We start from the raw sequence: 115343 nt of genomic DNA, 5'->3' as shown, positions 1-115343 counted from the left end.
TGGTGGTGATCGGCAACCCGACCAACCCGACCGGCACGCTGCACCCGATGCGGGCGCTGCTCGCGCTGCGCCGGCCCGGCCGGCTGGTCGTCGTCGACGAGGCGTTTCTGGACTCGATTCCCGGCGAGCCGGAAAGCCTGGCCGAGCAGGAGGACCTGAGCGGCATCGTGGTGGTGCGCTCGCTGACCAAGACCTGGGCGCTGGCCGGCCTGCGGGTCGGCTACCTGCTCGGTGACGCCGGCGCGGTGGCCACCGCGGCCGCGGTGCAACCGCACTGGGCGGTCTCAAGTCCCGCGCTGGCCGCCGCGCAGGCCTGCCTGTCCGAGGTGGCGCTGCCGGAGGCGCACCGCCGGGCCGCCGCGGTGACCGCGCACCGCCGGGCGCTGACCGGCGAGCTCGCCAGGCGCGGCTTCGAGCTCCATCCTGACGGAGCCGGGCCGTTCGTGCTCACCAGGCATCCGGCGTGGCCGGGCCTGCACGCCGAGCTGCGATCGCTCGGAATCGCGGTGCGCCGGGCCGACACCTTTCCCGGCCTGGGCCCGGGGTGGATCCGGATCGCGGTCCGGGACGAGGCGGCCACCGAGCCGCTGCTGGCGGCCCTGGACGTCCTCAGTCGAGTTCGAAGAGCCGGTCCTTGAGAACCTCGATCCGGGCGTAGTCGCGCATCACGTCCTCGAGCGAGTCCGCCCTCAGAAAGATCTTCAAGGGACTCGAGAGCAGGTCGAAGGTCGGCCGGATCCGAGCGCCTTCCTTGTACTTCAGGCTCAGCTCGAACACGGTGTCCATTGCCTCGATCTCGGCCACCACGTCCGCGTTGACGCGCCGCACCACGCCGTCGAGGTCGACCACGGCGTTGTAGACGCAGGCCTGCCGCAGCAACGGGTAACGGCGACCTGCATAGGAATCGAGGAACTCCCGCGGCCGTGAATAGGCCAGCGCCGCCAGGTGGGCCTGGTTCACGCCGAGGCACTCGTCGGAGAAGGCGGGGTACAGGTTGCCGGCGGTCCGGGCGCCGACCTCGACCAGGGTCGGGCCGTCCGCGGTGATGATCACTTCGGCGTGGGTGGGCCCGTATCCGATGCCCAGCGCTGTCAGCGCGCTGTCGACATAGTCGATCAGCTCGGCCACCCGGCCGTCCTCGGGCGGCAACGCGATCTCGTAGTCATAGAGGTTGTGAACGCCCACCAGCCGCTTGTGGTACTCCCAGACGCCGCAGGTGTAGCGGCTGCCCTGCCAGGACACCATGTCGACGACGTACTCGACGCCGTCCAGGTAGGACTGGATCAGCACCTCGTCGTTGGCCTCGCCCCAGAGCGTCTCGGTGCCCAGGACCGCCTCGGCGGCCTCACGCACCTGCTCGACGTCGGCGCAGATGGCTACCCCGTCGGTGGCGGCCGAGGACAGCGGCTTCACCACCACCGGATACCGCCCGGCCGCCTGGGCCCAGGCCACGATGTCGGCGGCCCGGTCGCTCTTGAACTGCTCGGCGCAGCGGACGCCGGCCCGGCGCAGCGTCTCGGCCATGTCGTACTTGTTCCGGCGGGCCGAGGACAGCGCCGTTCCGTTGCTGTGCAGTCCCAGCCGCTCGGACAAAGCGTCGGCCAGCGGCACGTCGGGCTCCATCCCGGCCACCACCGCGATCGGCGAGTGCTGGGCGAGCTCGTCGGCCAGCGCTGCTGTGTCGGCGCCGGTGACGGTGGCCAGGTACTTCATGCTCGGGCTGAACGAGGGCAGCCCGGGATCGCTCCTCACCTGCACGGCGTCGACCTCGAGTGCGTGGAAGGCGGTCAGCAGGAAGTCGCTGCAGGTGTAGGAGTCCACGATCGCGACGACCGGGCGGCGCTGCTCGGGCATGGCCTGGCTACCTCGTTCCTGGCGAGCGCGCCGAGCCACGCCGGCGCGGTGGTCAACTTCTGTCGCGGGCAGATGTCAGGCAACACCTTAGGCGCTGGCCGGCTCAGCCCGGACGCCTGACCAGCGCGACGTAGTGGTTGCCGCCGGTGTGCAGCAGCGCCTGATCAGCCAGCGGCTCGCCGACTCCGTAGACGGCCTGGTGCCGGATCACCGGCGGCCTCGTCACCGGCGGCGGGTCCTTCTTCGCCGGCGATGCCGATGTCGAAGCCTCTGCCCTGGCCTTCAGCGCTTCCTCGGCGGCTGCCCGCTGGCTGGCGGTGCGCACCCAGGCCGCCGCGTGCCGCAGCCCGGGGTTGTTCAGCAGCGCCCGCATCCGGGTGCCCAGGCCGGCGATGTGCCGTTGCGCGACGGCGTCGGTGACGATGGCCCGCACCGCGTTCTGCAGGGCGTCGGCCGGCAGCCCGGCCACGATCGCGGCCCGCGCCGCGGTGATCTCCGGGCCGGAGAGCGCGGTGAGCAGGTAACCTCGGGAGGCTTGGGACACGTGCTGCAACGCGTAGAGCAGGCAGTCCCCGCCGCCGAGATTGCCGACGATGTCGAACCCCGGCGGGGGCGCGTCGCGATACACCCGGACGCTCACGGCGAAATGCGCAGCGGCGACTGTCCCCTCGCCCTCGGCCAGGTAGGTGCCCCGATCGTTGATGTCCGTGGAGTAGGCAGTGGTGAACTCCTCCAGCCGCTCGGGGATGAGATTGCCCGCCGGATCGAGCCACAGCGCCGCGCGGGCCCGGTCGGCCATGCTCGGCAGCACCAGGGCGCCAGGCGAACCCAGCAGCGGCGCCGGCGCCAATTCCGGCCGTCCGGGCAGCTCACCCGGTTCGGCTCGGGGAGTGTGGGCGCCGAACAGCTTGTCATCCAGGCCCAGCGCCGCAGCCTCTGGCGGGGACCAACCGATGAGCGCCTCCGCCTCCTCGTCGCCCTCCTCCTCAGCCGCCGGCTCGTAGCTGCTCGGCTTCTTCGACCCCTCCGAAGACTCGCGCTTGCTGATTCGTTTGGCGATCTGGCCGACGGCCGCGCCACTGTCGAAGCCTGCCGCGCGCCGCGCGCCCGGATAAGCCGCCTCGATCGTTGCCAGGTGCTGGGCGACCAGCACCCGCACCGCGTCCGCGTCCTCGTCCACAGTCAACTCCGCCGTCACGGAGTCGTCGATCACAGCGGCCACGTCGATGAGACCCTCGATGGCGGCGGCGACCTCGTTCTTCCGGTAACCCTTGAAGTTCAGCAGGACCCGGCGATGGCGTCCCTCGCTCTTGCCGCCGGTGTCGGCGGACGGCAGCGTCGCGCCGGGTATCAGGTTGACCTGCTCCAGGTGGGACACGACCTCGTCCTGCAACCTGGTCAGGCTGGGCGGGCCGGGGCTGACCGCTGTCAGGGCGGGCAGCTCGTGCTTGAAACCGAACGTCGCGCTCATCGCCGTCGCGCTGGCCAGGCGCTCGGCGCGCAACGGCCCGGCCACCGCCGTGAGCGCCGCGGCCACGCTCTTGCCGACCAGCAGGCTCCGAACCCGGTCCAGGTGCACCGTCCAGGCCGTGGTGTGCGCACCCATCGTGCCGCCGGGGAACGGCGAGGGCGGCCGGCCGGCGGCAAGCACCTCGGTCACGTTTCCCTCATCGTCCAAGACGATCTGCACCGTCTGCCTGGCCTTGGGCGCCGACTCGATGACCGCCGGCTCGGTGACCGCCGGTTCGGAGATCGGATCGCTGCCGCTGAACACCGGGATGGCGTCTCGGTCGAACTCGTCCCAGACCCCCTTCGAGCTGACCGGGAGCGGGCCGACCCTGGCTCGCTTGCCGGCCTTCTTGCCGACCTTCGCGAGGGCGAGTTCGTGGCGTTGCCGCGCCTCGCGTTCCGCGCCCAGCTTCATCGGGTCGACCTTGACCGAGCGTTTGCGCTTGGACCGTTGCGAGGGAAGCGGTTCGCTGTCCTCCGCCGGTTCCAGTTCCGACTCCGGCACGTCTTTCATGCCGCCACTCTCGGCCTCGGCTCCGACCTCGGACTCCGGCGCGTCTTTCATGCTCTCGCCGCTCGCCTCGTCCTTGACCTTCGCCACCGCGCCGCCCGAGGACTTCGACGCGGAGGTGGAGTCCGACCCCAGCAGCTCTTCCAGCTGTGTGCGCCGAGCGCGGATCAGGACCAGCCGCTCGGCTATCCCGGCCTTGACGGCCTCGGCCGTCTTGCCGGTCTTGCCGCTGTCCAGAGCCCGATCACCGGAGCGGGGTGCGTCGAAATGCATCAACGCGGCCACGTCGGTCGCCTCGCTCGCCTGCAGCCGCTCGATCTCGGTCAACACCGCCGTGACCATTCGAGGCATCACGTGGTTGCTGAGGATCTCATCGATCAGCCTGCCCAGCACCTTGTCATCGGCGCCCTGCGCCGCGGCCCGCTGATGCGCGGCGATCTTGGCGGCTGAGTCACCGGACCCGCTCGAGATACCGGCGACCGGCTCACCCGCCAGCGCCGCGAGGGCGCCGGGATAGCCGGTCTGGATGGAGCGCAGGTGCTGCAGGACGATCGCCTGCCCGCGCTCCCGCGCCCCCAACGTGGCCGGCAACCCCGGAGCGAGCCTGGCCAGCTGAGCCGGATCGGTCTCGGCGCAGGCCAGCGCGGCCGCCCGGACGTCGAACAACCCGAGAATCTCGGCAGCCAGCGCCTCCGGCTTCTGGGGTGTTCCACCGGCCTGGGCGCGCAGCGCCTCGACGGCTTCTCCCTTGCCCTTGCCCGACGTCGCCTTGGAGACCATGGCGGTGTTGACGGTGCTGAGCGGGACCAGCTCGCGCAGCTCCAGGTAGGCGCCGACGTACTGTTGGACAAGCGCCACCGGGTCACCCTTGCCGGCGTCGAGCCGTCGCCGGACATCGGTGAGCGTCGCCAGGGCCGCCTGCCACAGCCGCAGGTGCCGCTCGGGCAGCGACACCCCGACCATGGCGTAACCGGGCAGCGACCGGAGCTCGGAGACCAGCACACCCATGCGGGCGGCGGCCTCGGCCAACGGGGCGCCGTTCAGGGCGTGCTGGACGGCGTTGACGTGCACGGTGAACGCGGTGGTGTGATCGCCCATCGAGGCGCCGAAGGTGTTGGGCGGCCGGCCGACGATCGCGACGTCGGCGATCAGGTCGGCTGCCTCGCCGCCCAGCCTCAGCTGGGTGACGACCTGCCTGCGCAGGACCTGGTTGGCCGCGCCGGCCGGGACGCCGACCCGCGCGGCGCGCCGGTGCAGCTCCCGCAGCGTCCGCGAGCGTGCAGGTTGAGCACTCGAGGCAGCCGAACCGCCGCCATGGTCGGCGGGCGCCGGCACGTGCCATTCGGCTTGGCGGCGCAGCCGCAGGACGACACTGTCGGCCACCAGGTGCGCCTGCTGCTCAGCCGGGTCATCGGCGGCCCCCACCAAGGGTGCCCGGACCAAGCCGGGCAGCGGGCGCGGCGCCGCCACGGGCGCTGCCGGCCAGCTCTGCGGAGCCGGGGCTTGATCGCTGGTCGCGGACTCGTGCTTGACCTTCACCACCACATCCGGCCCGGCCGGCTTCGTCATGCCAGGCCGCCTTCGGATGAGTGGGGTGTGAGGTGTTCGTCTGAAGGGTATTGCCGCCAGTCGCTGATCGCGGGGATTGAGCTGACTGCGAAATCAGCGGTGCACCGCGGCTGGGGCCCGAAGCGGACAGCCCCGGCTGCACCGGACGGCTGTGCTGGGGTGAGTGACGGGACTCGAACCCGCGACATCCGCGACCACAACGCGGCGCTCTACCAGCTGAGCTACACCCACCATCGCTTCGCCGGGCGCGGCGGCACCCGGCGAAGCCTGATCAGTCTAGCGGCTGACCGGTGTGCGGCACGACCGGGTCGACGGGTTGTTCCGGCGTATCGGCTGCCGGCTGCGGGGCGGTGGCCGCGGGGTCGGCGGTGACCGCTGCGGTGACCGCGGTGACGGCGCCGGCGGCCAGGCTCGGACCGGCGGCCGAGGCGGCACCTGCCGCGGTGCCCAGGACGGCGGCGGCCGTGACGGGGTTGGCCGGGTCCGTCGGCTCGGCATGGGCGGACTGCCCGGCTCCGGCGGCCTCGCCCGGCACGGCGGCCGCGGCGGCGTCACCCGGCACGGCGGCCGCGGCGGCGTCACCCAGCACGGCGGCCGCGGCGGCAGCGGCCTGCTCGCTGGTCGGTCCGGGCGGCGGCACGAAGATCGTCGCCCGGTAGTAGCGCAGTTCCTGCACGCTCTCGTAGATGTCGGCCAGCGCCCGGTGCGCCAGACCCTTGGGCGGCTGGCCGAAATACACCCGGCGGTACCAGCGCCTGGCCAGCTCCTTGATGGAGGAGACGTCGATCATCCGGTAGTGCAGGTGGGCATCGAGCTCAGGCATGTCGCGGATGATGAAGCCGCGGTCGGTGGCGATCGAGTTGCCGCACAGCGGGGCGGTACGCGGCTCGGGCACGAACCGCTTGATGTAGTCCAGCACCTGCCGCTCGGCCTGGCCGAGGGTGACCGTGGACTGCCGCACCAGCTCGGTCAGGCCAGACGTCTCGTGCATCTGCTGGACGAACGGCACCATCGTCTCCAGCACCTCGTCGGCGCAGCCGATCACGATGTCCAGGCCCTCGTCGAGCACGTTCAACTCGGAATCGGTCACCAGCACGGCGATCTCGATCAACGCGTCCCGGCTCAGTTCCAGCCCGGTCATCTCGCAGTCGATCCAGACCAGCTTCTCGTCCTTCGCTTCTCTTTCGGTCACGAAGGCGAAGCGTAGAGCAGAATTGGGCGCCCCGACCGGTTAGTAGGGTTTGGGCAAGCGGGAGGAGAAGTCAGATGAGCCGGACGCTGTTGAACGACGAGGAGTTGCGGGAGGGCCTGCGCGAGTTGGATCCGGCCTGGTCGGTAGCTGAGAAGGCCCTGGTCCGGACGATCGAGTTCGACTCGTTCCTGACCGCGGTGCGGTTCATCTCAGAGCTGGCCCCGGTGGCTGAACAGCTGGATCACCATCCGGACCTGCGGCTGTCCTGGCGGACGGTGGAGCTGAGCCTGAGCACCCACTCGGCGGGCGGGCTGACCCTGCTGGACCTCAAACTGGCCCACGAGCTCGACGCGATCGCCGATCGGCTGGGTTGAGCCGCCTGCCGGTGTCCGGCCGTCTCAGCCGGCGACCACCGGCAGGCTCGTCAGGACGTGCCGAGGTCGTCGTCGCGCCCGGCCCTGATCCGTGACCACTGGGCGGTCGGGCGGCCGTCCAGCCTGAACTGGCTACCTCGGGTATCCCAGCGCTGCGGCCAGCCCTCGGGCGAGTCCTCCCAGAACTCCTGCCGGCCGTAGGCGGTCAGGTCCAGCAGCCCGTAGGACGGCGTCATCACCTCGTCGCCGCGGCCGGTGGTCCAGTAGGTCTCGAAGACCCTGTCGCCGGCTCGCAGATAGCACACCAGGATGCCGAAGTGCCGGCCTGCGATCAACTGCTCCACGGAGTCCTGCGGCACCGAGTACCAGGGGACGGTCCAGCCCATGAAGTCGCGGTAGCGCGAGCTCTCCTCGTAAGGGCCCTGGCAGAAGGTCGCGTAGCTGACGTCACGCGAGTGCAGGTAGGACAGCTCGTTGATGTGGGTGGTGGAGAAGGTGCAGCCCTCGCACTGCTCGGCGGCGGGCTTGCCGGTGTGCCACATCTGGAAGTAGGTGATCAGCTGGGACCGACCGTCGAAGATGTCGATCAACGGCACCGGCCCGCCGGCGCCGATCAGCTTCGTGGACGCGTCGATCTCGACCATGGGCAACCGGCGTCGCTGCGCGGCGAGGACGTCCCCGGCGCGGGTGTGGGCCTTCTCCTTGACCCGGAGCTCGTCGAGCTCGGCCTGCCAGGTCTGACGATCGGCGATTCGCGGGAGTGGGTGGCTGGACGTGCGAGGCTCGGACATCGAGCAGATATAACTCCGACTCGGCGCCGAGCACAACCGTTTGACACGAGCACGACCGTTTGGAAGAAGCGACTCTGTGCCCCCGGCAGGGATCGAACCTGCGACAGCCCGCTTAGAAGGCGGGAGCTCTATCCGCTGAGCTACGAGGGCCTGGCGCCATGCTAGCGGCCCCGCGCTCGCTCCAACCGTCCCAGGACGGACAGATCGCCCGGCGCTGGCCCGCTGCCCATTCGGCGCTGCCCCGCTGTCCACAGGCGCCGGCGGCGACCCGCTGTCTATTCGGCGCTGCCCCGCTGTCCACAGGCGCCGGCGGCGTCCACATTCGGGTTCGAGGCCCCTCTGCGGGCCGGTCCGCGCGATTGAGTTGGCGCAACCCGAACGGGGCCCCGGGAAACCGGATTCCTCTCTACAAGGAGCTCATCGTGTACGGAACCAACATCACCATCGTCGGCAATGTGGTGGACGAGGTCGCCAACCGTCCCACCACCTCGGGCCTGTCCCGGGTGTCGTTCCGGGTGGCCAGCACCCAGCGCCGCAAGGACCGAGACACCGGCCAGTGGGTGGACGGGCACAAGTTCTTCGTCAACGCGACCTTCTGGCGCGAGTTCGCCGAGAACGTCGCCGCGTCCTTGAAGAAGGGCGATCCGGTGGTGCTGCACGGTCGGATCTTCTCCAGGCAGTACGTCAAGGACGAGGCCAACCACATCGCCTACGAGATCGAGCCGGAGTCCATCGGCCATGACCTCGCCAGGGGCACCACGGACTTCAAGAAGCGCAAGAACGGCTTCTCGGGCTCGATCGAGCTCGACGCCGACGGCATGCCCATCCGGGCCGAGGACCAGGGGTATGAGCTGGTCGACGAGCCGGAGGAGGCCGGGCCTGCCGGCGGCCGCGCTCCCTCCGCCCAGCTGGCGACCACCGGCTGAGGGCGGCAGCCCGCGGTCCTCGAGCGACGGCGCTCGAGCGGAGCCGGCCTCGCCGCGCGGTCCGGTCCGGGGCGAGGCCGGGGCGGGCGGGGGTGGGCGGCGACCGATTCGGCGGATGGGACACTGGAGCCAACCGGTGAACGGCTCGACTCGACAGCAGCAGGGACTACCAGTGGCTCAGTACATCTACTCCATGCACAAGGTGCGCAAGGCACATGGCGACAAGGTCATCCTCGACGATGTCACCCTCGCCTTCCTGCCCGGCGCCAAGATCGGCGTGGTCGGTCCGAACGGCGCGGGCAAGTCCACCGTGCTCAAGATCATGGCCGGCCTGGAACAGGCATCCAACGGCGACGCCCTGCTCGCCCCGGGCGCCTCGGTGGGCCTGCTGCAGCAGGAACCGCCGCTGGATGAGACCAAGACGGTCCGCGAGAACGTCGAGGACGCGGTCGCCGAGATGCGCGGGTACCTGGCGCGCTTCGAGGAGGTCTCGGCCGCGATGGGCGATCCGGACGCCGACTTCGACACGCTGCTGGCCGAGCAAGGCGAGCTGATGGAGAAGATCGAGCACGGCGAGGGCTGGGAACTGGACTCCCGGATCGAGCAGGCCATGGACGCGCTGCGCTGCCCGCCCGGCGATGAGCAGGTCACCCACCTGTCCGGTGGCGAGCGTCGCCGGGTCGCGTTGTGCAAGCTGCTGCTGGAGCAGCCGGACCTGCTGCTGCTCGACGAGCCGACCAACCACCTCGACGCCGAGAGCGTGCAGTGGCTGGAGCAGCACCTGTCCAAGTACGCGGGCACCATCCTGGCCGTCACCCACGACCGGTACTTCCTCGACAACGTCGCCCAGTGGATCCTCGAGCTCGACCGCGGCCGGGCGCACCCGTACGAGGGCAACTACTCCACCTACCTGGAGAAGAAGGCCGAGCGGCTCAAGATCGAGGGCAAGAAGGACCAGAAGCTGCAAAGGCGCCTCCTCGAGGAGCTCGACTGGGTGCGCCAGAACGCCAAGGGCCGCCAGGCCAAGTCCAAGGCTCGCCTACAGCGCTATGAAGAGATGGCGGCCGAGGCGGAGAAGACCCGCAAGCTCGACTTCGAAGAGATCCAGATCCCGCCGGGCCCCCGGCTGGGCAACGTGGTGGTCGAGGTCAGCCACCTGGACAAGGGCTTCGACGGCCGGGTGCTGGTCAAGGACCTGTCGTTCTCACTGCCGCGCGGAGGCATCGTAGGCGTCATCGGTCCGAACGGCGTCGGCAAGACCACCCTGTTCAAGACCATCGTCGGCTTCGAGCAGCCCGACTCCGGTGAGGTCAAGGTCGGTGAGACGGTCAAGATCAGCTACGTGGACCAGAACCGCGGCGGGATCGAGGCGACCAAGAACGTGTGGCAGGTCGTCTCCGACGGGCTGGACTACATCAAGGTCGGCCAGGTCGAGATGCCCAGCCGTGCCTACGTCTCCGCGTTCGGCTTCAAGGGCCCGGACCAGCAGAAGGCGGCGGGGGTGCTGTCCGGCGGCGAGCGCAACCGGCTGAACCTGGCCCTGACCCTCAAGGAGGGCGGCAACCTGCTGCTGCTGGACGAGCCCACCAACGACCTCGACGTCGAGACCCTCGGCTCGCTGGAGAACGCGCTGCTGGAGTTCCCGGGCTGCGCCGTGGTGATCAGTCACGATCGCTGGTTCCTGGACCGGATCGCCACCCACATCCTGGCCTGGGAGGGCAACGACTCCAATCCGGCCCAGTGGTACTGGTACGAGGGCAACTTCGAGTCCTATGAGAAGAACAAGGTCGAGCGGCTGGGCGCCGAGGCCGCCCGCCCGCACGCGGTCACCTATCGCAAGCTGACTCGCGACTGAGCCGGCCCATGACCGAACAACGATAGGACGCGGGGTCTCGGTGGCACGCTTCGTCGCTCGCTGCGCGATGCGGTGGTCAGACATGGACGCCTACGGCCACGTCAACAACACCGCCTACCTGGCCTACCTGGAGCAGGCCCGGGTGTCGATGTTCTTCGACCGCTACGACTCCACGTTCTCCGGAGGCACGGTGGTCGCCCATCACGAGATCACCTACCTGCGGCCGGTGGTCTATCACCCGGAGCCGTTACGGCTGGAGCTGTGGGTGGAGCGGATTCGGGGCGCGTCCTTCGACGTCCGTTACGACGTCTACGACGGCCAGACGCTGGCTGCCCAGGCTGTCACCAGGTTGGTGACCGTCGACTTCAGCACCGACCGGCCGAGGCGCCTGACCAAGGAGGAGCGAGCCATCCTGGCCGGCTACACCGACGAGCCGGCCGAGCCGAGCCGACCGGCGGACGTGAGCCTGCCGGCGGAGCCCGGCCTGCCGGCCGACGGCGCGCCGGTGGCCGGCCCGCCGGCCGGGCAGGGCTGACCGGTGCTGGACACCCTCGTCACGCCCGACCAGCTGGCCGACTTCATCCCGCTGGCCCAACGCGCGGTCTCCATCGAGAGCGCGTCGATGATCCGGTTCCGGGCCGCGGAGCAGCGGGTGGCAGGTTTCGTCCGGCTGCCCTACGAGGTGCTGGCCGGCCGCACGCTGGCCACCGAGACGGCCGCCGCTTTCGACATCACGGTGGCAGCGGCCGACTTTCTTCGATGGGCCGAGCAGTCCGGGCCGGCGCCGGCGGGCAAGGACGCCCACTGGCTCAGCGCGCTGCCGCCCCGGCAGGGCTGGCGTCGGGTCGAGGTGGTCCCTGACAGCGTGATTCGCAACCTGGTGCGCTCAGGAGCTGACCTGGCCGGCGGGGCGACCAGCAGGCAGAGCCAGGAGGCGTTGCTGGCCTCGGTCGTGCTCACCGTCGCCGGGGACGGCTCGGCGCCGCGCGTCCAGGTCCGGCTCGGGGCGCTGACGGCGCTCACCCGAATGGGTTTCCTGCCCCGGGACTCCGAGGTCGCCGTCGACGTCAGCGAGGGTTGGACCCGAATCGCCGCCGCGTACGGCTCCACCTACGTCAGCGACGGCAACCCGCTCGGCCTGCTGTCGCTGTAGGCGGGCATCCGGTCGCGGCAGCGGGCGCGCCTGCCGCAGTGGGTGCCTGCGGCGCCTGCCGTGCGGCACTCCAGCGCTGCGGGCAACCAGCCGGTTGCGACCTGACATCACCTCTTGCCTGCCGCCCCAGCCGAAGCTGCACAATGAGGCTATGGCCGTTCTCGATCTCACCGGCAGGATCGTGATCGTCACCGGCGCCTCGTCCGGCATCGGCGAGGCGACCGCGCGGGCGCTGCACACCGCCGGCGCGCTGCCGGTGCTGGCGGCACGCCGAGCCGACCGGCTGCGCCAGCTGAGCGAGCAACTCGGCGGCGCGCTGGTGGTGCCGACCGACGTCACCGACCCGGCTGCCAGGCAGGCGCTGGTCCAGGCCACCCTCGACCGGCACGGCCGGATCGACGGCCTGGTCAACAACGCCGGCGCCGGCATCCTGAAGCTGCTGGTCGACACCGAGCCGCAGGAGTTCAGCCAACTGCTTGAGCTCAACCTGGTCAGCGTGCTGGCGATGACCCAGGCAGTGCTGCCCGCCATGCACGCCCAGGGCGGCGGCCGGATCGTCAACGTCTCATCCGGAGTGATCCACGCGCCCGGCCCGCTGGTGTCGGCCTACGCGGCCAGCAAGGCCGCCCTGGCCATGTTCAGCGCGGTGGCCCGACTCGAACTGGCCTCCGACAGCATCGAGGTGTCCACCGTGCTGCCGTCGCTGACCGCCACCGAGTTCGCCGGCGGCATCTTCGAACTCGGGACCGAGCCGTTTCCCGGCTTCATCGTGCACAGCACGGACTACGTCGCCCGGGTGATCCTGCGAGCGTTGCGCACCGGCGAGGAGCGCATCGACATCCCGCACGGCGCGGAGCAGCCCGAGCTGGTCGAGGAGCCGGTCGGCTGAGCTGACCGGCGCCTCACCCGCGACGCGTAGCGGTCGCGCTGGCCGGGGCGTGCGAAACCGCTACGCGTCCCATGATGAGCTGAGCAAAGCCAGCCGAACCGGAACGCCGTGGTCGGCCACCGTGCCGAGCAGCACCGGCCCCGGATCGGCGAGCCGGCCGGGAACCGAAACCTGCACGTTCAACTCGGCCGGCCGGTGCGAGGACTCGCTGTCCGACTGAGCGGCGGGCACCGGAGACTCCATCGCGATATGGGCGATCGGCATCCGCTCACGTGCGGCGTCGAGCGCCCGCGCCGTTGCCGCCACCTCCGCCGGCGGCCAGTACTGCCGGGTGATCGAGTGCCAGACCACGGTGAGCAGGTCGCCGGCCACCGCCGGCTCGAGCATCGACGCCAGCCAGGACGAGGCAGGTGCCTGGTCGACCGCGACCGGATGCGACGCGGCGACCGCCAGCGCCGCACGCAGCCGCTCGTGCCGGTGCAGGTCGTGCGGCCAGACGAACGAGGTCAACCGCAACCGGCCTTCCACCGTCGAGGCGTCGACCGGCGCCAGGTCACAACCGCGCCGCTCCACCACGGTGAACGACGCCGGGGTGATTGGCCCGAGAACCGCCTGCGTCAACCGCAGCGGCGAGGACGCCGGCCCGTAGGACCAATCGTCACCGGCGATGAAGTACCGATCCACCAGCAGGTTGAGCCCGGCGGACGCCCCGAGTTCGAGCAGCCGCACCGACGTAAGCCCGGACCGCCGGACCGCGTCGAACAGCCCGACCAGCAGGGGCACGGACCGTCCGGGCTCGTTGGTCTGCGGCGTGACCTGCAACGCCTCGCGCAGCTCGTCGACGTGACGTCGCAACGCCGGCTCGAAGTCCTGCCAGGCGCCGGCCGGCGAGGCGGCGCCGCCCAGGTTGGCGTAGTACATCGCCAACTGCGGCTCGGCCCGGGACAGCACCAACCGCTGGACACCGGCCAGCAGCCGCAACTGGACCACCTCGCTGCCCGGCGCGTCGGCCCAGTCCCGGCAGATCTCGGCGACCACGCCACCGGCCTGCCAGTCGTCGGCCATGTCCAGAAGCAGCGTCCGGTACAGCCCGTCCGGCAGGTGCCGCGCGTGCCGGCGGAACCGATCGGCCAGGGTCGTCACACCACGACGGTAGGACAGCCCCGCACGGCGCCCGCTCCCGGGCTCAGACCCGCAGCACCCGCTACCGGGCTCAGACCCGCAGCCACACCGCGGTGTTAGCCGGCAGCTTGTCGCCCTCGATGAGCGAGGAGGACAGCAGGATCTCACCCGGCGGCAGCTCGACCGGCGCCTCGCCGGCGTTGAGGGCCACCACCAGGTTCGGCCCACGCCGGTAGGCCAGGCAGCCCTCGGGCGCCTGGAGCCAGGCGAAGGACGAGCCGTGCAGCTCGCTGAGCTCGCGACGCGCCTGCAGCGCCCGCCGGTACAGCCACAGGGTGGACTGGGGGTCCTGCAGCTGGGCCTCGACCGTGAAGGGGCCCCATTCGGCGGGCATCGGAAGCCAGGTGGCGGAGGAAGTGCTGAAACCGAACGGCGGCTCGTCACCGGCCCACGGCAGCGGCACCCGCTCGCCGTCGCGGCCCCGGTCGGTGTAGCCGCTGCGCTTCCAGGTCGGGTCCTGCAGCACCTCGTCCGGAAGCTCGACGTTCTCCAGGCCGAGCTCGTCGCCGTTGTAAAGGTAGGTGGCCCCGGGCAGCGACAGCGAGATCAGCGCGGCGGCCCGGCCGCGGGCCTGGCCCAGCGCCCCGCCGCCGTAGCGGGTGGTGTGTCGCACCACGTCGTGATTGGACAGCACCCAGGTGCAGGGCGCGCCGACCTCCGCCATCGCCTTGAGCGAGCCGTCGATCGCCTCGGTGAAGTCCTTGGCCGACCAGGGCGCCTCGATGAGGCGGAAGTTGAAGGTCAGGTGCAGCTCGTCCGGACGGACGTAGCGGGCCAGCCGGACGTCATCAGGCACCCAGGCCTCGCCCACCGCCATCCGGTGCGGGTAGTCATCCATCACCCGGCGGAACAGCCGCAGGCACTCGTGCACCCCGTCCTGGTCGAAGCGCAGGTCATCCTCAAGCTGGGTGAGCGGGCCGGTGTAGTCGGTCAGGTCCATGTCGGGCAGGCCTGGCGGCTTGGCCATCGAGTGCGCGACGTCTACCCGGAAGCCGTCCACCCCGCGGTCCATCCAGAACCGCAGGATCCGCTCGAACTCCGCGCTCACCTCGGGGTTGTCCCAGTTCAGGTCAGGCTGTTCGGGGGCGAACAGGTGCAAGTACCACTGCCCGTCGGGCACCCGGTTCCAGGCCGGGCCGCCGAAGATCGCCGGCCAGTTGTTGGGCGGCTGGGAGCCGTCCGGGCCCTTGCCGTCGCGAAAGATGAACCGGGCCCGCTCCGGCGAGCCGGGGCCGGCGGCCAGGGCCTGCTGGAACCACGGGTGCTGGTCGGAGAAGTGATTGGGCACGATGTCGACGGTGACCTTGATGTCGCGCTCGTGCGCGGCGGCCAGCAGCGCGTCGAAGTCATCGAGGGTGCCGAACATCGGGTCCACGTCGGTCGGGTCGGCCACGTCGTAGCCGCCGTCGGCCATCGGGGACTTGTAGAACGGGCTGAGCCAGATCGCGTCGACGCCGAGCTGCTGCAGGTGATCGAGCCGTTCGCGGATGCCGATCAGGTCCCCGACGCCGTCGCCGTTGCCGTCGGCGAAGCTCTTGGGATAGATCTGGTAGAACACCGCGCTGCGCCACCAGTCCGCGCCGCTGAGGTAGGGCGCGCCCTCGCCGCTGACGAACACGTGCTCGGCGGGGACGGTGAGGTCGCTGATGGCGAGCGTGCGGGCCGCGGAGCCGGTAGCCGGCTCAGGGTTCTCAAGGGGAGTGTCGGGCACGCGTTCCTCCCGGGGAGCGTGGCCGGCGTGGACGAAGCCAGGCACGGCAATCGAAAGTCGAGGGACTGTAAGCCTTTCCAGTCCATTGTGTAGCTGTGCGGAAACCGAGTCAAGCCGCCCGGCCCGGGCTCAGGTCAGCGAGTTGCGCATCGATTCGGCGGCCATCGTCAGGTACTCCCAGATCGGGCCGGCCACGTCCTCGGGCAGGTCCAGCGAGTCCAGCGCGTCGCGCATGTGCCGCAGCCAGGCGTCGCGTTCGGCCGTTCCGATCACGAACGGGACGTGCCGCATCCGCAGCCGGGGATGACCACGGGTCTGGGAGTAGGTGTTGGGGCCACCCCAGTACTGGATCAGGAACAACGCCAGCCGGTCGGCAGCCGGTTCCAGCTCATCCTCGGGGTACAGCGGACGCAGCAACGGGTCCATCGCCACCCCGGCGTAGAACCGCTGCACCAGCAACCGGAACGTCTGCTCGCCGCCGGCCCGCTCGAAGAAGTCCGGGCTCACCACCGCACGACCCCTGTCCGCCTGTCACCCTGTGTCACCCGTCCATTGTCCCTCACCGGCGGCGCCCGGACGGGCAGCGGCAGTGTGAGCAGCGTCCTCACTCGGGTTGGTCAGGACCGGCCAGGGCGTGACCCACACCGGCGTTGTCGAGCTTGGACCGGATCCTGGCCCGCAACTCCCGGGCGACCCGCCACTGCTCCAGCGGTTTGACCCGGGCCACCAGGCGCAGCACCGTCTGGTCCCGGCCGAGCTGCTCGATGCCCAGCACCTCCGGCTCGGCCAGCAGGCTCGGCAGCCACCGCTCGTCGGCGTACAGTTCCGCGCCGGCCTCGGCGATCACCGCCAGCGCGGCCGGCACGTCCTGCCCGATCCCGACCGGGACGTCGAGCACCACCTGGGCGTACTGCTGGGACATGTTGCCGACCCGGATGATCTCGCCGTTGCGCACGTACCAGGCCACCCCCTCGACGTCGCGCAGCCGGGTGGTGCGCAGCCCGACGGCCTCCACGGTGCCGGTGGCCTCCTTGACGTCGATGACGTCGCCGACGCCGTACTGGTCCTCGAGCATCATGAACATGCCCGCCAGGAAGTCCTTGACGATGTTCTGGGCGCCGAAGCCGAGCGCGACCCCGACCAGCGAGGTGCCGGCCACGAACGGCGCCAGGCTGATCTCGAACACCTGCAGCACCAGCAGGAACGCGGTGATGAAGATCAGCAGGCTCACCGCGCTGCGCAGCACCGAGGCGATGGTGTCGGCTCGCTGCTTGCGCCGCTCACTGACCAGGCCGGCCGACTCCCAGAACGGCAGGACGCCGGCGCGATCGGTCAGCGGGCTCAAGATGGCCGGCACCCGGCCGGCCGCGGTGGCGGTGCTGAGCCGGTTGATCCAGCGATGCGCCAGCGCTCGCAGCACCAGCGCCACCAGCAGGATCGCCAGCAGTTGCAGAGGTTTGGTGATCAGCAGGCCGGCGTGCTCATGCCAGTAGGCGGGCAGCGCGGCCGGCTCCGGCGGGCCGGTCACAGTTCCGGCAAGCGGGTTCGCAGAAGGGTCCACGCCCGCTAAGACTGCCACCTGCGCCGCCGCGCGGGCCGCAGGCCGGGCGGCGGCGGCGCGGTCCTGGCAGCCCTGCCTTATCGATCTTTATGGATGCGCGAAGAGCGTTAGTCGGGTTCACTGGACAGCGACACCCGGAGGTGGTGGGCGGTGAGGGTATCGCTGGCGTTCTCCGCGTCGTGCTCAGCATGGTGCGACGCGCCGCTGCGCGGTGCCGTGGTGTCACCGGTGAGGCTCGGCGAATGAGCGGAGCGCTGGTTCTCAACGCCACCTACGAGCCGCTCTGCGTGGTGCCGTTGCGGCGGGCCGTCCTGCTGGTGCTGGCCGAGAAGGCAGTGATCGTGGAATCCGCCGGCGCCGTGCTGCACTCGGCCCGGCTGGTGATCGAGGCTCCGACGGTGGTCCGGCTGAGCCGCTTCGTCCGGGTGCCCTACCGCAGCCGGGTGCCACTCACCCGTCGGGCGGTCATGCACCGCGACAGCGTGCGGTGCGCCTACTGCCAGCGCCGCGCCGACACCATCGACCACGTGGTGCCGCGCAGCCGGGGCGGCAAGCACGAATGGGTCAACGTCGTCGCGGCCTGCGCCACCTGCAACCACCGCAAGGCCGATCGGTTGCTGGCCGAGCTTGGCTGGAGCCTGTCGTTCACTCCCAAGGAGCCGGCGGGCTATGTCGGTTTCGCGGTCGGCTATGTCCGCGAGCCGGCCTGGGAGCCCTACCTGGACGCCTGGGGCGGAGGCGACCGGGTAGCCAGTTGAGGCTGCCCGGTCTGACCGCGAGCCAACCCGTCCCGACTGAAGTGAGCAGCCGGCCCACCAGCGGCTAGCCTGCCTGGATGGCCCAACTGCATGACCTGAGCGCCCTGGAAGCGGCCGCCGCGATCCGCGGCCGGCAGGTCAGCCCGTCGGAGTTGACAGCCCACTACCTCGACCGGATCCAGCGGCTGGACGGCCAGATCGGCGCGTTCACCACGGTCACCGACGCCGCCGCCCGCGAGCAGGCCAGGCAGGCCGACGCGCAGGTGCTCGCGGGCGGGCAGTTGCCGCCGTTGCACGGGGTGCCCACCGCCATCAAGGATGTGAACCTGACCGCCGGAGTCCGCACCATGCTGGGTTCGCGGGCCTTTCGCGAGCACGTGCCCAGTGTCGATGACCACGTGGTGACGCTGCTGCGCCAGGCCGGCACCATCAGCCTGGGCAAGACCGCCACGCCGGAGTTCGGGCTGCCCTGCTATACCGAAACCGACCTCGGGCCGCCGGCCCGCACCCCATGGGACACCAGCCGGCTGGCCGGTGGCTCCTCCGGAGGCGCGGCGGCGGCGGTCGCGGCCGGCTTCGTGCCGATCGCGCAGGGCTCCGACGGCGGCGGCTCGATCCGGATCCCGGCGAGCGTGACCGGCCTGTACGGCATCAAGCCGTCCCGGGGCCGGATCTCGCGCGGCCCGCTCAATGCCGACACCACCGGGCTGTCGGTGCTCGGGCCGCTGGCCCGCACGGTCCGCGACGCCGCCGCGTTCCTGGACGCCACCGCCGTCCCGCAGCCCGGTGACCCGCACTGGGCGCCGCCGTTGCCGGCCGGTGAGAGCTTTCTGCAGTGGTGTGACCGGGCGCCTGGCCGGCTGCGGATCGGGCGTTACCTGCAACCGCCGATCGCCGACGCCGAGATCGACCGGGAGTGCCGGACGGCCTGGGAGTTCGCCAGCCTGCTGCTGAAAAGCCTCGGCCACGAGGTCATCGACATCGCGATGCCGATGCCCAAGGAGGTGATCCCGGCGTTCGAGACGGTGTGGACGGTGTCGGCGGCCAGCACTCCGCTGCAGCCCGTGCACGAGTCGGTGCTGCGGCCGTTGACCCGCCACCTGCGCGAGCGCGGTTCCCGGATCAGCGCGACCGAGTTCTCCGCCGCGCTCACCCTGCTGAACATCCTCAGCCGGCAGGCGGTGCTGGCGACCGCGGAGTACGACGCGGTGCTGACCCCGACGCTGGCCGCACCGCCCCGGCCGATCGGCTGGTTCTGCGGGACGGCGGAGGATCCGGTCGATCCGGCCGAGGACTTCGAGCGCCAGAAGCGGTTCACCCCGTTCACCGCGATCTACAACGCCACCGGCCAGCCGGCGGCCAGCCTGCCGTTGCACTGGAGCGCCGACGGGCTGCCGATCGGGGTGATGCTGGTCGGCAGGCCGGCCGGCGAGGCTGCCCTGCTGGCGCTGTCGGCGCAACTGGAGGCCGCCGCGCCGTGGGCGGACCGGCACCCGGCGATATGGAAAGCCTGACCCCTTCGATAACGTGTGCTGACAGGGTTTGGCCGAGGGCACTATCGAAGGTGCGTCGATGAGCGCGGGCAGTCGTGCCGGGCTCGGCAGGGCGGAGGAACGCGTATGAGCATCGTTCAGACGACACTGATCTTCGTCGCCATCCCGGCCGTGGCGACGCTGCTGGTCGCCGTGATGGTCTACGCCCGGTCGGCCGAGCGCACGCCGCGCTACCGGCCCGGTGGGCCGTGGCCCTACGAACCGGTCTGGTACCTGCCGCATCCCGAGCACTCCGGCCCGGTGTCGAGCATGGGCTCCCACGATCGTGGTCATGCCGAGCTGAACCCTGCCGGACACCACAATTCCGGGCAGCTCACTGCCGGGCAGCCCACTCCCGGGCACCTGACTGCCGGGCAGCTCACTGCCGGGCACCCTGCTGTCGGGGTTCACGGGGACGGGTTGCACCGTCCCGGTGGGGCCCCGACGATCACCGGCCGGGCCGCCGAACCCGCCACGGCGAGCGGCGGTGCCAGCGGTGAGTGGTGACCTGCGGGCTACGTCCGGCGCGACCAGCATGCAGTCCGGTGACGCGGACTCCCGATCCGGTGACGCGGATTCCCGGGTAGTCGACCCGGACGCCCGACCCGGCTCCCCGGGTTCCCGACCCCCGGAGGGCTCCGAGTCGCGGACGCTCGACCCCTACGACTCGGACGCCCGGGTCAAGGAGATGACCACCCGGCGGGCGAGCCTGGTCAGCCCGGACCGCCCGTTCAAGCCGGCCCAGCTGTCCAGGATCGACGAGGCCCTGACACTCGGCTCGCGCGAGACCGGCCTGCTGTTCAGCGTGTACGTCGGTGACCTCGGGGAGTCCGGTCGGGCCACCGCCGAGGCGATGTTCGCCAAGCTGGCCGACCGGCACCACGCGCCGGTGCTGGTGGCCATCTCACCGGCGCAGCGCAGGCTCGAGATCGTCACCGGCGGCGAGTCGGCCCGCCGGATACCGAACCGGAGCGCGGCCTTGGCCGCCCTGGCGATGCGGGGATCGTTCGCCACCGGCGACCTGACCGGCGGGATCGTGACCGGCCTGCGCCAGTTGGCCGACGCGGCGGGGCCGGGACTGAACACGTGATCAGCGGCCGGCGGACGAGCCGCGCGGCGGGCGGTCGGCCCAAAAATGCTTAGCTAGCTAAACCATTTTCGATAGGGTGACAGGCGATGACTTCCACACTGTCGGACCGGGCCCACGCCAAGGCTGTCGCCGCGCTCACCGCCTCGTACGCCGCCATCGCCGAAGGCACCCAGGTACGGCTGGCCAAGCGCACCTCGAACCTGTTCCGCCCGCGTACCCAGCAGGCGACGGCGGGCCTGGACGTGTCCGGGCTGGACGGGGTGCTCTCGGTCGACCCGGTCGCCCGCACGGCTGAGGTGCAGGGCATGTGCACCTACGAGCGGCTGGTGGCCGAGTGCCTGCCGCACGGCCTGATGCCCAAGGTGGTGCCGCAACTCAAGACGATCACCCTCGGCGGCGCGGTGACCGGGCTGGGCATCGAGTCCAGCTCGTTCCGCAACGGGCTGCCGCACGAGTCGGTGCTGGAGCTGGACGTGCTGACCGGCGCCGGGCAGCTGCTGACGGTCAGCCCCAGCCAGCACCCGGACCTGTTCCACGGCTTTCCGAACTCCTACGGCAGCCTCGGCTACGCGGTCCGGCTGCTCATCGAACTCGACCCGGTGCGCCCGTTCGTCGGATTGCGGCACGTCCGGTTTCCAGACCTCGAGGCGCTGACCGCGGCGATCGGGCAGATCACCGAGCAGCGCGACTGGGCCGGCGAGCGGGTCGACTTTCTCGACGGGGTGATGTTCGGCGTCGAGGAGGCCTACCTGTGCCTGGGCCGGTGGGTGGACAGCCCGGCCGAAGCCGGGGTGGACGCAGCCGGCGACTACACCGGGCAGCAGATCTTCTACCGCTCCATCCGCAACCGCGAGCGGGACTGCCTGACGGTCGCGGACTACCTGTGGCGCTGGGACACCGACTGGTTCTGGTGCTCGGGCGCCTTCGGCGTGCAGAACCCGGTGATCCGCCGGCTGTGGCCGGCCAGGTACCGGCGCAGCGACTTCTACCATCGGCTGATCGGTCTGGACCACCGGTTCTCCTTCGCCCGCAGGATCGACCGGATCCGCCGGCAGCCGCCCCGGGAGCGGGTGGTGCAGGACGTCGAGATCCCGCTGGAGCGGACCGCTGACTTCCTGCGCTGGTTCGCCGGGCAGGTGGCGATGTCGCCGGTGTGGCTGTGCCCGCTGATGCTCCGCCAGCAGGACTCGGCTCAGCAGGACTCGGCTCAGCAGGGCTCGGCTCAGCAGGACTCGGCTCAGCGCGAGCCGGCCAAGCCGTGGCCGCTGTACCCGCTCTCACCCGGCCAGGTCTATGTCAACGTCGGCTTCTGGGGCACCGTCGCGATCACCGAGGGCAGGGCCGACGGCGACGTCAACCGGCTCATCGAGGCCGCGGTCGCCGAGCACGCCGGGCACAAGTCGCTGTACTCCGACGCCTACTACGACAGGCAGAGCTTCGAGGCGGTGTACGGCGGCGACGTCTATGCCGTCCTCAAGGACCGATACGATCCCGGCCACCGGTTGACCGGGCTGTATGAGAAAGCGGTGGGGCGCAGATGAAGATCGCCGACCTGGTGTCGATGCTCGCGGTGGACGGCGCGCCGCTGCGGTTCGAGGCCTATGACGGCAGCTCGTTCGGCTCTACCGACGCCGCGGTCACCCTGGAACTGGTCAACGAGCGGGGCCTGCGCTACCTGGCCACCGCGCCGGGTGACCTGGGACTGGCACGGGCCTACGTGCAGGGCGACCTGCTGCTGCACGGCGCGCACCCGGGCGATCCGTACGACGCGCTGAAGTGCCTGGGCAGCTGGCGGTTCCGGCGGCCCACCGCCCAGGAGGCCCGCATCCTGCTGCGCGAGATGGGTTGGCGCAACCTGCTGCCGCCCGAGCCGCCCGCGCAGGAGGCGTTGCCCCGCTGGCGCCGGGTGGTCGAGGGCATGCGGCACTCCCGTGACCGGGACGCCCAGGCGATCGGCAAGCACTACGACGTGTCGAACGAGTTCTACGAGAAGGTGCTCGGCCCGTCGATGGCCTACACCTGCGCGGTGTTCCCCAAGCCGGACGCCGGCCTGGAGGAGGCGCAGGAGGAGAAGTTCGACCTGGTGGCCCGCAAGCTCGGCCTTGAGCCGGGCATGCGGCTGCTCGACGTCGGCTGCGGCTGGGGCGGCATGGCTCGCCACGCCGCCAGCCATTACGGCGTGCAGGTGGTGGGCGTGACGCTGTCGGGCGCCCAGGCCAGCTGGGGGACCGCGGCTGTCGAGCGCGACGGGCTGTCGGACAAGGTGCGGATCCTGCACCGGGACTACCGCGACGCCCCGGACTCCGACTACGACGCCATCAGCTCGATCGGCCTGATGGAGCATGTCGGGGTCGGCAACTACCCGGCCTACTTCGCCTTCCTCAAGTCCAAGCTGCGCGACGGCGGCCGGCTGCTCAACCACTGCATCACCCGGCCCGACAACAAGCAGGACCCGATGCCCGGCCACTTCATCGACCGCTACGTCTTTCCCGACGGCGAGCTGACCGGCTCAGGACGCATCATCACCGAGGCGCAGAACGCCGGCTTCGAGGTGCGCCACGAGGAGAACCTGCGCGAGCACTACGCCCTGACCCTCAAGCACTGGTGCGCGAACCTGGTCCGCAGCTGGGACGACTGCGTCGCCGACGTCGGCGAGCCCACCGCCCGGATCTGGGGCCTGTACATGGCCGGCTCGCGGCTGGGCTTCGAGACCAACGGCGTCCAGCTGCACCAGGTGCTGGCGGTCAAGACCCCCGAGTCCGGCAACGCGATGTTCCCGCTGCGCCCGACCTGGGGTTCCTGATCAGCAGGTAGCACAGCGGCAGAAAGCTGGTCGGCGCCCGAGGAGCTTCCCGCAAACTGCCATTTCGGCCGGTATGAAAACGTCCGGCTGAATGCGCATCCGCTTTTCCGGCAACCCGCAACAAAGCCGCCTAGCGCACCCTATCATGACCACATGAGCGGGAAACTAGTGTTCGTCAGTCATGACAGCGACGATGCCAAAGAATTCGCCGATGCGTTCGTCGACATGTTCCTTAAGGGCGCCTGCGGGCTGCGTAACGAGGAAATCTTTTACTCCAGCAAGCCCGGCATGGGGCCAGAGCTCGGCCGGGGGCTGCTCGGAGACCTCGAGGCAGCTCTCCTTCAGGTCCCCATAGTCATCGCGCTGGTAACACACAACGCCATGACCAAGCCATGGGTCATGACCGAGATCGGCGCCGCCTGGATGCTGGTCCAGCGCTCGTCCGAGTCGGGAACTGGCAACCAACCGGGACGCAAGCGGTTCTTCCCCCTTCTTGTGCCTCCCCTGCAGCACAGCCACACCAAGGGCGTCTTGCATGAGATGGTCACGACCGCCGCCGACGACCGGGGCTACCTCGATCAGATCCACCAGGCTCTCTTCGACGCCGGACTTCGATCCGACGATCAGCATTATGCCGAGAACGTCGAGGCATGGCTGCAGCTGATGCGCGAGCGCAGCGAGCAACTGCCTGCCATCGACCCGTCGGCCCAGTGGCTTCGCAACATCACCGACGTCGCGCTCCACAGCGAGTTCGATCCGGCGACGCTCGAGTCCTTCGCCGCCCGCACGCTCAACGACATCTCGCTGGCCGGCGGTGCGATCGCGACGAGCATCAGCACCCGTCTCGACGTCCGTCGCGCCGTCGATGCCGACTACTGGCTCTATGACCTCCGCACCAAGACCAAGTACCGGGGTCTGCGCGAAGAACGGCAGAAGCAGATATTCATGCTCGAGCCGTACACGCTGCGTGACATTAGCGAGGAGGGCGAGGAACCCGACCCCGGCAATGCCGATCCCTACAGCAAGCCTTGGCACATCACTCTCTCGCCGGTCTTGAAGAAAAAGAGTGACTGGGACCAGTTCGCCGGTGGCTGCGAGATCTGGGTGCGTGCCTGGCGGGACGACAAGCGGTCGGCGCCCGACCCGGTGAAGTTGAATCTCAAATCCAAGGATGGCGAGGAACTGCAGGACGATGAGGCTCCGCAGGACGACGGGGACCAGATCGTGGCCATCGAGTACGAGAGCGTGGACCTGGGCCAGGACTGGGATGTCATCGAGGTGACCTTCCGCAACATCCCCCACTGCTTCGATCTGCCCGCGCTCTACTTCTTCGCCAGCGACACCTGCTCCGGAGAGTGGACCTTCGAGGCAGTGTCGGACGATCCTTACATAGAGACCCGCGCCACGTCGGTGGCTTCGTGGCGGGACGTCAGCAGCGACCAGAAGACGTTGGGCGACAATAAAGGAACCATAACGAAGATGAAGGGGAGGCGCGACAAGAACGACCAGCTCAACATGCTTCTGTTCCGTCATGACGTCGTGCTGGTCACGGTGCGTGACACCACACAGCATCCCGGGCAGTCCGCACAGCAGTCATGAAGCGGCAACTCGTGACCCGCGGGGGCGGCCGTAGCCAACCAGGTCGCCGACATCACGGCGCGGCCTTGAACTTCAGGCAGGCGGCGCCGTACTCATGACCGATCCCAGGCACGTCGTCGTGTCCGGGGTCCACAGCGGGCCAAATCCGTCGTCCGGCCTCGGCATCGCGCGATCGCTGCGCCTAGCCGATCCTGGGATAAAACTGACGGCTGTCGACTACAGTCCGCGGTCCTCCGGCTTGCATTCAGATGTCTTTGACGACCGGGTCTACCTTCCCTCGTGGAGTGAGCTCGACACCACCATCTGGCTCGAGCAGATCCTGGCCCTGGTCGGCGACGAGGGGGTCTTCGTGCCGAGCCTCGACTTGGAAGTCGAGTTGCTAGGGTCGTTGCAGTGGTCGCCGGAGCGCGTCTTGTCCCCGCTGGCATGTGCCCTCGACCTGTGTCGCAAGCCCCCAGTAGAGGCGGCGCGGATGATGGGGCTCACGACGCCGGCAGCGGTGCACGATCCGGATCCGGAGGCCTTCGAAGAATTCCTGCACACGCATGGCTATGACGTCTGGGTGAAGGGCCCCAATTACGAGGCCAAGCACGTGCACGACCTCAGAGAGGCCCTGTCCCACGCGCGCTCGGTGCAGACCCGGTGGGGCAGGGGGTGGCATGCGGAGGAGCATGTTGCCGGCCAAGAACTGGCGCTGGCTTTCGCCGCTCGTTCCGGTCGGCTGCGTGGAGCGGCCCTCATGATCAAGCTCGACACCACCGAGAGCGGCAAGACCTGGGCCGGCGCGGTGCGCCCCGTACCGGAGGAGTTGGCGAGCCGGCTCGACGCCTTCGTCACCGCGACTTCCTGGAATGGCGGCGGCGAAATGGAGATGATCGTCGACTGGGAGGGTCGGAATGTACTTCTCGAGGTCAACCCTCGGTTTCCGGCCTGGATTCACGGCAGCAGTCTCTGTGGTTTCAACCTGCCGGCCCTTCTTGTCAATCTTCCGCCGAACTCCGGCTCGCAGGCCTCCGCCTTCGTCCGGGTCGTTCACGAGATAGCCCAGCAGCCGGCTCTCCCGATGGCAGCCCAACAGTGGAAGTCGGACGACAACTCCACTTCTATCGGTAAGCACCCAAGCGGGATGCCGCTGCTGTCACGACGGAGGGGTGTGCCCCCGCAACGGAAGCACGACGCGAGGACCTGGTACACCTTCTCCGAGGACTTCGCGACGACATTGGGGCGACTGAAGCCCGAGCACGCTGTGCCGACGCCCGTACGCCATCTCGACCTGGAGTTCGTCGAGACGCAGGTGGACCGACTCCGGGCTGCACTGCCCCCCGCGGCCCCGACGCAGATCGCACTCAGCACCAAGACGAACCCGGACCCGCGCCTGCTCGAACTTGCGCACCGGCTCGGATTGTGGGTCGATGTGATCACTGGGGACGAGTACGACCTCGCCGTCGCTGCCGGGTTCGGCTCGTCGGACATCGTGCTGAACGGCCCGGCAAAGTGGTGGCCGGCCCGGAACGAGTACGCCTGCGCCGCTGTCTTTGCCGACTCCGTGCCCGAGTTGCGCATCCTGCTGGACCAACTGCGGTCGGGTCGCATCCAGGTGAAAGCGGGAGTCTTCGGCATCCGTGCCACGAGTTCGGCACTCGACAGCCGCTTCGGCGAAACCTTCGACGACAGCGACAGTCTCGCGGAGGCGGTCCCGTTGATCGCAGAGATCTGCCACCGGCTGGGCTCGCACTGGGGTCTGTCGTTCCATCACTCCCAGGCAAGCATCGGAACCGAACGCTGGATCGAGACCGCGACCTCGTCGTTGGAGGTCGCCGCCCATTTCGCCGAACGGCTAGGCACCGCACCGGCCCTGCTCGACGTGGGCGGTGGCTGGCGGGCGCGGGATCTGCGGCAATACGGGATCGCCGTGACCGAGCTCCGCCGACGCCTTGCCGGTTTTCTCGATGCGCACACCAGGCTGGTGGTCGAGCCCGGCCGGATGCTGGTCGAAGGTGCCGGAACTGTTCTCACCACGGTTCTGCTCGTGCGAGACGACGGGCATGTCATCGTCGACGCCTCGATCGCCGAGCTCCCGGAGGCGCCGGCATGGCCCCATCCGGTGGCCGCCTGGGACGAGGTGGCGGCGTGCTGGCACCCGGTCGGGCCGGGGAACCAGTTGATCCTCGGCCGTTCCTGCATGGAGGAGGACATCGTGGCAAAGGGGCTGGACCTGTCGGCGGTGGCTACGGGTAGTCAACTTGCCATCGGCCGGGCCGGCGGTTACGACACGTCGATGGCCTACGCCTTCGGCCGGGGGCGATCGTCGTGATCATGCCGCCGCACTGGGCCGGCGACCTGCAACAGTTCGACGCGTTGCCGACCTCGCTGGTGGCCAGCCACGATCGCGAGTGCTGTGTCGCGGCCCGGCGAGCCATCTTGTCGGAGCTCCTGCGTCGGCGCGGCACAGGAGCTCGCCTGGCAGCTGTCCCTGAGGTGTTGCCATGGAGCCCGCTGGCGTGGCCCGTCACGTGGTGCGAGCTCCTGACGGCCGACGGGCCGGTCGGAGATTGCGGCGTCCACGCGTTCGTGGCCTCGCTGTTAATGGACGCGGCTGGCGTGCCCCACTCCCGTGTGTCTGCTGCAATATTACCGGCGCCGCTGCACCGGGAGCACTGGCACGAAATGTGGCGTGTAGCTGGAGCCCCGCTGACGTGGATAGGACGCGTGCTCGTCTATCACGAGGTAGTGCAGGTGGGCAGCCGGCTGTGGGACCCGTCCGAGGTTCGGTGGTTCGACGAAGCCGATCCGCAGCTGGAGAGCGGAAGGGTCGTCGCCTTGCGGTCGGAGGGGGGCAGGTGGCGTCTGACACCATCCCGTGCGACCGCAGCACGCGATCTGAGCCCAGCGACCGAACCCGGGGACTCGAAGGATGCCTTCGCGCAGTCTAGGTCCTGAAACTAGAAACCGGCTGAGGTGAAACCCCTAGCCGCTTCGGTCTTTCGGGCAAGCAGGTTTGCTCGCTGCGAGGTAGAGCTTCCAAGCAATGCAGACTCTCCAGCGCTTGGGGCTGGCCCTCCTCCGGTCGACCTCCTCGAACGCGTGAGCGCGGCGTAAGCCTGGCCAGGCGTTAGCTCAGCCGTCGCTCCGGCATACGGCGCAGTCCGACAGGGTGTCGTCTTCCAAGGCCTCGCGACCGGCGGCGGTGTCGACCGCGCGGGCGCGCAGTGCCCGGACGACCTCGGAGCGGCCCTCGCTGATCAGCCGCCGCAGGGCGCCGGGCCGGCTGGTGTCGGCCAGGAACTCATCGGCCAGCCGCACCGTCTGCTCGTCGATGGCGCTGGACCAGGACGGGAAGAGCCCGATGATGATGCCCTTGGCGGTCTCGGCGGTGTGGCGGTCCCAGATTCCGGCCGCCTCCTCGAAGAACCTGGCCGTGTAGGGCGCCAGCAGCTCGGGCTGCCACGGATCGCGGAATCCGATCCGCACCGCCTTCATCACCGCGGTGCTCAGCGTCGAGTCCTGGGTGGCCAGCGGCCAGGCCGCGGCCTTGGCCTCGGCGGTGGGGATCCGGGCCCGGGCGGTCGCCGCCTCCCGGGCGCCGGCCGCCGACGGGTCATCGGCCGCGGCGGCCGCGATCTCGGCCTCGCCGGCCCGCCCGCCTGCCACCAGGGCGCGCAGCATCAGCCAGCGCAGCTCGGTGTCCACCGTCAGGCCCTGCAGTTGCTGCTCGCCCGAGAGCAGCCCGGCCACGAAGTCCAGCTGCTCGTCGGTGCCGGCGCAAGTGAGCAGGTCCTGCACCCAGGCCAGCTGGTGGTCCGAGCCCGGCACGGCCGCGCGGGCGTTGGCGATCGCCAGGTCGGCGAAGCGGGCCCGGGCGCCGAGGGCCCACTCCGGGTCGGCGTACATCTCCAGGCCCTGCAGCAGGTGCTTGTTGACCGCCTGCACCACGCCGACCACCGACTCGCTGCCGGCGGCCGAGATCACCAGTTCCAGGTAGTGCCGGATGGCCAGTTGCGAGTCACGCACCATCTCCCAGGCCGCCGACCAGCACAGCGTGCGGGCCAGCGAGTCCTGCAACGCGGCCAGCCCGCCGTTGCGCAGCGTGTGCAGGCTGTGCTCGTCCAGCCGCAGCTTGCAGTAGGTGAGGTCGTCGTCGTTGAGCAGCACCAGGTCGGGCCGGTGCTGGCCGATCAGCTCGGCGATCTCGGTCCGGTCGCCGTCGACATCGACCTCCACCCGGTGGGTGCGCAGCAGCTTGCCGGCCTCGTCGTAGTTGTAGAGCCCGATGCCCAGCCGGTGCGGGCGCAAGGTGTTGTCGGGCGAAATGTCACGCGGGGCGTCCTGCAGCACCGCGAACGAGCTGAACCTGCCGTCGGAGTCCACCTCGTACTCGGCCGACAGGGTGCTGATGCCGCTGGTCTCGACCCAGAGCTTGGCCCAACCGGACAGCTCGCGGCCCGAGCTCGCGTTCAGCGCGTCGAGCAGGTCGGTCAGGGTGGTGTTGCCATAGGCGTGGTCGGTGAAGTACTGCCTGACCCCGGCCAGGAACTGCGGCAGCCCGACGTAGGCCACCAGTTGCTTGAGGACGCTGGCGCCCTTGGCGTAGGTGATGCCGTCGAAGTTGACCTCGACGGCCTCGGCGTCGGGTATCTCGCAGGCGACCGGATGGGTGGAGGGGTACTGGTCCTGCCGGTAGGCCCAGGTCTTCTCGGCGTTGGCGAAGGTGGTCCAGGAGTCGGTCCACTCGGTCGCCTGGGACTGGGCGATGACCGCGGCCCATTCGGCGAAGGACTCGTTCAGCCAGAGGTCCTCGAACCACCGCATGGTGACCAGGTTGCCGAACCACATGTGGGCCATCTCGTGCAGGACGGTGGTGGCCCGGCGTTCCTTGCGCACGTCGGTGACCCGGCTGGTGAAGACGTAGTCCTCTACCAGCGTCACGCACGCGGCGTTCTCCATCGCCCCTGAGTTGAACTCCGGGACGAAGACCTGGTCGTACTTGCCGAAGGCGTAGCGGTGGCCGAAGTTCTGGTGGTACCAGTCGAAGCCCTGCTTGGTGATCGTGAAAAGCTCGTCGGGATCGAAGTGCTCGGCCAGCGAGCCGCGGCAGTACAGCCCCAGGTCGATGCCGTCATGGTGATCGGTGGCCTCGAAGTACGGACCCGCGACCAGTGCGGTGATGTAGGTGCTCAGCCGCGGCGTGGTGGCGAAGTGGGTCGTCCTGGTGTCGCTGTGCTCATTGCCCGCGTCCTCGACCTCGGTCACCGCCCCGTTGGACATCAACTTCCAGTGCGCCGGGGCGGTGACGTGCAGGGTGAAGGTGGCCTTGAGGTCCGGCTGGTCGAAGCAGGCGAACATCCGCTTGGAGTCGGTGGTCTCGAACTGGGTGTAGAGGTAGACCTCGTCGTCGATCGGGTCGACGAACCGGTGCAGGCCCTGGCCGTTGGTGGTGTAGAGCAGGTCGGCGTCGACCACCACCACGTTGTGCTCGGACAGGTCGGCCAGCACGATCCCTTCGGCCGGCTCGTAGCAGCTGACGTCGACCGGCCGGCCGTTCAGGCTGACCTCGTGAAAGCGCTCGGCGATCACGTCCAGAAAGGTGGAGGTTCCCGGCCGCTTGGCGGTGAAGGTGATGGTGGTGCGGCAGCGGAAGATGCGCTCGCTGGGCCCGCCGTCGGGACCGGTCAGGTCAAGCCGCACGTCGTAGCTGTCCACCCGCAGCGACTCGGCGCGGTGTCGGGCGTCCTGGCGTGTCAGGTTGGGCATCGCGACCGTGTTGGCGTCGATCCGGTAGTTCCTGTCGAAGCTGTCGGTGACACCGGCGAGCTCGCTGGTGTCCCCGGGGCGCACACTGGGCACGGAATGCCGCTCCTTGGAGAGGTGTTAGGCGAAAGAGCGTGATAACGCCCTCATGAGGGGCATCTTTTCACACATCGACTAATGGATCAGGGGGCTGCACTATGACGACAGGCACGACGCAGAGCAGGGCGAAGGTCGATTTCTGGTTCGATCCCGCGTGCCCCTTCGCCTGGGTCACCTCGCGGTGGATCCTGGAGGTCGAGAAGCAACGCGACATCGAGCTGAGCTTTCACGTGATGTCGCTGTCGGTGCTGAACGAGGGCCGCGACCTTCCCGAGAACTACCGCGCGATGATGGATCGGGCCTGGGGAGCGGTCCGGGTCGCGATCGCCGCCGAGCAGCACAGCGGCAACGCCAGCCTGCGCGACCTCTACACCGCGCTGGGAACCAAGCGCCACGACCAGGAGCGCGAGTTGGACCGGCAGGCGCTCGTGGAAGCGCTGACCGAGGTCGGGTTGCCCGAGTCGCTGGCCGACGCCGCGGACTCCGAGGACTACGACGAGGCCCTGGTCAAGTCGCACCACGAGGGAATGGACGCGGTCGGCTTCGAGGTGGGCACGCCGGTCATCCACGTCGACGGGGTGGCCTTCTTCGGCCCCGTCCTGACCCGGATCCCGCGTGGCGAGGACGCCGTCAAGATCTGGGACGGCACCCGGCTGCTGGCCGACTACCCGTACTTCTTCGAGCTGAAGCGGACTCGCACCGAAGCCCCCCGGTTCGACTGAGCCACGGCTGTGGCAGCCACGCCGAGGATCTTTCACATCGTGGCCGACGCCGACTGGCGGGCGGCCTGCGCCCAGGGCAGCTACCGCCCGCCGTCGCTGGAGCAGGAGGGCTTCGTGCACTTCTCCTACCGCGACCAGGTGGCCAGGACCGCCAACGCCAGGTTCCGCGGCCGGGACGACCTGCTGGTGATCGAGGTCGACCCGGCGCGGCTGGCCGAGCGGGTGGTGGATGAGGACCTCTACGGCTCCGATGAGGAGTTTCCTCATGTGTACGGCCCCATTCCCACCTCGGCGGCAGTCGCCGAGCACCGGTTGAGCACGCTGTCCGACGGGCAGTTCGGCTTTCAGCCGGACTGAGGTCTCAGCCTTCGGCCCGAGGAGAGCTCGACGGGCCGGCTCGTCAACCGGCGCCCGGCCACCCCGGTGCCTGCCTAGGCTGGCACGATTGCCGGCATGCGCGTTTACCTGGGCAGCGACCATGCCGGATTTGAGCTGAAAGGCGTGCTGGTCGAGCATCTGAGGGCCGCCGGGCACGAGGTCACCGACTGCGGGCCGCACACCTACGAGCCCGAGGACGACTACCCGCCGTACTGCATCGGCACCGCCCAGCGGGTGGTGGCCGACCCCGGCAGCCTCGGCATCGTGCTGGGCGGCTCCGGCAACGGTGAGCAGATCGCGGCCAACAAGGTCACCGGCGCCAGGGCCGCGCTGGGCTATGACCTGCCGACCGCGATCCTGGCGCGCCAGCACAATGACGCCAACGTGCTGGGCCTCGGCGCCCGGCTGCACAGCCAGGACGCCGCGCTGTCCATCGTCGACGCGTTCGTGAACACGGCATTCTCCGAGGACCCCCGCCATGTCCGGCGGATCGGCATGCTGAGCGCGTTCGAGCAGAGCGGCACGCTGCCCGGCTGAGCCCTCAGGCCTCCGGCGGCTGCCACTGCCGCCGCACCACCACCACGGAGCGCTCGGCGGCGGCCAGATCCTCCGCGGTTGGCCTGGCCACTTCCCGGGCGCGCAGCGCGCCGTTCAGACCCACCTGGGACGGCGAGCTGCCGGCCAGCTCACGCCAACCGCGCTCGGAGTCCCGGCCGTGCCCGCGCTCGGAGTCCCGGCCGCGGCCTGAGTCCTCACGGCGGCCGGCGCCCGAATTGCCGGAGCGGCGCCCGGCCGGGTTCTGTTCGGCCGGCTGGCCCTGCCTCGCTCCGGCTGAGCCGGCCTGCCCGGCAGAGCCGGCCTCGCTGCCCTGACCGGCCGGCTCGTCAGCCGATCGGCGTGGCCGGCGGCGACGCCTGGGCCGGTCCTGGGCTTCAGTCATCTGCCCATCCTGCCCGAACGGTCACAGCTGGCGAAAGCGGACACGCTCCGTAACAGATCGGTACCGCTTCGCTACCGGCCAGGTCGTTGCTCACTACGGTGAGCGTCACCATGACCGCGGCATTCCCCGACAGCTTGAGTGGCCACGCGCGCCGGCTCCGGGCCCGCGCCAAGCGGCCTTCCCAGCGCGTGCTCGCGGTGCTAGCGGTGCTGGCGCTGCTGCTGGGCGCCTGCTGGGCGCTGCTGGATGACGGCAGCCCGGTCGAGATGGCAGCGCTGATCGCCGTCATGGTGGTGCTGTCGTCGCTGGCGCTCGGCCAGCGGGCGATGCTGGCGCTGCTGGTGACCGCGGCGCTCTGCCTGGGCCTGGTCGTCCTCGCGCACGGGCCGGATCCGGCTCAGCTGTCGGAGTCAGGTTTGGTAATGGTGGCGGTCACCGCGCTGGTCGCGCTGATCCAGGCGCGGCGCCGGGATCGGCTCGGGCTCAGGCAGGTCAGCGCCGAAACGGTGCTGGGCCTGATCCGGGACCGGCTGCTGGTGCAGGCGCAGCTGCCGCCGGTGCCGGCCGGCTGGACCGTGGTCGCCGGCAGATCCGGCGGGCGGCCGGCCCAGGCAAGCTTGTCGCATGCGAGGCGGTGGCATGCCGGCCGGTGGCATGCGAGCCACCAGCCCAGCCGGACGGGAGTCTCAACCGGTTCGTCGTGACAGCGTCACCCGCGCTCCCCGGCTGGGGGCCAGGGTGATGTGGCGGGCCTTGGCCCGCTCGGGCCGGGACGCCCCGGCACTCAGGTCGTAACGGCGCAGCACCTCGCCCAGCACCACGCTGGCCTCCAGCAGCGCGAAGCCGGCGCCCAGGCAACGCCGGTCACCGCCTCCGAACGGTATCCAGCTGCCGACGGCCGGCTGGCCGCCGAGAAAGCGTCCGGGGTCACAGCGGGTGGGATCGTCATGATGGCGCGGGTCGGCGTGCAGCAGCCCGATGGCGGGCACCACGGTGGTCCCGGCCGGCACCAGGTAGCCGCCCAGCTCGACCGGCTCGGTCACCCGCCGGGCCACCTGGTAGAGGACCGGGTGCAACCGCATCGACTCCTTGGCCAGCGCCTGCAGGTAGTTCTCGTCGCCGGCGTCGGCGGCCTGCTGGGCCTGCCTGAGCAGCTCGGGGTCGCGTGCCAGCTCGCAGAAGGCCCAGGCCAGGGCGGTGGCGGTGGTCTCGTGCCCGGCCAGCAGCAAGGTGACCAGGTTGTCCCGTAGCTCGGCGTCGGTGAGCGCCACACCGGGGCCGGCCAGCCGCAGCAACTGGGACAGCACGTCGGGACGGCTGCCCAGGTCACCGGCCTGGCGGCGCGCGGCGATCTCGGCGTAGAGCACCCGGTCCAGGTCCCGCCGGATGTCGGTGAACCTGCGCCACGGCCAGAGCGGGCGCAGCCGCGGGTAGAACCAGCCCAGCATGATCACCGGGTTGACGCCGACGACCCGGCCGACCACCGGCCGCAGCTCGGCCAGCCGGCCCTGGTCGGTGACGCCGAAGACCACCTGAAGGATGATCTCCAGGGTCAGCGCCTGCATCCGCTGGTGCAGCCGCACCGGCCGCCCGGTCGGCCAGCCGGCCACCTCGGCCCGGGTCAGCTCGGTGATCAGCTGCCGGTAGCCGCGCAGCGAGGCGCCGTGGAAGGCCGGCATCAGCAGTTGCCGGATTCGCAGGTGCTCGCCCTCGTCGAGCAGCAGCACCGAGTGCTTGCCCATGATCGGGCGCAGGATGGCGTTGCCCTCGCCGGCGTGGAAGACGCTGGCCGAACCCGCGAACACCGTCCTGACGTCAGCGAGCCGGCTGAGCACCACCAGCCGCCGCCGGTGCGGCGCCAGCCGGATCAGGTAGCTGTCGCCGTAGCGCCGGCGCAGCCTGGGCAGCCAGCGTTGCCGGTACCTGCCGAACAGCAGGGTCTGCACCGCGATCGGCAGCCTCGGGCCAGGCAGGGTGGGCGCGCCGGGCAGGGTGGGCGCGCCGGCTTCCGTCCCGGCCCGGCCCGTCACTACCGGTCGCGCCGGGACGGCTCGAGCTCGCGGTCGCTGGCGCCGAGGAAGGTCTTGAGCCGGGTGAGGTTGGCCTGACCCGCCCGGCCGGTGGGCAACCCGCTCGGCCGGTGCCGGTCATCGCTGCGCCGGCGGGGGATCCGGTGCGCGATCGCCAGCGTCGCCAGCGCGATCAGGGCGCCGGCCAGCACGTCGAGCAGGTAGTGGTTGCCGGTCACCACGACCACCACCGCGGTGATCACCGGGTAGCACAGCCACAGCCAGCGCAGTGCGGTGGAGCGGACCAGCCGGTGCGCCACCACCGCGGTCCAGACCGCCCAGGCCAGGTGCAGGGACGGGAAGGCGCCGAACTGGTCGGCGGTCACCGGGCCGCCGTGGGTGGGCCCGAAGCCGGCGTTGGCCACCGAGTCGACGAAGCCGAAGCCGGGCAGGAACCGCGGCGGCGCGACCGGGTAGAGCATGAAGAAGCACAGGCCGAAGACGTTGGTCAGCACCAGCGCGTTGCGGGCCCGCCGGTAGCTGCCGGCCCGTCGCCACCAGCACCACACCAGCACCCCGAGGGTCATCGACAGGTGGGTGAACTGGTACCAGTAGCTGGCCGCCAGCGACAGCGCCGTCTGCTGGGTGGTCCACAGGTTCGCCGCCAGCTCGATGTCGATTCCCAGCCAGCGCTCGAAGTGGAGCAGCTGCTGGCCGTTGCGCAGCGCGGCCACTTCGCGGACGTCGGCGTGGCCACGGATGAGGTCATAGACCCACAGCAACACCAGCAGGACCGCCAGCTCACCGATGATCCGGGGCCGCCGGACCACCGCGACAGCGCCTCGGCCGGCTGGTGGGGGAGGGGTGCTCGAAGCCGCCTTGATCAGTCCGCGGTTCAAGCTCATGCGTTATTCGAACATATCTGGATCGGTTCCCGGGTCACCGACGCCTCCCTCGCTGCCTGGCGGCCGGTGTCGAGGCTAGTCGCAGCCAAGCCGGCAGGCGAGACGCCGAAACCGCTGTGCGGTTCCGGCGTCGTGGCCCCGAGAATTGTCGCAGAAGCCGGCAGCGCGACGTCAACCGACAATGTGCCTGGAGTTGCGACACTGCGCTGGAGTTAGGGTGCGGCCATGAGCGGTGCGGCTGAGGTGGCGGTGTTGCGGTTGAGCGCTTTCGCGCTGGACGGCGAAGGCGGCAATCCGGCAGGGGTGGTGCTCGACGCCCGGGAGTTGAGCGAGCAGGACATGCTGGCCGTCGCCGGGGACGTCGGCTATTCCGAGACGGTGTTCGTGATCGACGGGCCGCCGGTCGCCGGCCGGCGCCACTACGCGGTGCGCTACTTCTCCCCGCTGGCCGAGGTGCCCTTCTGCGGCCATGCCACGGTGGCGCTGGGCGCGGCCCTGGGCAGCGCGCTGGGCGCCGGTGACCTGGCGCTGGACACCGCGGCCGGCCCGGTGTCGCTGAGCACCGGCCAGCACCCCTCGGGGCGGTGGTGGACCCGGCTGACCAGCATCGCGGCCCGGCAGCAGCCGGTCGACCCGGCGGCGCTGCGGCAGGCGCTGGACTGCTTCGACTGGTCTCCGGACGTGCTGGATCCGGGGCTGCCGCCGGTGCTGTCCTACGCCGGGGCCTGGCACCTGATCCTGGGCCTGGCCGAGCGTCGCACCCTGGAGACCATGAGCTATGACTTCGCCGCGCTGCAGGGCCTGTGCGCCGAGCAGGGCTGGACCACGGTCAGCCTGGTCTTCCAGCTCAGCCCCGTCGAGCACCTGGCCCGCAACCCGTTCCCGGCCGGCGGCGTGGTCGAGGACCCGGCGACCGGCGCGGCGGCCGCGGCATACGGCTCCTACCTGGCGGCCCTGGGCGTCGTGCGGCCGCCGGCCCGGCTGCGGATCGAGCAGGGCGCCCAGATCGGGCGGCCCAGCGAGCTGATCGTCGAACTGCAGGCCGGCGTTGCCTCGGTGGCGGTCACCGGAACGGTCATCTCGATCGACTGAGCGGCCGTCCAGCCCTGACCCGGCGTGGGTGAAGAAGCGTGACAGGGCCACAGTGGAGTAGCTTCGCAGCTAGATTTTTCAGATCACGCTGCGCTCGTGCCGGGCGGCGCCGCGGGAAAGCGAGCCCCTGATGGTGCTTGAGAACTCGCCCTGGACGACGCGGTCCGTGGCTGAACTGGCCCAACTGTTCTCCGACCTTGGCCGCGAGCTGCTGTCCGAGCGAGGGCTGGACGGCACCCTCGGCCTGATCACGGCTCGCAGTGTGAAGCTGCTGCCGGCGGCGCAGCACGCGGCGGTCAGTCGTGGCCGGCGCGGCCGGTTCGAGACCGTCGCCAGCACCAGCGAGCTGCCGCCGCGAGTCGATCAGATCCAGTACGACCTGGGCAGCGGGCCGTGCGTCGACGCGGCCCTGCAGAAATGCGTCTACCGCACCGGCGAGCTCGCTGGTGACCAGCGGTGGCCTGAGTTCGGCCGGCGGGCCGCGGCCGAGCACGGCATCCACAGCATGCTCTCGGTGCGGTTGTTCCTGGAAGACGACGACCTGGTGGCCGCGCTGAACCTGTACTCGGCGCTGCCCGATGCCTTCGACCCCTCCGACGAGTCGGTGGCGGTCCTGCTGGCCACGCACGCCTCGTCAGCGACGGCCAGCGCCCGGCTGCACGAGCAGGTGTTTCACCTGGAGCGGGCGCTGCAGAGCAATCGTGGCATCGGCGTGGCCATGGGGGTGTTGATGAACCAGTACAAGGTCACCCAGTCCCAAGCCTTCGACCTGCTGCGGATGGCCAGCCAGCACGGGCATCGCAAGCTGGCCGACGTCGCGCTGGATGTGACCGAGACAGGTGTTCTGGAGTTGCCGCCACTACCGAGCCGGGCGGGCGCGCGGTCCCAGGGCTGACCCGGGCAGACGAGCGCCTGCCACCTGAGCGGTAGCCATTGGGTATCCTGGCAGGCAGGGGTGTGCCGACACCGTGCCTTGTTGCGAGGGTGGGAAAGTGAACACGCATCAACAATGGGCAGAGCTGCTGAGTGCTGCGGCTGAGCCGAAATCCGCATCGGACCCGGCCGTGCTGCTGAGGCGGGCCGTCGAACTCGGGCGCGACATCGCGCCGGACGCGGTGGCTTGCAGCGTCACCACCATTGACGGTGACCGCTACCACACCCCGGTGTTCTCCGACGACCTGGCGCTGGATCTTGACCGGGCGCAGTACGAGTCCGGAGACGGCCCCTGCATGGCGGCCGCTCGTAAGCGCCGTGACCATCAGTTCGACGCCGAGACCGATCGCGACCGGTTTCCCGGCTTCACCGAGGCAGCCATCGCGCGTGGCGTGCGCAGCTCGATCTCACTGCCGCTGACCGGCCCGGATCTGCCCTCGGCCATCAACGTCTACGGCTCCTCGCGCTACGCCTTCGACGCCGAACGGCCGCAGGCGGTGGCGCACCTGCTGGCGCGCTGCGTGTCGGCCCTGATGGCGCGTCCGGAGCTGGCAGGTCAGGCCATCGCCGTGCCGGTGTCGGCCGGCCGGATCGAGGCCGCGCAGGCGAGGGCGCGGCTGATAACCGAGGCCGAGGAGGCATTGATGGCCCGAGGTTCACTGAGCCGGTCCGACGCCATGACCCTGCTGATCCGGCGCTCGCGGGCGCAGCGCCGCAGCATCTTCGAGGTCGCCCACGACGTGCTCCGGGCAGGCGAAGCGGAGGTCGCGCCTTGACTTCCACCGAATCCGGCATGAGCTTGCAGGACGGCATGCGGCTGTCGGGCATGAGCTACCCGGAGCTGTGGCTGCGCCACATCTCGGTCAGCGGCACCATCGGTGAGCTGGAGCTCGAGGCCTACGTGCTCGGGCTGTTGGTGCCCGATGACCACCAGCACAACCTGATCGCGCAGGCGCTGAACGAGTACTTCATCGAGCTGGGCCAGGACCACCCGGTCGGTTACCGCGACCCCGCTGTCGCCGAGTGACGCCACCCGGCAAGCCACGCCGGCAGTTTCCACCGAAAGGCATCCGCGATGACTGACCCGCGGCAGTCCCGTCCCGACGTCGAGAACGCCGACCCGGATGAGCAGCAGCTGACCGAGCGCCGGCCCGGCGGCTCCGATGACCTCGGCGGTCCGGCGAGCACGCTGGGCGCGGGCGTGGAGCAGGCCCTGACCGGTGAGCAGGCCACCGAGGACGACCAGGGCAGCGCCTCGACCTCACCCCAGCCGCGCGGGTAGTCCGCCAGGCGGGGCGTCTAGGCCACGAAAAGGGCAACTAGGCCACGAGGAAGGACAGCGTGGCCGCCCCAAGTCGGTGGTCCTCGGCGGTTAAGGTCGCCCAGCCGATGTGCTCGCGCTCCAGCAGTGGACGCAACCGGGCAAGACGTCTGCGGTCCTTCGCGGTGAGTTCTTCCGCCACCGTCAGTGGATCCGGTATGAGAGTGAGCAGAAGCGCGGCGTCCTGCCAATCGCGCTCAGGGTTCTGCCGTACCCGAATCTCTGTCGCCGCGCTGCTTTGGCGACCAGCGCCCCGAGCAGGTTGGGTCGCCGGACACGTCCATTCCGCCGGCCCCGGTCGGGCAGGCCGGATACCGCGACGTCGACCAGCTCACTGCGACGGAATGCCTGCGTCGTGCCGGGGGCTTCGACCGTTCTCCCCGGTGGCACGGTGAGAAGGCTGGACCGCTGCCCGAGTCCTTCCGGTGCGAGTACGTCGAAGACAACACGGCCCGGCCCAGGATTGGCCGGGCGGCTGAAACGGTGGGAATCCCGTCAGCGCTCGGGGTTTCCTGCTCGAAGTCACGCTTGGTCAGCCAGGCTGACAACCATTGAGTGCCGCCGGGAAGCGCCCGGACATTGACGACCACGTCAACGTCGACAGTTGCGCGGGGCAGCCGGGCGTGGTGTTCGGCAGCCAGCAGGAACATCATCTGGCCGCCCACCAACAGCCAATCCTCGCCGTTGTCCTCGGCGAGCTCGAACAGTAGCCACCAGCCTTCTTCGGCGGCCGGTGTCACCTCGAGGAGTTCGATCACGCCGGGCCCGCCAATGCGAGTCGTTGCAGTCGCTCGGCTGCGGCATGGCGTTCCCGCGCGTCGTCGGATTCGAGGAGGTCGGCCAAGGCAACCGCAAGCGGCACCGGACGGCCGGCGGGTATCCGCACCGCGGCGGGAACGTTCGAGGGGATGATCATGAACTCGACCGGGCCTTGTGGATCGTCTTGGGCGCGGTAATCGGCAAGGACCGCCTTGAGCACGTCTGCGTCGAGGTAGAACCGCCGCGGCGGTGATACGGCGATGCCAACGCCCTGTGCCGCGGCCGCGAAACCGCCACCTGGCCGTAGGCGGGGATCGGCAGCCAAGCGGTCCAACACGCCAGGATGCGCCCATAGCCGCCGCCGCGCCGCCCGGCCCGCCAACCAGTGCTCCCATCGCCCAGCAGCCTGGGGGTCAGCGAGCATGCGCCGGACGCGGTGGCGCACCCGACGATCATCGATCGCCTGGAACAGCTCGTTGACCTCCTTGGCGTCGGCAGCTTCGGGCAGCTCAAGCAGGCCGTGCACGACCCACAGCAGGGCCCATGCCATCGGAGCTGAGAGGGGCCTACCAGGCGAAGGAGCGTGGCGAGCCCGAGCGCGCACCGCCTCGGCGGGCAAGAGCCATGCTTGACCGAGACGGTGGGCCGGCAAGGCACCCGACTCGACAAGGTGCCGCACCTGACGTGGGCTGACCCCTAGTTCGTGCGCTGCTTCGGCCACGCTTATCCAGTCCACCCGCCCTGCTCCGTCTCACAATAGTTCCGTAATCGGAATAATTATGCGACGCATATTAACGGGCGTCAAGGAATACTTCCCAGCCGGGAACTATTGTGCGACACGGAGGTTGCCAGAGTGAACCGACGGGGGCGGTCAGGGCGGTGAGCGGGTGACGGGAATCGAACCCGCACAATCAGTTTGGAAGACTGAGACTCTACCATTGAGCTACACCCGCGAAGCTCGTGAGTCCTGGCCGGCCGGGCTGCCCAGCGTGAGGATTTCCAGCGCGGCCGACTCACGAGCTGCCCCGACAGCCTAGCGTGTGCCCAGGGCCTGATCGAACACCCGTACACTGGCCGATCGGTACGTGTGCCATGCCAGGCGGCTGGAATTGCGGCTTGGTTCAAGTGCCGGGGTGTAGCGCAGCTTGGTAGCGCACTCGCTTTGGGAGCGAGGGGCCGCAGGTTCAAATCCTGTCACCCCGACGAGCTTGATTCGCACATGTCCGCCATGCACGAAGACCGACCGGGCACCATCGCCTGACACCACTGAGTTACCTGCCGAGGAGCGAAGAGCACACCGTGAAGAGCAGCGTCGAAACCCTGAGCCCGACCCGCGTGAAGCTCGCGGTCGAGGTGCCTTTTGACGAGCTGAAATCCAGCCTGGACGAGGCTTACAAGGCCATCGGCGCCCAGGTCCGGGTGCCAGGCTTCCGTCCCGGAAAGGTGCCGGCCCGGATCATCGACCAGCGGGTCGGACGGGCCGCCGTGCTGGAGGAGGCGATCAACAAGGCGCTGCCCAAGGCCTACTCGGACGCGGTCCGCGAGACCGGCGTCAAGGCGCTCGGGCAGCCCGAGATCGAGGTCACCACCCTGGAGGACAACGACCACCTGGCCTTCACCGCCGAGGTCGACGTCCGCCCCGAGATCGCCGTCGGGGCCTACGACGGCCTCGCCGTGACGGTGGCCGACGCCGCCGTCACCGAGGAGGAGATCTCCGAGCAGTTCGACGAGCTGCGGGCCCGGTTCGGCACCCTCAAGGGCGTCGAGCGCGAGGTGCGCACCGGTGACTTCGTCTCACTCGACCTCACCGCCACGGTCGACGGCGTCGAGGTCGAGGGCGGCTCGGCCCAGGGGCTGTCCTACGAGGTCGGCTCGGGCAACCTGATCGAGGGCCTGGACGAGGCGATCCTCGGCAAGTCGGCCGGCGACTCGGCGGTCTTCACCTCCAACCTGGCCTTCGGCGAGCACGCGGGCTCGACCGCCGAGATCACGGTGGTGGTCAACTCGGTCAAGGAGCGCGAGCTGCCCGAGGCAGACGACGACTTCGCCCAGCTGGCCTCGGAGTTCGACACCCTGGACGAGCTGAAGGCTGACCTGAGGTCCCGGCTGGACCGGGTCAAGGTGCTCGGCCAGGGCGCTGAGGCCCGCGACAAGGTGCTTGAGCTGCTGGTGTCCCAGACCGAGGTGCCGCTGCCCGAGTCAGCGGTGCAGGCCGAGATCGACTGGCGCGAGCACGACGTGGTGCACCAGCTCGGCCACGACGACTCGGCCTTCGAGCGCTACCTCGAGACCGAGGGCAAGACCAAAGAGGAGTTCACCGCCGAGCTGCGCGAGGTCGCCGAGCGGGCGGTGAAGACCCAGTTCATCCTGGACTCGATCGCCGACGCCGAGGCGGTGTCGGTCTCTGACGCCGAGCTGACCGAGTACATCGTGCGCCAGGCCCAGCGCTACAACATGGCGCCGCAGGAGTTCGCCGACCAGATCGTGCAGGCCGGCAACATCGCCGCGCTGGTGGCTGACGTGCGCCGCAACAAGGCGCTGGCCACCGTGCTGGAGTCGGCGAACGTGACCGACGCCTCCGGCAACCCGGTCGACCTGTCCACCCTGGCCACCCCGCAGGGCCAGGCCGACCTCGACGAGCTCGAGGACGCTGCCGAGCAGGTGGCCGCCGCCGAGGCTGCTGCCGGCCGGCCGGGCGCCGGCGAGGACTCCGCGGCCGATGAGCAGCCGGCCGACGACGCGCCGGCCACCGGCCGGCACGCCGGCGAATAGCCACGTCCGCACCACCAGGCGCCGGCTCGGCGCCCGGCGCCGCAGGCCCGGGACCGCCTTTCATGCCCTGAGCGAACGTCGCGGTCTGCCAGCACTGTCTGTCGGACCGGGCCATTAGGGTCGAGGCAGATCCAACTTTGACGGAAAGGAAAACCAGTGAGCCCCATTGACGCCCAGCGCGGACAGCACGCCGGGTTCGACCGTGCCGGCGCCAGCGCTCGTTCGGAGCCGATCCGGATCCTCGAGGCCCGCAGTCCCGGCGCCGGCATGAACCTCAACGACTCGATCTATGACCGGCTGCTCCGCGACCGGATCATCTTCCTCGGCCAGGTGGTCGATGACGACATCGCCAACCGGCTGTGCGCGCAGCTGTTGCTGCTCTCGGCCGAGGACTCCAGCCGTGACATCAACCTCTACATCAACTCCCCGGGCGGCTCGGTGTCGGCCGGTATGGCGATCTTCGACACCATGCAGTTCGTCGAGTGCGACGTGGCGACCTACGCCCTGGGCATGGCCGCCTCGATGGGCCAGTTCCTGCTCTCCGCCGGCCAGCGCGGCAAGCGCTACGCCCTGCCGCACGCGCGGATCATGATGCACCAGCCGTCGGCCGGCATCGGCGGCACCGCCTCCGACATCGCGATCCAGGCCGAGCAGTTCAGGCTGACCAAGGCCGAGATGGCCAAGTTGATCGCCGAGCACACCGGCCAGACCGTCGAGCAGGTCCAGGCCGACTCCGAGCGCGACCGCTGGTTCACCGCCCAGCAGGCGCTGGAATACGGATTCGTCGACCACGTGGTCAGCCGGGTCGCTCAGATGAGCAACGGCTCCGCCCCGGCGCCGGCGTAAGGGAGAGGACACCATGAGCGAGCTCTACACCCCCGGCAGCGCCGGCTGGGCCAGTCCGGCAGGACGGGCCGCCGGTAACGGCCGGCTGCCCTCCAGCCGGTACGTGCTGCCCTCCTTCGTCGAGCGCACCAACTACGGGATGAAGGAGTCCAACCCCTACAACAAGCTGTTCGAGGAGCGCATCATCTTCCTCGGCGCGCCGATCGACGACGTGGTGGCCAACGACGTGATCGCCCAGCTGATCTGCCTGGAATCCACCGATCCCGACCGCGACATCCTGATCTACATCAACTCACCGGGTGGCTCGTTCACCGCGTTGACCGCCATCTACGACACGATGAGCTACGTCCGACCCGAGATCCAGACCTACTGCATGGGCCAGGCGGCTTCGGCCGCCGCGGTGCTGCTGGCGGCCGGCACCAAGGGCAAGCGGTTCGCCCTGGAGCACTCCCGGGTGCTGATCCACCAGCCCTCCGGAGAGGGCCAGGGCCAGGTCACCGACCTCGAGATCCAGGCGAACGAGATCCTGCGGATGCGGGGTCTGCTCGAGGAGATCCTGTCCAACCACACCGGCCAGACCGTCGAGCAGATCAAGCTCGACATCGAGCGGGACCGGATCCTGACGGCTCCGCAGGCCAAGGACTACGGCATCGTCGACGCCGTGATCACGACCCGCAAGCTCAGCAACGACTGATCTCCTGGATGCGCTGCGCCTGCCGATGTGGTTAGAGCGTCGGCCAAGCCGCTCCCAAGGCGTCAATCGGCGCCTCGGGGGCGGTGGTGCAAACGGGACACGCAGCTAAACCAGCGACTTCTCGGCCCGCACGGGGTAGCGTTTTAACCGGCGCTGCTCCGTGTGGACCAGCTGTTAGCCGGAAAGTCCATAGGTAGCACCGGGCGTAAGGAGTACATCGGGTGGCGCGTGTAGGTGACGGTGGCGATCTGCTCAAGTGTTCTTTCTGCGGAAAGAGCCAGAAGCAGGTCAAGAAGCTGATCGCTGGGCCCGGTGTCTACATCTGCGATGAGTGCATCGACCTCTGCAACGAGATCATCGAAGAGGAGCTGTCGGACAACACCGAGTTCAGCTTCGACGAGCTTCCCAAGCCCAGCGAGATCTGCGAGTTCCTGAACTCCTACGTGGTAGGCCAGGACCAGGCCAAGCGCACCCTGGCGGTCGCTGTCTACAACCACTACAAGCGCGTTCAGGCCGGCGGCGAGGGCACCGGCAAGCGCTCGGAGTCCAACGTCGAGCTGGCCAAGTCCAACATCCTGCTGCTCGGCCCCACCGGCTCGGGCAAGACGCTGCTGGCCCAGACCCTGGCGCGGATGCTCAACGTCCCGTTCGCGATCGCTGACGCCACCGCTCTAACCGAGGCAGGCTACGTCGGTGAGGACGTCGAGAACATCCTGCTCAAGCTGATCCAGGCCGCCGACTACGACGTCAAGCGCGCCGAGACCGGGATCATCTACATCGACGAGGTCGACAAGATCGCCCGCAAGTCGGAGAACCCGTCGATCACCCGCGACGTCTCGGGCGAGGGCGTGCAGCAGGCGCTGCTGAAGATCCTCGAAGGCACCTCGGCCGCGGTTCCGCCACAGGGCGGGCGCAAGCACCCGCACCAGGAGTTCATCCAGATCGACACCACCAACGTGCTGTTCATCGTAGGCGGCGCCTTCGCCGGCCTCGACAAGATCATCGAAGGCCGGGTGGGCAAGAAGGGCCTGGGCTTCGGAGCCGAGCTCAAGACCAAGTTCGAGATCGACACCCGGGACGGCTTCGCCGAGGTGATGCCCGAGGATCTGATGAAGTTCGGGCTGATCCCTGAGTTCATCGGCCGGCTGCCGGTGATCACCACCGTCCGCCCGCTGGACCGGGCCGCGCTGATCGAGATCCTCACCGAGCCGAAGAACGCCCTGGTCAAGCAGTACGCCCGGCTCTTCGAGCTTGACGGCGTCGAGCTGGAATTCGCTGACGACGCCCTGGAGGCCATCGCCGACCAGGCGGTCAAGCGGGGGACCGGCGCCCGTGGCCTGCGCGCGATCATGGAAGAAGTGCTGCTGTCGGTGATGTACGAGGTGCCCTCCCGCGAGGACGTCGCCAAGGTCGTCATCACCGCCGAGACCGTGCTCGAGCACGTGTACCCGACCCTGGTTCCCCGGGCCGAGATCCCTGCCCCGCCGCAGGAGAAGTCCGCCTGAGCCGGCCCGCCAGGCCTTCCGTCCGCCTGGCTGTCCCCGGCCCGTGAGATGGCCTGGAGCCGGTCGCTTTAATTCGGTTGCTCACCCTGCCCTGACTGCGTCATAGTCGTCAGAGCTGCCGCGGACGTCAGGTCCGCTGGTCCTCGAATGAAGGAGGCGTCGAAATGTTCATCCCGGTCCTGGGGCTTTCCGCGTCCCCTGTCGTCTTCGAGGCATCCCGCTAGGCCACTGGCCTGCCCCGGCTGCCTCGCCTTTCGAGGAGCCAACTTCCGTTGTTACCTGAACCCGCTCGTTCGCACGTCTTCACCTCCGCCGTACCACCGGCGACTTCCCCACCCCCCGTCAGCCCTGCCGCGCTGTCCTTCGACTTTCAACAGGTCGATGAGCCAGGTGAGGGCCAGCGTTGGTCCACCTGGTCCTCGGTCATCAAGGGCGCCCGGGGTCCACATCCCAGGCCGTCCTGGGTGATCACCTCCGATGCCGCCATGGACACCGAGCTCGGCGTGCTCAAAACCGGCAAGGAAGCCGATGTCTTCTTGATCGAGCGTGCCGTGCCGGGCAGCGATGACCAGGTGTCGTTGCTGGCGGCCAAGCGCTACCGCGACCGCGAGCATCGCACCTTTCATCGCGACGGCGGCTACCTGGAGGGCCGCACGGTGCGCCGCAGCCGCGACCAGCGGGCCATGCAGGCGCGCAGCCGGTACGGGGTGCAGGTGCTGGCCGGGCAGTGGGCGCTTGCCGAGTTCCAGGCGCTGTGCCAGCTCTGGACGCTCGGGGTGCCGGTGCCCTACCCGGTGCAGGTCGACGGCACCGAGATCCTGATGGAGTTCATCGGCACCGGCCGGGTGGCCGCTCCCCGGCTGGCCCAGGTCAGGGCTGGTCGGGCGGAGCTGGCCGACTTGTTCGCCCAGATTGCCGACGCCATGCGGGCGCTGGCCGCCAACGGCCAGGCGCACGGTGACCTGTCGGCCTACAACCTGCTGGTCGATAACGGCCGGGTGGTGTTGATCGACCTGCCGCAGGTGGTCGACGTGGTGTCCAACCCCAACGGGATGCAGTACCTGCAGCGGGACTGCCGCAACGTCTGCACCTGGTTCACCTCGCACGGCTACAGCTGTGACCCCGAAGAGATGTTCGGGGAGCTGGTGGGGCTGGCCTTCGCCCAATTCTGACCTCGTAGCGGGGCGCCGGTGGCGGCCGGCGGCGGCCAGACGGCCTGACCCGCACGCAGCCGAAACCGCCTTCACCGGCATCCGTAGGATTCAAGGGTGACCGACACCGTGCCGCCACCCGCCGGGGAGCAGACCCAGCAGACCCAGCAGACCCAGCCGTCCGGCGGCGCCGAGCTGCCGAGCCAGTACCTTCCGGCCTCGGTGGAGGCTCCGCTCTACGAGCACTGGGTGCGGCGCGGCTACTTCACCGCCGACGCTGGGTCGGACAAGCCGCCGTTCACCATCGTCATTCCGCCGCCCAACGTCACCGGCAGCCTGCATATCGGGCATGCCTTCGAGCACACCCTGATTGACGTCCTCACCCGCCGCGCCCGGATGCAGGGCTTCGAGACGCTCTGGTTGCCGGGCATGGACCACGCCAGCATCGCGGTGCACGCGCTGGTCGAGCGGGCCCTGGCCGAGGAGGGCACCAACCGCAAAGAGCTGGGCCGCGACGCCTTCATCGACCGGGTCTGGAGCTGGAAGGAGCAGCACGGCGGCGCCATCCTGGCCCAGATGCGCCGGCTCGGCGAGAGCGTTGACTGGTCTCGCGAGCGGTTCACCATGGACGAGGGCCTGTGCCGGGCCGTCCAGACCATGTTCAAGCGGCTCTTTGACGACGGCCTGATCTATCGCGCCGAACGGCTGGTGAACTGGTCGCCGGTGCTCGGCTCGGTGCTGTCGGACGCCGAGGTGGATCACCGCGAGGTCCAGGGCGAGCTGGTGTCGATGACCTACGGCTCACTCGACGGCTCCGGCCCCTCGATCGTGGTGGCGACCACCCGGGTCGAGACCATGCTGGGCGACACCGCGGTGGCCGTGCACCCGGCCGACGAGCGCTACCGGCAGCTGATCGGCGCCCTGGTCGAGCTGCCGCTGACCGGCCGGATGATCCCGATCATCGCCGACGAGCACGTCGACCCCGAGTTCGGCAGCGGGGCGGTGAAGGTGACCCCGGCGCACGACCCGAACGACTTCGAGATCGGCCGGCGGCACGGGCTGGCGATGATCTCGATCCTGGACGAGCAGGGCCGGATCGAGGCCACCGGCACCGAGTTCGACGGCATGGACCGCTTCACCGCGCGGGTCGCGGTGCGCGAGCGGCTGCGCGAGCAGGGCCGGATCGTCGCCGAGCGCCGGCCCTACCTGCACTCGGTGGGTCACTCCGAGCGTTCGGGCGAGCCGATCGAGCCGCGGCTGTCGCTGCAGTGGTTCGTGAAGGTGGAGCCACTTGCCAAGGCCGCCGGGGACGCGGTGCGCGACGGCCGGGTCCGGATCAGCCCACCTGAGATGGCCGCCCGCTACTTCGGCTGGACCGACAACCTGCATGACTGGTGCATCAGCCGGCAGCTGTGGTGGGGGCACCGGATCCCGGTCTGGTACGGCCCTGACGGTGAGGTGCGCTGTCTCGGCCCGGACGAGCGACCGCCGACCGGCCCGGGCTGGCGGCAGGATCCCGACGTCCTGGACACCTGGTTCTCCTCCGGCCTGTGGCCGTTCTCGACCCTGGGCTGGCCCGAGCACACCGCCGACCTGGCCAAGTTCTATCCGACCTCGGTGCTGGTCACCGGCTACGACATCCTGTTCTTCTGGGTGGTCCGGATGATGATGTTCGGCCTGTACGCGATGGACGGGCCGGACGTCGAGGCCAGCGAGGCGGTGCCGTTCAAAACCATCATGTTGCACGGCATGGTCCGCGACCAGTTCGGCAAGAAGATGTCCAAGTCCAAAGGCAATTCGGTCGACCCGCTGGCCTGGATGGACGCCTACGGCACCGACGCGCTCCGGTTCACCTTCGCCTGGGGCGCCAATCCAGGGGCCGACGTCCCGGTGTCGGAGGACAACATCGCCGGCGCCCGCAACTTCTGCAACAAGCTGTGGAACGCCACCCGCTTCGCGCTGCTCAACGGCGCCACCACCGAGGGCGAGCTGCCGCGGCGCCTCAGCGGCCCCGACGCCTGGATCATCTCCCGGTTGAACCGGGTGATCGCCGAGGTGGATGCCTACTACGCCGACTACGAGTTCGCCAAGGTCGCCGACCTGCTCTACCACTTCGCCTGGGACGAGGTGTGTGACTGGTACCTGGAACTGGCCAAGGTGTCACTGGCCGACGAGGCCGCGGCCGCGGTGACCCGGCGGGTGCTCGGCGAGGTGCTCGACGGCCTGCTGCGGTTGCTGCACCCGCTGACGCCCTTCGTCACCGAGGCGCTGTGGACGGCGCTGACCGGCGGCGAGTCGGTCGTGATCGCCGACTGGCCGCGGTTCCAGGAGTCCCGGCTGGATAAGGCCGCCGAGGACGACCTCGGGCAGCTGCAGACCAAGGTGGTGCAGATCCGGCAGTTCCTGGGCGCGCAGGGCGTCAAGCCCGCGCAGCGCGTTCCAGCCCGGTTCGCCGGGCTCGGCGGGTACGAGCCGCAGATCCGCAAACTGCTGCGGCTGGCCGAGCCCGCCGACGACTTCACCCCGACCGCGACGCTGGAGCTCGCCGCCGGCGCCACGGTGGAGCTGGACCTGTCCACCGCGGTGGACGTCGCGGCCGAACGGGCCAGGTTGAGCCGGGACCGGGCGGTGGCCGGCAAGGAGCTGGAGCAGACCGGCAAGAAACTGGCCAACGACGCCTTCCTGGCCAACGCCAAACCCGAGGTGGTGGAATCGATCCGGGCTCGCAACGCCGCCGCGGTGGCCGATCTGGCGCGCATCGACGAGGCCCTGACCCGGCTGCCGCGGTCATGACCGCGGCCGACCGGAGCGGCAAACAGCTCGACCGGCAACGGCTGGCCGACGTCGAGGCCCGGCTGCTGGCCCGCTGGGGCGAGTCCAAGATCGGGCCCTCCCGGCACCGGATCGACCGGTTGATGGACGTCCTGGGCCAGCCCCAGCGCAGCTACCGCGCGATCCACCTGACCGGGACGAACGGCAAGACCTCGACGGCCCGAATGGTCGATGAGCTCCTGCGCGGCTTCGGACTGCGCACCGGCCGCTACACCAGCCCGCACCTGTCCCGGGTGACCGAGCGGATCGTGCTCGACGGCGAGCCGGTGGCCGACGGCTTGTTCGCCGACGCCTACACCGAGATCGAGCCGTACCTGGAGATGGTGGACGACGCCTCGGACATCAAGATGACCTTCTTCGAGGCGCTCACCGGCCTGGCGCTGGCCATCTTCGCCGACGCCCCGGTCGATGTCGCGGTGGTCGAGGTGGGGCTGGGCGGCGCGTGGGACGCCACCAACGTGCTGGACGCCGGGGTCGCGGTCATCACCCCGGTCGCGCTGGACCACACCGAGCTGCTGGGCGAGACGGTGGCCGAGATCGCGGCCGAGAAGGCCGGCATCATCACGGCCGGCGCCTCGGCGATCCTGGCCGCCCAGCCCGTCGAGGCGGCCGCCGAGCTGATCCGCCGGGCCACCGAGGTCGGCGCCGCGGTGGCCCGCGAGGGGCTGGAGTTCGGGGTGATAGAGCGCCGGCTGGCCGTCGGTGGCCAGGTGCTGCGGATCCAGGGCCTGGGCGGTGTCTATGACGAGGTCTTCCTGCCACTGCACGGCGGTTACCAGGCCCAGAACGCCGCCTGCGCGCTTGCCGCGGTAGAGGCCTTCTTCGGCGTGGGCGCGAACTCCGGGCCGCTCGACGCCGACATCGTGCGCGCCGCCTTCGCGGCGGTCCGCTCGCCGGGACGGCTGGAGGCGCTGCGCTCGGCGCCCACCGTCCTGGTCGACGCCAGCCACAATCCGGCCGGGATGCGGGCCACTGTCGAGGCGCTGGTCGAGAGCTTCGACTTTCGGCAGCTGATCGGGGTGGTGGCGATGCTGGAGGGCAAGGACGTCCGCAGCGCGCTGGAGATCCTGGAGCCGGTGCTGGACGAGGTGGTGATCGCCCAGAACTCCTCGAGCCGGGCGGTGCCCGCCGACGCGCTGGCAGCCGTCGCGGTCGAGATTTTCGGCCCCGACCGGGTTACCGTCGAACCGCGCATGGACGATGCGATCGAGACCGCGGTGCGGTTGGCCGAGGACAATGCTGACGGAGTGCTGGCGGGAGCGGGGGTACTGGTGACTGGTTCGGTGGTGACCGCGGGGGAGGCCCGCATGTTGCTCGGCGAGGTGCGAGGATGAGCCGGCCCGAGGGCCCGACCGCCGACCGGCGCGACGACCCGACCGCCGACCGGCGCGACGAGGCTGGTTCGACCCAGCCCGTGGACCTGACGAAGCCGCAGCCGCCGACAATGACGGCCGAGGAACGCGAAGCCCAGCGGTTGCACCGGGCCAACCGGGCCACCCGTGGCGGGCTGGCCGCGCTGCTGTGCCTGGAGGCGTTCTGGGTGCTGCTGGTGCCGCGCGGCATCGCCAACACCCCGGAGGGGGTGTCGACCACCAAGACGCTGCTGCTGGTGGGCCTGGCCGCGGTGCTGGTCGGCTGCGCGATCATGCTCACCCGGCCGTGGGGAATCGCGTTCGGCTCGATCCTGCAGGTCGTGCTGGCCGGCACCATCCTGCTCGTCCCGGCGCTGGCCGTGGTGGTGGTGATCTTCCTGCTGCTGTGGCTGTACCTGTTGCGCACCAGGCGGATCTGGCTGGGCACGCCAAAGGGCTGGCGGATGCTGATCACCTGAGTCCGAACGTCACCTGAGTCCGAACGGCGCTGCCGGAGCGGGATAGGGTGGCGCGGTGACTGACGCAGCCGTGGAACGCACCCTGATCCTGGTCAAGCCGGACGGGGTGGCCCGCAACCTGACCGGGGTGATCCTGGCCCGGGTCGAGGCCAAGGGCTACCGCATCGTGGCGTTGCAGCAGCGCTCGGCCGATGAGGCGTTGCTGGCCCAGCACTACGCCGAGCACGTCGGCAAGCCGTTCTACCAGCCGCTGGTCGAGTTCATGTCCTCCGGCCCGGTGGTGGCCGTGGTGGCCGAGGGCCAACGGGTCATCGAGGGCTTTCGGGCGCTGGCCGGCGCCACCGATCCGAGCGTGGCGCTGCCGGGCACCATTCGCGGTGACCTTGGCCGCGACTGGGGCCTGAAGGTCCAGCAGAATCTCGTGCACGGCTCGGACTCACCCGATTCGGCCACGCGTGAGATCGCGCTCTGGTTCGGCGAGCACGTCGGCTGAGGAAACCGCTTAGTTTCTCGGCCTGTTCCTCGCCTTCGCCCGCCACGGCCCGGGTCGCGGGGCGCGATCAGCTGTGCCGGCCGGGGTGTCAGCCGCGCGATCGGCGACGCCAGGCGCTTTCCGATGTCTGCACGGGCGAGTCGCAACGGCCAATAGGCCGGCCCCGCCCCTACGATCGGGACGTTCATTCACATCAGTAACACCGGTTTCATCCGGCGGCGCACCGCGAACGAAGGTTCCCATGGCATTCACCCCGATGTCGCTGCTGGGCGGCGACCTGCTCGGCGGTGATCTGGCGGTCGACCTCGGAACGGCGAATACCCTTGTCTACGCACGGGGTCGCGGCATCATGCTCAACGAGCCGTCGGTGGTGGCGATCGACACCACCACCAAGGCGGTGGTCGCCGTCGGAGCCGAGGCCAAGCGGATGATCGGCCGGACGCCGGGCCACATCCGGGCAGTGCGGCCGTTGCAGGACGGCGTGATCGCCGACTACGACATCACCGCCGAGATGCTGCGCTACTTCGTCCGCAAGGTGATCGGCCGGCGGGCCTTCGCCGGCCCCCGGGTGGTGATCTGCGTGCCGAGCGGGATCACCTCGGTGGAGCAACGGGCGGTCAGCGAGTCCGCCTACGCGGCCGGCGCCCGGCGGGTGCACATCATCTCCGAGCCGATGGCCGCCGCGATCGGCGCCGGCCTGCCGGTCAGCCAGGCCTCCGGCTCGATGGTGATCGACATCGGCGGCGGCACCACCGAGGTCGCCATCATCGCCCTCGCCGGGATCGTGTCCAGCACCAGCCTGCGGGTCGCCGGTGACGCCCTGGACCGGGCGATCGTCGATCACATCCGCTCGGAGTTCTCGATGCTGATCGGCGAGCGCACCGCCGAGGAGCTCAAGATCTCGATCGGCTCGGCCTTTCCGATAGCCGGTCCGGTGCGGGCCGAGATCCGGGGCCGGGACGTGGCGACCGGCCTGCCCCGCAACGTCGCGGTCTCGGCCGAGGAGTTGCGCCACGCCATGAGCGCGCCGATCAACCGGATCGTGGCGGCGGTCCGCTCGACCCTGGACCGCTGCCCGCCGGAACTTGCCGGTGACCTGGTGACCCGGGGCATTGTGCTGACCGGCGGCGGCGCGCTGCTGCGCGGCCTGGACGCCCGGCTGCAGCACGAGATCGGCATTCCGGTGCTGGTCGCGGACCGGCCGCTGGACTCGGTGGTGCTGGGCACCGCCACCGTCGTCGAGCAGTTCGAGTCCCTGCACAAGGTCGTCGTCGACGGACACCGCCGTTGAGGCGACGCGGCTGTCGATGCACCGGGTATTCATGAGCACCGCCGTAACGATGAGCACCGCCGTCGACATGAGCATCGCCGATGAGATGAGCACCGCCGTCACGCGGCTGCGCCGGCAGGGATAGGGCGACAGGACATGCGCAGGCTCACCCGACGCCAGCAACTGTCAGCCGTGGTGCTCGCGGTGATCGCCCTGCTCTTCATCAGCTTCGACTTCGCCGGCGGCTCGTTGAGCAACGCCCGGGGCGGCGCCACCGGCGCGCTGGGCTCGCTCTACCGGGGCACCGACACGGTGCTGGGCCCGGTCCGGCGCTTCGTCCAGGGCGTGCCCAACGTCGGCGGCAACCGGCGCGAGATAGCGCAGCTCAAGCAGCGCAACGCCGAACTGCGCCGCCAGCTGGCGGCCTCGGCGGCCGACGCGGCCACCGCCAGGCAGCTACGGGCCCTGCAACTGCAGGCCGACACCGCCGACTGGCGGCTGATGCCGGCCCGGGTGATCGCCACCGGGCCCGGCGCCGGCTTCCAGTGGAGCGTCACGGTGGACGTGGGCAGCCGCGAGCACGTGCTGGCCGGCCAGACGGTGACCGACGGCCAGGGCCTGGTCGGCCGGGTGGTGTCGGTGCACAGCACCACCTCGGTGGTGCTGCTGGCGGCCGACCCGACGTCGGCGGTCGGCGTGCGCGACGTCCGCTCCGGCGCGCTGCTGCTGGCCACCGGAACCGGCAGCGGCCCGCTGAGCGCTCGCGCGCTGGCCGACCGGGCCGACATCCGGGTCGGGGACCGGCTGGTCACCGGGCCGGCCGGCAAGACCACCTTCGCCGCCGGGGTCGAGGTGGGCGTGGTGACCTCGGTGACCACCGGCGCCGACGGCGCGGTGTCGGCACGGGTGCGCCCGGCGGCCAGCCAGGCAGGCCTGGACCTGGTCGGCATCATCCTGCAGGCGCCTCGGGGCCTCGCGCGCCAGGCGCTGGAACCGGGCAGCGACCGGTGACCGGCTCGCGGATCGCCTCGGCGGTCGCCGGAGTGATCACCGCGCTGCTGCTGCAGGCCAGCCTGCTCGGCCCGCTCACCTTTCCGGTGCCGGTGTCGCTGCCGGCGCTGCTGGTGATCGTGGTCGGCATCTACGCCGGCCCTGGCATCGGCATGGCGCTCGGCTTCGCCACCGGCCTGCTGGCCGACCTGGGCTCGGACCACCCGGCCGGCGTCCAGGCGCTGTGCTGGCTGGCGGCCGGGTTGGCGGCCGGGATGCTGGGCGGCCTGGCCACCCAGCGGGGCTATGGCACCCGAGGGGTGGCCGCGCTGGCGGCCCTGCTGGGCGCTGCCACCTCCGGCGTGTTGGGGCTGGTGCTGGCCATCCTCGGCTCGCACGCGGCCACCGCGGTGCTGGCGCTGACCTACCTGATCCCGGTCGGCCTGACCGATGCGCTGCTGGGCCTGCTGGTGGTGCCGCTGGTGCGAAACCTGCTGCGGGCCCAGGGGATCCGCTCACCCCGCCCGACGGCCCGGTTGATCGGCAACGCCGATGCGCTCGGCTGACCCGCGGCTGGGCTCGCACCGCACCCGGTTGTCGGTGCTGCGGCTGCTGATCGCCTCGCTGCTGCTGACCCTGCTGGCCCGGCTGTCCTTCGTCCAGCTGCTGGACCAGGACAAGCCCCTGCAGTCGGCCGCGCTGACCCATCTCGGCTCGATCGTGGTGCCGGCGCCGCGCGGTGAGATCCTCGATTCCCGGGGCCGGGTGCTGGTCGGCAACCAGAACACCCAGGTGCTGACGGTGGATCGCTCGGCACTGGAGCAGCAGGACGACAACGGCGCGGCGGTGCTGGCCCGGCTGGCCCCGGTGCTCTCGACCACGGCCGCCAACCTGCGCCGGGCGATCACCCCGTGCGGGGTGCGGGTTCCGGCGCCGTGCTGGACCGGCCAGCCGTACCAGCCGGTGCCGGTGGCGACCGGGATGGATCCCTCGGTGCTGCTGGCGGTCACCGAGCACGCGGAGCTGTTCCCCGGGGTCAAGGTCAGCAGCCAGAGCGTGCTGCACTATCCCGGCGGCAGCCTGGCCGCGCACCTGCTCGGCTACACCGGCGCGGTCGGGCCGGCGGACCAGAAAGCCAACAAGGCGCTGGTCGATGCCGACACGATCGGGCGCAGCGGGCTGGAGGAGTCCTATGACTCCGTGCTGCGCGGCGTCAACGGCGAGCAGCGGGTGCAGCTCGACCCGCGCGGCGAGGCGGTCGGCCAGGACGCCACGATCCCGGCCCGGCCCGGCAACACCCTGGTGACCAGCCTGGACGCCGACGTGCAGGCGCTGGCCGAGCGGTCACTGGCCGCCCAGATCGCGGCTTCGCGCGCCAAGGGCAAGCCGGCCCCCTCGGGGGCGCTGGTGGTGATGGATCCGCACACCGGCCGGGTGATCGCCGCCGCCAGCTACCCGACCTATGACCCCGCCGCGTTCGTCGGCGGGATCTCGGTCACCGACTACGCCAAGCTGACCGCCCCGACGGCCGGTGACCCGCTGGTCGGCCGGGCCATCGCCGGGGCCTACGCGCCCGGCTCGACGTTCAAGCTGATCAGCGCCGCCGACAACGTCAGCACCGGCGCGACCACCCTGGACGGCGCCTACCCGTGTCCGGGCTCGATGGAGGTCGACGGGCGCACCAAGACCAACTTCGAGTCCCGCGTCTACGGCACGATCAACCTCAAGTACGCGCTGCAGGTCTCCTGCGACACCTTCTTCTACGCCCCGGCGGTCGCCGAGTGGCAGGCCGACCAGGCCCGGGTCGAACGGGGCGAGAAGCCGCTGGAGCAGCTGCAGGCGATGGCCCGGGCGTTCGGGGTGGCGCACTCACCAGGCATCGACCTGCCCGCCGACGAGCAGGCCAGCGGCTCGCTCGGCAGCCGGGCCAGCCGGATGGCCAGCTGGAAGGCCAACAAGGCCGACTACTGCGCCGCCGCCGAGAAGGGTTATCCGGACGTGGCAAACCCCACTGACCGGGCCTACCTCACCCAGCTCGCCTCGGAGAACTGCACCGACGGCTGGCGGTTCTTCGCCGGCAACAACGCCGACACCTCGATCGGCCAGGGCGACACCACCATGTCACCGCTGCAGCTGGCGGCCGCGTACTCGGCAATGCTCAACGGCGGCAAGCTGTTCGCCCCGACGCTGGGCTGGGGCGTCGTCGACGCCGCCGGCCGGACCGTCCGCACGATCACCCCCAAGGTGATCCGCAAGGTGCCGGTCGACAAGCAGGTGCTGGGCTTCATCGCCGACTCGCTGCACTTCGAGGACAGCCACTCGGTCTCCGGCGCGATCGCCTTCGACGGCTCCCCGATCAAGACCCTGATCGGGGCCAAGACCGGCACCGCCGAGGTGTACGGCAAGCAGGACACCTCGTGGATGGCGTCCTGGGGCCCGATGCAGCCCGGCGCCCCGTCCAGTGACGCCAGGTTCGTGGTGGTCGGCATGGTCGAGCAGTCCGGCACCGGCTCCTCGGCGGCAGGGCCGATGGTCCGCCAGGTCTATGAGGGACTGCTCGGCGCGTACGCCCCGCCGGTGCTGCCCGGTGGGGCGCCGGCCGGCAAGCTGCCGAAGGTGACCGTCCGGACGCCGGTGGCACGCTCGGTGCCGGGCCTGCCGGTGGTCACCAGCAGCGCCCCGGCCAGCAGCGCCCCGGCCAGCGGCTCGCCGGCTAGCAGCGCCCCGGCTAGCAGCGCCCCGGCCAGCAGCTCGCCGGCCCGGCCGACGGGCACGCCGAGCAGCTCGGCGGTGCCCCGGGTGCTGCCCACGCCGAGCAGCTCGACCACCGCTTCGGCCCGCCGGACGGACGGCCGATGACCGGGCTGACGGTGCCGGCCAGGTGGCCGCTTCGGGCGATGGCCGACTCGCGCCGGCTGCGTTCCTATGACTTCGTGCTGCTGGCCGCCGCCCTGCTGCTGTGCCTGATCGGGGCGTTGCTGGTCTGGTCGGCCACCCGCACCCGGTTGCAGCAGGCTGGCGCCAATCCGCAGACCTACCTGGCCAAGCACCTGCTCAACACCGCCCTGGCCACGGTGCTGCTGGTCTGCGCGGCGCGGGTGGACTCCCGGGTGCTGCGGTTGATCGGCCCGCTGCTCTACCTGGCCAGCATCCTCGGCTTGCTCGCGGTGTTCGTGATCGGCTCGACCATCAACGGCGCCCATGCCTGGATCGTGCTGGGTGGCGGCTTCGAGGTGCAGCCGGCCGAGTTCGCCAAGCTGGGCGTGATCGCGGCGCTGGCCGTGCTGTTCGGCCAGCATGGCGCCCGGCGGCCGCCCGGCACCCCGCCCGGCGTCCGCGAGCTGGTGCTGGGACTGGCACTGCTGGCCCTGCCACTGGGCCTGATCATGCTGCAGCCGGACCTCGGCTCGGCCCTGGTGCTGGTGGCGGCCGGCTTCGGGGTGCTGGTGGCGGCCGGTGTCCGGCTCCGCTGGCTGGGTGGGCTGCTGGCCGTCGGAGTGCTGGCGGCGGTGCTGGCCCTGCGGACCGGCATGCTCGATGACTACCAGCTGGACAGGTTCGCCGCCTTCACCAACCCCAGCCGGGACCCCCAGGGGGTGGCCTACAACATCAACCAGGCCGACATCGCGATCGCGCACGGCGGCCTGTTCGGCCAGGGGTTGTTCCACGGCGCGCAGACCCGCGGCGCCTTCGTGCCCGAGCAGCACACCGACTTCATCTACTCGGTGGCCGGCGAGGAGCTGGGCTTCGCCGGCTCGGCGCTGATCATCGGGCTGTTCGCCGTGCTGCTCTGGCGCGGAATGCGGATCGCGTTCGCCTCGGTCGGCAGCTCGCGGCTGGTGGCCGTGGGAATCGTCTGCTGGCTGGGCTTCCAGGCGTTTCAGAACATCGGGATGAACCTTCGGCTCACCCCGGTGACCGGGCTGCCGCTGCCGTTCGTCTCCTACGGGGGATCGTCGATGTTCGCCCAGGCCCTGGCCCTGGGACTGCTGCAGGCAATCCACCGCAGAACGGCGTCCTGACGTCTTTTCGTATTTAACCATCTCACCCGGGCTTCACATGATTCACTCTCTGTAAGATTGCTGTTACGGAGAGTGAGACGACCCGGTGGCTACCACCTTCTGGCCGAGCATCGCGGCCGCGCTGCGGAACACCCCCCGCACCAGCCGTGCGCCGATGGTGTGGGATCCGGCGTCCCTGCTGATGTCGCGCTTCGGTTTCGGCATCGAGAGCAAGACCCGGGCGGACCTGGTCCGCTACGGCCTGGACGGCTGGTGGCAGAACCAGGTGGCCTTCAGCCGGGGTCCCGGGGCCGGCTATGCCGGGCATGCCGGCGTCGCCGCCCAGGGCCCGCTGCTGTCCAAGAGCCCCGCCGAGGTGCGGGCCTGGCTCAAGGCCAACGGCAACGAGTACGGCTGGGAGGCGATGGACCAGCTGACCCGGGTGACCCTCGGCCTGCAGGCGTGGAGCCGGGGCCAGGTGTATGAGACCTCTGTCGACTTCTTCGCCAACCACCTCAACGTCGCCAACCACAGTGACGGCGTCTGGAGCAGCCGGCAGACCATGGACCGCGACGTGATCCGCAGGCATGCCCTGGGCAGCTACGCCAGCATGCTGCTGGCCTCGGCGCGCAACCCGGCGATGCTGAAGTACCTCAGCCTGGCCTCCTCCACCAAGAACGCGGTCAACGAGAACTACGGCCGCGAGCTGCTGGAGCTGCACACCGTGGGCATCGGCGCCGGTTACACCGAGGAGGATGTGAAGAACTCGGCCCGGATCCTGACCGGCCGGTCGGTGGACTCCGACTACAACTACCTCTACAAGCCCGAGCGGCACTGGGTCGGCCCGATCAAGGTGATGGGATTCAGCCATCCCAACGACTCGGCGGCCGGCGGCGAGGCGGCCGGCGAGGCGTTCCTGCGCTACCTGGCCTACCACCCGGCGACCGCCCAGCGGCTGGCCCACAAGATGTGCGTCCACTACGTCTCGGACAACCCGTCGCCTACCCTGGTCGCCGAGCTGGCCCGGATCTACCTGCGGACCGGCACCCAGATCGCGCCGATGCTGGCCGCCATCCTGCGCTCGACCGAGTTCTGGGGCAGCCGCGGCGCGAAGGTGCGCCGGCCGGCCGAGAACCTGATCGCCACCGTCCGCGCCCTCGGCGTCGGCCCCGGCGACCTGAGCAAGTCGCTGCCCAGCCTGCACTGGATGAGCTCCTCGGTCGGCCAGGTGCCGCTGGACTGGGCGGCGCCCAACGGCTACCCGGACGTGGCCAGCGCCTGGCGCTCGTCCGGATCGCTGCTGAACCTGTGGTCCTATCACCGCGGCCTGGCCCAGAACTGGTACGACGGGTTCGCCGACCTGGACCCGGCCTCGCTGTACGGCTCGGTCAAGCCCCGGACCAGCGGCGAGGCGATCACCCAGCTCTGCGGGCGGCTCACCGGCAGCCGGTTCCCGGCCGCCCACGTGCAGGCGCTGCAGACCTTTCTGGACGAGCCGGCCAGCACCCCGATCGCGGACTCCCGGTTGCGCTGGCACCTGACGCACCTGATCCCGCTGATCCTCGACGCGCCGCAGCACGCACTGCGATGAGCGCGAGCGCCGCCCGACCCGACAGCAGTTCCGATGCCAGACCTTCCACCCCCGAGAGGGACGTCATGACCGAGGCCACGCCACCCGGCGCCCAGCAAGCCACGCCACCCGGCGTCCAGCAAGCCGGCGCGCAGCAAGCCGACGCCCAGCAGCTGCTGGTGCGCAAGGCCGAGCAGGTCAGCGCCGACCTGGCCGCCCAGGACGCCGGCTGGCAACGCGGCTTCACCCGGCGCACCTTCCTGGCCGGCGCCGGCATGGTCGGGGTCGCCGCCCTGGGCAGCCAGCTGGTGACCACCAAGGCCGCCTACGCCGCGTCCGGGCTCAGCAACGGAAACACCCTGGTGACGATCTTCCTGCGCGGCGCCGCCGACGGCCTGCGAATCCTGGTCCCGGCCTCGTCCGAACTCGGGGTGGACTACCTGCGCACGGTGCGCGGCAACCTGGTGCCGGCCGCGGCGAGCATGTCCCCGCTGGCGGGCACCCCCGGCTGGGCGCTGAACGCGGCCCTCAACCCGCTGCTGCCGTTCTGGAACTCCGGCGAGCTGGCCTTCGTGCCGGCCGTGTCGACCACCGGCATCACCCGCAGCCACTTCCAGGCCCAGCAGTGCCTGGAGCGGGGCTCGGACACCGCGACCACCGGCTGGCTGGACCGGGCGTTGCAGCAACTGGGCCCCGGCACCACCTTCCGAGCGGTCACCCAGGGCTCGGCACTGCCGTCCGCGCTGACCGGCAACCAGCGCAAGCTGGTGATGAGCTCGCTGAAGAACTTCAGCTTCCCGGGCTGGAGCGGCGTCGCGCCGCAGAGCGAGGCGGCCATCCGGACCTTGTACCGGGGCCTGCCCGGCCCGCTGGGCGAGGACGTCCCCACCACCCTGGCGGCGCTGGGAACCGCCGCCACCGCGCGTGCCAAGGCCGGCGCGCAGAACGGGGCGGTCTATCCCAGCGGAAACTTCTCCAAGGCCCTGGCCGACCTGGCCACCCTGCTGCGCGCCGAAGTGGGCATGCAGGTCGCCACGGTCGACGTCGGCGGCTGGGACACCCACACCGACGAGGTCAACCAGCTCGACCGCCATCTCACCTCGGCGGCCAACTCGCTGGCGGCCTTTCTCACCGACCTCGGTCCTGCCCGCCGCAGCCGGGTGACGGTGGTGGTGATGACCGAGTTCGGTCGGCGGGTGCAGATGAACGCCAACGGCGGCACCGACCACGGCCACGGCAGCGTGATGTGGCTGCTCGGCGGCGGCCTGACCGGCGCCGCGGTGCACGGCAAGTGGACGCCGTTGACCGCCGCGGCCCTGGACTCCGGTGACGTCCCGGCTCTCAACGACGCCTTCGACGTGCTCGGTGAGGTGGCTCAGAAGCGGCTCGGCGTCGGGTCGGTGACCGGGCTGTTCCCCGGCCACCAGTTCGCGCCGCTGAACCTGGCCAAGACCGGCTGAAGCAGCCCCGCTAGCCGCGATCCGGCTCGGCGGCGACCAGCGGTCGGCTCAGACCGGCCTCCGACCCGGCGGTGGCGCTCGAGCCGGCGGTCGCGCTCGAGCCGGCGGTCGCGCTCGATTCGGTCGCGCTCGATTCGGCTGCGTGCAAGTCGGTGGGACGCGACCCGGTTGGGCGCAACTCGTCCCACTGCACCAGGGCGACCCCGCCGACGATGAACGCGCCGCCGACGATTTGCCACGGGCCGGGCAACTGGCCGAGCAGCAGCCAGGCGAACAACACCGCGAACAGCACCTCACTCAAGCCGAGGAAGGAGGCGAGCTTCGCGCCGAGCGCGCGAGCGGCGGTGATGCCGGCGGCGTAGGCGAAGACCGCCGCCACCAGGGAGATCCCGAGGACGGGCACCAGCCAGCTCGTCCGGTGATGCAGGAACTGCACGTCCCGGGTGTTGGCGTGGATCGGCAACACGCCGAGGACTCCGACAGCCAGCAGGCAGAGGCTGCCGACCGCCATGCCGGCCCAGGCCATCACGATCGGCCGCAACTCGGTGTCGGCCTGCGAGGACACCACGAAGTAGACCGCCAGCCCGACCGCCGCGCCGAGCCCCCACAGCACCCCGATCGGGTCGAGGCGATGGTTGCCGGTCACGTCCAGCACCAGTGCCAGCCCGAGGATCGCGGCGATGCCGCCGGCTACCGTCAGCCGCCGCGGGCGGCGCCCGTGCCGCAGCCAGAGCCAGCCGACGACCAGCAGGATGCCGAGGTACTCCAGCAGCAGGGCAACCCCCACCGACAGCCGCGCGACGGCGTTGAAGTAGCACAGCTGGGCGCCCGCGATGGCCATCACGCCGTAACCGACGATGCTGCGCCCCTCCCGTGCGAGCACGCCGAACTGGCCGCGGAGCATGACCAGGGCAGGAATGGTGAGCACGGCCGCGGCGACCAGCAGGCGCGCGGTCACCGCCGCCGCGGGCGACCAGCCGGAGCCGATCAGCGCGGTCGCGAAGGCGCCGGAGGTGCCGAAGGCGGCGGCTGACAGCAGCGCGAGGCCGAGGCCGGCGCGTTGCTGGGTTGCGGTGTGCATGAAAGCGGTCCGTTCGTTGTCGACCGGGTCGCCGACGGTGCGCCGAACGCACGCCGACCTTCCGGTAGGGCTGGTCTGTAATGAGCAATCTGGGCTATGCTCATTACCTCCCTGAACGCTAGCCGAGGAACCGTAAGGAGTCAACATGCTTTTAGCTCATGACACCGAGCGCGCGCTGGCGGCTGCGGCGGGATTGGTGAACACCTGCCGGGATGGCGAGGACCAGCTCACCACCATCGATGAGCTGGAGGAGTTGGTCCGCACCCACCAGTGGTCGGGACCACGCACCGGTGACCCCGCGGAGCTCGTCGCGGTGCGGGAGCTGCGACCGACCCTGGCCCGGTTCTGGTCAGCCGACAAGGACACCGTGGTCGAGATCGTCAACCAGGTGTTGCGGGACCGCCATGCGCTGCCGCAACTGGTCAAGCACGACGAGTGGGACTACCACGTGCATGCCACCGCTCCAGATGCGCCGCTGGCAGACCGGATGGCCGTCGAGGCCGCCATGGCGATGGCCGACGTGATCCGGATCGACGAGCTCGGCCGGCTGCGGGTATGCGGTGGCGATGACTGCGAGGACGTCTACGTCGACCTGTCGAAGAACCGTTCCCGTCGGTTCTGTGGCGCGGCCTGCGGCAATCGCGCCAACGTGGCCGCCTACCGGGCCCGCCGCGCCGAACCGGCCACTGGCTAGGTCAGGAACGCACCGGGTCAGGAACGCACGGGGTCAGGAACGCTAGGTCAGGAACGCACCGGGTCAGGAACGCACGGGGTCAGGAACGCACCGGGCCGGTGTCGACCGCTTCGAAGGCCGAACCCGGCACCTGCTTGAGCTGCCGGAGATCCAGGTCGTCCCAGCCGCTGTCGGTGGCGCCGGAGATGAACCAGTTCGAGCCGTTGTCGGCCACGAACATGCCGTAGGTCTTGAGGCATTGCAGGATGACCCGGGCCGCGCCGGAGTAGCGGCTGATGTCGAAGGAGGCCTTCAAGCGGAACCGGGCGCCCATCGGGGCGAAGTTCGGATCGCTGGTCGAGCCGGCCTGGTGGGTGGCCGGGCTGATGTAGCCCCGCTGGGTCGTGGAGATGGTGAAACGCAGGGCGTGATCGATGCGCCCGGCCAGCACCTCGTCCCGCCGGACCAGGCCCGGCAGGATCGGCAGGCCGGCCGCGTCGGCCGAGGTCCAGCCGGCCGGCCGCAGGGCGTTGGACCGCAGGTCGAAGACCGCGCCGGACTGGGCGGTCCAGCCGCTGCCGCTGCGGGCCGCCCCGTAGAGCTCGTAGAGATGGCAGTCGGCGGAGGCGACCAGCACGTGCGCGTCCCCGCCCGCTTCGATCCGGGCGCCGGGCGGGATCGGGTACGGCCCCGGATCGCTCTCGTCGCCGTAGGCCGTGAAGCTGATGGGCACCTTCGGCTGGCTGGCCGGCACCACGCTGTACGGAATGCCGTAGGACGGGTCCGAGCCGAAATCCGGGTGCAGGAACCGGCTGCTGCCGATATTGGCGACCCAGGCCGCCGAGCGCGGGTGCAGCGGAGCGCTGGAGATGACGCGCCGCCACGGGTTGTCCGGCGGGAACAGCGGGCAGCCGGCGATGCTGGCCGAGCCGGTCGGACGCGGGCGCGTCAACGGCAACCGGCCGGGCCGGACCAGCACCGGCCGGTCCACCGGGTACTGCGTGCGAACTCCCGCCAGCCGGACACCGCTGCCGCCGGTCACCGTCTCGGCGCTGCCGGATGCCGCGAAGCCGGCCATGACAGCCAGCGCGAGGACGCAGACCGTCACCCGCGATCGTGGTCGCACAGCGGCGGCTGGTCGCATGTCCGCCAGTATGTCGGGTTCGAGCAGGCCGGCCGGCCCGTATCATGAAAATTCGTGAGTAACAGTCCCGAGAACCTCTTCCCCCGGCTCGAGCCCCTGCTGACCCAGGTGAGCAAGCCGATCCAGTACGTCGGCGGCGAGCTGAACGCCCGCACCAAGGACTGGGACTCCGCCAGCGTCCGGTGGGCCCTGATGTACCCCGACGCCTACGAGGTGGGGCTTCCCAACCAGGGCGTGCAGATCCTCTACGAGGTGCTCAACGAGCGGGCCGACGCCCTCGCCGAGCGGACCTACGCGGTCTGGCCCGACCTGGAGAAGCTGCTGCGCGAGCACGGCCTGCCCCAGTTCACCGTCGACGGGCACCGCCCGGTGGGCGCCTTCGACGTGCTGGGCATCTCGTTCTCCACCGAACTCGGCTACACCAACATGCTCACTGCCCTGGAGCTGGCCGGCATCCCGCTGCATGCCGCCGACCGCGACGACAGCCATCCCATCGTGCTGGCCGGCGGGCACGCCGCGTTCAATCCCGAGCCGATCGCGCGGTTCGTCGACGCGGCGGTGCTCGGTGACGGCGAGCAGGTGGTCGGCGCCATCACCGACGTGATCGCGGCCTTCAAGGCCGAGGGCTCACCGGGCGGGCGCGACGAGCTGCTGACCCGGCTGGCCGAGACCGGCGGGGTGTACGTCCCGCGCTTCTACGACGTCGGTTACTTCGGCGCCGACGCCGGCCCGAGCGCCGGCCAGCTGGCCTGGGTGCGGCCCAACCGCGACCGGGTTCCGGACCGGGTGAGCAAGCACACCGTGATGGACCTGGACGCCTGGCCCTACCCCAAGACGCCGCTGGTGCCGATGGCCGAGTCGGTGCACGAGCGGATGTCGGTGGAGATCTTCCGCGGCTGCACCCGCGGCTGCCGGTTCTGCCAGGCGGGCATGATCACCCGTCCGGTGCGCGAGCGCTCGGTGGAGGGGATCGGCCAGATGGTCGAGGCCGGCCTGAACGCCACCGGCTTCGAAGAGGTCGGCCTGCTGTCGCTGTCCAGCGCCGACCATTCCGAGATCGGGCCGCTGGCCAAGCAACTGGCCGATCGCTACGCCGATTCCAGGGTCTCGCTGTCGCTGCCCTCCACCCGGGTCGACGCCTTCAACATCGACCTGGCCAACGAGTTCTCCCGAAACGGCCGGCGTTCCGGGCTGACCTTCGCACCCGAAGGCGGCTCCGAGCGGCTGCGCCGGGTGATCAACAAGATGGTCAGCCACGCCGACCTGATCAACACCGTCACGGCTGCCTACTCCCAGGGCTGGCGTCAGGTGAAGCTCTACTTCATGTGCGGGTTGCCCACCGAGACCGACGAGGACGTCCTGGAGATCGCCACCATGGCCCAGGACGTCATCCGGGCCGGCCGGCAGGCCACCGGCTCGCGCGACATCAAGGCCACCGTCTCGATCGGCGGCTTCGTGCCCAAGCCGCACACCCCGTTCCAGTGGGCCGCGCAGGCCGCGCCCGAGGTGGTCGACGAGCGGCTGCGCAAGCTGCGCGCCGCGATCAACTCCGACCGCTCGCTGGGCCGCAACATCGGCATGCGCTATCACGACGGCCAGCCCTCGCTGATCGAGGGACTGCTCTCGCGCGGCGATCGCCGGGTCGGCGCGGTCATCGAGCAGGCCTGGCGCGACGGGGCCCGCTTCGACGGCTGGAGCGAGCACTTCTCCTACGCCCGGTGGATCGCCGCGGCCGAGGCGGCGCTGGCCCCGGCCGGCGTCTCGATCGACTTCTTCACCACCCGCGAGCGGTTCGCCGACGAGGTGCTGCCCTGGGACCACCTGGACTCCGGCCTGGACAAGCAGTGGCTGTGGGATGACTGGCAGGACGCCCTGACCGGCTACGAGCAGGACGACTGCCGGTGGACGCCGTGCTTTGACTGCGGGGTCTGCCCGACGATGGGCACCGACATCCAGATCGGGCCGACCGGCAAGACGCTGCTGCCGCTGGTCGCCAAGCCGCCGCTGCTGGCCCGGTCGGCGGAGCCGGTTCCGCCGGTGGTCGACCCCTCGCCGGCCAGGGGCTGAGGCTGTCGATGGCGCGCAGGCAACCCGAAGGCCCGGCCCACGTCGCGCCGGTGCAGCGAATCCGGCTGCAGTACGCCAAGCGGGGACGGCTGAGATTCTGCTCACACCGCGACTTCGCCCGCGCCTTCGAGCGCTCGCTGCGGCGGGCCGAGGTCCCGATGGCCTACTCGGCGGGCTTCCACCCGCATCCCAAGATCAGCTATGTCGGAGCCGCTCCGACCGGCGTGGGGTCCGAGGCGGAGTACCTGGAGATCGCGCTGGCCCGGCGCTGTGAGCCCGAGGACGTCCGGGCCGCGCTGGACGCCGTGCTGCCCGAGGGCCTGGACATCCTGCGAGCGGTCGACGTCGAGGACTGCCGGCCGGGCTCGCTGGCCGAGCACATGCAGGCCTCGGTCTGGCAGTTGGAGCTGACGGCTGACCCCGCGGTGGCCGCCGCCGCGGTCGCGGCCCTGCTGGCGACCGAGTCGATGCCGGTGGATCGGCTGACCAAGGACGGCGTGCGCAGCCTGGACGCCCGCGCGCCGATCGTGGCCGCCGAGGTGTCGGCGGAAGCCGGAAATGACACCCGTGCGATACTGAGGGTGGTCGTCCGTCAGGTCACCCCGACGGTTCGGCCCGACGATGTGCTCACCGCTCTGCGGGCCGTCGCCGGTTTCGCCCCGTCGCAGCCCCCCAGGGCCACCCGGCTGGCGCAGGGACCGGTCGATGACGCGGGACTGGTGACGGACCCGTTGTGCAGCACCGAGCTGTCGGTCAGCCGAGCAGCTATCGAGCACTGAAAGGCCGTCAGCGAACTGCTGACGGGTTGGACGACGTTCTGCCCGCACCTGTGGGCAGGGATGGCACGAACCACTCGTTCGCTCCCGCGGACGGGTGGGAAGAGACTTTGCGTTCTGCTTGCGGGTGGAACGCCATACCGCCCCTGTGCGGCCGAGTACGGCGACAGCCGTTCTTCTCGGCCCCGGGGGTGAGACAGGAGCACCCGAGCAATGCTCGACAACACCGAACCCACCGACGAATCCACTGACGGCCGCGCCGCTGAACCGGTGGGCGCCGTGGCCAAGAAGGCCGCACGCAAGGCCGCGGCGTCCAAGACCCTGGCCAAGCGCGCCCCCCGCAAGACTGCCGCCAAGAAGTCGGCCCCGGCCGAGCCGACCGTTCCGAGCGCCGAGTCGGGCGCTGTCCCGGACTCCGGCGCCGAGCCACTGGCGACGGCTGAGCCAGCGGTCAGCGCTTTGCCCGCTGCCGCGCCGCCGGTAGCGGCGGCGACGCCGGTCGAGGCAACCGAGGCGGCGACGCCGAAGAAGGCGACCCGGACCCGCAAGGCGCCGGCCAAGAAAGCCACCGGCCGAGCCGGCGCGGCTGCGCCTGACGGCGGGGCCGCGTCCGAGAAAGCCGCGTCCGAGAAAGCCGCGTCCGACGGCGGGACCGCGCCTGACGGCGGGACCGCGCCTGACGGCGGGACCGCGTCCGACAGCCCGACCGCGGGCTCGATGCCGGCGGTAGCCGAGTCAGCAGCACCCGAGCCGGCCGCCGGGCCGGCCAAGAGAACCCCCCGCAAGCGGGTCAGCAAGGCTGCCGCTGCCAAGGCGGCCGCAGAGCAGGCGGCCGCCGAGCAGACGGCCGCCGAGCAGGCCGCAGCCGAGCAGGCAGTAGCCGACACGACAGCCAGCGGTCGGGCTTTGGAGGCACTTCCGGCGGCGCCGACCCTGGCTGCCCCGGCCGTGCTGTTCCAGCCGCCTACCGAGGCGGCGCCGACCCGCCGTCGACGCGGCGGCAAGCGCGCCCAGGTGGAGCCGCAGGTCGTGGCCGAGCTGGACCCCGAGTCGGCCGAGCTGCTCGAGGAGGTGCCGGAGTTCTCCGACGTCGACGCCGATCTCGAACCCGAAGACGTTGATGTCGATGAGCTCGGCGCCGGCGAGCCCGAGGCTGATGACGAGGCAGCCGATGGCTCCCGCCGCCGTCGCCGCCGTGGCCGGCGCGGACGAGGCAGCAGGACCGATGGCGCATCCGAGGCCGGCGACGCCGACGCCGACCCAGCCGTCGCCGAACTCGAGGACGACGACGAGCCTGGCGAGGACCACGCCGACGAGGTCGCCGAGGCAGCCCTGTCGGCCAGCGCCCGCCGCCGGCGCCGGCGGCGGCGTTCCAGCGGTGCGGACGGCGCGGAGGCCGTGCTGTCCGAGGACGACCCGCCCAACACCGTGGTGCACGTCCGCGACAGCCGTTCCACCGGGCGCGAGAGCCGGGGGAGCGCAGCCGATGACGACGGCGTCCGTGGCGTCAAGGGCTCGACCCGGCTGGAGGCCAAGCGCCAGCGCCGCCGCGACAACCGCGACACCGGCCGGCGTCGCGCGCCGATCCTGACCGAGGCCGAATTCCTGGCCCGCCGCGAATCGGTGGACCGAGTGATGGCGGTGCGCCAGACCGGTGACCGGACCCAGATCGCCGTCCTCGAGGACGACATCCTGGTGGAGCACTACGTGACCCGGGCCAGCGCCAGCAGCGCGGTCGGCAACGTCTACCTCGGCCGGGTCCAGAACGTGTTGCCGTCAATGGAGGCCGCCTTCGTCGACATCGGCCGCGGCCGCAACGGCGTGCTGTACGCCGGCGAGGTCAACTGGGACGTGGCCGGGCTGGAGGGCAAGTCCCGGTCCATCGAGAACGCGCTCAACGCCGGTGACATGGTGCTGGTGCAGGTGACCAAGGACCCGATCGGCCACAAGGGCGCCCGGCTGACCAGCCAGATCTCGCTACCCGGGCGGTTCGTGGTCTACGTCCCCGGCGGCGGCATGACCGGCATCAGCCGCAAGCTGCCCGACGTCGAGCGCAGCCGGCTCAAGTCGATTCTGAAGAAGGTGGTTCCCGACGAGGCCGGCGTGATCGTCCGCACCGCGGCAGAGGGCGCGTCCGAGCAGGACCTGATCAGTGACGTCGAGCGGCTGAAGTCCGAGTGGGAGTCGATCAGCGCCAAGTCGAGCAAGGCCCGGCAGTCCTCGGAGGGCCCGTCCATGCTGCACGGCGAGCCCGACCTGGCGATCCGGGTGGTCCGCGACATCTTCAACGACGACTTCAAGAAGCTGGTGGTCGCCGGTTCTGAGATCCACCGCACCATCAGCGACTACGTCCGCGACATCGCCCCGGACCTGGCCGACCGGATCTCCCCGCACACCGGCGAGGCCGACCTGTTCCGTGAGCTGCGGGTGGACGAGCAGCTGGCCAAGGCGCTGGACCGCAAGGTGTGGCTGCCCTCGGGCGGCTCGCTGGTGATCGACCGCACCGAGGCGATGACCGTGGTCGACGTCAACACCGGCAAGTACACCGGTTCCGGCGGCAACCTCGAGCAGACCGTCACCCGCAACAACCTCGAAGCGGCCGAAGAGATCGTCCGGCAGCTCCGGCTGCGTGACATCGGCGGCATCGTGGTGATCGACTTCATCGACATGGTCCTGGAGAGCAACCGCGACCTGGTGTTGCGCCGGCTGACCGAGTGCCTGGGCCGGGACCGCACCAAGCACCAGGTCGCCGAGGTGACCTCGCTCGGCCTGGTTCAGATGACCCGCAAGCGGGTCGGCGAGGGGCTGCTCGAGGCCTTCAGCGAGCCCTGTTCGGTGTGCAACGGCCGGGGCGTGGTCGTGCACATGGACGCTGTGGAGCGCAAGTCCGGCTCCAACGGCGCGGGCTCGGCGACGGCCGGGTCCGCCTCCGAGGATGACCGGCCCAGCCGCGGCCGGCGCACCCGCAAGGCCAAGGCCGAGCAACCGGCGATCCCGCAGCTCGATCCTGCCGAGATCGCCGCCGAGGCCGAGAAGCGCCGAGCGGCGGCCAGCGCGGTGGCCGCGATCGCGGCGGCGACCAATCACCACGACGACGCGGCCGGCTCCCGGTCCGTCGACGCCGAACCGGTGACCGAGCCGGCGGCGGTGACCGAGCCGGCGGCAGCTGAGCCGGCGATAGCGGCCGAGCCGGCAGCGGCCGCGCCCACTCGGCGGCGGGCGACGCGCGGACGGGCCACCGTCGAGCGGGCCACCGCCGAGCGTGACACCGGGCAGGCCGGCGCGATGGAGTCGGGCACCGCGCAGCCGGGCACCCCGGAGTCGGGCACCGCGCAGCCGGGCATCGCGGAATCGAGCACCGTTCAGCCCGGCACCGCGCAGCCGGGCACCGTTCAGTCAGGCGTCGCCGAGCGTGAGACCGCTCAACGCGGTGCCGGGCGAGCGGACACCGCGCAGGCCCACCCGCAGTCCGACAGCACGCGGTCTGACACCGAGCAGCCCGACACCGCACTGCCGGCGCGCCCGCGTCGACGGCGGGCGGCGAGCCGGCCCGCCGGCCCGCCGGTGCCGGTCAGCGTCAGCGAGGGGTAGCCGCTTTTGCCTGTGGGGCCGCCGTAGGCGTAATCTGTACTACGGCCCACAGCATGGCGGTGGGCCGTTCTGATGTGACGCCGCCGATGAGGCGGGTACACCCAAGATCTTCGATGCTGTTTGACAGGAGTGAATTCGCGATGTACGCCATCGTCAAGACCGGCGGCAAGCAGTACCGGGTCGCCGTTGGTGACGTCGTGACGGTCGAGAAGCTGGACCTGGCCCCCGGGGCCAGCGTCGCGCTTCCCGCGATCCTGCTGGTCGACGGCGAGGATGTGACCACCGACGCGACCGAGCTGGCCGCAGTCTCGGTCACCGGCGAGATCCTCGGCCAGGTCAAGGGCCCCAAGATCAAGATCCACAAGTTCAAGAACAAGACCGGCTACCACAAGCGCATCGGCCACCGTCAGAAGCTGTCGCAGGTCAAGGTCACCGGCATCGAGAGCGGAAAGAAGTAGAGCCATGGCACACAAGAAGGGTGCATCCAGCTCCCGCAACGGCCGCGATTCGCACGCCCAGCGACTGGGGGTCAAGCGCTTTGGCGGCCAGCTGGTCAGCGCCGGCGAGATCATCGTCCGGCAGCGCGGCACCAAGTTCCACCCGGGCGACCTGGTCGGGCGCGGTGGCGACGACACGCTGTTCGCGCTGGCGGCGGGCAACGTGCTGTTCGGCAGCCGGCGCGGCCGCAAGACCGTCAGCATCGTTCCGACCGAGGTTTAGCCCCAGGATCGGCACAGTCCTTTTCCGCTGGAGCGGGCACCGGGATTCCGGCGCCCGCTCTTGGCGTTACAGCCCTAGGAACCTCCCCAGAACAGCCTTGAAAGAAGAGTGCGCCGTGGTGAATTTCGTAGACCGGGTGGTGCTGCACGTCACCGCGGGCAACGGCGGGCACGGGTGCGCCTCGGTGCACCGGGAGAAGTTCAAGCCGCTCGGCGGCCCGGACGGCGGCAACGGCGGCCGGGGCGGCAACGTGGTGCTGGTGGTGGACCCCCAGGTGCACACCCTGCTCGACTTTCACCACCACCCGCACCAGAAGGCCGGCAACGGCCGGCCGGGCGCCGGAAAGCATCGCAGCGGCGCCGACGGCGAGGATCTGGTGCTCGCGGTGCCCAACGGCACCGTCGTGCACGCCGCGGACGGCAGCGTGCTGGCCGACCTGACCGGCGCGGGCAGCCGCTACGTGGTGGCTCGTGGCGGCCGGGCCGGGCTGGGTAACGCGGCGCTCGCCTCGACCCGGCGCAAGGCGCCGGGCTTCGCCCTGCTCGGCGAGCCGGGGGAGGCCTTCGACGTCGTCCTGGAACTCAAGTCGATGGCCGAGGTCGGCCTGGTCGGCTTTCCGTCGGCAGGCAAGTCCTCCCTGATCGCGGCGATCTCGGCAGCCCGCCCCAAGATCGCCGACTACCCGTTCACCACCCTGGTGCCCAACCTCGGGGTGGTCAGCGCCGGCGAGACCACCTTCACCGTCGCCGACGTGCCCGGACTGATCCCCGGCGCGGCGCAGGGCAAGGGGCTGGGACTGGACTTCCTGCGGCATGTCGAGCGGTGCGCGGTGCTGCTGCACGTGCTGGACTGCGCGACGCTGGAAGCCGGCCGGGACCCGATCAGCGACCTGGACGCGATCGAGGAGGAACTGGCGCAGTACGAGTCCAGCCTGGGTGACCTGCTCGACCGGCCGCGGCTGGTGGCGCTGAACAAGGTGGACGTCCCCGAAGCCCGCGAGCTGGCCGAGTTCGTGACCGAGGAGCTGACCGGGCGGGGTTACCGGGTCTTTCCGATCTCCGCGGTCTCCCACGCCGGCCTGCGCGAGCTCACCTTCGCCCTGGCCGGGCTGGTCGAGCAGTTCCGGGCCAGCCAGGAGGCGATCGCGCCGGCCCGGATCGTGCTCACTCCGAAAGCGGTCGATGACTCCGGCTTCACCGTCGAGCCGGACCCGGACGAGCCCGGCGCGTTCATCGTGCGCGGCAGCAAGCCCGAGCGGTGGGTCCGCCAGACCCAGTTCGACAACGACGAGGCGGTCGGGTACCTGGCCGACCGGCTGGCCCGGCTGGGCGTCGAGGACCAGCTGGCCAAGCTCGGCGCGATGCCCGGCGCCAGCGTGACGATCCTGGACTACGTCTTCGACTTCCAGCCCACCGCGGGGATGGCGGACGAGGACTACTCGCCGACCCGCCGGGGGACCGATGACCGGTTGGACGCCAGCAGCCGGCCCAACGCCGATGACCGGTTGGCGGCGAAGAAATCACGCCGTCAGCACGTCAGCGACGAGGAGCTCGAGCTCGAGCGAGCGGTTGTCGAGTAGTCGCCGATGAGCAGCTCCGGATGAGCGGCGCGGAGACCGGCCGGGCCGGGATCGCTGCCGCGGCCCGCACCGTGGTGAAGGTCGGCTCGTCCTCGCTGACCCACCGGGGCCGGTTGCAGGACAGCCGGCTGAGCGCCCTGGTCGACGCCCTGGCCGCCCGGCGGGCCGCCGGCCGGCAGGTGGTGTTGGTGTCCTCAGGGGCGATCGCGGCCGGCCTGGCGCCGTTGGGGCTGACCACCCGCCCGCGTGACCTGGCCACCCAACAGGCCGCCGCCAGCGTCGGGCAGTTGCTGCTGGCCGAGCGGTACGCCGCGGCCTTCGCCCGGCACGGCCTGACCGTCGGGCAGGTGTTGCTGACGGCCGAGGACCTGCACCGGCGCGGCTCCTACCGCAACGCGGTGCGCACCCTGGAGCGGCTGCTGGCGCTCGGGGTGATCCCGATCGTCAACGAGAACGACACGGTGGCCACCCACGAGATCCGCTTCGGTGACAACGACCGGCTGGCGGCGCTGGTGGCGCACCTGGTGCGGGCCGACGCCCTGGTGCTGCTGTCCGACATCGACGGCCTGTACACGGCCGACCCGCGCAAACCCGGCGCGGCGCTGGTCCCCGAGGTCACCGGGCCGGCAGAACTGGCAGGAGTACGGGTCACCGGCGCCGGCTCGGGCGTCGGCACCGGGGGCATGTCCACCAAGATCGACGCGGCGTTGATCGCCGGCGGGGCCGGCGTCCCGGTGCTGCTGGCGCACGCCGGCGCGATCGGCGAGGCGCTTGCCGGGCGGGGCGGCACCTACTTCGCGCCACTCGGGCAGCGCACCGCCTCCCGGCTGCTCTGGCTGCGCCACGCCACCACCCCGCGCGGCCGGCTGCTGCTGGACCCCGGCGCCGTCACCGCGGTGGTGCGCAACCGGAAGTCGTTGCTGCCGGCCGGCGTCACCGCGGTGACCGGTGACTTCGCCGCCGGTGACCCGGTGGAGCTGGCCGATCCGGCCGGCACGGTGGTGGCTCGCGGGCTGGTGGCCTTCGACAGCGAGGATCTGCCCGACCTGCTCGGCAAGTCCACCCGGGACCTGCCGGCCGACCTGCGCCGTGAGATCGTCCACCGCGACGACCTGATCGTGCTGTGAGCGGGAGCGGGGCTCGCGCGGTGAGCAGGCCAGCGGGCCCGGCCGTCCGGAGTTCTATCCTGGACCCATGACTGGACGAGCGCTCAGCACGCCGGCCGAGGCCACCGAGGACGAGGTCCGGGCGGTGGCTCAGCGGGCCCGGCAGGCCAGCTTCGAGCTGGCCGCGCTGAACCGGGGCGTCAAGGACCAGGCGTTGCACGCGATGGCGGGCGCTCTCGAAGCGGCCGCCGCCGACCTGCTGGAGGCCAACGCCGCCGATGTCGCCGCGGCGCGCGAGTCCGGCACCGCCGAGCCGCTGGTGGACCGGTTGGCGTTGAACCCCGACCGGCTCGCCGCGATGGCTCAGGGCCTGCGCGAGATCGCCGCGCTGCCGGACCCGGTCGGTGAGGTGGTGCGGGGTTTCACCCGGCCCAACGGCCTGCAGGTCCAGCAGCTGCGGGTGCCGCTGGGGGTGCTGGCGGTGGTGTACGAGGCCCGTCCGAACGTGACCGTCGACGCCGCCGGCCTGGCCCTGAAGTCCGGCAACGCCTCGCTGCTGCGCGGCTCGGCCAGCGCCATCTCCTCCAACCGGGCGCTGGTGGCGGTGCTGTCCGAGGCCGCCGTCAAGGCCGGGCTGCCCGAGGACGCCGTCCAGCTGGCGCCCGGGACGGACCGGTCCAGCGTCACCCACCTGCTGCGGGCCCGCGGCCTGGTGGACGTGGTCATCCCGCGCGGCGGCGCGGAGCTGATCCGCTATGTCGTGGAGAACTCGCACGTGCCGGTGATCGAGACCGGCACCGGCAACGTGCACATCTATGTCGACGCCGAGGCCGATCTGGAGATGGCCGAGCAGATCGTCCTGAACGCCAAGACCTCGCGGCCCAGTGTCTGCAACGCGGCCGAGTCGCTGCTGGTGCACCGCTCGGTGGCCGCGGAGTTCCTGCCCAGGATCGTCTCGGCGCTGCACGAGCGCGGGGTGCTGGTGCACGGAGACGCCTACTTCACGGCCGTCGACCCCTCGGTCCGGGCGGCCACCGATCACGACTGGCAGACCGAGTACCTGGCGCTGGAGCTCGCAGCCCGGGTGGTGGCCGACGTGGACGAGGCGATCAGTCACATCCGGCAGTGGTCATCGGGCCATTCGGAGGCGATCGTGACCCGCAACCTCGACACCGCGAGGCGGTTCGTGTCCCGGGTCGACTCGGCGGCGGTGCTGGTCAACGCCTCGACCCGGTTCATCGACGGCGCCGAGTTCGGGTTCGGCGCCGAGATCGGCATCTCGACGCAGAAGCTGCACGCCCGGGGCCCGATGGGGCTCACCGAGTTGACTTCCACCAAATGGGTGGTTTTCGGCGACGGCCAGATTCGCGGCTGACAGCCGGCGATGCTAAGTCGCTGTTGCATTTTCAGCGGTTGCCGACGGCGCCTCTGGACAGGGCGGAGAGCCGGTGTTGCAATGAATCACCAGTGCATTGCCACCGGTTGATGGCGCCACCGAACCGGCGGCGTCAGGCAACGCTCCCAGGTCACCACAACGAAGTGCGGAAGGGCATTCCATGGCATCTCGATTGAGGCTTCTCCTCGGTCTACTTCTCGTCATTCTGGGCCTCACGGCCACCACGATGGCCCCGGCGTCGGCGATCACCGGCGGCGAGCCGGACGGCAACCGCCACCCCAACGTCGGGCTGATCCTCTTCTACAGCGAGGACGGCCGGTTCCGCTGCTCGGCGACGCTGGTCAGCCCCACCGTCCTGCTCACGGCCGGACACTGCACCGATGGCACCCTCGGCAAGACCCTGGTCGACTTCCGCTCGGTGGTTGCGATGGAGCCGCCGACCGGCTACCCGGTTGCGGCCAACCCTGACACCGGCTTCACCCAGGCCGAGATCGAGGCTGCCGGCTTCCTGTCCGGCACGGCTTACACCCACCCGGACTACTCCAACTTCACCGACCTGGACAACTGGAACGACATCGGCGTGATCGTGCTCGACCGGCCGGTGACCAACATCGCGCCGGCCCAACTGGCTCCGCTGGACTACCTCGACGCCTTCGCGCAGCCGAAGCTGAACAAGACCATCTTCACCTCGGTCGGCTACGGCACCGAGGTGCGCAAGCCGGCCTCCGGACCGCAGAAGCCCGTTCCGGAGAGCTACCCGCTGATCCGGCGGATGGCCGAGCAGCCGGGGCAGAAGCTGACCCATCAGATCCTGCAGCTCAACGGCAACATCAACGACAACCGTGGGACCGGCGGCACCTGCTTCGGTGACTCCGGCGGCCCGACCTTCCTCAACGACTACGTCGTGGCGGTCACCAGCTACACCTACACCCAGAACTGCCGGTACCTCGGCGGTTACAGCCGGGCCGACATCGAAGGCGTCCAGGACTGGCTGGCCACCTTCGGAGTGTTCCCGGCAGAGGGCTGAGCTCACTGATCGTCTGAGCTCACCGCTTAGCCAGCCCGGTACGAAGCCGGGGCCGGCCGCGACACCGCGGCTGGCCCCGGCTTCGCTGTCTCCTGGGTACCGGGCCTTGATGATGGCGCGCCGGCCCGGGTCGCGTATCCTTCTCCACGGGCCGGTGCTGTCCCGTGTGCACTCGAATTCCACGAGGACGGGCGGCCCATGGGCGACATCACCGGATTTCTCAAGCACGATCGCGAGCTTCCGCGGCGTAGGCCGGTCGCGGTCCGGATCCAGGACTGGCGCGAGGTCTACGAGCCGGCCGATGACGCGGTGACCCGAGCCCAGGCAAGCCGGTGCATGGACTGCGGCATTCCGTTCTGCCACAACGGCTGCCCGCTGGGGAACCTGATCCCCGAATGGAACGACCTGGTGTACCGCGACCGCTGGCGCGACGCCATCGACCGGCTGCACGCCACCAACAACTTTCCCGAATTCACCGGGCGGCTGTGCCCGGCGCCGTGCGAAACGTCCTGCGTGCTGGGCATCAGCCAGGATCCGGTGACCATCGAGCAGGTCGAGAAGGAGATCATCGAGCGGGCCTGGGACAGCGGCTGGGTGCGGCCGTTGCCGGCCAGCAAGAAGACCGGCAAGCGGGTCGCGGTAGTGGGCTCAGGACCGGCCGGACTGGCCGCCGCCCAGCAGTTGACCCGGGCCGGCCACCAGGTCAGCGTGCTCGAGCGCGCCGACCGGATCGGCGGGCTGCTGCGCTACGGCATTCCCGAGTTCAAGATGGAGAAGCGGGTGATCGACCGGCGGATCGAGCAGATGCGGGCCGAAGGCACCGAGTTCCGGACCGGGGTCGAGGTCGGGGTCGACGTCACCGTCGAGCAGTTGCGCGCCGGCTATGACGCGGTGCTGCTGGCCGGCGGCGCCACCGCCTGGCGCGACCTGCCGGCCCCCGGCCGGGAGCTGACCGGGATCTACCAGGCGATGGAGTACCTGCCGCTGGCCAACCGGGTCCAGCAGGGTGAGTACGACACCGCGCCGATCTCGGCGGCCGGCAAGCGGGTCGTGATCATCGGCGGCGGTGACACCGGCGCTGACTGCCTGGGCACCGCGCACCGGCAGGGCGCGGCGTCGGTGCACCAGTTCGAGATCTTGGCCCGGCCGCCCGCGGCCCGGCCCGAGGCCAACCCGTGGCCCACCTGGCCCCTGATGTTCCGGACCGCCTCGGCTCATGAAGAGGGCGGCGAGCGGGTCTTCGCGGTGAACACCGAGTGCTTCCTCGGCGATGAGCAGGGCAACCTGCGGGCGCTGCGGGCGCACCAGGTCGAGCTGGTCGACGGCCGGTTCCAGAAGGTGCCGGGCAGCGAGTTCGACCTGGAATGCGAGCTGGTGCTGCTGGCGATGGGCTTCCTCGGCCCGGAGCGCACCGGGCTGCTGGAAGGCCTGGGCGTCGAGCTGACCGAGCGCGGCAACGTGGCGCGCGACGCCGAGTTCGCCACCAACGTCGAGGGCGTGTTCGTGGCCGGGGACATGGGCCGCGGCCAGAGCCTGATCGTGTGGGCGATCGCCGAGGGCCGTTCGGCCGCGGCGGGGGTCGACCGCTGGCTCACCGGGGAGTCGGCGCTGCCGGCGCCGATCACCCCGGACACCGTCGCGCAGCGCTGAGCGGACACCGGGCCGGCGCCGCCGTCAGCCTGGCCGGCGCGGGCCCGGTTGGCCCCTAGGATGCCGGCCATGAGCGCTCCGTCCGATTCCGAGGGCTGGCCGACGGGTCCGGCACCCGACGGCCAGCCTCGCCGGGTGGGCATCATGGGCGGCACCTTCGACCCGATCCATCACGGTCACCTGGTGGCGGCCAGCGAGGTCGCTGACCTGTTCGACCTCGACGAGGTGGTGTTCGTGCCCACCGGCCAGCCGTGGCAGAAGGCCGAGAGCGAGGTGAGCCCGGCCGAGCACCGCTACCTGATGGCGGTGGTGGCCACCGCGTCCAACCCGAGTTTCTGGGTGAGCCGGGTGGACATCGACCGCCCGGGCCCGACCTACACCGTCGACACGGTGAGCGACATCTCGGCCATCCGCCCCGGCGCCGAGCTGTTCTTCATCACCGGCGCGGACGCGCTGCAGGCCATCCTGTCGTGGAAGGACGCCGACGAGCTGTTCCGGATGTGCCACATGGTGGGGGTGACCCGGCCCGGCTACCACCTGTCCGGTGATCACCTGCCACCCGACATCGTCACGCTGCTGGACGTGCCGGCGATGGCGATCTCGTCTTCGGCGGTCCGGCAACGGGTGCAGGCCGCCCGGCCGGTCTGGTACCTGGTGCCCGACGGCGTGGTGCAGTACATCGCCAAGCACCAGCTGTACCGCCGCTAACCCGCCGGGCGTACCAGCCCGAAGATGATCTCGTCGCTGTGGCTGCCGTCCGGGTTGCGCAACCTGCTGGCCCGCCGGCCCTCCTCGACGAAGCCGGCGGACAGCGCGGCACGGGCCGAGGCCACGTTGGCGGCCTTGCACCCGAGCTCCAGCCGGACGGTCGGCGTCGCGTCGAAAGCCCAGTCCGCCAGCAGCCGCAACGCCCGCGTGGTGAAGCCGCGGCCGCGAAAGCTCGGAAGCACCCCGTAGCCGATGGCCACCACGTCCGGCGGCCCGAACTGTCGCAAGCCCAGGACGCCCGCGCCCACCCCGCTGGCGGCGTCGCAGATCAGCAGCGAGTTCTGGCGGCTCACCAGCCGGTCGAGCCCGGCCCGGTCGGCGACGGAGACCGCGTTGGCCTCGGTGATCGACTGGTCATGGAACGCCCACTGCCGGGCCTCCTCGTTGTTGACCTCGGCCAGCAGCACCGGCCAGTCCCGCGGACCGGTCTGGCGCAGGGTGACCACGCCGTCGCTGAGAGCCTCCAGCCGCGGCCAGGACGGCGCGATCGCCTCGTCCGGGTCGGTGACGATGCGGGCGAAGACGGCGCCGTCGCGCAACCCGCCGCCGCTCAGCCCACCAGCGCGCAGGCTGTCCCGGCTGACCCCTTCGAAGCGGAAGCCGGCCCGCAGCGCCACCGCGGCCGAGGCGGCGTTCGGCACCTCGCACCGGATCTGGATCCGGCCCAGGCCGTTGGCCAGTCCGAAGCGTGCCAACGTCCGGACGGCCTCGGTGGCATAGCCCTGACCCCAGTCCGCCACGCCGACCCAGTAGCCGATCTCGGCGCTGACGTGCCCGGGCGCCGGCAGCTGCAGGGTGATGCTGCCGACCAGCCGGCCGCCGGCGTTCTCGGCGATGGCGCAGTCCAGCCGGGTGCCGGCCGCCCGTCCGGCCTGGGCGTGCTCGGTGACGAAGCCCCGGGCGTCCTCGGCGGTGTAGGGCCAGGGCAACGCCAGATGCCGGTGCATCCGCTCGTCGGCCATGATCGCCAGCACCGCCGGGACGTCCTGCGGTTGCCAGGGGCGCAGGGTGAGCCTTCCGGAGTGCAGCACCAGCCCCTCAAGCTCGACTTCGCTCCACTGGGCCATGACGACAGATTGCCAGATCGGACCATTCGAATCTTCTGACGTGCGGGCCAAGTACCATGTGAGCGTGGTTCTCAACAAATTGCTGCGCGCGGGCGAAGGCAAGATCGTCCGGCGGCTGACGTCCATCGCTGATCACATCGACGCCCTCGAGGAGGATTACGTCGATCTAACCGACGCTGAGCTACAAGCGTTGACCGATCAGTTCAAGGCCCGCTACGGCGAGGGGGAGACCCTCGACGAGCTGCTGCCCGAGGCGTTCGCGGTGGTCCGCGAGGCCGCCCGGCGCACTCTGGGCCAGTTCCACTACAAGGTGCAGCTGATGGGCGGCGCCGCGCTGCACCTGGGCAACATCGCCGAGATGAAGACGGGTGAGGGCAAGACGCTGGTCTCCACCCTGCCGGCCTACCTCAACGCGCTCGCCGGTGAGGGCGTGCACGTGGTGACCACCAATGACTACCTCGCCTCCCGCGACGCCGACTGGATGGGCCGGGTGCACCGCTTCCTCGGGCTCTCGGTCGGCAAGATCCTGTCGAACATGACGCCGGAGGACCGCCGGGCCAGCTACGGCTGCGACATCACCTACGGAACCAACAACGAGTTCGGCTTCGACTACCTGCGCGACAACATGGCCTGGTCCCTGGATGACCTGGTGCAGCGCGGCCACCACTACGCCATCGTCGACGAGGTCGACTCGATCCTGATCGATGAGGCCCGGACGCCGCTGATCATCTCCGGCCCAGCCGATGAGAACCAGCGCTGGTACCCCGAGTTCGCCCGACTGGCGCCGCGGATGAGGCGTGACGAGCACTACGAGGTCGAAGAAGGCAAGCGCACCATCGCGGTCACCGAGGCCGGCGTCGAGTTCCTCGAGGACCAGCTGGGCATCGACAACCTCTACGAGGCCGCGAACACGCCGCTGGTGGGTTACCTGAACAACGCGCTCAAGGCCAAGGAGCTCTACAAGCGCGACCGGGACTACATCGTCCGCGAGGGCGAGGTGCTGATCGTCGACGAGTTCACCGGGCGGGTGCTGGCCGGGCGGCGCTACAACGAGGGCATGCACCAGGCCATCGAGGCCAAGGAAGGCGTGCAGATCCAGCAGGAGAACCAGACGCTGGCCACCATCACGCTGCAGAACTACTTCCGGCTGTACAAGAAGCTGTCCGGCATGACCGGCACCGCCCAGACCGAGGCCGCCGAGCTGCACCAGATCTACAAGCTGGGCGTGGTGCCGATCCCCACCAACCGGCCGATGATCCGCAAGGACGACACCGACCTGATCTACAAGACCGAGGACGCCAAGTTCGCCGCGGTGGTCGATGACATCGCCGAGCGGCACGACAAGGGCCAACCGGTGCTGGTCGGCACCGCGAGCGTGGCCAAGTCCGAGATCCTGGCGAACCTGCTGCTGCGCCGGGGCGTGCCGCACGAGGTCCTCAACGCCAAGCAGCACGACCGCGAGGCCGCGATCGTGGCGATGGCCGGGCGCAAGGGCGCGGTCACCGTCGCCACCAACATGGCCGGGCGTGGTACCGACATCATGCTCGGCGGCAACCCCGAGTTCGCGGCCGACAGCGAGCTGCGCGAGCTCGGGCTGAGCCCGGCTGACACCCCGCAGGAGTACGAGGCGGCCTGGCCGGCCGCGCTGGCCAAGGCCAAGGAGCGCAACGCCCGCGAGCACGACGAGGTCGTCGAGCTCGGCGGCCTCTACGTGCTGGGCACCGAGCGGCACGAGTCACGGCGGATCGACAACCAGCTGCGCGGGCGGTCCGGCCGGCAGGGCGACCCGGGGCTGTCCCGGTTCTACCTGTCGCTGGGCGATGACCTGATGGTGCGCTTCAACGGCGACCGGATCGCCACCATCATGAACTTCCTGCGGCTGCCCGAAGACACCCCGATCGAGAACAAGCAGGTTTCCAAGGCCATTCAGTCCGCCCAGACCCAGGTCGAGCAGCAGAACTTCGAGATCCGCAAGAACGTTCTGAAGTACGACGAGGTGATGAACAAGCAGCGCACGGTGATCTATGACGAGCGCCGGCAGGTGCTCTCCGGTGCTGACCTCACCGATCAGATCCGGCCGATGATCACCTCGGTGGTGACCTCCTATGTCGAGGGCGCGACCTCGTCGGGCTACGCGGAGGAGTGGGACCTGGAGCAGCTGTGGGTGGCGCTCAAGACGCTGTACCCGATCTCGCTGACTCCGGACGAGGCGATCAAGACCGCCGGTGGCGAGCGCAACGACCTGACCCGGGAGTTCCTGGTCGAGGAGATCGTGGCCGACGCCCAGGCCGCCTATGACCAGCGCGAGGCCGAACTGGGCGCCGAGGTCACCCGCGAGCTCGAGCGCCGGGTGCTGCTGTCGGTGCTGGACCGCAAATGGCGCGAGCACCTGTACGAGATGGACTACCTGCAAGAAGGCATCGGCCTGCGGGCGATGGCTCAGCGAGACCCTCTGGTGGAGTACCAGAAGGAGGGTTTCGACATGTTCCGGGCCATGATGGACGCGATTCAGGAAGAGTCCGTCGGGTTCCTGTTCAACCTCGAGGTGCAGATCGAGGCCGAGTCGCCCGCCGTGGAGCCCGCTCCGGCTCTGGAGCCGGCAGCTGGTCAGGACTCGGGTGAGCTCGACGCCGAGCGGGTGCTGGCCGAGCTTGCGACGCCGCCGGAGCCCGAAGCGGAGCCGGACCACCCGGTGATCTTGGCCAAGGGTCTGGGCCGGCCACGTGCCGAAACCGCACCCCTGACCTACAGCGCCCCCGCGCTGGGATCAGACACCCCCGAGGTGCACACCGAGGGCGGGGCCCGACCGGCCGCCGGCAGCAAGGCAGGGGCGGCCAAGCAGCGTCGCGCCAACCCCAACCGGGGAAGCCGGGGCAACAAGCGCAAGCGTTGAGTCCTAGCGGGAGCGTGCGTTAGGGCGTAGCGGCGGGAGCGTTAGCCGTGCTGGGAGCTTGCCTGCCCGCGCAAGTGTTGCTGAGCTCTGCCTTGCCGCGCCGTGCGCTGGTTCGCCGCGCCGTGCGCTGGCTTTGCCGCGCCGAGCGCTGGTTCGCCGCGCCGAGCGCTGGCTTAGCCGCGCCGAGCGGCGAAGGAGCACCCCCGTTTTGAGCGCCTCCTTCGCCGCCGGCTCAGCCGATCTGCAGGCGGACACACCGCCATCGGCCGTCCAATCCCTCCAGGCGCAGCGCCAGCGCCCGAAAGCGGTCGCCCACCCGAAGCACGGCGGCGACTTCGGCCACCCCGTCGGCGGGCTCGGTGATATGCAGCGAATGCAGCGTCGCGGGTCGGTGGGTGCTGCCCAGCCGGCTGATCCGGCCGGCGTCGCGGGCCAGGCCCGCCTGCACCGTCGGGCTGGTGTGGTGGCGCAGTTGGGACGGCGAGCGCCGACCGGTGGCCGTCTCGATGACTCCGATCACCAGCCGCCTGGCAAAGGCCGCCGGCTCGGGCAACTCCTGGCGACCGGTAGGCCGGACCGCGAACGGGCTCGGCTCGGCACGCAGCCGCATCGCCGACGGCGCGTTCGGGCCCAGGGTGTCAAAGGGCAGCGGTTGATCCAGCGGTCCGACCAGGATCAGATGCCGGGCAGGCAGCTCGTCGTCGAAGGGTGGCTCTCGACGCGGCGCGGGACGCGGCAGGAATCCCTGCGCTACGACTGGCGCCCGGCCGGGCTGGACCGGCGCCGCTGACATCGTCATTCGCCGGCCTGCGGAGCTGTGGCCTGCGGAGCTGTGGCCTGCGGAGCCATGGCCTGCGGAGCCAGCAGGCTGGCGCCAGGCCTGAGCAGGTTCGGATCGGCGCCGATCAGTTGGCGGTTCAGGGCGTACCAGCGCGGCCATTCGCCCTGGATACGGGCCGGCGACCCGGCCGCGCCCAGCCGGTGAGCGGCGATCGACCACAGCGAATCGCCAGGACGAACCCGAACGTGGTCACCGGAGGGGGTCGGTCTCGGGTCGGACCGCGACGCGGCGGGAGCGGCCCGGTCGCCGTCCACCGATCCGGCAGGGTCAGTGGGGTGTACGGGATCGGTGGGCCACCCGAGAGCCGGCAGGTTCACCGGCTCGGTAGAGCCACCGGGGCCGGAGTTCTTGTCCGGCCGATCCATCGGCAGGCTGGGAGCGACTGCGAAGGTGGGGCTCGCCGAGACGCCGATCGGCCCCGGTGCGGTGCTGGCAGCCGAGTCCGCGAAAGCGGCGCTCGGGCTGATCAAGATCGACGTGCCGGCGGCTGCTCCGAGAACTCGCCGCAGTAGCGCCGGGGTCAGGTGCGCGGCCATCGCGTGGGCGTGCAGGCCTACTCGCCCGGGCAGCAGGGCCAGGGCAGTGACGCCCAGTACAGCCGCCGTCCACAGCGCGACCAGCCACAGCAGGGATGCGGCAAGGGTGATGGCGGCGGCGTCCGGCCCGACCTCAGCGACCCATGTGTACGGCGAACGAAGTCCCTCGGCCAGCCGAACGGGCTGGCCGGCACCCGCGATGATCACCCATCCGCTGGCTATCGCCGCCGTGCCTAGCTTGCTCAGGTACCTGGTAACCATGCGTTTCCCTTCGTTTGCTTCCATTTACATGAATACACGAAGGGAGGGCGTCAGTAAACTTGGGTGTGGATAAACCTTGGCCGGGTCAGCCGACGGCTCGCGAGGCGCGCCCGGCTAGTGCCTTCTCGGACTAATGGCCTCGGACCGACGGTCTCGGGACGCTCGGTCAGTCGCAGCGCTGGCCGCTTTCAATCGCCCACCGGCCGTTCGGAAGCTGGATGGCATGCAGCATCAGGTCGGTGGCGGTGAGGGTCACTCCGGACGCGTCGGGAGCGTGGGCCGTCCAGACGGTGTTCGGCGTGCCATAACCTGGCACGTTGGCGTAGCGGGTGAACTGCTGTGCGGCTTCAACCGGTGAGGCCCAGCCGTGGTAGTCGCTGACCATAGCCAGGATGAAGGCCGAGCGCTGCGGGCAGTGGGACAGGCTGGCAGCGTCTGCTGGAGTGGCCCGGCTGGGCGGGTCGGCGGAATCGGTGGAGCTGACGGCCTGATCGGGGTCGGCCAGGTTGCTGGAGCCGGAGGACCTGGCGGCGTGATCGCGGCTGGCCGGATTTCCTGAACCGGCTGGACTCTCAGGGTTGGCCGGCTCTGCTGCTCCCGAGGCTCCAGCAGCCGAAGCCATCGCGGGGCCTCCGAGCGGATCTGCCTCCGGCTGGGCCGTCGCGCAGCCGGTGAGCGCCAGCACGGCAGCGCCTGCCAACCCCACTGCGGCAGGGCGCCATCGGCCACGCTGCCCGAATCTGGTCACTGGCCCGCTCCATGCTCGGTCTCGATGTCTCCGCCTACGCGCTGTCTCTATCCCTGATGCGCCGGCACGCTCGTTTGATTGCATCCGCGCGATCCAGTCGTTGCGGAGCGGCTCGGGTAGCTGCCACCTTCCCGTGGCTGGTCGGCGTCCCCTTCTGCGGCCCGACGCTCTGCGCGCCAACCGCTGAATCGCGGACCGGCCGTCGGCGCCGGCCTGGCGTTGAGGCACAATTCGGCGCTTGGCTTCTCGCGCGGACCGGCGCTCGGCTTCTCCTGCGTGGGCGGCGCGGGCCACTACCGAAGGATGGGCGCATGCGGTGGGATGACCTGTTCGCCGACCTCGAAGCGCAAACCCAGGCGCTACTGGTGGCTGAGCGCGATGCCGAAGTCGCGGAGTTGACCCGGCTCGAGACCTCCCGCTTGCAACTGGTGAACCGGCTGCGACCCGCGGTCGGCGCGGCGGTCAGGGTCCGCTGCCTGGGCGGGATGGCGCTGGCCGGCCGGATCAGCGCGGTCGGCGCCGGTTGGCTGCTGCTGGACGAGGGTGGCGGCCGAGAGGCATTGCTGGCTGCCGCGGCGGTGACCTCGGTCGCGGGCTTGGGACGGCTGTCCGCCGTGCCCGGTTCGGCGCTGGACGGGGGTCTCGGAATCGGGCATGCGCTGCGCGCAGTGGCTCGGGACCGGTCGGTGCTGCGAGCCTGCCTGACCGATTCGACCGTGCTGGACGGCACGCTGGACCGGGTGGGATCGGATTTCGTCGACTTCGCCGTGCACGCCGCCGGTGAGCCCCGGCGCCGCGAGGACGTGCGCGAGATACTGGTGCTGCCGATCAGCGCGCTGGCCGCATTGCGGCGCGACAGCTGAGCCGCGCGGCAGAAGTCCGCGGTCGAGCCGCGCTCAGTCCGCGGTCGATCCGCCCTCAGTCGGCGGTCGAGTCGATGAAGGGGTGCTCGGCCACGAACTGTTTGGTCTGGTCATACATGCGTGAGATGTAGGACTCCAGCTGCTCACGTTCCACCCGCCACTGGCCCCGGCCTCCGATCTTGATGGCCGCGAGCTCACCTGAACGGACCAGGGCGTAGGTCTGGGATGCCGAGATATTGAGCACCTCAGCAACGTCGCTGAGGGTCAGGAATCGAGGTTGCGTCATCGTCGATCATCTCCGTCGGGCGTCTTAAGCCGACGATATCGAAGGCAAACCAGCCGGCTCGCACGCCAGTGTGGCAGTTGTTGACCAGCTGCTGGGGCACGTTGTCCACAGGATTGGCCTGGTCGCCCGGACATCCCTGCTGCCCTTCCTGCAAGATGTATCGCTATGACCGATACGTCGCTGCCACCTGCCGATCCAGCCTCGCCGGTGCCCCGCCGGCTCAACCGGCCGCGCTGGCTGGACGCCCGGCTCGTCGGTGGCGTCGTCCTGGTGCTGACGGCGGTGTTGCTCGGTGCGGTGCTGGTGTCCTCGGCTGACCGCCGGCAACCGGTCTGGTCGCTGAGTCACGACGTCGCCGCCGGCACGGTGCTGACCGGCGCCGACCTTCGCCCGGTTCGGGTGCAACTCGGCGCCGCCGCATCGCGGTATCTGAGTTCTGACGTCGCGGTCGCCGGCCGGACCGTGCATCGCTCGCTGCGGGCCGGTGAACTTCTCGCGGTGGCTGAGGTGACGGCTCCGGCGGCCGGCGTGACGGTGAGTATTCCGCTGCAGCCGGACAACGCGCCCGAGATCAACCGTGGCGACCGGATCACCCTGTGGCTCAGCACCAAGACCTGTCGCGGGGTTGTCCTGCTCAGCGGCGTGCCGGTGCAGAGTGCCGACAAGGTGAGCGGATCCGCCTTCGGCTCGAACACCGGCTCCGTGCTGGTGGTCCGGGTCTCCGCCGCGGACGCCAAGCGGGTCGTGTCGACGCTGGACCTGGAGGGCGCGGTACTGCGGGCCGGCGTGCTGTCGGCTGCGGAGCAACCCGAGCCCCCGTCCGAGGCGCTGGCAAGTTGTGCGGGGGCCCGGTGACCATTGCGGTGGTCAGTGCCGCGGACGGGGCTCCGTGGGAAGCCGCGCTGCTGGCCGAGTTGGGTCGGGGCCACGGCGCGGAGGGCATCACGGTGGTCCGGCGGTGCGTGGACCTGGTGGAACTGCTGGCGGTCGCCGGCTCGGGTCAGGCCGTCGCCGCACTGGTCGACGCGCAGCTGCGACGGCTGGACGCCGACGCCGTGGACCGGCTGGCGGCAGGCGCCGTAGCGGTGGTCGGGGTCACCGCGCCCGGCGCGGAGGCCGACCTCGAGCGCTTGCAGGATGCCGGTATCCGGTTCTTCGTGCCCTCGAACGCCGCTGCTGCCGTGTTCGCCGCGGTGATCGGAGCCGCGGTGGCCGACCGGTCGGCACCAAGCCGTGCCGGAGCCGAGAACGCCTTCGGCGATCCGGCGTTCGCGACCGGCTCGGTTGCCGGTGGCCTGCAGGACGGGCCGGGCAGCTCGGGCAGCCCCGGCTCGGACGGTCCCGGTTCGGGCAGTCCCGGGTCGGTCGACTCGGACCGGTTCGTGGGCGCTGTTGCCTCGGCCGTGGAAGCGCCGGCTGATCAGACAACGCCCCGGCCGGGAAAGGTGATCGCCGTCTGGGGTCCTACCGGCGCGCCGGGCCGCACCACCACCGCCGTCACCCTGGCCGATGAGCTGGCCAGGCTCTCGCAACGCTCGTTGCTCGTCGACGCCGATGTCTACGGCGGGGTGGTGGCCGCGATGTTCGGGCTGCTGGACGAGTCCCCGGGCCTGGTGGCGGCATGCCGGCAGGCCCAGTCCCGCCGGTTGGACGTCGAGGGACTGGCGGGCCTGTGTTGGCAGGTCAGCGACCAGCTGCGGGTGCTCACCGGCATTTCCCGTGCTGACCGCTGGCCCGAGCTGCGCAGCACAGCACTGCGCGGGGTGTTGACAGTGGCTCAGGCACTGGCCGATTACACGGTGGTCGATGTCGGCTTCGGCCTGGAGACCGATGAGGAGCTGAGCTTCGACACCCTGGCCCCTCGGCGCAACGGGGCGACGCTGGCGGTCCTGGAGGAGGCGGACCTTGTTCTCGCGGTGGGTTCGGCCGATCCGATCGGCATCCAGCGGCTGGTACGCGGGCTGGGGGAGTTACGAGCGGTCGCCATCGACACCCCGGTCTGGATCGTGCTCAACCGGGTGCGCCGCAGCGCCGTCCCCGGCAACCCCGAGGTCGAGCTCAACGCCGCGTTGCGACGCTTCGTCGGCCAGCGGAGCGCGGCTCTGCTGCCCTATGACCTGATCGGCCTGGACCAGGCCGCGACAGCCGGGCAAACGTTGGCCGAGGCGGCGCCGGCCAGTCCGCTGCGCGCGGCGGTCATAGGACTTGCCGAGTCGATCTGCGGCGCTCCGGCGTCTCGGCGGGGAAGGCGGCGCAAGTAGCGTGTACCTGCGGGCTCGCCGCGTCCACCGAGCCGCCGGCCCGCGTCCCGGCGCTCTGGCGTTGGCCAATGAAGGAGCTTTCGCGACATGGCAGACAGGCTGAACCCGCTCGACGTGTCCTTTCTGTATCTGGAAGGCCGTACGACTCCGATGCACGTGGGCGGCCTGGCGGTGTTCGAGCCGCCGTCGGAGGGCTTTGACTACGACAGGTTCGTGAACCTGATCGAGCGCCGGATCTCCCTGGTGCCCCGCTACCGGCAGAAGGTCAGATCGGTGCCCGGTCACCTGGCGAACCCGGTCTGGGTCGATGACGCCGACTTCGACCTGGGGTATCACGTCCGGCGCTCGGCACTGCCGCGGCCGGGCTCGGACGAGCAGTTGCGCGAGCTCGTCGCCCGGGTGCAGTCGCGGGCGCTGGACCGCAATCGCCCGCTGTGGGAGATGTACCTGGTCGAGGGGTTGGCCGGTGGGCGCTTCGCCGTGATCCAGAAGACCCATCACGCGATGGTCGACGGCATCAGCGCGGTGGACATCGGCCAGGTGATCCTGGACACCACGCCGGTGCCACCGGAGATCGGTGAGGATCTGTGGATGCCCCGTCCGGAGCCTGGCTCGGCCAGCCTGGTCATCGACGCGGTGACCGACCTGATCCGGCGTCCGACCGCGGTGGCCGACACGGTGCGGATCGGGATGGCAGATGCCCGCAACGTGGCCTCGCAGGTCACGGCCGCGGTCACCGGCGTGCTGTCGGCCGCCCGGGTGGTGGCCCGGCCGGCTCCGGACTCGCCGCTCAACGGCCCGACCGGCTCGCAACGCCGGTTCGCGGTTGCCCGGACGGAGCTGGAGGATTACCGGAAAGTGCGCAAGCACCGAGGCGGAACCGTCAATGACGTGGTGCTGGCCACTGTCACCGGCGCTGTCAGGGGCTGGCTGTTGTCCCGCGGCGAACCGGTGAAGCCCTCGACGACGGTGCGGGCGCTGGTCCCGGTCAGCGTCCGCGGCGACAGCGACTCCGACCAGCCCGGCAATCGGGTGTCCTCCTACCTGGTCGACCTGCCGGTCGGCGAGCCGAATCCGATGGTCCGGCTGAGCCAGGTCGGCTATGCGATGAAGGCGCACAAGGAGTCCGGCCAGTCGGTGGGCGCCGAAGCTCTGGCGGCGCTGTCCGGTTTCGCGCCGCCGACGCTGCACGCGCTCGGAGCCCGAGCCGCCAGCAGTTTCACCCGGCGGCTGTTCAACGTGGTGGTCACCAACGTGCCAGGACCGCAGTTTCCGCTGTATGCCTCGGGGGCCGAGATGCTGGAGATGTTCCCGGTCATTCCGCTGGCCGCGGGTCAGTCCGTCTCGATCGGCCTGACTTCTTACAACGGCGGGGTGTTCTTCGGCCTCAACGCCGACCGGGACGCGATGCACGACGTCGAGGTGCTCGCCTCCCTGATCGAGGAGTCGCTGGCTGAACTGGTCGCCGCGTCCAACGGCGCACGCCGTCGCTGAGGCGATGCGCCCAGGCGCGAAACTCCTTGCCTGGCGCAGGGTTCGGCAAGGATGCAGGAGGCATGACATACCTTTCCTACGGCAGACTTGTTCTCATCCGAGGCTTTGGGGAAAGGGCCAGACACGTGGCTGACAAGTCCGAACCGGTCCGCCGGGCGTTCGTGTTCGGCGGCGGTGGCGTGCTCGGGTTCGCATGGGTAGTAGGAGCGTTGACCGCCCTTCACCATGAGCTGGGAGTGGAGCCGGCTCCCGATGACCTGCTGGTCGGAACCTCGGCGGGCGCGGTCGTGGCGGGGCTGCTCGGCTGTGGAATGCCCGTCGACCGGATCCGTCGGCACCAGATCGGCATGCCGTTGCCCGAAGACCCGCCGATCAGTTGGAATTACGACTCCGACACCGGCGGCAGCCGCCCGCCTCGTCCGGTGTGGTGGCCGGGCTCGCCCCGCCTGGTGTGGGACGGCCTCCGGCGGCCCGCCAGCGTCTCGCCGGTGCTGGCACTGTCGGGTCTGCTGCCCAAGGGGCGTGGCAGCCTGCAGCCCATTCATCGGATGCTCGACAGCATGCTCGCCGAGACTCTCGGTGACGGGAACTGGCCGCAGCGGACCTGGATCGTGGCCACCGACTACTCCACCGGCCGTCGTACGGTGTTCGGCCACGATGACGAGCCGGCCGCCGGATTGGCCGACGCGGTCTGCGCCTCGTGCGCGATACCGGCCTGGTACACGCCGGTGCAGATCAACTCGCGCGCCTACATCGACGGCGGGACGGTGTCCAACGCCTCGGTGGACCTGCTCGCCGATCAGGATCTGGACGAGGTGTACGTGCTGGCGCCGATGGCCGCTGTGGAATCGGACAATCCCCGCTCGCCGGTGGCCAGGATCGAGCGGCGGGTCCGGCGCTCGATCACCCGAGGCATCGGCCACGACATCGCGGTGCTGCGCGAAGCCGGCACCCAGGTCACGCTGTTGACCCCCGGGCCGGAGGATCTGGCGGCGATGGGCGGCAATCTGATGAACCCGCGGCACCGGACGGCTGTGCTGCACACCTCGATGCGGACATCGGCCAACGCCCTTCGAGAGCAGCAGCGCCAGCAAGGTTTCACCCTCCCGGAGGCGGGCACCGCGTGAGGGTCTACCTGCCGGCCACCTCGACGGTGCTGGAAGGCCTGGCCAGTTCCGGCGTGCTGGGGCCGGCTCCGTTGACGGCCTTCGCTGTGACCCCCGGCCTGCGCGAGTACTACCTCGACGATGACATCGAGGCGTTGGAGTACGCGGCCGCCGCCGAGGCCGCCAGGGCGGCGTTACGGTTGATCGCGGCGGATCCGTCGGCCGCCAAGCGCCGACTGGTGATCTCAGCGGATGTCCCCGACGCCTCGGTCTCGGTGCGCGACGACCTGGATCGGGGCGTGGTGCGGGTGGCCGTTGAGGTCCCGCTCGCCTGGTGCGCCTCGGTGCATGCCGATGACAGCGAGGCCGAGGCCACGGTGGCCATTGCCGCCGAGCAGATCGACGCCGCGGACCTGGGCGACCCCGCGGCCGAAGAAGCGATCGACGACGCCGAAGGCTTCGAGCTTTCCTGGTACGCCACCCAGGAGATCGCGGAGCTGCTGGCAGAACTGCGCTGATCACGGCGCTCCTCGCGACCTGCGCGCCCAAGCGTCTTGCCGTGGTCATATCGCGACCTGAAGGGCAAGGCCGTCGGGTGCTGTCACGCGAGTGGCGTCGGTGACCAGCAGGCCACGGCCGGGCACCGGCGCCAGCCGGTGCGGACCGGCCCGGACGCCGAGAAGCTCCCCGTCGGCAGGGCTCGGCTGCAGCAGCAGGCCGGTCCGGTGACGGCGCACTACTACGGCGGGTCCGCGAAAGCTCATCGCGACGTCCTCCGAACGCGCGGCCGCGATCACCGCGGCGCGGTGACTGGTGGCCACCTCGGTCAAGAAGCTTCCGCTGGCGGTGTCGTTGAACCGCTCCGCGTCGTCGACCAGCACTAATTGCCCGGTGAAAGCAGCACAAACTCCATCGGCTCCCGGCGGCGAATCCGGCGTGAGCACGGAAATGCCCCGCCGGTTCGCCCAGGCCGCCAGTGGTGATCGAGGTGGAGCGGCGACCAGCATGTCCAACCCCGCCGCCCACGCCTGCCGGGCGATCACCACGGCGGTGGTGCTGCGCCCGCTCAGCGGTGGGCCGGCGATCAGGAATCTGGTGTGTTCGTCGAACAGTTCGGCCCAGACTTCTCGGGCGTCATCACCACCGACACCGAGAAGGCAGCCACCGGGTCGTCCGGCCACGTGCTCCCGATCCAGGTGGTGAGAGCGCTCGACGCGATTCGACGCGGCCGTCAGGTCGGCCTGGCGCACCGACGCGGGCAAGCTCCTGATCCTGATGGCAGGGCCGGCCGCGGTCACCGGGCCTGCCTGGCTGAGCTGTCGCACGACGGCTTGCTGCGCCCCCGGTCCGGAATCCGCGGTGAGCAGGGCCAACTGGACTTCCAGCCCGTCGTCGGCGCTCACCGCCCGACCGGGTTCGAAGCTGGCGGGAAGGCTGGCCAGGCTCAGTCCGGCGCTTGCATAGTCACCGCGGTCGATGAGGGCGAGCAACAGCTTGCGGCTCAGCACCGGAGCGACCCGCAGGCCCAGCATCGCCCTGTCGCCGGCGATGAGCACCGTGATGCCGACGGCGGCCCCGTCGCGGGACAAGCGAAGCAGCGCCTCCACGGAACGGCCGGCGTCGTAGTCGTCACTCAGCGCGGTGAAGCCCTCCCAGCCGTCGAGGGCGACCACCATCACCGGCAGCGGCGTGCCGCTCAGATGCGCCTCCGCCAGAGTGCTGACGCCAAGGCCTGCCAGCAGGCGTTGCCTGGCGCCGAGTTCCTCGACCAGCCTGGCGCTCAGCCGCGCGACTGCCCTCGGGTCGTCACGGGTCACCACCGCTCCGCAATGCGGCAGCCGCTGGAAATGGCGAAAGCTCTGGCCTGAGCAGTCCAGGACGTAAAGGTGGAGCTGAGCCGCGTCCAGTTGTTCGCAGGCTTGCCCGAGAAAGGTGTGCAGCGCGCTGGTGCGGCCCGATCTGGGGCTACCGATGAACCCGATCGACCCGCCGTTGATCAGATTATGAGCGGCCGGGCATTGCCGCTGCCGGCCAGGATCATCGACCAACCCGAACCGGATCTCGAAGGGCGCTGCCCGATTCTGGCCCAGGTCAGCGGTCCTCAGGCGGGTCGGCAGCGGCGGCAACCACGGCCGTTGCGGCAGCGGGCGCTTCAATTCGCGCACTGCCTCAAGCATCGCCGCGCGCAACAGACCATGCTCATCGGCTGATTCGGTGACCGCGACGGTGGGCTCGCTCACCCGGTTCCAGGCATCCAGCGTCGCGATGGTGATGGTTGGCGGCGGGACAGGGCGTCGCCCGGTTCGGGCTGTTTGAAATTCGACCAACCCGTCGGCCAGCTGGGCGAAGCCCCGACCGGGCCGGTTCTTGGAGATGTGTCGCGCGGCATCGCTGCCGATCACGTCGTGTGACTCTGCCGCGTCGGTGACCCGAAGCGCTATGCGCAGCGAGATGTTGGCCTTGATCTGGGGTGAGACCACGCCCGCTGGTCGCTGAGTGGCCAGCACCAGGTGCAGACCGAGGGAGCGGCCTCGTTGCGCGATGCCGATCAGCCCGGAGAGGAAGTGCGGCAGTTCCTCGGCCAGGTAGGCGAACTCGTCCACCACCAGCACCAGCCTGGGCAGCCTTTGGCTTTCGTGACGTGCTGATCGGCGGTACTCGTCCAGTTCGGCGACGCCCGCCTCGGCGAAGGCGATCTCGCGGCGGCGGATCTCGGCGTCCAGGGATATCAGCGCCCTGCTGGTGAGATGTCCGTCCAGGTCGGTCACCAGCCCGAGGGTGTGCGGAAAGCCGGCGCACTCGGCGAAAGCGGCCCCGCCCTTGTAGTCGATCAACACGAAGGCCACATCGTCGGGCGCGTGCCGGGTCGCCAGGCCCGTCACCATGCTTCGCAACAGTTCGGACTTGCCGGATCCGGTGGAACCGGCGATGAGCAGGTGCGGCCCGTCCCGGAGAAGGTCAATTTCCACCGGTCCCGTCGTGGCCATTCCGATCGGGGTGGCGGCCGGCCCCGGCGCCGACCATCGCCGCGACAACGATCTCGCGGTGATCCTGTCGCCCTCCAGCAGGTCTGCCAGCCAGACCTCGGTGGGCAACTCCGCCGTGCCGGTGGACTCAGCGTCACGCAGTGGGGCCAGCGAACGTGCCAGCCGCTCCGCCCACCGCGTCGACACCCGGTCAGTGGCCGCCCGCAAGGCTTGCCGGCCAGCCTGGCAGAGCTCCAGCATCGAGCCGGTCTCGGATGTGAGCACGGCGGTCGACCGGCACGACGGTGGCAGCAACCGGGATTCCTGATCGACGCAGACTGCGCTCACGCCCACCGCCGGGCCGTGCTCCAGCACCAGCTGGAGGCCGTCGAGCGCGGCCAGCGCGCTTGCCCGGTCGATCAGCACGACGATCCGCGGGCCCGACCAGATGGCTCCGGCGCGCTCGGCTCGCCGATCAGCGATGACCTCCAACAAGTTGCTCAGCAACAGCCGGTGCCGGTCCGGCTCGGTCGCGACGGCCTGCACCATCGCGCCCGCCCATCTGAGCCATCGCCAGTCGGCGATCTCGCCGTCGAGCAGCGCGACCACCGTGAGATCGCGCGGCGAGTGCAGGGCCAGCAGTTGCCCCATCACCCAGCGTGCCGAACCTCGCGCCAAGGGCAGGGGGCCGGCGAGTCCGAGCGTGCCGTCCAGCAGTGACACGGTGGCCGGCACGCCAGCGATCACCTCAGCGGGCAGCGCGCGCCCCGACCTGGTCGCCGGGGTGTCGGCAGCTTGATCGGCCAGGCCCAGGCGAACAGCGAGAAAACCGGGCTCGGTCGCCCGGCGCTCCCACAACCGGCAGTCCGGAACGGCCGCTGCCTGCAGCACCGTGGCCGCGTCGGCGAATTCTCGGTGACGCCTGGATTTCTCCGCCGCCAACCGCGCCTCGAACCGAGCCTGGGCGGCCGCTTCTGCTTGAGCGCGCGCCCGACCGGCCTTGTCGCGGCTTCGACGCCATTCCCGGCGGTCAACGGTGGCTCCGGCCAGCATGGTCAGCGGGCTCAGGAGCGCGAAGAGGAGGAATTGGTTGTTGCGCATCAGGACTGCGAAGCTGACGCCGAGCACCGCGGGCGTCAACGCGGTGACCCATTGCAGCCGTGGCCGCCCGGTGGTCACCGGTTCGGCGGGAAACTCGACGGGTTCACGATCCAGCGGCTCGGCGATATGGGGCGGCCGGTGCACCAGCAGTCCGCCGTGGCCATCGGCGGTGACAGCAGCGGGAGGCTCGCTCGCGGCGAGCACGCACAACAGCGAGTTGCCCACCCGGAGCACCGCGCCCAGCTCGACAGCGCAAGGCTCGTTCGTGATCGCGGTGCCGTTCAGCCAGGTGCCATTGGTGGAATCCAGGTCGCGCACCGAGATGCCTCGAAGATCGACGCAGAGCTCGGCATGCCGACGTGAGACGTCCGGGTCCTCAAGCGCCAGGTCAGCGGCTCGGGTGCGTCCGATGAGGTGACGGCCACGGGGTAGGGCGATCACGTGGCCGCTGTCGGGGCCGCCGACGACGCGAAGCTGGAGTGCCGAGCCAGCCGACGACGATCGGATTCCACTGCCGCCCAAGGTGATCACACACCCCGAACGCAGGCCAGGACCGCCCAGCAGGGCGGCGGGCTGAAGCGGTCCGCCGCCGCTGCTGGTCATGGAGCAAGCCGCGGGATCTTCCATCAGCCCGCCGAAAAGCGGGACCAGCTGCTCGACCGTGGTTCCGCCGGGGGCGCGGACCTCGATGTCACGTTCGCGATCTCCGGCCCGGAGCGTCAGTTTCACCCGCATGCCGGCAGTGTCGCCGATTTCCCGGGCCGATTGCCGGCCGGCCAAGGCAGTTGTGGATAACGAAGAGTTATCCACAGCGAGGGTCCTCATCCTCTTCTGACGCCCCGCAAGTGCATACGGTGGGGGCCGCTTGACCACCACCGGCCGGGCATGAGGAGAGGACCGCGGCACATGACGGGATTGAAAGTCTCACCCCAGCAACTCACCGCTCTCGGCGGCAGTTGCAATCGGACCGCCACGGATATCCGCGGTCAGCAGGTCAGCCTGAAAGGCCAGCTGACGCCGCTGTTCGGCGCTGACTGGTCGGGTGCGGCCGCCACCCAGTTCGCGGCCCTGTACGAGCAGTTCAACAAGAACGCCGAAGGCCTGACGGCGGCCCTGGAAGGAATCGGCACCCTGCTCAGCCATGCCGGCCAGAGCTACGCGGCGGTGGAACAGCAGATCGCCGCCTCCTTCCGGGGGTGATCCGGTCACGGGGGTGATCGGAGGAGAAGCCGGCCAGGCGATAACGTCCAGGGGTGACTGGCGCGCCCTCGGACATCCTGCACTTGGTCGAAGCGGCCTACCGGCAGCACTTCGAAACCGTTCCGGCCCGGGCCTCGGTGTCCTTTCTCGGGCTGGATCCGATCGAGATCCTGCGCTATCCCGACGGTCACCAGGATCACTACCTCAGCCTCGGCATGTCCCGTTACCCGATGGCCGACCCGGGCGAGATCGTGATCGCGGCGCACAGCGCTCCGCGGGCCGAACTGCTGCTGTCGGCGGCGGGCCGTCCGGACCTGTTGTGGCGCAGGCTGGCGGTGCTGGCCGCGGCGCCGGCGGTGGAAGGCGCGGTGTACCAGGTGGGCAACAGGATCGACCTGGGCGAGCCGCTCTGCCCCGGTTCCCGTTGCACCGGTGGGGTGCTGACCACCTCCGGGCTGCAGCCGATCACAGTCCCCGATGCGGCAGCCGTGCAGATTCTGCGGGTGCTTCCGGCGACCCAGACAGAGCTCGCCTGGGCACGGGTTCACGGCAGCGAGCAACTTCAGCAGCGCTGGCTGGCTGCTGGGACCGACCTGGCCGATCTGACCCGCGACCCGGTCCAGCTGAGCTGACGCCCAGCCGGGGTGAGCGGGTGACCCATGGCACGTCGCCCTGCGCGCCTGTCAGCTGGCGGTGTCCGGCACGATAGCCGCAAGCAAGCCGATCCGAGGAGGTAGCCGTGCAGTTCGGTCGTAGCTATGAGGAATTCGAGATCGGAGCGACCTACAAGCACTGGCCCGGCAAGACCATCACCGAAGCCGATGACCACCTCTTCTGTCTCATCACCATGAACCACCATCCACTGCACCTGGACGCCAATTACGCGGAGAACACCACCCAGTTCGGAAAGAATGTGGTGGTCGGCAACCTCATCTACTCGGTGCTGCTGGGCCAGTCGGTGCCTGACGTCTCGGGCAAGGCCATCGCGAACCTGGAGATCGAGTCGCTGCGCCACGTGGCCCCGACGTTCCACGGCGACACCATCTACGGCGAGACGCTGGTGCTCGACAAGTGGGAGTCCACGTCCAAGGACGACCGGGGCGTGGTCTACGTCGAGACCAAGGGCTACAAGCAGGACGGCACGGTGGTCTGCTTGTTCCGGCGCAAAGTCATGGTCCCCAAGCAGAATTACCTCGACGCGCGCGGCGGGGAACAGCCCGGCCGGCCGACGCCGAGCAGTTGAAAATGCTAAGCCGGCAGCAGTCGCCAACCGGCCAGGGCATCGAGCAGGCCTGCTGCCAGCGGTAGCTCGGTCATACCGGCCAGATCGAACCATCCCGCCGCGGCGGCGTCATCACCGGCTTGCAGCGTGCCGCCCACAACTCGACAGAGAAAATCGTCGATCTCGTACTCACCACCACCGGGAGCCGGCCGGTGCACCCGGCCCGCCCAGCGGATGACCTCGACGCAGAGGCCGGTCTCCTCACCCACTTCGCGCACGCACGTGGCCTCGGGCCGTTCCTCCGGCTCGCACTTGCCGCCGGGCACCGACCAGGTCAGGGCGGCGGGTGGCTTGGATCGCAGAACCAACAGCAGCCTGCGCCGCTCGTCGAAGACGATGCCGCCAGCGGCTGGGATGGGCATGAACCACAGTCTGCCAACATTGACGCGGCGCGGCCTTCGGTGCACCTTGAGCAGATGGGTTTCTCCTGGTGCCCCCGTTGTGGCAACGATCTGGTGGCCCCGACCGAATATGACAAGGCCTGGCGATGCTCGCGGCACGGGCAAACGTTGCCGCTGACCATTCTCGCCAGGCTGGACGCGCCGGCGATCCGCCACCTCTGCGACCACGCGAAGGTGCCGGTCTGGCTGCCGGACCCCATGCCGGTGGGCTGGACGCTGGCGGGTCTGGCCACTGTCGGCGACGTGCCCGACGGGTACCGGGCCACCGTGGTCTCGTTGCGTGGTCCAGCGCCGCTGGGCGGGAGCGGTGAATGGCTGATCGTGGCGGAGGAGCCGGGGGTCGGGCTCGGAGCAAGCTATGCCGGCGCCGAGATGATGGCGACACCGCCGATCTCGACCGAGTTGCCCCTTGCCAAGGTGCACGCGTTGGGCCACCCGACCCCGCTCTGGCCGATCCAGGACTCCCTCGCCGACCGCAGTGCCTACGTGGGGGAGGCCGCCGGGGTGTGGCTGTGGCTGATCAGCTTTCCCGCCGACGCCGGTTACGCGCTGCTGGAGGATCTGGCAGTGACGGACCTGCGTGAACACCAGCTGCCGATCCTGGAAGTGGGCGAGCTCTCACTGCGCCTCCGGCCGGGGCACTGACACCCACCCCGCCAGCCGGCCGGGAGCGCCTCCCACCCAAACCCCGGGGTGTCCGGTAGACAGGTCTCGACCTGTGGTTGAGATCAACCGCGTCGACGGGCATCGAGGAGTCAAGCGTGGTCAAGAAGCTCGGCGTGTTGCTCCTCATCGCGTTCCTGATCTTCTTCGTGGTCAACTCACCCGCCGACGCCGCCGCACTGGTGAAGAACATCCAGCAAGTGCTCGCCGACGGGTTCGAGAGCATCGCCGAGTTCATCCGAAGCTTCTAGGGACCACTCCAGCGGCATAGGCCATGAAAGACCACGGCAAGTACCTGATCCCGTCGGAGCGGTCCGTCGTGGTCACCCGGCGGCACTGGGCGAGCCTGACCAAGGTCGGCGCCAGCTGCGGGGCGGTCTTCCTGGTGTCCCTGCTGATCGTGACGTACCTCGGCGACGAGCAGTTCTTCGCCGTCATCGGAGTGCTGGGGCTGCTCGGCTCCCTGGGATGGTTCGGCTTCGCGTGGTGGTTCTGGATCACCGAGGAATTCGTCATCACCGACAAGCGGGTCCTCATCGTCAGCGGCGTGATCACCCGGCGGGTCGCCATCATGCCCCTGACGAAGGTCACCGATCTGACCTATGAACGTTCGGTGCTGGGGCGGCTGCTCGGCTACGGGGTCTTCGTCATGGAATCAGCCGGTCAGCACCAGGCCATGAGCCGGGTCGAGTACCTGCCCAGGCCTGACCAGCTCTATCACGAGGTCTCGACGCTGCTGTTCGGGCCCAGGTCGGTGCTCAACTACCGCGGGCGCCCAGACGAGGGCAGGGACCATCCCACGACGCCGCTGCCGCCCATGCGCTGAGCCCGATCGTCCCACCACGGGGCACGTAGGGTGGCCCGATGATCGATTTGCACGCTCACACCACCGCCAGTGACGGCAGCGACACCCCTGCCGAGCTGGTGCGCAACGCGGTGGCTGCCGGCCTGCACACCCTCGCCATCACCGACCACGACACCACTGCCGGCTGGGATGAGGCCGTCGCGTCGGTAGGGCGACTGGACGTGGCGTTCACCCTGATCCGCGGCACCGAGTTCTCCTGCGTCTATGACGACCACGGCGTCCGGATCAGCCTGCACCTGCTCGGTTACCTCTTCGACCCGGACGCCGAAGCGCTCAAAGCCGAACGCGCGCGGCTGCGCGAGAGCCGGCTGGGCCGCGGCGAGGCGATAGTCGAGGCGCTGGTTGCGGCCGGGTACCCGATCAGTTGGCAGCAGGTCGTCGACATCGCCGGCGGCGGCGCGGTGGGGCGCCCGCACATCGGGCAGGCGTTGCTGCAGGCCGGCGTGGTGGACAGCGTCACCGACGCCTTCACCCACCTGCTGTCCAGCTCGTCGCCCTACTACGTGCCCAAGCTCGAGATGCCCGTGCATCGGGCGATCGAGCTGATCCGGCAGGCCGGCGGCGTGCCCGTGATCGCGCACCCCTGGGCCCGCAAGCGCGGTCAGATCCTGGACGAGGCGGCGCTGCGCAGCCTGGTGGCGCCCGGACTGCTCGGCATCGAGGTCGACCACATCGACCATGCCCCCGCGGACCGGGCCCGGCTGTCCGAGCTGGCTGCCGAGCTCGGGCTGCTCAGCACCGGGTCCTCCGACTACCACGGCACCCGCAAATCGGTCCGACTCGGCGCCGAAACCACCAGTCCGCAGTCCCTGCACCGGCTGCTCGGCGTGGCCACCGGGCTCGACGTCGTCCGTTCCGAGCCAGCCGCCGAGGCGGTGTGACGCGGGTCGGTGTGACAAAACTTCGCCTCCGGTCGCTGATGGGGTGAGGGTGAACAGACACCCGAGGCCCACACAAGTCAACCGTCGTCCTGGCGAACACGGAGTTTCAGCCGGATAGCCGGGCGCTTCGCGGCTACCGTGAGGCACCGGTCGCCGGTTTTCTACCCCCGATAAGGAGTGCCATGAGGATCGGAGCGAGTCTCTTTCTCATTGCGGTCGGCGCAATCTTGACGTTCGCGGTCACCGCTGAGGTCAACGGGATCGATATCAGCACCATTGGGGTAATCCTGATGATCGTTGGTGTGCTTGGATTGATCATCACCCTGATCATGATGAGCATGCGGCGCCGCACCGATGTCATCCACAGCCGCAACGGAACCACCTACATCGAGCCCGGTGGGCCGGTCGATCCGGCGGACCCTCGATACTAAGTTCACTGCCCGCACGACTTCACTGCCCGCACGACCCGTCCGTACGTAACGCAACAACTGCCTGGAGGTACCAGTGATTGTCCTCGGAATTATCCTGCTCATCATCGGAATCGTTGCCGACATCGGCATCCTGACGACGCTGGGAATCATCCTGCTCGTGATCGGTGCCATCCTCGCCATCATGGGCGGAATGGGCCGCGCGGTCGGTGGCCGCAGGCACTACTACTAACCCGGGCGAGGTTCCGCGCCGCACCGTAGTCCCAGTCCTATCCGAAGGCCCGTCCGCCAACGCGGACGGGCCTTCGGCCTTTCAGTCCCTCCTTCGGCCCCATCTCTGCCGCTCGACACACGAGCGGGTTAGCAATCAAACACTCCCCGGCGGGTAGTTGATCGGGTACGGTCTGCCGAGTTCGGTCTGTGAGATCGACCTGAGCGGCAAGGTGGGTGCGTCACCGTGTACCGCGCGTGCTGACGCGATTGCGTCGAGAAGGTGAGGACCTACCGGACCAACGGCCACTGCTGACGCCGGTCCGCGACGACGATCAGCTGAGCGCGGCCGTGCTGGCAGCGCAGGCCGGTCACGAAGAGGCCTTCAGCGAGCTGTATCACTCGGTGCAGCCCGGCTTGCTGCGGTACCTGAGCGTGCTGGTCGGCCGGGATGCCGAGGACATCGCTTCCGAGACCTGGCTCCAGGTCTGCCGCGATCTGCACACCTTCACCGGTGACGCCGACGGCTTCCGCGGCTGGGTCGCCACGATCGGCCGGCATCGCGGGCTCGACCACCTTCGCAACCGCAGCCGGCGGCCCACTGATCCAGCCCCGCTGGAAACGCTGCTGTCAGTCGCCGGGGACGAGGACACCGCTGCCCAGGCCGAGGAGTCGATGTCGACGGCTGCCGCGCTCCGGCTGATCGGTGAACTGCCGCGGGAGCAGGCCGAGGCGGTCCTGCTACGCGCCGTGATCGGCCTGGACGCCAAGACCGCCGCCGCGGTGCTGGGCAAGAGCCCCGGGGCGGTCCGCACCTCGGCTTACCGGGGCCTGAAAAATCTGGCCGCCATGCTGGAGCAAGGCCGCATCGACTGAGCGTGCCGGGCGCGGTGTGACAGATGCTTACGCGTCGGCGCTGACCAGATGAGATGAGCAACGCCAGCCGCCGCCCCCGCCGCCATCCGGACGAGCACGAACTCGTCCAGGCTGTCGCGGCCTCTGCCGCGCTGCGCCAGTTGCTCGCGGCCGCATCAGCGCCGCCGTCGACGGCTGAGCTCGAAGGTCGGTCCCAAGCGATCGCCCACTTCCGGGCGGCTCAGCGGCCCGGCCCCCTCCGCCCTGAGCCGATCAACCCGGCGACCGGCCAGGCAGCCCCGGAACGCCGTGCCCCGGCGAGGTTGGCGGGGGTCGGCCGCTGGTCGGCCGCGCGGGTCACCGTGGCCTGCACAGCGCTGGTGGTGCTGCTGGGAGGCACCGCCGCCGCCACTGCCGCCCCTGAGCTGCCGACGGCCCTGCATAACGCCGTCTCCGACCTCCTCAACACCTCGGCGCCGGCTGACAGCCCGCCGCCGGCGCCGGCCAGTTCCGCTGCCGAGCCCACCGTCCGGCCGGAACCGCGGCGCACCGGCTCTGGGGCGTCCTCGGCGCCGAACCGTCCGGGTTCGAGCACTGCCGCCGGACGGGCCGCCACGAGTGCCGCGAGCCTGCCGCAACTGGTCGGACTGTGCCGTGCCTACCAGGCAGCCGGCTCGGTCGAGGCAGCGGCGTTGCTGGCCAGGCCAGGCTTCGCGCCGCTGGTCATGGCAGCCGACGGGGTGCCGGGAGTAACCGCGTTCTGCGCCCACCTGATCGACCCGGCTCGGAGCGTCCCGCCGGGCAGCAGCCACTCACCGAACACGTACCGGCCCGGCGCGCGCCCCACGAGTCCGGCTCCGCAGGGCACCGTGCGGCCGAATGCCGCCGAACCCGCCGCGGCAGCTCAACCGGTGGCGGCTACCCAGCGGCCCGGCTCGGCGCGATTCCAGCTGCGGACCAGCAGGCCCGGCGCGGCGGTGGCCCACGCCGGCGCCGAGTCGCCGCCGGCGGTCGAGCACCCGGCCCACAGCGGCGCCGGCGCGCCTGTGGAGCGACCGAACAGCCGTCAGTAGCTGCCACTAGCATGGATTTATGACCCGATTGACGTGCCCGTGAGGCGGCTGCGCACGGCCGTGCTGCTGGCTGTGGCAGTGGCCGGCATGCTGTTGCTGACAGCGGGGCCGGCCGTGGCCGACGTCGATCAGGCGATCAGCAGCCTGCGCTCGGGCAACCTCTACGTCGATCCGGACGCCGACGCGAACCTGGACGAGGGCGCCGCCCGGTCAGCCTTGAACTCGTCGATCAAGATCGCGGTGCTACCCACCGGATCCGGTGACCCCGGCCAGCTCGCCAGGCAGATCGGTCAAGCCGTCGACACCGGTGACAAGCTCACGGTGGGCGTGTTCGTCGGCAGGACGTTCAACGCGGCCTCCAGCGAGCTGTGCACGGGCCGCGCCGGCCAGCTGGCGCGCAGGGCGGTTCAGGACAACCTCAGTCAGTTGCGGTCCAACGGCGACCTGACCGAGACGGTCAAGGACTTCGCCGGCCTCGTCGATGCCGCCCCCAGCTGCAGCGGCGGTCGCAGCGGTGGCGACAACAGCGAGCAGGCGCAGTCATCGGGGGGCAGCGGCTGGGCGACGCTGGGCGTGCTCGGGGTGCTGGGAGCCGGTGTCGTGGGTGGGCTGGTGTGGCGGCGCAAGCGCAAGGACCGGCAGGCGCTGGCCGACGCGCGCGCGCTGATCCAGCCTTACTACGACCGGCTCGCCGCCGACGTCGCCTCGCTGCAACCCGGCAATAACGCCACTGCCCTGCAGGCGCTGGCCGATGCCTCCGAGCGCTACAACTCCGGTGGCTCCCAGCTGGCCACGGCGACTTCGTTGGCCCAGCTCGGCGGGGCCCGGCGCAGCATCCTGGAAGGGTTGCAGGCGGCCAGGACCGCCCGGGTGGCGCTGGGCCTTGACCCCGGCCCCGATCTGCCACCGCTGGCCGAGTCCAACGCCCCGCAGCTGGCCAAGGCCGAGCAGGTCGAGGTCGGCGGCCAGACGGTGCAGGGCTATCCCGACTACACCCCCGGTGCGCCGTACTACTTCGCGGGCGGCGGCGGGTACGCCGGCGGTTGGTACTCGATGCCGTTCTGGCAGACGCTGCTGATCGCCGAAGCCCTGACACCGGGCTGGGGCTTCGGCTTCGGAGGCTGGGGCGGCGGCTGGGGCGGTTATGGCTCAGGCTATGGCAGCGGCTTCGAGGCCGGCCGCGAATCGGCCGAGCACGACAACGGCGGCTGGGACGGCGGCGGCGACTGGGGCGGCGGCGGCGACTGGGGCGGCGGCGGCGGTGGCGGTGGCGACTCGGGTGGCGGCAGCTGGTGACCAGCGTTCCTGAACAGCTGGAGTTGACCGGGCTGCCTCGACCGCTGTTCGCGGCCACCCCGTCCAAACTCGCCAACTTCGACTGCCCGCGGCGCTACCGGCTGACCTATCTGAGCCGGCCGGCCGCGCCGAAGGGCCCGCCGTGGGCGCACAACACGGTCGGGGCCGCGGTCCACCTGGCGCTGGCTCGCTGGTGGCAGCTGGAACCGGCCCGGCGGACCCCGCAGGCCGGAGCCGGCCTGGTGATCCGGAACTGGCAGCACGACGGCTTCGCCGACCGCGAGCAGTCCGAGGCATGGCGCGAGCAGGCCGCTGACTGGGTGGCCAACTACCTCACCGACGAGATCGAGCGCGGCGACCCGAACCGCGAGCCCAGGGGGGTCGAGCGCACGGTGGCCACCCGCACCGACCGGCTGGCGATCTCGGGCCGGGTGGACCGGATCGACGAGCGGGACGGCGAGCTGGTCATCGTGGACTACAAGACCGGCCGTTCCCGGCTGGACGCCGACGACGCCCGCGGCTCGCTGGCTCTGGCGCTGTACGCCGTCGCCGCCGAGCGGACCCTGCACCAGCGCTGCCGCCGGGTCGAACTGCACCACCTGCCCACCGGGGAGGTCGCGGCCTTCGAGCACACCGAGGAATCGCTGGGCCAGCACCTCAACCGGGCCGGTGAGACCGCTACCGACATCCTCGCCGCGACCGACACGGTGGCCGGCGGCGCCGATCCGGACGAGGTGTTCGCGCCGGTTCCAGGGCCTTCCTGCGGCTGGTGTGACTTTCGGCGGCTGTGCCCCGAAGGCCAGGCCAGCTCACGCCCGCGGGCCAGCTGGGAAGGCCTCGGGTTGCTGGACTCCAGCCAGCCCTGAGGCGAAGCCGAAAGGTGGCGCGCGCTGTCCGGATGACAAATCGACAACCAGCGGCCCTCAAAGCTAAACTATTCAATAGTAACTTCCTGACACCGAGCGGCGAGAAGGCTAGCCTCGCCCTACCGCGAACTCGCGCGGCAACTGTCCGGTCCGAGGCTCGTGACACCCGGTGCCACTGCTCACGAAAAAGGAGAGCGAGTCGATGGCAGAGTCCGCTGATCACCAGCTCGAGGAGATCCCTCCGGCCAAGGCGGGGATGCTTATTCACAGGCCGCCCGAGCAGGTCTTCCAAGCCTTGGCCGACCGCTCCATCGCCACTCGGTTCTGGTTCACCAAGAGCAGTGGTGACCTCGCGCCGGACGCGACCGTCCAGTGGGAGTGGGAGATGTACGGCGTCACGAAGACGGTGACGGTACGGGAGTTCCAACAGAGCCGACTGATCGTGGCCGACTGGGGCTCCGATGACGAGTCGCCCACGACCTTCAAGATCCGATTCATCCCGTGGCGCCAGGACACCTATGTGGACGTGACCGCGACCGGATTCACCGGCACCACCGACGAGATCATCGCCGGTGTCCTTGACGCCACCGCGGGTTGGACCATGGTGCTGTCTGTGGTGAAGGCCCTGCTGGAGCACGACATCATCCTGACCCTGGTGGCGGACAAGGCGCCGCCGGAAGGCCTCGAGCTCTGACGGAGGCGGTGAGCTCTCAACCGGAGGGCCTCTTGAGCCCTGGGGTGGTGCGTCTCCAAAACACCGACGTCTCCAAACACTGACGCCCGCGTCCGTACCGGGCGTCCGCTCCGGGCGGCATTCAGTTCTGCTGAGTGACCGGATCGGAAGAGCGGCCGCTTCCGCACGCCTGCCTACGCAGTGAGCGGACCGTCCGTCCTGACGGCGCCTGGTAGGTGGCTGACCAGTAGGCCGTCTCTCAAGCGTAATGTGTTGCAGGTCACTACTAAATCATATAGCATTATCTCGACGCTCACCGGGTTCCGCCCGATGCCGGCTCCGAGGAGCAGCGATCCGTTGTACGCAGCCATGCAGGCTGCCGAGCCCGAGAAGAGGTAGTAAAGATGACCGAGACCTTGCCCGACGAGAACAAGGCCCTCATCCAGCGCTTTTTCGACCAGGTGGTCAACCAACGCGACGTGGACTCGCTGAGCAGCTTCGTCAGCCGCGACAATGGCGGCGGGACCTGCGGTGGCACCGCCTTCCGGGAACTGGTGACGAGCCCGGCCCTCAGGGGCGGCCGGTTCGGCCCGTCCGCCGCTGGCGGACCCGCCAAGGAAGAGCCCGTCGACGTGGACGCGTGGCAGGAGTTCACCAAGCACGTGCTCGAGGCGTTTCCGGACCTGCGGGTCGATATCGATTGGATGGTGGCCGAGGGTGACACGGTCGTGGTGCGCTGGAGCGGTCGTCCCACCCACCGCGGTGAGTTCCTCTCCACCCCGCCCACCGGCCGAAAGGTGCGCCTGAGCAGCGTCGACGTCTTCACGGTCCAGGACGGCCAGATCCGCTCCGTTCGCTCGCACCCGGACACGGCACGCGTGCTGAACTCCATGGGCCACCTGCCGCGGACGCAACTGGTCACGACCCTGGTCCAGGACGAGGCGGACGACGACGAGTGAGTTCTGATCGAGCGCACCGCCGCGGTGCTCACTCGCCGGTCACCAGGTCATAGAAGGAGCTGACGGATGACAACTGACCTTGATTCCCGCAGGACCACGACGGCAACGGACCTGCAGGTGCGCAAGGCCGACAAGGTGTTCGCCTCGTTCGACACCGACGGCGACGGCGTCATCGACGTGCTGGACTACACCGGGATGGCGCAGGTCTACTGCGACGCCTACGGCATCCCGCCTCGCAGCGAGAGTTGGCGCAAGGTGCACGGCTGCGCGCAGGTGATGTGGCGGGCCATCGAGCGACGGACCGGAACGCTCAACCCGGCCAAGCTCACCAGGCAGGAGTGGATCGCCTGGATGGGCAGCAACGAGTACACCGACTTCGTGACCTACGCCGCGATCCCGTTCAGCCTGGCCGCGTTCGCCGTGGCGGACTCCGACGGGGACGGCCGGTGCGACGTCGATGAGATGAGTGCCGCTCAGCGCAGGTCGGGGATGAGTGAGCGGGAGATCCACCGGTCGTTCCGGCTGTTGGACTCCGACGGGGACGGTTACGTCACGTCCGAGGAATTCGCCCAGGCGCTCGAGGAGTACTACTTCAGCGATGACCCGGACGCGCCAGGCAACTCCATCGCCGGCGATCTGTGACCGATGACTACCATCGCGCGCTCGCCGGAGACGGCGCCCGGTCGGCTGCCGATAGTGGGTCACGCGCTGCGGATGAAGCGCCGGCCGGGCGACTTCCTGCTTTCCTTGCAAGCATCCGGCGATGCCGTCACGGTGATCCAGCTCGGACCGAAACAGATGTACGTGGTCAACGAGCCGGGACTCATCCGCGAGTTGCTGCGCGATCCGGAGACCTTCGCGCGGGGCGGCCCGATCACCGAGCGGTTCCGCATGATGTTCGGCAACGGCCTGGGCATCTCCGAAGGAGAGTTTCACCGGCGGCAGCGCTCGGTGATCCAGCCTGCCTTCGACCACTCCCGGATCGTGGGGTACACCGCGCTGATGAGCGAGGTGGTCGCCACCAGGGTGGAGTCCTGGCCCGACGGCCAGCAGATCGCCGTCGACAAGGAGATGGCCGATCTCGCCCTGACCAACGTCACGAAGGTGATCTTCGCCGCTGACACGGCGATCGACATCCCCGAATTCGTGGCGGCCACCACGGTCGTGCTCAGCGGCCTGTTCCGGCGGATGACCGACACCATCGGCCTGACCCGGTTGCCGACGCCGGCCAACCTCCGTTACCGCGCGGCCACCGAGTACCTGCGGCGAACCATCAACCAGGTGATCAGCGACTACCGCCAGAGCGGCGTCGACCGCGGCGACCTGCTGTCCACCATGCTCTACGCCCGCGACGACGACGGCGAGCCGGTCATGACCGACCAGCAGCTGCACGACGAGGTGATGACCTTCTTCATCGCCGGCAGCAACACCATCAGCAACACGCTGTCCTGGGCGCTGCACGAGATCGCGACCAATCCCGAGGTCGAACAGCGCCTGCACGACGAGGTCGACCGGGTGCTGGCCGGCAGGGCCGCGGGCTACCACGACGTGGCGCGGCTGGAATACACCCGGCGGGTGATCACCGAGACACTGCGCAAGCGGACGCAGGGACTGTTCCTGAGCCGGGTGACCACCAGGGATGTCCATCTCGGCGGGTACCACATCCCGGCCGGCTCAGACGTCCTCTACAGCTTCCACGCGCTCAACCACAACCCGGCCATCCACGCTCATCCGGAGCGCTTCGATCCGGATCGCTGGCTGCCCGAGCGAGCCCGAGCCATACCGCGGGGCGCTTTCATGCCCTTCTCGATCGGTGTTCACGGCTGCATCGGCGACCAGTTCGCGTGGGTGGAGATGATCGTCCTGCTGGCCACCATCACGGCGCGCTGGCGGCTGGTGTCAGCACCTGGCCATCAGCCCAAGCCGAAGCTGGCCATCACCATGCCGGTCGACTCGCTCCCGATGATCGCGCACCGCCGCGAGGTGGGCGTGGCAAGCAGCTGACCCGTCGATCAGCGCAGGCCCTGCCAGAAGTCGAGCAGGGCGCGCACGGTCGCGGCGGGGTTCTCCACCGCCGGTGAATGCGCCGCGCCGGCGATCACCGCATGGGCAGCGCCGAGCCGGCGGGCCATCTCGGTCTGCACCGCCGGCGTCCAGGCGTCATCGGACTCACCGTGCAACACCAGCACCGGCAGTCCGGTCCCGGCGAGTTCGGCGGTGCGGTCCTGCGCGGTGCGCAACTCCTGGCCCATGACCTGCAGCCCGACCGGGTCGGTGGCCATGAACCGGGTGCGCAGGAACGCCAGCAGCCCCGGTGCCGACCGCGCGTACTTCGGATCGGCCTGCGCGCTGAACTCCAACTGGCTCCACAGACCGGCCATGCCCCGCTTGGCCAGCACCAGCTCACCGGCGTCCAGCAGGATCCGCCGCTGGCCGGTCACCGCGTCGGGCCCCGAACTCATCAGGGTGAGGCTGTCGAACAGCTCGGACTTGGCCAGCGCCGCCGCGCGGCCGACCAGCCCGCCGAGCGAGTGGCCGACCAGGTGCACCCGCGACCTGGCCGGCGCCAGCTCGGCGGCAAGCTGGCAGACGTCCTCGGCCAGCGCCTGCAGGGTGTATCCGGCCGGGCTGGTCGCCCACGCCGACTCGAACTGGCCTCGCTGGTCGATCGCCACCGCCCGATAGCCGGCGTCGGCCAGCGGGCGCAGCAGCGGCAGGAAGTCCTCTTTGCTGCCGGTGTAGCCGGGCACCAGCAGCACGACCGGACGCGACCCGGCCGGCAACCCGGCGCCGGTGACCCCGGTGACGCCGGTGTCCAGGGCGGCGAGGCTGCCGCTCGACAGCGAGAACTCGGTTCTCACTGGTACATCTGGGTGTCTGCGCCGGCCAGCAGCAATCCGTTGCCGACCGGGAAAACCCGAGCGGCGCCGCTCGGAGCCGGTGACATGCGCACCCGCGCCTCGACCCGGCCGGTGGCGCCGGCGAAGCGCTGGACCGTCGAGTCGCCGACCGCGGCCAGCACGCTCGACTCCAGCACCGTCGCCGGCCCGGTGGCCGGTGCGGACCAGTTGACCTTCCCGGTCTCGGCGAAGCTGTAGAGCCGCCCCAGCCAGAGCACCTCCAGCGGTTCGCCGGTGGCGGTGAAGCCGTCGACCGCGGTCGAGGCCCTGGGCAACCGGTCCAGCTCGGCGGCGAGCTCGGCAGGCGCGGCCAACCGGTCGGACCTGGTCTCCTCGCCCTTGTCCGCGCTGTAGCTGTGCAGAACGCCGGTGCTCGGGTCCAGCGCGCCCACGAACGCGCTCGCCGCGACCGGCACCATGGCTTGCGGGACGGTCACGCTCCATTTCAGCTCGTCAGAGGTCAGCCCCCGCAACACCAGCCGGTGCTGCGAGCCGCAGGTGGTGCTGATCAGCACCCCCTGGGAACCGGCCAGCGCGCGGTCCACCGAGCAGCGATCCGGCGCCACCCAGTTCCAGCGGTCGAGCCCGCCGGCGTTGTCGATGACGTGCACCGAGTGGCGAGCCACGGTCATCACCACGTTGGGCGCGCTGGTGGCCTCGGTGATGCCGTTGTCGGTCAGGGTGCGCAGCCACTTGACGGCTCCGGTGGCGCTCACGAACCCGGTCACCTGGTCGCAGTTGCCGTGCCGGTTGTAGATCGCGATCGTCGAGGCGTCCTGTTGCAGCACCGAGCAGATCGTCTGGTCCGAGCGGGTGTAGTGCCAGCGGACCTTGCCGGTCCGGGCATCCAGGCCGTGCACGCTGTGGCTGTCATAGCTGATCACCACCCCGTCGTGGACCGGGGTTCCGGCAGCGGGGCGGTCCGCGCTGAGCCACGTCCGGGCCAGCGCGTCAGCGGTGGAACCGGTCGGGATCGGCGCCGGCGCCGGTGCGCTGCGGCGGCTGACATGGGTCAACTCACCACGCGCGTAGGCGGTCCGCACGGCGAGCACCACCGCCAGCAGCACGAGCGCCAGCACGGCCGCATAGATCCGGGTGGCCCTGGTGGTGCGGGTCTGATAGGCGAGCAATGCCGGATGAACCGGTCTGGTCGCCGTCGCTGTCCGGCCGACCGAATCGTGCGCGATCTGATCGCCGGCGACCTGATCGTGGGCGACCCGACCGTCGGCTGCCTGATTGCCGGCAGCCCGATCCGGGCCAGCGGGATGCGTGGCAGGCTCGCGGGACGCCGCGAGAGGCCCGTCCGGTTCTGACACCTGAGGTGATCCTGACTCAGCCGGCGCTGCTCTGCTCCGCCGGGGTCGAGCCGGTCACCGGAGCGCCGGCCCGGGTGCGCCGGCGACGACGGTTGCGGCTGGCCGCCGGTTTGCGCTCGCCCTGCTCGGACTCCGCGCCGCTCGCCGAGGACTCGGCACGCGACCGGGACCGCCCGGAGCCATCAGAGCGTTCGGAGCCCTGCGAGCGTCCGGACCGGGCCGGACGTCCGGCCGACCCGCGGTCGCCGCGGCCGGACTTCTTGCGGTCCGGGCCGCCGAGGTCCTCCACGGCTTCGGCGTCCAGGCCGGCCCGGGTCCGCGCCGCGCGCGGCAGCACGCCCTTGACCGAGGTCGGGATACTCAGCTCGAGGTAGAGGTGATCGGAGGTGGAGTAGGTCTCGACCGGCTCGTGCAACGGCAGGTTCAGCGTGTCGCAGATCAGCTTCCACTTGGGCAGGTCGTCCCAGTCCACCAGCGTCACCGAGGTGCCGGACTTGCCGGCCCGGGCGGTGCGCCCGATGCGGTGCACATAGGTCATCGCGTCTTCGGGGCACTGGTAGTTGATCACGTGGGTCACGTCGTCGATGTCCAGGCCGCGAGCGGCGACATCGGTGGCCACCAGCACGTCCACCTTGCCCGAGCGGAAGGCCCGCAGCGCCTGCTCGCGGGCGCCCTGGCTGAGGTCGCCGTGCACCGCGCCGGCCGCGAAGCCCCGCTCGACCAGGTCATCGGCGACCTTCTGGGCGGTTCGCTTGGTACGGGTGAAGATCAGGGTCAGGCCGCGGCCGTCGGCCTGCAGGATCCGGGCGAGCACCTCGGTCTTGTCCATCGCGTGTGCCCGGTAGGCGAACTGGTCGACGTGCTCGGTGGCCGGGATATGGGTGTCGGACTCGGCCCGGATCTGGATCGGCTGGTTGAGGAACTGCCGTGCCAGCGCCACGATCGGGCCCGGCATGGTGGCCGAGAACAGCATCGTCTGGCGGCCCGCGGGCAGTTGCGACATCAGCTTCTCGATGTCGGGCAGGAAGCCCAGGTCGAGCATCTCGTCGGCCTCGTCGAGCACCAGGCACCGGACGTAGCCGAGGTTCAGGTGGCCCTGCTGGGACAGGTCCAACAACCGGCCGGGGGTTCCGACGACCACGTCGCAGCCGGCCTTGAGCGCCTCGACCTGCGGCTCGTAGGCACGCCCGCCGTAGATCGTGACGACCTTGGCTCCCAGTCGCTTGCCGGCGGTGGTCAGGTCACCGGCGACCTGCACGGCCAGCTCGCGGGTCGGCGCGATCACCAGCGCCTGCGGCTTGGCGCCCTTGGCGCTGGGCAGCTCGAGCCGGTTGAGCATCGGGACCCCGAAGCCAAGGGTCTTGCCGGTGCCGGTCCTGGCCTGCCCGATCAGGTCCGAGCCGGCCAGCGCGATCGGCAGGGTCAGTTCCTGGATCGCGAAGGTGTGCTCGATCCCGACCGCCAGCAACGCGGCGATGATCTCTTCCTTGATGGCGAAGCTGGAGAACAGCGGGCTGTCGGGCTTGACCGGGGCGATCCCGACCAGCGGGGCCGGGTCGATGACCTCGACGGCGTCGGTGTCGTCGGCGATCAGCTCGTCGGTGTCGCCAGGTCGCGGGGCATCGCTGAAGGCAGCGTCTGTCATGGGTGGGTATCCAATTCTGCGTACAGGTGCGAACAGTTCGTGGGCACCTGTGGCGGGGCCATCGCTACTGGCCGCCAGCGCGGCAGACACCCGCTAGGACGTTGAAGCCGGTTCGAGGACGCCCGAATGAGAGCGAGAACCCATCGAAAACCCAAGCCTCAGCCTGCAGTCTAGCTGCCGCGACCCGGAAATCCTTGCAGTCAGCGTTAGCGTGGGCCGCGCAACCGCGCACCACGGAGTCGGCGAAGGGGAGCCCGAGGCCCATGATGCCTGCCAACGAGCCAGATCAGGCCGCGATCATCGACCTGCTGGGAGTGCTCGCCTACGGCGAGTTGAGCGCCTTCGACCGGATGGCCGCCGACGCCAGGATGGCGCCGACGACGGCCCTGCGCGCCGCGCTGTCCGAGGTCGCCGCGCTGGAGATGGGCCACTACCGCAAGCTGGTCACCCGGATCGCCGAACTGGGCGCCGACCCGCAGCAGGCGATGGCGCCGTTCATCGAAGCCGTCGAGACCTTTCACCACCGCACCGAGCCGCGGACCTGGGGCGAGGCGCTGGTCAAGGCCTACGTGGGGGACGGGTTGGCGGCTGACTTCTACCTGGAGGTCGCCCAGTACGTCGATGACTCGACCCGGCAACTGGTCACCGAGGCCCTGGCCGACTCCGGCAATGCGGAGTTCGCGATCCGCGAGGTGGGCGTGCTGATCAGCAGCGACCCGACCGCGGCGTCCCGGCTGTCGCTGTGGGGACGGCGGCTGGTCGGCGAGGCGATCACCCAGGCGCAGCGGGTGGCGGCCGAGCGGGACGCCCTGACGATGCTGATCGTCGGCGGGGTCGGTGACCTGACCGGCATCAGCCGGCTCACCGATCGGATCATGCTCAAGCACACCCAGCGAATGACCGCGATCGGGCTGTCCAACTAGGCCCCCGGCCTTTCCGAGCCGGGCGCTGGATCAGCCGGCGACGAAGCCGACCCGTCGGCTGTCGGCCTGGGCGATCTCGACGTAGGCCACCAGGTTGGCCGGCACGATGACCTTGCGCCCGCGCTCGTCGGTCAGTGACAGCTGGCCGTCCACGCTCTTGAGCGCCGTGGCGATCACTTCCTCGACCTCGGCGGGAGTCTGGTTGCTCTCCAGCACGATCTCGCGAGGGGTGTGCAGCACGCCGATCTTGACCTCCACGCGGTCCTCCAGTTTCAGTCGCCGGCACGGTCGCGGTGACCGGCTCGGCTGCCAGCTAGATAGCCGGAAGGACTTCGCCTCCGGACGGCTCCACGCTAGTCGAACGCCGCCGCCGGGCTCTCGGCCGGTCGCTGCGCTGTGAGCGAACGAGCCTGAGCGGTCCCTGGCTCAGCCGTTGGCCGATGGCGCCGGGGCGCCGGCCTGCAGCGGGAAGAAGGAGATTCCGCGCCACTGCAGCGTCTCCAGCAGGTGGACGGCCTCGGCCTTCGGGATCGGCCGGTTGGCATCGAGCCACCAGGTCGCGGTGATCTGGGCGGCGCCGGTCAGCGCCACCGACAGCAACTCGGCCTGCGGCCGGCCCAACCCGGTGTCCGCCGCGACCGTGTCGGCGACCGCCTGCATGGTGATCCGCGCCACCCGGTCGACCCGCTCGCGGACCGCCGGCTCGTTGCCCAGGTCGGACTCGAAGATCAGCCGGAACGCGCCCTCGTCGCCCCGGTCGGCGCCGTCGACGAAGTCGAAGTACGCGGTCAGCACGTTGTGCACCCGGACCCGGTTGTCCTCGGTCTCGGCCAGCGCCTGCCGGACCCGTTCCAGCACGTCCTCGGCGTGGGTGTCCAGCAGTGCCAGGTAGAGCTCGAGCTTGCCGGGGAAGTGCTGGTACAGGACAGGCTTGGACACCCCGGCCCGGATCGCGATGTCGTCCATCGCGGCGGCGTGGTAGCCGTTGGTCACGAAGACCTCCTGGGCGGCGGCCAGCAGTTGCTTGCGGCGCGCCGAGCGGGGCAGCCGTGCTCCTCGTGAGGTGTCCATGGTCTCGGTCATGACGAACCTCCTGGCGAGGCGCTGGGGCGAACTCGATGCTACCGGTGGGTAGCCATCCCAGCTCCCATGATCGTTTCCCGCGGCGCGCTCGCCGCGCCGAGAAGGTATTTTTGTTCCAATGAAGACCGCGTCGATGGTCCGGGGCCGCATCCTTCTGGACAGCCCGCTGGCTCAGAGCCGCCGGGTGCTGCAGGCCGGCCGCGGCCGGTTGCTGCCACGGCCGAGCCGGCCGCTGCGCACCGAGACCCTGGCCGGCGCCGCCGACTACCGGCTGGCGGCGCCAGATTCCACGCGGGTGCCGTGGCCGGCCACCGAGGTGCGGCTCGGAGAGGTCGCGCTCAACGTCCGGCACACGCCCTCGGCCAACCCGGACGCCCCGCCGGCGTTGTACCTGCACGGCCTGAGCGGGGCCTCGACCAACTTCACCGACCTGGCCGACCTGCTCTCACCGTGGCTGGACGGCCAGGCCCTGGACCTGCCCGGTTTCGGGCGGTCCGGACCGCCGCCGCGCCGGGACTACTCGATCCCCGCACAGAGCCGGCTGGTCATCGCCTACCTCGAGCAGAGCGGGCGCGGGCCGGTGCACCTGGTCGGCAACTCGATGGGCGGGACGATCGCGATCCAGGTGGCCGCCAACCGGCCG

General features: G+C 70.2%; 108 protein-coding genes and 4 tRNA genes (2 of these 112 only partly in view). 80 read left to right on the top strand and 32 right to left on the bottom strand.

What is annotated here, in order from left to right; all coding sequences use genetic code 11:
• Positions 1–638: the 3' portion of an Rv2231c family pyridoxal phosphate-dependent protein CobC gene (gene cobC / locus VF557_09705; protein ID HEX8080470.1), read on the top strand. It extends 853 nt beyond the left edge of the window; 638 of the gene's 1491 nt are visible here — the last part of the coding sequence; the start codon falls outside the window, past its left edge; the stop codon is at positions 636–638.
• Here cobC and VF557_09700 read toward each other — a convergent pair.
• From VF557_09700 to orn, 4 genes are all read right to left on the bottom strand, one after another.
• A complete protein-coding gene (locus VF557_09700; protein HEX8080469.1) occupies positions 610–1854 on the bottom strand; it encodes an ATP-grasp domain-containing protein in 1245 nt (414 codons plus the stop codon). The two genes, cobC and VF557_09700, sit on opposite strands and share 29 nt — an antisense overlap.
• 103 nt (positions 1855–1957) lie before the next feature.
• Positions 1958–5443, bottom strand: a complete 3486-nt coding sequence (locus VF557_09695) for a hypothetical protein (protein HEX8080468.1) — start codon at positions 5441–5443, stop codon at positions 1958–1960.
• A 155-nt stretch (positions 5444–5598) separates the two neighbouring features.
• Positions 5599–5674 (bottom strand) — tRNA-His (locus VF557_09690).
• Between the two features lie 40 nt (positions 5675–5714).
• Entirely contained in the window at positions 5715–6635 is a 921-nt protein-coding gene (gene orn / locus VF557_09685; protein ID HEX8080467.1) for an oligoribonuclease, read from the bottom strand.
• Between the two features lie 74 nt (positions 6636–6709).
• Here orn and VF557_09680 point away from each other — a divergent pair, with 74 nt between their 5' ends.
• Entirely contained in the window at positions 6710–7009 is a 300-nt protein-coding gene (locus VF557_09680; protein ID HEX8080466.1) for a 4a-hydroxytetrahydrobiopterin dehydratase, read from the top strand.
• Positions 7010–7059: 50 nt separating this feature from the next.
• On the opposite strand, the gene VF557_09675 is transcribed toward VF557_09680, so the two are convergent.
• Together VF557_09675 and VF557_09670 are read right to left on the bottom strand one after the other, a co-directional pair.
• Positions 7060–7800, bottom strand: coding sequence for a DUF899 family protein (locus VF557_09675; protein HEX8080465.1), 741 nt, complete (start codon positions 7798–7800; stop codon positions 7060–7062).
• Positions 7801–7877: 77 nt separating this feature from the next.
• Positions 7878–7950, bottom strand: a tRNA-Arg gene (locus VF557_09670).
• Between the two features lie 272 nt (positions 7951–8222).
• Between VF557_09670 and ssb the strand changes: the two genes are divergently transcribed.
• The 5 genes from ssb to VF557_09645 all read left to right on the top strand — a co-directional run bounded on the left by ssb (position 8223) and on the right by VF557_09645 (position 12623).
• Positions 8223–8726 (top strand): single-stranded DNA-binding protein, encoded by a 504-nt coding sequence (gene ssb / locus VF557_09665; protein ID HEX8080464.1) that lies wholly within the window; start codon positions 8223–8225, stop codon positions 8724–8726.
• Between the two features lie 172 nt (positions 8727–8898).
• On the top strand, positions 8899–10581 hold the full coding sequence (gene ettA / locus VF557_09660; GenBank protein HEX8080463.1) for an energy-dependent translational throttle protein EttA: 1683 nt from the start codon (positions 8899–8901) through the stop codon (positions 10579–10581).
• A 40-nt stretch (positions 10582–10621) separates the two neighbouring features.
• Entirely contained in the window at positions 10622–11116 is a 495-nt protein-coding gene (locus VF557_09655) for a thioesterase family protein (GenBank protein ID HEX8080462.1), read from the top strand.
• A 3-nt stretch (positions 11117–11119) separates the two neighbouring features.
• Complete coding sequence (locus VF557_09650; GenBank protein HEX8080461.1) at positions 11120–11734, top strand: hypothetical protein; 615 nt, start codon at positions 11120–11122, stop codon at positions 11732–11734.
• A 151-nt stretch (positions 11735–11885) separates the two neighbouring features.
• The gene (locus tag VF557_09645) at positions 11886–12623 is read left to right on the top strand and encodes an SDR family NAD(P)-dependent oxidoreductase (protein ID HEX8080460.1); all 738 of its coding nucleotides are present in this window, start codon (positions 11886–11888) and stop codon (positions 12621–12623) included.
• Positions 12624–12683: 60 nt separating this feature from the next.
• Here the strand turns inward: VF557_09645 and VF557_09640 are convergent, their stop codons facing one another.
• From VF557_09640 to VF557_09625, 4 genes are all read right to left on the bottom strand, one after another.
• Positions 12684–13766: a DUF2332 domain-containing protein gene (locus VF557_09640; GenBank protein ID HEX8080459.1), complete on the bottom strand. Its 1083-nt coding sequence runs from the start codon at positions 13764–13766 to the stop codon at positions 12684–12686.
• Between the two features lie 70 nt (positions 13767–13836).
• Positions 13837–15516 (bottom strand): glycoside hydrolase family 13 protein, encoded by a 1680-nt coding sequence (locus tag VF557_09635; GenBank protein HEX8080458.1) that lies wholly within the window; start codon positions 15514–15516, stop codon positions 13837–13839.
• A gap of 129 nt (positions 15517–15645) precedes the next feature.
• On the bottom strand, positions 15646–16026 hold the full coding sequence (locus VF557_09630; protein ID HEX8080457.1) for a globin: 381 nt from the start codon (positions 16024–16026) through the stop codon (positions 15646–15648).
• Between the two features lie 94 nt (positions 16027–16120).
• Positions 16121–17077 carry a mechanosensitive ion channel family protein gene (locus VF557_09625; GenBank protein HEX8080456.1) on the bottom strand — a complete coding sequence of 319 codons (957 nt, stop codon included), beginning with the start codon at positions 17075–17077 and terminating at the stop codon, positions 16121–16123.
• A 242-nt stretch (positions 17078–17319) separates the two neighbouring features.
• Between VF557_09625 and VF557_09620 the strand changes: the two genes are divergently transcribed.
• The 8 genes from VF557_09620 (at position 17320) to VF557_09585 (ending at position 27173) form a co-directional block, all read left to right on the top strand.
• Complete coding sequence (locus VF557_09620) at positions 17320–17835, top strand: HNH endonuclease (GenBank protein ID HEX8080455.1); 516 nt, start codon at positions 17320–17322, stop codon at positions 17833–17835.
• A 77-nt stretch (positions 17836–17912) separates the two neighbouring features.
• Complete coding sequence (locus VF557_09615; GenBank protein ID HEX8080454.1) at positions 17913–19349, top strand: amidase; 1437 nt, start codon at positions 17913–17915, stop codon at positions 19347–19349.
• 105 nt (positions 19350–19454) lie between these two features.
• Positions 19455–19874, top strand: a complete 420-nt coding sequence (locus VF557_09610; protein ID HEX8080453.1) for a hypothetical protein — start codon at positions 19455–19457, stop codon at positions 19872–19874.
• Positions 19864–20457 carry a DUF5130 family protein gene (locus VF557_09605; GenBank protein HEX8080452.1) on the top strand — a complete coding sequence of 198 codons (594 nt, stop codon included), beginning with the start codon at positions 19864–19866 and terminating at the stop codon, positions 20455–20457. Before VF557_09610 ends, VF557_09605 begins: the two co-directional genes overlap by 11 nt.
• Positions 20458–20543: 86 nt before the next feature.
• Complete coding sequence (locus VF557_09600) at positions 20544–21998, top strand: FAD-binding oxidoreductase (GenBank protein HEX8080451.1); 1455 nt, start codon at positions 20544–20546, stop codon at positions 21996–21998.
• Positions 21995–23260: a class I SAM-dependent methyltransferase gene (locus VF557_09595; protein HEX8080450.1), complete on the top strand. Its 1266-nt coding sequence runs from the start codon at positions 21995–21997 to the stop codon at positions 23258–23260. The genes VF557_09600 and VF557_09595 overlap by 4 nt, the downstream gene beginning before the upstream one ends.
• A 153-nt stretch (positions 23261–23413) precedes the next feature.
• Positions 23414–24859: a hypothetical protein gene (locus VF557_09590; GenBank protein HEX8080449.1), complete on the top strand. Its 1446-nt coding sequence runs from the start codon at positions 23414–23416 to the stop codon at positions 24857–24859.
• A 94-nt stretch (positions 24860–24953) separates the two neighbouring features.
• On the top strand, positions 24954–27173 hold the full coding sequence (locus tag VF557_09585; GenBank protein HEX8080448.1) for a hypothetical protein: 2220 nt from the start codon (positions 24954–24956) through the stop codon (positions 27171–27173).
• A gap of 803 nt (positions 27174–27976) precedes the next feature.
• Here the strand turns inward: VF557_09585 and pepN are convergent.
• A complete protein-coding gene (gene pepN, locus VF557_09580; protein HEX8080447.1) occupies positions 27977–30703 on the bottom strand; it encodes an aminopeptidase N in 2727 nt (908 codons plus the stop codon).
• A gap of 101 nt (positions 30704–30804) precedes the next feature.
• Between pepN and VF557_09575 the strand changes: the two genes are divergently transcribed.
• The 3 genes from VF557_09575 to VF557_09565 all read left to right on the top strand — a co-directional run bounded on the left by VF557_09575 (position 30805) and on the right by VF557_09565 (position 32343).
• Entirely contained in the window at positions 30805–31428 is a 624-nt protein-coding gene (locus VF557_09575) for a DsbA family protein (GenBank protein ID HEX8080446.1), read from the top strand.
• A 9-nt stretch (positions 31429–31437) separates the two neighbouring features.
• Positions 31438–31785 (top strand): DUF952 domain-containing protein, encoded by a 348-nt coding sequence (locus tag VF557_09570; GenBank protein HEX8080445.1) that lies wholly within the window; start codon positions 31438–31440, stop codon positions 31783–31785.
• 96 nt (positions 31786–31881) lie between these two features.
• Positions 31882–32343: a ribose-5-phosphate isomerase gene (locus VF557_09565; protein ID HEX8080444.1), complete on the top strand. Its 462-nt coding sequence runs from the start codon at positions 31882–31884 to the stop codon at positions 32341–32343.
• A 4-nt stretch (positions 32344–32347) separates the two neighbouring features.
• Here VF557_09565 and VF557_09560 read toward each other — a convergent pair whose 3' ends face one another.
• Positions 32348–32746 carry a hypothetical protein gene (locus tag VF557_09560; protein ID HEX8080443.1) on the bottom strand — a complete coding sequence of 133 codons (399 nt, stop codon included), beginning with the start codon at positions 32744–32746 and terminating at the stop codon, positions 32348–32350.
• A gap of 110 nt (positions 32747–32856) precedes the next feature.
• On the opposite strand from VF557_09560, the gene VF557_09555 reads away from it, so the two are divergent.
• Entirely contained in the window at positions 32857–33450 is a 594-nt protein-coding gene (locus VF557_09555) for a hypothetical protein (GenBank protein HEX8080442.1), read from the top strand.
• On the opposite strand, the gene VF557_09550 is transcribed toward VF557_09555, so the two are convergent.
• Complete coding sequence (locus VF557_09550; GenBank protein HEX8080441.1) at positions 33433–34776, bottom strand: cytochrome P450; 1344 nt, start codon at positions 34774–34776, stop codon at positions 33433–33435. The two genes, VF557_09555 and VF557_09550, sit on opposite strands and share 18 nt — an antisense overlap.
• Positions 34776–35585, bottom strand: coding sequence for a phosphatase PAP2 family protein (locus VF557_09545; GenBank protein HEX8080440.1), 810 nt, complete (start codon positions 35583–35585; stop codon positions 34776–34778). The genes VF557_09550 and VF557_09545 overlap by 1 nt, the downstream gene beginning before the upstream one ends.
• A 300-nt stretch (positions 35586–35885) precedes the next feature.
• On the opposite strand from VF557_09545, the gene VF557_09540 reads away from it, so the two are divergent.
• From VF557_09540 to VF557_09520, 5 genes are all read left to right on the top strand, one after another.
• The gene (locus VF557_09540; GenBank protein HEX8080439.1) at positions 35886–36752 is read left to right on the top strand and encodes a PhzF family phenazine biosynthesis isomerase; all 867 of its coding nucleotides are present in this window, start codon (positions 35886–35888) and stop codon (positions 36750–36752) included.
• 166 nt (positions 36753–36918) lie between these two features.
• On the top strand, positions 36919–37647 hold the full coding sequence (locus VF557_09535) for a GAF and ANTAR domain-containing protein (protein ID HEX8080438.1): 729 nt from the start codon (positions 36919–36921) through the stop codon (positions 37645–37647).
• 97 nt (positions 37648–37744) lie between these two features.
• Positions 37745–38461 carry a GAF and ANTAR domain-containing protein gene (locus VF557_09530; GenBank protein ID HEX8080437.1) on the top strand — a complete coding sequence of 239 codons (717 nt, stop codon included), beginning with the start codon at positions 37745–37747 and terminating at the stop codon, positions 38459–38461.
• Complete coding sequence (locus VF557_09525) at positions 38458–38712, top strand: hypothetical protein (protein ID HEX8080436.1); 255 nt, start codon at positions 38458–38460, stop codon at positions 38710–38712. The genes VF557_09530 and VF557_09525 overlap by 4 nt, the downstream gene beginning before the upstream one ends.
• A 48-nt stretch (positions 38713–38760) precedes the next feature.
• A complete protein-coding gene (locus VF557_09520) occupies positions 38761–38967 on the top strand; it encodes a hypothetical protein (GenBank protein ID HEX8080435.1) in 207 nt (68 codons plus the stop codon).
• Between the two features lie 37 nt (positions 38968–39004).
• On the opposite strand, the gene VF557_09515 is transcribed toward VF557_09520, so the two are convergent.
• From VF557_09515 to VF557_09500, 4 genes are all read right to left on the bottom strand, one after another.
• The gene (locus VF557_09515) at positions 39005–39148 is read right to left on the bottom strand and encodes a hypothetical protein (protein HEX8080434.1); all 144 of its coding nucleotides are present in this window, start codon (positions 39146–39148) and stop codon (positions 39005–39007) included.
• Between the two features lie 55 nt (positions 39149–39203).
• Complete coding sequence (locus VF557_09510) at positions 39204–39764, bottom strand: hypothetical protein (GenBank protein HEX8080433.1); 561 nt, start codon at positions 39762–39764, stop codon at positions 39204–39206.
• Complete coding sequence (locus VF557_09505) at positions 39761–40315, bottom strand: hypothetical protein (protein HEX8080432.1); 555 nt, start codon at positions 40313–40315, stop codon at positions 39761–39763. The genes VF557_09510 and VF557_09505 overlap by 4 nt, the downstream gene beginning before the upstream one ends.
• A gap of 332 nt (positions 40316–40647) precedes the next feature.
• Positions 40648–40718, bottom strand: a tRNA-Gly gene (locus tag VF557_09500).
• A gap of 176 nt (positions 40719–40894) precedes the next feature.
• On the opposite strand from VF557_09500, the gene VF557_09495 reads away from it, so the two are divergent.
• The 17 genes from VF557_09495 (at position 40895) to VF557_09415 (ending at position 61180) form a co-directional block, all read left to right on the top strand.
• Positions 40895–40968 (top strand) — tRNA-Pro (locus VF557_09495).
• A 96-nt stretch (positions 40969–41064) separates the two neighbouring features.
• Positions 41065–42537, top strand: a complete 1473-nt coding sequence (tig, locus tag VF557_09490) for a trigger factor (GenBank protein ID HEX8080431.1) — start codon at positions 41065–41067, stop codon at positions 42535–42537.
• 267 nt (positions 42538–42804) lie between these two features.
• Complete coding sequence (locus VF557_09485; GenBank protein HEX8080430.1) at positions 42805–43383, top strand: ATP-dependent Clp protease proteolytic subunit; 579 nt, start codon at positions 42805–42807, stop codon at positions 43381–43383.
• 13 nt (positions 43384–43396) lie between these two features.
• Positions 43397–44077: an ATP-dependent Clp protease proteolytic subunit gene (locus VF557_09480; GenBank protein ID HEX8080429.1), complete on the top strand. Its 681-nt coding sequence runs from the start codon at positions 43397–43399 to the stop codon at positions 44075–44077.
• A gap of 221 nt (positions 44078–44298) precedes the next feature.
• Entirely contained in the window at positions 44299–45582 is a 1284-nt protein-coding gene (clpX, locus tag VF557_09475) for an ATP-dependent Clp protease ATP-binding subunit ClpX (protein ID HEX8080428.1), read from the top strand.
• Between the two features lie 272 nt (positions 45583–45854).
• Complete coding sequence (locus tag VF557_09470) at positions 45855–46754, top strand: RIO1 family regulatory kinase/ATPase (protein HEX8080427.1); 900 nt, start codon at positions 45855–45857, stop codon at positions 46752–46754.
• 96 nt (positions 46755–46850) lie between these two features.
• Positions 46851–49526 carry a valine--tRNA ligase gene (locus VF557_09465; GenBank protein HEX8080426.1) on the top strand — a complete coding sequence of 892 codons (2676 nt, stop codon included), beginning with the start codon at positions 46851–46853 and terminating at the stop codon, positions 49524–49526.
• Positions 49523–50899 carry a folylpolyglutamate synthase/dihydrofolate synthase family protein gene (locus tag VF557_09460; GenBank protein ID HEX8080425.1) on the top strand — a complete coding sequence of 459 codons (1377 nt, stop codon included), beginning with the start codon at positions 49523–49525 and terminating at the stop codon, positions 50897–50899. Before VF557_09465 ends, VF557_09460 begins: the two co-directional genes overlap by 4 nt.
• Positions 50896–51396, top strand: a complete 501-nt coding sequence (locus tag VF557_09455; protein HEX8080424.1) for a DUF4233 domain-containing protein — start codon at positions 50896–50898, stop codon at positions 51394–51396. The genes VF557_09460 and VF557_09455 overlap by 4 nt, the downstream gene beginning before the upstream one ends.
• 55 nt (positions 51397–51451) lie before the next feature.
• On the top strand, positions 51452–51889 hold the full coding sequence (ndk, locus tag VF557_09450) for a nucleoside-diphosphate kinase (GenBank protein ID HEX8080423.1): 438 nt from the start codon (positions 51452–51454) through the stop codon (positions 51887–51889).
• 241 nt (positions 51890–52130) lie between these two features.
• Positions 52131–53180, top strand: coding sequence for a rod shape-determining protein (locus VF557_09445; GenBank protein HEX8080422.1), 1050 nt, complete (start codon positions 52131–52133; stop codon positions 53178–53180).
• Between the two features lie 135 nt (positions 53181–53315).
• Positions 53316–54170, top strand: coding sequence for a rod shape-determining protein MreC (gene mreC / locus VF557_09440; protein HEX8080421.1), 855 nt, complete (start codon positions 53316–53318; stop codon positions 54168–54170).
• Positions 54167–54715: a hypothetical protein gene (locus VF557_09435; protein HEX8080420.1), complete on the top strand. Its 549-nt coding sequence runs from the start codon at positions 54167–54169 to the stop codon at positions 54713–54715. The genes mreC and VF557_09435 overlap by 4 nt, the downstream gene beginning before the upstream one ends.
• Entirely contained in the window at positions 54702–57008 is a 2307-nt protein-coding gene (locus VF557_09430) for a penicillin-binding transpeptidase domain-containing protein (protein HEX8080419.1), read from the top strand. The genes VF557_09435 and VF557_09430 overlap by 14 nt, the downstream gene beginning before the upstream one ends.
• Entirely contained in the window at positions 57005–58171 is a 1167-nt protein-coding gene (locus VF557_09425) for an FtsW/RodA/SpoVE family cell cycle protein (GenBank protein HEX8080418.1), read from the top strand. The genes VF557_09430 and VF557_09425 overlap by 4 nt, the downstream gene beginning before the upstream one ends.
• Positions 58172–58256: 85 nt before the next feature.
• A complete protein-coding gene (locus tag VF557_09420) occupies positions 58257–59741 on the top strand; it encodes a DUF1800 domain-containing protein (GenBank protein HEX8080417.1) in 1485 nt (494 codons plus the stop codon).
• 65 nt (positions 59742–59806) lie between these two features.
• On the top strand, positions 59807–61180 hold the full coding sequence (locus VF557_09415) for a DUF1501 domain-containing protein (protein HEX8080416.1): 1374 nt from the start codon (positions 59807–59809) through the stop codon (positions 61178–61180).
• A gap of 10 nt (positions 61181–61190) precedes the next feature.
• Here VF557_09415 and VF557_09410 read toward each other — a convergent pair whose 3' ends face one another.
• On the bottom strand, positions 61191–62261 hold the full coding sequence (locus tag VF557_09410) for an EamA family transporter (GenBank protein ID HEX8080415.1): 1071 nt from the start codon (positions 62259–62261) through the stop codon (positions 61191–61193).
• Positions 62262–62406: 145 nt separating this feature from the next.
• Here VF557_09410 and VF557_09405 point away from each other — a divergent pair, with 145 nt between their 5' ends.
• Positions 62407–62955 carry a CGNR zinc finger domain-containing protein gene (locus VF557_09405; protein HEX8080414.1) on the top strand — a complete coding sequence of 183 codons (549 nt, stop codon included), beginning with the start codon at positions 62407–62409 and terminating at the stop codon, positions 62953–62955.
• Between the two features lie 79 nt (positions 62956–63034).
• Here the strand turns inward: VF557_09405 and VF557_09400 are convergent, their stop codons facing one another.
• A complete protein-coding gene (locus VF557_09400) occupies positions 63035–64078 on the bottom strand; it encodes a hypothetical protein (protein HEX8080413.1) in 1044 nt (347 codons plus the stop codon).
• Between the two features lie 54 nt (positions 64079–64132).
• Between VF557_09400 and VF557_09395 the strand changes: the two genes are divergently transcribed.
• From VF557_09395 to nadD, 11 genes are all read left to right on the top strand, one after another.
• Positions 64133–66145, top strand: coding sequence for a TIGR03960 family B12-binding radical SAM protein (locus tag VF557_09395; protein ID HEX8080412.1), 2013 nt, complete (start codon positions 64133–64135; stop codon positions 66143–66145).
• 8 nt (positions 66146–66153) lie between these two features.
• Positions 66154–66924 (top strand): TIGR03936 family radical SAM-associated protein, encoded by a 771-nt coding sequence (locus tag VF557_09390; protein ID HEX8080411.1) that lies wholly within the window; start codon positions 66154–66156, stop codon positions 66922–66924.
• 210 nt (positions 66925–67134) lie between these two features.
• Positions 67135–70512: an Rne/Rng family ribonuclease gene (locus VF557_09385; GenBank protein ID HEX8080410.1), complete on the top strand. Its 3378-nt coding sequence runs from the start codon at positions 67135–67137 to the stop codon at positions 70510–70512.
• Positions 70513–70625: 113 nt separating this feature from the next.
• The gene (gene rplU, locus VF557_09380; protein ID HEX8080409.1) at positions 70626–70970 is read left to right on the top strand and encodes a 50S ribosomal protein L21; all 345 of its coding nucleotides are present in this window, start codon (positions 70626–70628) and stop codon (positions 70968–70970) included.
• A gap of 4 nt (positions 70971–70974) precedes the next feature.
• On the top strand, positions 70975–71232 hold the full coding sequence (gene rpmA, locus VF557_09375; GenBank protein ID HEX8080408.1) for a 50S ribosomal protein L27: 258 nt from the start codon (positions 70975–70977) through the stop codon (positions 71230–71232).
• Between the two features lie 115 nt (positions 71233–71347).
• Positions 71348–72811 (top strand): GTPase ObgE, encoded by a 1464-nt coding sequence (gene obgE / locus VF557_09370; protein ID HEX8080407.1) that lies wholly within the window; start codon positions 71348–71350, stop codon positions 72809–72811.
• A gap of 20 nt (positions 72812–72831) precedes the next feature.
• Entirely contained in the window at positions 72832–73938 is a 1107-nt protein-coding gene (gene proB, locus VF557_09365) for a glutamate 5-kinase (GenBank protein HEX8080406.1), read from the top strand.
• Positions 73939–74005: 67 nt separating this feature from the next.
• Entirely contained in the window at positions 74006–75292 is a 1287-nt protein-coding gene (locus VF557_09360; protein ID HEX8080405.1) for a glutamate-5-semialdehyde dehydrogenase, read from the top strand.
• Between the two features lie 247 nt (positions 75293–75539).
• The gene (locus tag VF557_09355) at positions 75540–76340 is read left to right on the top strand and encodes a trypsin-like serine protease (GenBank protein ID HEX8080404.1); all 801 of its coding nucleotides are present in this window, start codon (positions 75540–75542) and stop codon (positions 76338–76340) included.
• Positions 76341–76538: 198 nt separating this feature from the next.
• Positions 76539–77990 carry a glutamate synthase subunit beta gene (locus VF557_09350; GenBank protein ID HEX8080403.1) on the top strand — a complete coding sequence of 484 codons (1452 nt, stop codon included), beginning with the start codon at positions 76539–76541 and terminating at the stop codon, positions 77988–77990.
• 69 nt (positions 77991–78059) lie between these two features.
• Complete coding sequence (gene nadD / locus VF557_09345) at positions 78060–78698, top strand: nicotinate-nucleotide adenylyltransferase (GenBank protein ID HEX8080402.1); 639 nt, start codon at positions 78060–78062, stop codon at positions 78696–78698.
• Here the strand turns inward: nadD and VF557_09340 are convergent.
• Positions 78695–79825 (bottom strand): GNAT family N-acetyltransferase, encoded by a 1131-nt coding sequence (locus VF557_09340; protein ID HEX8080401.1) that lies wholly within the window; start codon positions 79823–79825, stop codon positions 78695–78697. The two genes, nadD and VF557_09340, sit on opposite strands and share 4 nt — an antisense overlap.
• Positions 79826–79889: 64 nt before the next feature.
• Between VF557_09340 and secA the strand changes: the two genes are divergently transcribed.
• Complete coding sequence (secA, locus tag VF557_09335) at positions 79890–82718, top strand: preprotein translocase subunit SecA (GenBank protein ID HEX8080400.1); 2829 nt, start codon at positions 79890–79892, stop codon at positions 82716–82718.
• Between the two features lie 232 nt (positions 82719–82950).
• On the opposite strand, the gene VF557_09330 is transcribed toward secA, so the two are convergent.
• The 3 genes from VF557_09330 to VF557_09320 form a co-directional block, all read right to left on the bottom strand.
• Entirely contained in the window at positions 82951–83517 is a 567-nt protein-coding gene (locus VF557_09330) for an Rv3235 family protein (GenBank protein ID HEX8080399.1), read from the bottom strand.
• Positions 83514–84356, bottom strand: a complete 843-nt coding sequence (locus VF557_09325; protein HEX8080398.1) for a hypothetical protein — start codon at positions 84354–84356, stop codon at positions 83514–83516. Before VF557_09325 ends, VF557_09330 begins: the two co-directional genes overlap by 4 nt.
• A gap of 166 nt (positions 84357–84522) precedes the next feature.
• Complete coding sequence (locus tag VF557_09320; GenBank protein ID HEX8080397.1) at positions 84523–85062, bottom strand: hypothetical protein; 540 nt, start codon at positions 85060–85062, stop codon at positions 84523–84525.
• 353 nt (positions 85063–85415) lie between these two features.
• Here VF557_09320 and VF557_09315 point away from each other — a divergent pair, with 353 nt between their 5' ends.
• A complete protein-coding gene (locus VF557_09315) occupies positions 85416–85967 on the top strand; it encodes a hypothetical protein (protein HEX8080396.1) in 552 nt (183 codons plus the stop codon).
• Between the two features lie 55 nt (positions 85968–86022).
• Here the strand turns inward: VF557_09315 and VF557_09310 are convergent, their stop codons facing one another.
• On the bottom strand, positions 86023–86253 hold the full coding sequence (locus tag VF557_09310; protein HEX8080395.1) for a helix-turn-helix domain-containing protein: 231 nt from the start codon (positions 86251–86253) through the stop codon (positions 86023–86025).
• Positions 86254–86418: 165 nt separating this feature from the next.
• Between VF557_09310 and VF557_09305 the strand changes: the two genes are divergently transcribed.
• From VF557_09305 to VF557_09285, 5 genes are all read left to right on the top strand, one after another.
• Positions 86419–87108, top strand: coding sequence for an SAF domain-containing protein (locus VF557_09305; protein HEX8080394.1), 690 nt, complete (start codon positions 86419–86421; stop codon positions 87106–87108).
• The gene (locus VF557_09300) at positions 87105–88514 is read left to right on the top strand and encodes a hypothetical protein (protein HEX8080393.1); all 1410 of its coding nucleotides are present in this window, start codon (positions 87105–87107) and stop codon (positions 88512–88514) included. Before VF557_09305 ends, VF557_09300 begins: the two co-directional genes overlap by 4 nt.
• Positions 88515–88601: 87 nt before the next feature.
• The gene (locus VF557_09295; GenBank protein ID HEX8080392.1) at positions 88602–90008 is read left to right on the top strand and encodes a wax ester/triacylglycerol synthase family O-acyltransferase; all 1407 of its coding nucleotides are present in this window, start codon (positions 88602–88604) and stop codon (positions 90006–90008) included.
• Between the two features lie 125 nt (positions 90009–90133).
• Positions 90134–91135 (top strand): patatin-like phospholipase family protein, encoded by a 1002-nt coding sequence (locus tag VF557_09290; protein HEX8080391.1) that lies wholly within the window; start codon positions 90134–90136, stop codon positions 91133–91135.
• Complete coding sequence (locus tag VF557_09285) at positions 91132–91632, top strand: hypothetical protein (GenBank protein ID HEX8080390.1); 501 nt, start codon at positions 91132–91134, stop codon at positions 91630–91632. The genes VF557_09290 and VF557_09285 overlap by 4 nt, the downstream gene beginning before the upstream one ends.
• Positions 91633–91677: 45 nt before the next feature.
• Here VF557_09285 and VF557_09280 read toward each other — a convergent pair whose 3' ends face one another.
• A complete protein-coding gene (locus VF557_09280; protein ID HEX8080389.1) occupies positions 91678–95916 on the bottom strand; it encodes an FtsK/SpoIIIE domain-containing protein in 4239 nt (1412 codons plus the stop codon).
• A 171-nt stretch (positions 95917–96087) separates the two neighbouring features.
• On the opposite strand from VF557_09280, the gene VF557_09275 reads away from it, so the two are divergent.
• From VF557_09275 to VF557_09265, 3 genes are all read left to right on the top strand, one after another.
• The gene (locus VF557_09275; protein HEX8080388.1) at positions 96088–96381 is read left to right on the top strand and encodes a WXG100 family type VII secretion target; all 294 of its coding nucleotides are present in this window, start codon (positions 96088–96090) and stop codon (positions 96379–96381) included.
• A 53-nt stretch (positions 96382–96434) separates the two neighbouring features.
• Positions 96435–97013: a suppressor of fused domain protein gene (locus VF557_09270; GenBank protein ID HEX8080387.1), complete on the top strand. Its 579-nt coding sequence runs from the start codon at positions 96435–96437 to the stop codon at positions 97011–97013.
• Positions 97014–97120: 107 nt separating this feature from the next.
• Positions 97121–97624: a MaoC family dehydratase gene (locus tag VF557_09265; protein ID HEX8080386.1), complete on the top strand. Its 504-nt coding sequence runs from the start codon at positions 97121–97123 to the stop codon at positions 97622–97624.
• A gap of 5 nt (positions 97625–97629) precedes the next feature.
• Here VF557_09265 and VF557_09260 read toward each other — a convergent pair whose 3' ends face one another.
• A complete protein-coding gene (locus VF557_09260; GenBank protein HEX8080385.1) occupies positions 97630–98025 on the bottom strand; it encodes an NUDIX domain-containing protein in 396 nt (131 codons plus the stop codon).
• A gap of 54 nt (positions 98026–98079) precedes the next feature.
• On the opposite strand from VF557_09260, the gene VF557_09255 reads away from it, so the two are divergent.
• From VF557_09255 to VF557_09190, 14 genes are all read left to right on the top strand, one after another.
• Positions 98080–98709 (top strand): DUF6758 family protein, encoded by a 630-nt coding sequence (locus tag VF557_09255; protein ID HEX8080384.1) that lies wholly within the window; start codon positions 98080–98082, stop codon positions 98707–98709.
• 116 nt (positions 98710–98825) lie between these two features.
• Positions 98826–98978, top strand: coding sequence for a hypothetical protein (locus VF557_09250; protein ID HEX8080383.1), 153 nt, complete (start codon positions 98826–98828; stop codon positions 98976–98978).
• Positions 98979–99001: 23 nt separating this feature from the next.
• Entirely contained in the window at positions 99002–99553 is a 552-nt protein-coding gene (locus VF557_09245; protein ID HEX8080382.1) for a PH domain-containing protein, read from the top strand.
• Positions 99554–99591: 38 nt separating this feature from the next.
• The gene (locus VF557_09240) at positions 99592–100473 is read left to right on the top strand and encodes a PHP domain-containing protein (GenBank protein HEX8080381.1); all 882 of its coding nucleotides are present in this window, start codon (positions 99592–99594) and stop codon (positions 100471–100473) included.
• Positions 100474–100655: 182 nt separating this feature from the next.
• Positions 100656–100904, top strand: coding sequence for a DUF6458 family protein (locus tag VF557_09235; GenBank protein HEX8080380.1), 249 nt, complete (start codon positions 100656–100658; stop codon positions 100902–100904).
• Between the two features lie 73 nt (positions 100905–100977).
• Complete coding sequence (locus tag VF557_09230) at positions 100978–101133, top strand: DUF6131 family protein (protein ID HEX8080379.1); 156 nt, start codon at positions 100978–100980, stop codon at positions 101131–101133.
• 236 nt (positions 101134–101369) lie between these two features.
• The gene (locus VF557_09225; GenBank protein ID HEX8080378.1) at positions 101370–101987 is read left to right on the top strand and encodes an RNA polymerase sigma factor; all 618 of its coding nucleotides are present in this window, start codon (positions 101370–101372) and stop codon (positions 101985–101987) included.
• Between the two features lie 53 nt (positions 101988–102040).
• Entirely contained in the window at positions 102041–103039 is a 999-nt protein-coding gene (locus VF557_09220; GenBank protein ID HEX8080377.1) for a hypothetical protein, read from the top strand.
• Between the two features lie 39 nt (positions 103040–103078).
• Positions 103079–104335: a hypothetical protein gene (locus VF557_09215; GenBank protein HEX8080376.1), complete on the top strand. Its 1257-nt coding sequence runs from the start codon at positions 103079–103081 to the stop codon at positions 104333–104335.
• Positions 104332–105201, top strand: a complete 870-nt coding sequence (locus tag VF557_09210; GenBank protein HEX8080375.1) for a PD-(D/E)XK nuclease family protein — start codon at positions 104332–104334, stop codon at positions 105199–105201. Before VF557_09215 ends, VF557_09210 begins: the two co-directional genes overlap by 4 nt.
• Before the next feature lie 202 nt (positions 105202–105403).
• Positions 105404–105895 (top strand): SRPBCC domain-containing protein, encoded by a 492-nt coding sequence (locus tag VF557_09205; protein HEX8080374.1) that lies wholly within the window; start codon positions 105404–105406, stop codon positions 105893–105895.
• A gap of 383 nt (positions 105896–106278) precedes the next feature.
• The gene (locus tag VF557_09200) at positions 106279–106833 is read left to right on the top strand and encodes an ester cyclase (protein HEX8080373.1); all 555 of its coding nucleotides are present in this window, start codon (positions 106279–106281) and stop codon (positions 106831–106833) included.
• Positions 106834–106899: 66 nt separating this feature from the next.
• Positions 106900–107475: an EF-hand domain-containing protein gene (locus VF557_09195; GenBank protein HEX8080372.1), complete on the top strand. Its 576-nt coding sequence runs from the start codon at positions 106900–106902 to the stop codon at positions 107473–107475.
• 3 nt (positions 107476–107478) lie between these two features.
• Positions 107479–108837, top strand: a complete 1359-nt coding sequence (locus VF557_09190; protein ID HEX8080371.1) for a cytochrome P450 — start codon at positions 107479–107481, stop codon at positions 108835–108837.
• An 8-nt stretch (positions 108838–108845) separates the two neighbouring features.
• Here the strand turns inward: VF557_09190 and VF557_09185 are convergent, their stop codons facing one another.
• Together VF557_09185 and VF557_09180 are read right to left on the bottom strand one after the other, a co-directional pair.
• Positions 108846–109694 carry an alpha/beta hydrolase gene (locus VF557_09185; GenBank protein ID HEX8080370.1) on the bottom strand — a complete coding sequence of 283 codons (849 nt, stop codon included), beginning with the start codon at positions 109692–109694 and terminating at the stop codon, positions 108846–108848.
• Positions 109691–110863 carry a PQQ-binding-like beta-propeller repeat protein gene (locus VF557_09180; GenBank protein ID HEX8080369.1) on the bottom strand — a complete coding sequence of 391 codons (1173 nt, stop codon included), beginning with the start codon at positions 110861–110863 and terminating at the stop codon, positions 109691–109693. Before VF557_09180 ends, VF557_09185 begins: the two co-directional genes overlap by 4 nt.
• Before the next feature lie 48 nt (positions 110864–110911).
• Between VF557_09180 and VF557_09175 the strand changes: the two genes are divergently transcribed.
• Positions 110912–111046 (top strand): hypothetical protein, encoded by a 135-nt coding sequence (locus tag VF557_09175; GenBank protein HEX8080368.1) that lies wholly within the window; start codon positions 110912–110914, stop codon positions 111044–111046.
• Between the two features lie 19 nt (positions 111047–111065).
• On the opposite strand, the gene VF557_09170 is transcribed toward VF557_09175, so the two are convergent.
• A complete protein-coding gene (locus VF557_09170) occupies positions 111066–112694 on the bottom strand; it encodes a DEAD/DEAH box helicase (protein HEX8080367.1) in 1629 nt (542 codons plus the stop codon).
• 266 nt (positions 112695–112960) lie between these two features.
• Between VF557_09170 and VF557_09165 the strand changes: the two genes are divergently transcribed.
• A complete protein-coding gene (locus VF557_09165) occupies positions 112961–113617 on the top strand; it encodes a ferritin-like fold-containing protein (GenBank protein HEX8080366.1) in 657 nt (218 codons plus the stop codon).
• 30 nt (positions 113618–113647) lie between these two features.
• Here the strand turns inward: VF557_09165 and VF557_09160 are convergent, their stop codons facing one another.
• Positions 113648–113875 (bottom strand): DUF3107 domain-containing protein, encoded by a 228-nt coding sequence (locus tag VF557_09160; GenBank protein HEX8080365.1) that lies wholly within the window; start codon positions 113873–113875, stop codon positions 113648–113650.
• A gap of 168 nt (positions 113876–114043) precedes the next feature.
• Positions 114044–114700: a TetR/AcrR family transcriptional regulator gene (locus tag VF557_09155; GenBank protein ID HEX8080364.1), complete on the bottom strand. Its 657-nt coding sequence runs from the start codon at positions 114698–114700 to the stop codon at positions 114044–114046.
• 118 nt (positions 114701–114818) lie between these two features.
• On the opposite strand from VF557_09155, the gene VF557_09150 reads away from it, so the two are divergent.
• On the top strand, positions 114819–115343 hold the start of the coding sequence (locus VF557_09150; GenBank protein HEX8080363.1) for an alpha/beta hydrolase. 567 nt of this gene lie beyond the right edge of the window; only the first 525 of its 1092 coding nucleotides appear in the window; the start codon lies at positions 114819–114821; the stop codon falls past the right edge of the window.

Origin of the sequence: Jatrophihabitans sp., from assembly GCA_036389035.1 — a bacterium.
GTDB lineage: Bacteria > Actinomycetota > Actinomycetes > Mycobacteriales > Jatrophihabitantaceae > Jatrophihabitans_A.
Note: the sequence above shows the minus strand (reverse complement) of the source record. Positions and strands in the feature narration are given on the sequence as shown.

What these genes read in the sequence shown, in the direction of transcription:
- VF557_09620 (HEX8080455.1), top strand. Translation starts at nt 17,320, where the DNA reads ATGAGCGGAGCGCTGGTTCTCAACGCCACCTACGAGCCGCTCTGCGTG.
- VF557_09280 (HEX8080389.1), bottom strand. Translation starts at nt 95,916, where the DNA reads ATGCGGGTGAAACTGACGCTCCGGGCCGGAGATCGCGAACGTGACATC.
- VF557_09325 (HEX8080398.1), bottom strand. Translation starts at nt 84,356, where the DNA reads ATGGTTACCAGGTACCTGAGCAAGCTAGGCACGGCGGCGATAGCCAGC.
- rpmA (HEX8080408.1), top strand. Translation starts at nt 70,975, where the DNA reads ATGGCACACAAGAAGGGTGCATCCAGCTCCCGCAACGGCCGCGATTCG.
- VF557_09460 (HEX8080425.1), top strand. Translation starts at nt 49,523, where the DNA reads ATGACCGCGGCCGACCGGAGCGGCAAACAGCTCGACCGGCAACGGCTG.
- VF557_09575 (HEX8080446.1), top strand. Translation starts at nt 30,805, where the DNA reads ATGACGACAGGCACGACGCAGAGCAGGGCGAAGGTCGATTTCTGGTTC.
- VF557_09485 (HEX8080430.1), top strand. Translation starts at nt 42,805, where the DNA reads ATGAACCTCAACGACTCGATCTATGACCGGCTGCTCCGCGACCGGATC.
- VF557_09410 (HEX8080415.1), bottom strand. Translation starts at nt 62,261, where the DNA reads ATGCACACCGCAACCCAGCAACGCGCCGGCCTCGGCCTCGCGCTGCTG.
- VF557_09585 (HEX8080448.1), top strand. Translation starts at nt 24,954, where the DNA reads ATGACCGATCCCAGGCACGTCGTCGTGTCCGGGGTCCACAGCGGGCCA.
- VF557_09315 (HEX8080396.1), top strand. Translation starts at nt 85,416, where the DNA reads ATGCGGTGGGATGACCTGTTCGCCGACCTCGAAGCGCAAACCCAGGCG.
- VF557_09590 (HEX8080449.1), top strand. Translation starts at nt 23,414, where the DNA reads ATGAGCGGGAAACTAGTGTTCGTCAGTCATGACAGCGACGATGCCAAA.
- VF557_09405 (HEX8080414.1), top strand. Translation starts at nt 62,407, where the DNA reads ATGCTTTTAGCTCATGACACCGAGCGCGCGCTGGCGGCTGCGGCGGGA.
- VF557_09170 (HEX8080367.1), bottom strand. Translation starts at nt 112,694, where the DNA reads ATGACAGACGCTGCCTTCAGCGATGCCCCGCGACCTGGCGACACCGAC.
- VF557_09615 (HEX8080454.1), top strand. Translation starts at nt 17,913, where the DNA reads ATGGCCCAACTGCATGACCTGAGCGCCCTGGAAGCGGCCGCCGCGATC.
- VF557_09255 (HEX8080384.1), top strand. Translation starts at nt 98,080, where the DNA reads ATGGGTTTCTCCTGGTGCCCCCGTTGTGGCAACGATCTGGTGGCCCCG.
- VF557_09520 (HEX8080435.1), top strand. Translation starts at nt 38,761, where the DNA reads ATGACTGACCCGCGGCAGTCCCGTCCCGACGTCGAGAACGCCGACCCG.
- VF557_09565 (HEX8080444.1), top strand. Translation starts at nt 31,882, where the DNA reads ATGCGCGTTTACCTGGGCAGCGACCATGCCGGATTTGAGCTGAAAGGC.
- VF557_09680 (HEX8080466.1), top strand. Translation starts at nt 6,710, where the DNA reads ATGAGCCGGACGCTGTTGAACGACGAGGAGTTGCGGGAGGGCCTGCGC.
- VF557_09480 (HEX8080429.1), top strand. Translation starts at nt 43,397, where the DNA reads ATGAGCGAGCTCTACACCCCCGGCAGCGCCGGCTGGGCCAGTCCGGCA.
- VF557_09205 (HEX8080374.1), top strand. Translation starts at nt 105,404, where the DNA reads ATGGCAGAGTCCGCTGATCACCAGCTCGAGGAGATCCCTCCGGCCAAG.
- nadD (HEX8080402.1), top strand. Translation starts at nt 78,060, where the DNA reads ATGAGCGCTCCGTCCGATTCCGAGGGCTGGCCGACGGGTCCGGCACCC.
- VF557_09235 (HEX8080380.1), top strand. Translation starts at nt 100,656, where the DNA reads ATGAGGATCGGAGCGAGTCTCTTTCTCATTGCGGTCGGCGCAATCTTG.
- VF557_09595 (HEX8080450.1), top strand. Translation starts at nt 21,995, where the DNA reads ATGAAGATCGCCGACCTGGTGTCGATGCTCGCGGTGGACGGCGCGCCG.
- VF557_09415 (HEX8080416.1), top strand. Translation starts at nt 59,807, where the DNA reads ATGACCGAGGCCACGCCACCCGGCGCCCAGCAAGCCACGCCACCCGGC.
- VF557_09220 (HEX8080377.1), top strand. Translation starts at nt 102,041, where the DNA reads ATGAGCAACGCCAGCCGCCGCCCCCGCCGCCATCCGGACGAGCACGAA.
- VF557_09260 (HEX8080385.1), bottom strand. Translation starts at nt 98,025, where the DNA reads ATGCCCATCCCAGCCGCTGGCGGCATCGTCTTCGACGAGCGGCGCAGG.
- VF557_09675 (HEX8080465.1), bottom strand. Translation starts at nt 7,800, where the DNA reads ATGTCCGAGCCTCGCACGTCCAGCCACCCACTCCCGCGAATCGCCGAT.
- VF557_09445 (HEX8080422.1), top strand. Translation starts at nt 52,131, where the DNA reads ATGGCATTCACCCCGATGTCGCTGCTGGGCGGCGACCTGCTCGGCGGT.
- VF557_09400 (HEX8080413.1), bottom strand. Translation starts at nt 64,078, where the DNA reads ATGCGACCAGCCGCCGCTGTGCGACCACGATCGCGGGTGACGGTCTGC.
- proB (HEX8080406.1), top strand. Translation starts at nt 72,832, where the DNA reads ATGAGCGGCGCGGAGACCGGCCGGGCCGGGATCGCTGCCGCGGCCCGC.
- VF557_09455 (HEX8080424.1), top strand. Translation starts at nt 50,896, where the DNA reads ATGAGCCGGCCCGAGGGCCCGACCGCCGACCGGCGCGACGACCCGACC.
- VF557_09275 (HEX8080388.1), top strand. Translation starts at nt 96,088, where the DNA reads ATGACGGGATTGAAAGTCTCACCCCAGCAACTCACCGCTCTCGGCGGC.
- VF557_09430 (HEX8080419.1), top strand. Translation starts at nt 54,702, where the DNA reads ATGCGCTCGGCTGACCCGCGGCTGGGCTCGCACCGCACCCGGTTGTCG.
- VF557_09425 (HEX8080418.1), top strand. Translation starts at nt 57,005, where the DNA reads ATGACCGGGCTGACGGTGCCGGCCAGGTGGCCGCTTCGGGCGATGGCC.
- VF557_09295 (HEX8080392.1), top strand. Translation starts at nt 88,602, where the DNA reads ATGGCAGACAGGCTGAACCCGCTCGACGTGTCCTTTCTGTATCTGGAA.
- VF557_09505 (HEX8080432.1), bottom strand. Translation starts at nt 40,315, where the DNA reads ATGGCATGGGCCCTGCTGTGGGTCGTGCACGGCCTGCTTGAGCTGCCC.
- VF557_09600 (HEX8080451.1), top strand. Translation starts at nt 20,544, where the DNA reads ATGACTTCCACACTGTCGGACCGGGCCCACGCCAAGGCTGTCGCCGCG.
- VF557_09645 (HEX8080460.1), top strand. Translation starts at nt 11,886, where the DNA reads ATGGCCGTTCTCGATCTCACCGGCAGGATCGTGATCGTCACCGGCGCC.
- VF557_09200 (HEX8080373.1), top strand. Translation starts at nt 106,279, where the DNA reads ATGACCGAGACCTTGCCCGACGAGAACAAGGCCCTCATCCAGCGCTTT.
- VF557_09540 (HEX8080439.1), top strand. Translation starts at nt 35,886, where the DNA reads ATGAGCGGTGCGGCTGAGGTGGCGGTGTTGCGGTTGAGCGCTTTCGCG.
- VF557_09355 (HEX8080404.1), top strand. Translation starts at nt 75,540, where the DNA reads ATGGCCCCGGCGTCGGCGATCACCGGCGGCGAGCCGGACGGCAACCGC.
- VF557_09390 (HEX8080411.1), top strand. Translation starts at nt 66,154, where the DNA reads ATGGCGCGCAGGCAACCCGAAGGCCCGGCCCACGTCGCGCCGGTGCAG.
- VF557_09350 (HEX8080403.1), top strand. Translation starts at nt 76,539, where the DNA reads ATGGGCGACATCACCGGATTTCTCAAGCACGATCGCGAGCTTCCGCGG.
- mreC (HEX8080421.1), top strand. Translation starts at nt 53,316, where the DNA reads ATGCGCAGGCTCACCCGACGCCAGCAACTGTCAGCCGTGGTGCTCGCG.
- VF557_09310 (HEX8080395.1), bottom strand. Translation starts at nt 86,253, where the DNA reads ATGACGCAACCTCGATTCCTGACCCTCAGCGACGTTGCTGAGGTGCTC.
- VF557_09340 (HEX8080401.1), bottom strand. Translation starts at nt 79,825, where the DNA reads ATGGCCCAGTGGAGCGAAGTCGAGCTTGAGGGGCTGGTGCTGCACTCC.
- VF557_09305 (HEX8080394.1), top strand. Translation starts at nt 86,419, where the DNA reads ATGACCGATACGTCGCTGCCACCTGCCGATCCAGCCTCGCCGGTGCCC.
- VF557_09695 (HEX8080468.1), bottom strand. Translation starts at nt 5,443, where the DNA reads ATGACGAAGCCGGCCGGGCCGGATGTGGTGGTGAAGGTCAAGCACGAG.
- VF557_09155 (HEX8080364.1), bottom strand. Translation starts at nt 114,700, where the DNA reads ATGACCGAGACCATGGACACCTCACGAGGAGCACGGCTGCCCCGCTCG.
- VF557_09385 (HEX8080410.1), top strand. Translation starts at nt 67,135, where the DNA reads ATGCTCGACAACACCGAACCCACCGACGAATCCACTGACGGCCGCGCC.
- VF557_09240 (HEX8080381.1), top strand. Translation starts at nt 99,592, where the DNA reads ATGATCGATTTGCACGCTCACACCACCGCCAGTGACGGCAGCGACACC.
- VF557_09165 (HEX8080366.1), top strand. Translation starts at nt 112,961, where the DNA reads ATGCCTGCCAACGAGCCAGATCAGGCCGCGATCATCGACCTGCTGGGA.
- VF557_09610 (HEX8080453.1), top strand. Translation starts at nt 19,455, where the DNA reads ATGAGCATCGTTCAGACGACACTGATCTTCGTCGCCATCCCGGCCGTG.
- VF557_09190 (HEX8080371.1), top strand. Translation starts at nt 107,479, where the DNA reads ATGACTACCATCGCGCGCTCGCCGGAGACGGCGCCCGGTCGGCTGCCG.
- VF557_09555 (HEX8080442.1), top strand. Translation starts at nt 32,857, where the DNA reads ATGACCGCGGCATTCCCCGACAGCTTGAGTGGCCACGCGCGCCGGCTC.
- VF557_09700 (HEX8080469.1), bottom strand. Translation starts at nt 1,854, where the DNA reads ATGCCCGAGCAGCGCCGCCCGGTCGTCGCGATCGTGGACTCCTACACC.
- VF557_09245 (HEX8080382.1), top strand. Translation starts at nt 99,002, where the DNA reads ATGAAAGACCACGGCAAGTACCTGATCCCGTCGGAGCGGTCCGTCGTG.
- VF557_09360 (HEX8080405.1), top strand. Translation starts at nt 74,006, where the DNA reads ATGACTGGACGAGCGCTCAGCACGCCGGCCGAGGCCACCGAGGACGAG.
- VF557_09195 (HEX8080372.1), top strand. Translation starts at nt 106,900, where the DNA reads ATGACAACTGACCTTGATTCCCGCAGGACCACGACGGCAACGGACCTG.
- VF557_09560 (HEX8080443.1), bottom strand. Translation starts at nt 32,746, where the DNA reads ATGACTGAAGCCCAGGACCGGCCCAGGCGTCGCCGCCGGCCACGCCGA.
- rplU (HEX8080409.1), top strand. Translation starts at nt 70,626, where the DNA reads ATGCTGTTTGACAGGAGTGAATTCGCGATGTACGCCATCGTCAAGACC.
- VF557_09330 (HEX8080399.1), bottom strand. Translation starts at nt 83,517, where the DNA reads ATGACGATGTCAGCGGCGCCGGTCCAGCCCGGCCGGGCGCCAGTCGTA.